Source organism: Profundibacterium mesophilum KAUST100406-0324, assembly GCF_009835145.1.
In the GTDB taxonomy this organism is placed as follows: Bacteria; Pseudomonadota; Alphaproteobacteria; order Rhodobacterales; family Rhodobacteraceae; genus Profundibacterium; species Profundibacterium mesophilum.
Map to the genome: position 1 here is coordinate 1 of NZ_APKE01000033.1, position 112,573 is coordinate 112,573.

Annotated in this window: 103 protein-coding genes and 3 tRNA genes (1 of these 106 cut by a window edge); 55 read left to right on the plus strand and 51 right to left on the minus strand. The window is 67.9% G+C overall.

Translation table 11 applies throughout. From position 1 onward, the window contains the following. From PMES_RS12960 to PMES_RS12970, 3 genes are all read left to right on the plus strand, one after another. Positions 1–718 (plus strand): hypothetical protein (locus PMES_RS12960; RefSeq protein ID WP_159966154.1); only part of this gene is annotated, 718 nt, incomplete at its 5' end. 277 nt (positions 719–995) lie between these two features. After that, positions 996–1,072: transfer RNA gene (locus PMES_RS12965), tRNA-Asp, on the plus strand. Between the two features lie 34 nt (positions 1,073–1,106). Beyond that, a tRNA-Asp gene (locus PMES_RS12970) sits at positions 1,107–1,183 on the plus strand. Between the two features lie 258 nt (positions 1,184–1,441). Here PMES_RS12970 and PMES_RS12975 read toward each other — a convergent pair. Both PMES_RS12975 and mazG read right to left on the minus strand, forming a co-directional pair. After that, positions 1,442–2,446: a Fe(3+) ABC transporter substrate-binding protein gene (locus PMES_RS12975; protein WP_159966155.1), complete on the minus strand. Its 1,005-nt coding sequence runs from the start codon at positions 2,444–2,446 to the stop codon at positions 1,442–1,444. Between the two features lie 78 nt (positions 2,447–2,524). After that, positions 2,525–3,343 (minus strand): nucleoside triphosphate pyrophosphohydrolase, encoded by an 819-nt coding sequence (mazG, locus tag PMES_RS12980; RefSeq protein WP_159966156.1) that lies wholly within the window; start codon positions 3,341–3,343, stop codon positions 2,525–2,527. Between the two features lie 187 nt (positions 3,344–3,530). Here mazG and speB (PMES_RS12985) point away from each other — a divergent pair, with 187 nt between their 5' ends. The 6 genes from speB (PMES_RS12985) (at position 3,531) to PMES_RS13010 (ending at position 9,338) form a co-directional block, all read left to right on the plus strand. Beyond that, entirely contained in the window at positions 3,531–4,499 is a 969-nt protein-coding gene (gene speB / locus PMES_RS12985; RefSeq protein ID WP_159966157.1) for an agmatinase, read from the plus strand. Beyond that, the gene (speB, locus tag PMES_RS12990) at positions 4,496–5,437 is read left to right on the plus strand and encodes an agmatinase (RefSeq protein WP_159966272.1); all 942 of its coding nucleotides are present in this window, start codon (positions 4,496–4,498) and stop codon (positions 5,435–5,437) included. Before speB (PMES_RS12985) ends, speB (PMES_RS12990) begins: the two co-directional genes overlap by 4 nt. A gap of 32 nt (positions 5,438–5,469) precedes the next feature. Then, on the plus strand, positions 5,470–5,994 hold the full coding sequence (locus PMES_RS12995) for a DUF1499 domain-containing protein (protein ID WP_236549803.1): 525 nt from the start codon (positions 5,470–5,472) through the stop codon (positions 5,992–5,994). A 375-nt stretch (positions 5,995–6,369) separates the two neighbouring features. After that, positions 6,370–7,419 carry a peptide chain release factor 1 gene (gene prfA / locus PMES_RS13000; protein ID WP_159966158.1) on the plus strand — a complete coding sequence of 350 codons (1,050 nt, stop codon included), beginning with the start codon at positions 6,370–6,372 and terminating at the stop codon, positions 7,417–7,419. Beyond that, positions 7,416–8,267 (plus strand): peptide chain release factor N(5)-glutamine methyltransferase, encoded by an 852-nt coding sequence (gene prmC / locus PMES_RS13005; RefSeq protein ID WP_236549804.1) that lies wholly within the window; start codon positions 7,416–7,418, stop codon positions 8,265–8,267. The genes prfA and prmC overlap by 4 nt, the downstream gene beginning before the upstream one ends. 219 nt (positions 8,268–8,486) lie before the next feature. Continuing rightward, positions 8,487–9,338, plus strand: a complete 852-nt coding sequence (locus tag PMES_RS13010; protein ID WP_159966159.1) for a DUF4167 domain-containing protein — start codon at positions 8,487–8,489, stop codon at positions 9,336–9,338. Between the two features lie 242 nt (positions 9,339–9,580). Here the strand turns inward: PMES_RS13010 and rsmA are convergent, their stop codons facing one another. Genes rsmA through lptF form a run of 6 tightly spaced genes read right to left on the minus strand, consistent with a single transcriptional unit; the run spans position 9,581 to position 17,085 of the window. Then, entirely contained in the window at positions 9,581–10,426 is an 846-nt protein-coding gene (gene rsmA / locus PMES_RS13015) for a 16S rRNA (adenine(1518)-N(6)/adenine(1519)-N(6))-dimethyltransferase RsmA (RefSeq protein WP_159966160.1), read from the minus strand. Continuing rightward, entirely contained in the window at positions 10,423–11,400 is a 978-nt protein-coding gene (gene pdxA / locus PMES_RS13020) for a 4-hydroxythreonine-4-phosphate dehydrogenase PdxA (RefSeq protein WP_159966275.1), read from the minus strand. The genes rsmA and pdxA overlap by 4 nt, the downstream gene beginning before the upstream one ends. A gap of 16 nt (positions 11,401–11,416) precedes the next feature. Further along, a complete protein-coding gene (locus PMES_RS13025; protein ID WP_159966161.1) occupies positions 11,417–12,658 on the minus strand; it encodes a peptidylprolyl isomerase in 1,242 nt (413 codons plus the stop codon). A 28-nt stretch (positions 12,659–12,686) separates the two neighbouring features. Beyond that, positions 12,687–14,807 carry an LPS-assembly protein LptD gene (locus tag PMES_RS13030; RefSeq protein ID WP_159966162.1) on the minus strand — a complete coding sequence of 707 codons (2,121 nt, stop codon included), beginning with the start codon at positions 14,805–14,807 and terminating at the stop codon, positions 12,687–12,689. Next, positions 14,807–15,904, minus strand: a complete 1,098-nt coding sequence (gene lptG, locus PMES_RS13035) for an LPS export ABC transporter permease LptG (protein ID WP_159966163.1) — start codon at positions 15,902–15,904, stop codon at positions 14,807–14,809. The genes PMES_RS13030 and lptG overlap by 1 nt, the downstream gene beginning before the upstream one ends. After that, positions 15,901–17,085: an LPS export ABC transporter permease LptF gene (gene lptF / locus PMES_RS13040; protein ID WP_328809162.1), complete on the minus strand. Its 1,185-nt coding sequence runs from the start codon at positions 17,083–17,085 to the stop codon at positions 15,901–15,903. The genes lptG and lptF overlap by 4 nt, the downstream gene beginning before the upstream one ends. A 116-nt stretch (positions 17,086–17,201) precedes the next feature. On the opposite strand from lptF, the gene PMES_RS13045 reads away from it, so the two are divergent. Both PMES_RS13045 and PMES_RS13050 read left to right on the plus strand, forming a co-directional pair. Next, positions 17,202–18,680 carry a leucyl aminopeptidase gene (locus PMES_RS13045; protein WP_159966164.1) on the plus strand — a complete coding sequence of 493 codons (1,479 nt, stop codon included), beginning with the start codon at positions 17,202–17,204 and terminating at the stop codon, positions 18,678–18,680. 10 nt (positions 18,681–18,690) lie between these two features. Then, entirely contained in the window at positions 18,691–19,152 is a 462-nt protein-coding gene (locus tag PMES_RS13050; RefSeq protein WP_159966165.1) for a DNA polymerase III subunit chi, read from the plus strand. On the opposite strand, the gene PMES_RS13055 is transcribed toward PMES_RS13050, so the two are convergent. The 4 genes from PMES_RS13055 to PMES_RS13070 are packed head-to-tail and all read right to left on the minus strand — an operon-like array spanning position 19,149 to position 22,921. Continuing rightward, on the minus strand, positions 19,149–19,724 hold the full coding sequence (locus tag PMES_RS13055) for a retropepsin-like aspartic protease family protein (protein WP_159966166.1): 576 nt from the start codon (positions 19,722–19,724) through the stop codon (positions 19,149–19,151). The two genes, PMES_RS13050 and PMES_RS13055, sit on opposite strands and share 4 nt — an antisense overlap. 48 nt (positions 19,725–19,772) lie before the next feature. Next, positions 19,773–20,390, minus strand: a complete 618-nt coding sequence (locus PMES_RS13060; RefSeq protein ID WP_159966167.1) for a MarC family protein — start codon at positions 20,388–20,390, stop codon at positions 19,773–19,775. Between the two features lie 3 nt (positions 20,391–20,393). Continuing rightward, positions 20,394–21,038, minus strand: a complete 645-nt coding sequence (locus PMES_RS13065) for a LysE family translocator (RefSeq protein ID WP_159966168.1) — start codon at positions 21,036–21,038, stop codon at positions 20,394–20,396. After that, complete coding sequence (locus tag PMES_RS13070) at positions 21,035–22,921, minus strand: ABC-F family ATP-binding cassette domain-containing protein (RefSeq protein ID WP_159966277.1); 1,887 nt, start codon at positions 22,919–22,921, stop codon at positions 21,035–21,037. Before PMES_RS13070 ends, PMES_RS13065 begins: the two co-directional genes overlap by 4 nt. A 210-nt stretch (positions 22,922–23,131) precedes the next feature. Here PMES_RS13070 and ndk point away from each other — a divergent pair, with 210 nt between their 5' ends. Beyond that, positions 23,132–23,554 (plus strand): nucleoside-diphosphate kinase, encoded by a 423-nt coding sequence (gene ndk, locus PMES_RS13075; RefSeq protein WP_159966169.1) that lies wholly within the window; start codon positions 23,132–23,134, stop codon positions 23,552–23,554. A 220-nt stretch (positions 23,555–23,774) separates the two neighbouring features. On the opposite strand, the gene PMES_RS13080 is transcribed toward ndk, so the two are convergent. Together PMES_RS13080 and PMES_RS16870 are read right to left on the minus strand one after the other, a co-directional pair. Further along, positions 23,775–24,248, minus strand: a complete 474-nt coding sequence (locus tag PMES_RS13080; RefSeq protein WP_159966170.1) for a DUF4112 domain-containing protein — start codon at positions 24,246–24,248, stop codon at positions 23,775–23,777. 101 nt (positions 24,249–24,349) lie between these two features. Further along, the gene (locus PMES_RS16870) at positions 24,350–24,484 is read right to left on the minus strand and encodes a hypothetical protein (protein ID WP_268892423.1); all 135 of its coding nucleotides are present in this window, start codon (positions 24,482–24,484) and stop codon (positions 24,350–24,352) included. A gap of 557 nt (positions 24,485–25,041) precedes the next feature. On the opposite strand from PMES_RS16870, the gene PMES_RS13085 reads away from it, so the two are divergent. The 3 genes from PMES_RS13085 (at position 25,042) to PMES_RS13095 (ending at position 27,913) form a co-directional block, all read left to right on the plus strand. Next, positions 25,042–25,944 carry a LysR family transcriptional regulator gene (locus tag PMES_RS13085; protein WP_159966171.1) on the plus strand — a complete coding sequence of 301 codons (903 nt, stop codon included), beginning with the start codon at positions 25,042–25,044 and terminating at the stop codon, positions 25,942–25,944. A gap of 166 nt (positions 25,945–26,110) precedes the next feature. Beyond that, positions 26,111–26,956 (plus strand): DUF481 domain-containing protein, encoded by an 846-nt coding sequence (locus PMES_RS13090; protein WP_159966172.1) that lies wholly within the window; start codon positions 26,111–26,113, stop codon positions 26,954–26,956. A 501-nt stretch (positions 26,957–27,457) separates the two neighbouring features. Further along, positions 27,458–27,913, plus strand: coding sequence for an MmcB family DNA repair protein (locus PMES_RS13095; RefSeq protein ID WP_159966173.1), 456 nt, complete (start codon positions 27,458–27,460; stop codon positions 27,911–27,913). On the opposite strand, the gene PMES_RS13100 is transcribed toward PMES_RS13095, so the two are convergent. Continuing rightward, the gene (locus tag PMES_RS13100; protein WP_159966174.1) at positions 27,900–28,094 is read right to left on the minus strand and encodes a DUF6324 family protein; all 195 of its coding nucleotides are present in this window, start codon (positions 28,092–28,094) and stop codon (positions 27,900–27,902) included. The two genes, PMES_RS13095 and PMES_RS13100, sit on opposite strands and share 14 nt — an antisense overlap. Before the next feature lie 126 nt (positions 28,095–28,220). On the opposite strand from PMES_RS13100, the gene PMES_RS13105 reads away from it, so the two are divergent. After that, positions 28,221–28,297: transfer RNA gene (locus PMES_RS13105), tRNA-His, on the plus strand. A 49-nt stretch (positions 28,298–28,346) separates the two neighbouring features. On the opposite strand, the gene PMES_RS13110 is transcribed toward PMES_RS13105, so the two are convergent. Then, the gene (locus tag PMES_RS13110; protein WP_159966175.1) at positions 28,347–28,661 is read right to left on the minus strand and encodes a DUF6476 family protein; all 315 of its coding nucleotides are present in this window, start codon (positions 28,659–28,661) and stop codon (positions 28,347–28,349) included. Here PMES_RS13110 and PMES_RS13115 point away from each other — a divergent pair. The 3 genes from PMES_RS13115 (at position 28,660) to PMES_RS13125 (ending at position 31,902) form a co-directional block, all read left to right on the plus strand. Next, the gene (locus tag PMES_RS13115; RefSeq protein ID WP_159966176.1) at positions 28,660–29,715 is read left to right on the plus strand and encodes an RluA family pseudouridine synthase; all 1,056 of its coding nucleotides are present in this window, start codon (positions 28,660–28,662) and stop codon (positions 29,713–29,715) included. The genes PMES_RS13110 and PMES_RS13115 overlap by 2 nt on opposite strands. Positions 29,716–29,912: 197 nt before the next feature. After that, positions 29,913–30,809, plus strand: a complete 897-nt coding sequence (gene rpoH, locus PMES_RS13120) for an RNA polymerase sigma factor RpoH (RefSeq protein ID WP_159966177.1) — start codon at positions 29,913–29,915, stop codon at positions 30,807–30,809. A 118-nt stretch (positions 30,810–30,927) separates the two neighbouring features. After that, the gene (locus PMES_RS13125) at positions 30,928–31,902 is read left to right on the plus strand and encodes a Gfo/Idh/MocA family protein (RefSeq protein WP_159966178.1); all 975 of its coding nucleotides are present in this window, start codon (positions 30,928–30,930) and stop codon (positions 31,900–31,902) included. 84 nt (positions 31,903–31,986) lie between these two features. Here PMES_RS13125 and PMES_RS13130 read toward each other — a convergent pair whose 3' ends face one another. The 4 genes from PMES_RS13130 to PMES_RS13145 form a co-directional block, all read right to left on the minus strand. Beyond that, on the minus strand, positions 31,987–33,825 hold the full coding sequence (locus PMES_RS13130; RefSeq protein ID WP_159966179.1) for a M3 family oligoendopeptidase: 1,839 nt from the start codon (positions 33,823–33,825) through the stop codon (positions 31,987–31,989). A 68-nt stretch (positions 33,826–33,893) separates the two neighbouring features. Further along, positions 33,894–34,979: an endonuclease/exonuclease/phosphatase family protein gene (locus PMES_RS13135; RefSeq protein WP_159966180.1), complete on the minus strand. Its 1,086-nt coding sequence runs from the start codon at positions 34,977–34,979 to the stop codon at positions 33,894–33,896. Then, the gene (locus tag PMES_RS13140) at positions 34,976–36,586 is read right to left on the minus strand and encodes an ATP-dependent DNA ligase (RefSeq protein ID WP_159966181.1); all 1,611 of its coding nucleotides are present in this window, start codon (positions 36,584–36,586) and stop codon (positions 34,976–34,978) included. Before PMES_RS13140 ends, PMES_RS13135 begins: the two co-directional genes overlap by 4 nt. Positions 36,587–36,707: 121 nt before the next feature. Then, entirely contained in the window at positions 36,708–37,769 is a 1,062-nt protein-coding gene (locus PMES_RS13145; protein WP_159966182.1) for a ligase-associated DNA damage response exonuclease, read from the minus strand. A 237-nt stretch (positions 37,770–38,006) separates the two neighbouring features. Between PMES_RS13145 and PMES_RS13150 the strand changes: the two genes are divergently transcribed. The 4 genes from PMES_RS13150 to PMES_RS13165 all read left to right on the plus strand — a co-directional run bounded on the left by PMES_RS13150 (position 38,007) and on the right by PMES_RS13165 (position 42,130). Then, positions 38,007–39,434, plus strand: a complete 1,428-nt coding sequence (locus PMES_RS13150; RefSeq protein ID WP_159966183.1) for a circularly permuted type 2 ATP-grasp protein — start codon at positions 38,007–38,009, stop codon at positions 39,432–39,434. 4 nt (positions 39,435–39,438) lie between these two features. After that, positions 39,439–40,398, plus strand: a complete 960-nt coding sequence (locus tag PMES_RS13155) for an alpha-E domain-containing protein (protein ID WP_159966184.1) — start codon at positions 39,439–39,441, stop codon at positions 40,396–40,398. Beyond that, complete coding sequence (locus PMES_RS13160) at positions 40,389–41,210, plus strand: transglutaminase family protein (protein WP_159966185.1); 822 nt, start codon at positions 40,389–40,391, stop codon at positions 41,208–41,210. The genes PMES_RS13155 and PMES_RS13160 overlap by 10 nt, the downstream gene beginning before the upstream one ends. Before the next feature lie 206 nt (positions 41,211–41,416). Then, a complete protein-coding gene (locus PMES_RS13165) occupies positions 41,417–42,130 on the plus strand; it encodes a proteasome-type protease (RefSeq protein ID WP_159966186.1) in 714 nt (237 codons plus the stop codon). Between the two features lie 25 nt (positions 42,131–42,155). Here the strand turns inward: PMES_RS13165 and PMES_RS13170 are convergent, their stop codons facing one another. Together PMES_RS13170 and PMES_RS13175 are read right to left on the minus strand one after the other, a co-directional pair. Then, positions 42,156–43,091, minus strand: coding sequence for an alpha/beta hydrolase (locus PMES_RS13170; protein ID WP_236549805.1), 936 nt, complete (start codon positions 43,089–43,091; stop codon positions 42,156–42,158). A gap of 35 nt (positions 43,092–43,126) precedes the next feature. After that, positions 43,127–43,414, minus strand: a complete 288-nt coding sequence (locus PMES_RS13175) for an SCP2 sterol-binding domain-containing protein (protein ID WP_159966279.1) — start codon at positions 43,412–43,414, stop codon at positions 43,127–43,129. 75 nt (positions 43,415–43,489) lie between these two features. Here PMES_RS13175 and PMES_RS13180 point away from each other — a divergent pair, with 75 nt between their 5' ends. The 5 genes from PMES_RS13180 to PMES_RS13200 all read left to right on the plus strand — a co-directional run bounded on the left by PMES_RS13180 (position 43,490) and on the right by PMES_RS13200 (position 48,916). After that, the gene (locus PMES_RS13180) at positions 43,490–44,050 is read left to right on the plus strand and encodes a tetratricopeptide repeat protein (protein WP_236549806.1); all 561 of its coding nucleotides are present in this window, start codon (positions 43,490–43,492) and stop codon (positions 44,048–44,050) included. 124 nt (positions 44,051–44,174) lie between these two features. Beyond that, on the plus strand, positions 44,175–47,237 hold the full coding sequence (locus tag PMES_RS13185; RefSeq protein ID WP_159966188.1) for a helicase-related protein: 3,063 nt from the start codon (positions 44,175–44,177) through the stop codon (positions 47,235–47,237). 4 nt (positions 47,238–47,241) lie between these two features. After that, positions 47,242–47,631 (plus strand): RNA-binding S4 domain-containing protein, encoded by a 390-nt coding sequence (locus tag PMES_RS13190; RefSeq protein ID WP_159966189.1) that lies wholly within the window; start codon positions 47,242–47,244, stop codon positions 47,629–47,631. A 48-nt stretch (positions 47,632–47,679) separates the two neighbouring features. Continuing rightward, entirely contained in the window at positions 47,680–48,018 is a 339-nt protein-coding gene (fdxA, locus tag PMES_RS13195; RefSeq protein ID WP_159966190.1) for a ferredoxin FdxA, read from the plus strand. Between the two features lie 388 nt (positions 48,019–48,406). Next, positions 48,407–48,916 (plus strand): CarD family transcriptional regulator, encoded by a 510-nt coding sequence (locus PMES_RS13200; protein ID WP_159966191.1) that lies wholly within the window; start codon positions 48,407–48,409, stop codon positions 48,914–48,916. Positions 48,917–49,002: 86 nt separating this feature from the next. Here the strand turns inward: PMES_RS13200 and cobS are convergent, their stop codons facing one another. Next, positions 49,003–49,758 carry an adenosylcobinamide-GDP ribazoletransferase gene (gene cobS, locus PMES_RS13205; protein WP_159966192.1) on the minus strand — a complete coding sequence of 252 codons (756 nt, stop codon included), beginning with the start codon at positions 49,756–49,758 and terminating at the stop codon, positions 49,003–49,005. A gap of 76 nt (positions 49,759–49,834) precedes the next feature. Here cobS and cobT point away from each other — a divergent pair, with 76 nt between their 5' ends. Then, a complete protein-coding gene (gene cobT / locus PMES_RS13210; protein WP_159966193.1) occupies positions 49,835–50,884 on the plus strand; it encodes a nicotinate-nucleotide--dimethylbenzimidazole phosphoribosyltransferase in 1,050 nt (349 codons plus the stop codon). A 39-nt stretch (positions 50,885–50,923) separates the two neighbouring features. Here the strand turns inward: cobT and PMES_RS13215 are convergent, their stop codons facing one another. Together PMES_RS13215 and PMES_RS13220 are read right to left on the minus strand one after the other, a co-directional pair. Then, positions 50,924–52,846: a cation:proton antiporter domain-containing protein gene (locus PMES_RS13215; protein WP_159966194.1), complete on the minus strand. Its 1,923-nt coding sequence runs from the start codon at positions 52,844–52,846 to the stop codon at positions 50,924–50,926. Positions 52,847–53,050: 204 nt separating this feature from the next. Next, positions 53,051–56,482 (minus strand): hypothetical protein, encoded by a 3,432-nt coding sequence (locus PMES_RS13220; RefSeq protein WP_159966195.1) that lies wholly within the window; start codon positions 56,480–56,482, stop codon positions 53,051–53,053. A gap of 162 nt (positions 56,483–56,644) precedes the next feature. On the opposite strand from PMES_RS13220, the gene PMES_RS13225 reads away from it, so the two are divergent. Then, entirely contained in the window at positions 56,645–57,385 is a 741-nt protein-coding gene (locus PMES_RS13225) for an SIMPL domain-containing protein (protein WP_159966196.1), read from the plus strand. 7 nt (positions 57,386–57,392) lie between these two features. Here PMES_RS13225 and PMES_RS13230 read toward each other — a convergent pair whose 3' ends face one another. Further along, entirely contained in the window at positions 57,393–58,682 is a 1,290-nt protein-coding gene (locus tag PMES_RS13230) for an O-acetylhomoserine aminocarboxypropyltransferase/cysteine synthase family protein (RefSeq protein ID WP_159966197.1), read from the minus strand. 171 nt (positions 58,683–58,853) lie between these two features. Then, a complete protein-coding gene (locus PMES_RS13235; RefSeq protein ID WP_159966198.1) occupies positions 58,854–59,483 on the minus strand; it encodes a J domain-containing protein in 630 nt (209 codons plus the stop codon). 74 nt (positions 59,484–59,557) lie between these two features. Between PMES_RS13235 and PMES_RS13240 the strand changes: the two genes are divergently transcribed. After that, entirely contained in the window at positions 59,558–59,815 is a 258-nt protein-coding gene (locus PMES_RS13240; protein WP_159966199.1) for a BolA family protein, read from the plus strand. Between the two features lie 46 nt (positions 59,816–59,861). Here PMES_RS13240 and PMES_RS13245 read toward each other — a convergent pair whose 3' ends face one another. After that, positions 59,862–60,476 (minus strand): hypothetical protein, encoded by a 615-nt coding sequence (locus tag PMES_RS13245; RefSeq protein ID WP_159966200.1) that lies wholly within the window; start codon positions 60,474–60,476, stop codon positions 59,862–59,864. 195 nt (positions 60,477–60,671) lie between these two features. On the opposite strand from PMES_RS13245, the gene PMES_RS13250 reads away from it, so the two are divergent. Continuing rightward, a complete protein-coding gene (locus tag PMES_RS13250) occupies positions 60,672–60,866 on the plus strand; it encodes a hypothetical protein (RefSeq protein ID WP_159966201.1) in 195 nt (64 codons plus the stop codon). A 289-nt stretch (positions 60,867–61,155) separates the two neighbouring features. Here the strand turns inward: PMES_RS13250 and gatB are convergent, their stop codons facing one another. Then, positions 61,156–62,664 (minus strand): Asp-tRNA(Asn)/Glu-tRNA(Gln) amidotransferase subunit GatB, encoded by a 1,509-nt coding sequence (gatB, locus tag PMES_RS13255; RefSeq protein WP_159966202.1) that lies wholly within the window; start codon positions 62,662–62,664, stop codon positions 61,156–61,158. Between the two features lie 144 nt (positions 62,665–62,808). On the opposite strand from gatB, the gene PMES_RS13260 reads away from it, so the two are divergent. Further along, a complete protein-coding gene (locus tag PMES_RS13260; RefSeq protein ID WP_159966203.1) occupies positions 62,809–63,399 on the plus strand; it encodes a lytic transglycosylase domain-containing protein in 591 nt (196 codons plus the stop codon). Next, a complete protein-coding gene (locus PMES_RS13265; protein WP_236549808.1) occupies positions 63,396–64,238 on the plus strand; it encodes a transglycosylase SLT domain-containing protein in 843 nt (280 codons plus the stop codon). Before PMES_RS13260 ends, PMES_RS13265 begins: the two co-directional genes overlap by 4 nt. Before the next feature lie 22 nt (positions 64,239–64,260). On the opposite strand, the gene pepN is transcribed toward PMES_RS13265, so the two are convergent. Then, positions 64,261–66,816, minus strand: coding sequence for an aminopeptidase N (gene pepN / locus PMES_RS13270; RefSeq protein ID WP_159966204.1), 2,556 nt, complete (start codon positions 66,814–66,816; stop codon positions 64,261–64,263). Positions 66,817–66,921: 105 nt separating this feature from the next. Between pepN and PMES_RS13275 the strand changes: the two genes are divergently transcribed. The 4 genes from PMES_RS13275 to PMES_RS13290 all read left to right on the plus strand — a co-directional run bounded on the left by PMES_RS13275 (position 66,922) and on the right by PMES_RS13290 (position 70,891). Next, complete coding sequence (locus PMES_RS13275) at positions 66,922–67,260, plus strand: hypothetical protein (RefSeq protein WP_159966205.1); 339 nt, start codon at positions 66,922–66,924, stop codon at positions 67,258–67,260. Between the two features lie 14 nt (positions 67,261–67,274). After that, the gene (locus tag PMES_RS16945; RefSeq protein ID WP_201289005.1) at positions 67,275–67,478 is read left to right on the plus strand and encodes a DUF2256 domain-containing protein; all 204 of its coding nucleotides are present in this window, start codon (positions 67,275–67,277) and stop codon (positions 67,476–67,478) included. Between the two features lie 123 nt (positions 67,479–67,601). Continuing rightward, positions 67,602–69,824: a malate synthase G gene (locus tag PMES_RS13285; protein WP_159966207.1), complete on the plus strand. Its 2,223-nt coding sequence runs from the start codon at positions 67,602–67,604 to the stop codon at positions 69,822–69,824. Positions 69,825–70,111: 287 nt separating this feature from the next. Next, complete coding sequence (locus PMES_RS13290; protein ID WP_159966208.1) at positions 70,112–70,891, plus strand: gamma-glutamyl-gamma-aminobutyrate hydrolase family protein; 780 nt, start codon at positions 70,112–70,114, stop codon at positions 70,889–70,891. Positions 70,892–70,901: 10 nt separating this feature from the next. Here PMES_RS13290 and PMES_RS13295 read toward each other — a convergent pair whose 3' ends face one another. From PMES_RS13295 to PMES_RS13305, 3 genes are all read right to left on the minus strand, one after another. Beyond that, positions 70,902–73,136, minus strand: a complete 2,235-nt coding sequence (locus PMES_RS13295; RefSeq protein ID WP_159966209.1) for a Hint domain-containing protein — start codon at positions 73,134–73,136, stop codon at positions 70,902–70,904. A gap of 201 nt (positions 73,137–73,337) precedes the next feature. Next, a complete protein-coding gene (gene kynU / locus PMES_RS13300) occupies positions 73,338–74,537 on the minus strand; it encodes a kynureninase (RefSeq protein ID WP_159966210.1) in 1,200 nt (399 codons plus the stop codon). Beyond that, positions 74,534–75,298, minus strand: a complete 765-nt coding sequence (locus PMES_RS13305; RefSeq protein WP_159966211.1) for an SDR family NAD(P)-dependent oxidoreductase — start codon at positions 75,296–75,298, stop codon at positions 74,534–74,536. The genes kynU and PMES_RS13305 overlap by 4 nt, the downstream gene beginning before the upstream one ends. A gap of 177 nt (positions 75,299–75,475) precedes the next feature. Here PMES_RS13305 and PMES_RS13310 point away from each other — a divergent pair, with 177 nt between their 5' ends. The 8 genes from PMES_RS13310 to PMES_RS13345 all read left to right on the plus strand — a co-directional run bounded on the left by PMES_RS13310 (position 75,476) and on the right by PMES_RS13345 (position 85,242). Then, entirely contained in the window at positions 75,476–77,047 is a 1,572-nt protein-coding gene (locus PMES_RS13310; protein WP_159966212.1) for a Re/Si-specific NAD(P)(+) transhydrogenase subunit alpha, read from the plus strand. A 16-nt stretch (positions 77,048–77,063) separates the two neighbouring features. Beyond that, the gene (locus PMES_RS13315) at positions 77,064–78,575 is read left to right on the plus strand and encodes an NAD(P)(+) transhydrogenase (Re/Si-specific) subunit beta (RefSeq protein ID WP_159966281.1); all 1,512 of its coding nucleotides are present in this window, start codon (positions 77,064–77,066) and stop codon (positions 78,573–78,575) included. A 211-nt stretch (positions 78,576–78,786) separates the two neighbouring features. Next, the gene (gene glpD, locus PMES_RS13320) at positions 78,787–80,436 is read left to right on the plus strand and encodes a glycerol-3-phosphate dehydrogenase (RefSeq protein ID WP_159966213.1); all 1,650 of its coding nucleotides are present in this window, start codon (positions 78,787–78,789) and stop codon (positions 80,434–80,436) included. Between the two features lie 18 nt (positions 80,437–80,454). Further along, entirely contained in the window at positions 80,455–81,939 is a 1,485-nt protein-coding gene (glpK, locus tag PMES_RS13325; protein WP_159966214.1) for a glycerol kinase GlpK, read from the plus strand. A 271-nt stretch (positions 81,940–82,210) separates the two neighbouring features. Next, the gene (locus PMES_RS13330) at positions 82,211–82,837 is read left to right on the plus strand and encodes an ATP-dependent Clp protease proteolytic subunit (protein ID WP_159966215.1); all 627 of its coding nucleotides are present in this window, start codon (positions 82,211–82,213) and stop codon (positions 82,835–82,837) included. A 135-nt stretch (positions 82,838–82,972) separates the two neighbouring features. Further along, on the plus strand, positions 82,973–84,232 hold the full coding sequence (gene clpX, locus PMES_RS13335) for an ATP-dependent Clp protease ATP-binding subunit ClpX (RefSeq protein WP_159966216.1): 1,260 nt from the start codon (positions 82,973–82,975) through the stop codon (positions 84,230–84,232). Between the two features lie 189 nt (positions 84,233–84,421). Next, complete coding sequence (locus PMES_RS13340; protein ID WP_159966217.1) at positions 84,422–84,805, plus strand: NADH:ubiquinone oxidoreductase subunit NDUFA12; 384 nt, start codon at positions 84,422–84,424, stop codon at positions 84,803–84,805. Then, entirely contained in the window at positions 84,802–85,242 is a 441-nt protein-coding gene (locus tag PMES_RS13345; protein ID WP_236549809.1) for a DUF2155 domain-containing protein, read from the plus strand. Before PMES_RS13340 ends, PMES_RS13345 begins: the two co-directional genes overlap by 4 nt. Here PMES_RS13345 and aat read toward each other — a convergent pair. The 4 genes from aat to PMES_RS13365 form a co-directional block, all read right to left on the minus strand. Then, positions 85,209–85,856 (minus strand): leucyl/phenylalanyl-tRNA--protein transferase, encoded by a 648-nt coding sequence (aat, locus tag PMES_RS13350; protein ID WP_159966218.1) that lies wholly within the window; start codon positions 85,854–85,856, stop codon positions 85,209–85,211. The two genes, PMES_RS13345 and aat, sit on opposite strands and share 34 nt — an antisense overlap. 3 nt (positions 85,857–85,859) lie before the next feature. Then, positions 85,860–87,206 (minus strand): acetyl-CoA carboxylase biotin carboxylase subunit, encoded by a 1,347-nt coding sequence (gene accC / locus PMES_RS13355; protein ID WP_159966219.1) that lies wholly within the window; start codon positions 87,204–87,206, stop codon positions 85,860–85,862. A gap of 10 nt (positions 87,207–87,216) precedes the next feature. Next, positions 87,217–87,705 carry an acetyl-CoA carboxylase biotin carboxyl carrier protein gene (accB, locus tag PMES_RS13360; protein WP_159966220.1) on the minus strand — a complete coding sequence of 163 codons (489 nt, stop codon included), beginning with the start codon at positions 87,703–87,705 and terminating at the stop codon, positions 87,217–87,219. Positions 87,706–88,081: 376 nt separating this feature from the next. Next, on the minus strand, positions 88,082–88,738 hold the full coding sequence (locus PMES_RS13365; RefSeq protein WP_159966221.1) for a TetR family transcriptional regulator C-terminal domain-containing protein: 657 nt from the start codon (positions 88,736–88,738) through the stop codon (positions 88,082–88,084). Between the two features lie 211 nt (positions 88,739–88,949). On the opposite strand from PMES_RS13365, the gene PMES_RS13370 reads away from it, so the two are divergent. Continuing rightward, a complete protein-coding gene (locus tag PMES_RS13370; RefSeq protein ID WP_159966222.1) occupies positions 88,950–90,221 on the plus strand; it encodes a Zn-dependent hydrolase in 1,272 nt (423 codons plus the stop codon). After that, a complete protein-coding gene (locus PMES_RS13375) occupies positions 90,218–90,475 on the plus strand; it encodes a hypothetical protein (protein WP_159966223.1) in 258 nt (85 codons plus the stop codon). The genes PMES_RS13370 and PMES_RS13375 overlap by 4 nt, the downstream gene beginning before the upstream one ends. A 398-nt stretch (positions 90,476–90,873) precedes the next feature. Here PMES_RS13375 and PMES_RS13380 read toward each other — a convergent pair whose 3' ends face one another. From PMES_RS13380 to PMES_RS13415, 8 genes are all read right to left on the minus strand, one after another. Further along, entirely contained in the window at positions 90,874–91,209 is a 336-nt protein-coding gene (locus PMES_RS13380) for a hypothetical protein (RefSeq protein WP_159966224.1), read from the minus strand. 89 nt (positions 91,210–91,298) lie between these two features. Then, entirely contained in the window at positions 91,299–92,777 is a 1,479-nt protein-coding gene (locus PMES_RS13385) for a PRC-barrel domain-containing protein (RefSeq protein ID WP_159966225.1), read from the minus strand. A 227-nt stretch (positions 92,778–93,004) separates the two neighbouring features. After that, positions 93,005–94,957 carry an acetate--CoA ligase gene (gene acs, locus PMES_RS13390; protein WP_159966226.1) on the minus strand — a complete coding sequence of 651 codons (1,953 nt, stop codon included), beginning with the start codon at positions 94,955–94,957 and terminating at the stop codon, positions 93,005–93,007. Between the two features lie 33 nt (positions 94,958–94,990). Beyond that, positions 94,991–95,740, minus strand: a complete 750-nt coding sequence (locus PMES_RS13395; protein ID WP_159966227.1) for an ABC transporter ATP-binding protein — start codon at positions 95,738–95,740, stop codon at positions 94,991–94,993. A 25-nt stretch (positions 95,741–95,765) separates the two neighbouring features. After that, the gene (locus PMES_RS13400) at positions 95,766–96,524 is read right to left on the minus strand and encodes an ABC transporter ATP-binding protein (protein ID WP_159966228.1); all 759 of its coding nucleotides are present in this window, start codon (positions 96,522–96,524) and stop codon (positions 95,766–95,768) included. 11 nt (positions 96,525–96,535) lie between these two features. Continuing rightward, on the minus strand, positions 96,536–97,762 hold the full coding sequence (locus PMES_RS13405; RefSeq protein ID WP_159966229.1) for a branched-chain amino acid ABC transporter permease: 1,227 nt from the start codon (positions 97,760–97,762) through the stop codon (positions 96,536–96,538). A 3-nt stretch (positions 97,763–97,765) separates the two neighbouring features. Next, positions 97,766–98,797, minus strand: a complete 1,032-nt coding sequence (locus tag PMES_RS13410; RefSeq protein WP_159966230.1) for a branched-chain amino acid ABC transporter permease — start codon at positions 98,795–98,797, stop codon at positions 97,766–97,768. Positions 98,798–98,918: 121 nt separating this feature from the next. Further along, positions 98,919–100,295, minus strand: coding sequence for a substrate-binding protein (locus tag PMES_RS13415; RefSeq protein ID WP_159966231.1), 1,377 nt, complete (start codon positions 100,293–100,295; stop codon positions 98,919–98,921). Positions 100,296–100,512: 217 nt separating this feature from the next. Here PMES_RS13415 and PMES_RS13420 point away from each other — a divergent pair, with 217 nt between their 5' ends. The 4 genes from PMES_RS13420 (at position 100,513) to PMES_RS13435 (ending at position 105,573) form a co-directional block, all read left to right on the plus strand. Beyond that, on the plus strand, positions 100,513–101,943 hold the full coding sequence (locus PMES_RS13420; protein ID WP_159966232.1) for an XRE family transcriptional regulator: 1,431 nt from the start codon (positions 100,513–100,515) through the stop codon (positions 101,941–101,943). A 125-nt stretch (positions 101,944–102,068) separates the two neighbouring features. Further along, complete coding sequence (locus PMES_RS13425; RefSeq protein WP_159966233.1) at positions 102,069–102,467, plus strand: response regulator transcription factor; 399 nt, start codon at positions 102,069–102,071, stop codon at positions 102,465–102,467. Continuing rightward, entirely contained in the window at positions 102,464–102,868 is a 405-nt protein-coding gene (locus PMES_RS13430; protein WP_159966234.1) for a hypothetical protein, read from the plus strand. The genes PMES_RS13425 and PMES_RS13430 overlap by 4 nt, the downstream gene beginning before the upstream one ends. Next, positions 102,865–105,573 carry an ATP-binding protein gene (locus tag PMES_RS13435; protein ID WP_159966235.1) on the plus strand — a complete coding sequence of 903 codons (2,709 nt, stop codon included), beginning with the start codon at positions 102,865–102,867 and terminating at the stop codon, positions 105,571–105,573. Before PMES_RS13430 ends, PMES_RS13435 begins: the two co-directional genes overlap by 4 nt. 73 nt (positions 105,574–105,646) lie before the next feature. On the opposite strand, the gene PMES_RS13440 is transcribed toward PMES_RS13435, so the two are convergent. Beyond that, positions 105,647–106,069: a protein tyrosine phosphatase family protein gene (locus PMES_RS13440; protein WP_159966236.1), complete on the minus strand. Its 423-nt coding sequence runs from the start codon at positions 106,067–106,069 to the stop codon at positions 105,647–105,649. A 242-nt stretch (positions 106,070–106,311) separates the two neighbouring features. Here PMES_RS13440 and PMES_RS13445 point away from each other — a divergent pair, with 242 nt between their 5' ends. Next, positions 106,312–106,518: a hypothetical protein gene (locus PMES_RS13445; protein WP_159966237.1), complete on the plus strand. Its 207-nt coding sequence runs from the start codon at positions 106,312–106,314 to the stop codon at positions 106,516–106,518. Between the two features lie 81 nt (positions 106,519–106,599). On the opposite strand, the gene PMES_RS13450 is transcribed toward PMES_RS13445, so the two are convergent. The 3 genes from PMES_RS13450 to PMES_RS13460 are packed head-to-tail and all read right to left on the minus strand — an operon-like array spanning position 106,600 to position 109,093. Next, the gene (locus PMES_RS13450) at positions 106,600–107,331 is read right to left on the minus strand and encodes an ABC transporter ATP-binding protein (protein WP_159966238.1); all 732 of its coding nucleotides are present in this window, start codon (positions 107,329–107,331) and stop codon (positions 106,600–106,602) included. Beyond that, on the minus strand, positions 107,316–108,086 hold the full coding sequence (locus PMES_RS13455; protein ID WP_159966239.1) for an ABC transporter permease: 771 nt from the start codon (positions 108,084–108,086) through the stop codon (positions 107,316–107,318). The genes PMES_RS13450 and PMES_RS13455 overlap by 16 nt, the downstream gene beginning before the upstream one ends. Then, entirely contained in the window at positions 108,083–109,093 is a 1,011-nt protein-coding gene (locus PMES_RS13460; protein WP_159966240.1) for an ABC transporter substrate-binding protein, read from the minus strand. The genes PMES_RS13455 and PMES_RS13460 overlap by 4 nt, the downstream gene beginning before the upstream one ends. 496 nt (positions 109,094–109,589) lie before the next feature. Between PMES_RS13460 and PMES_RS13465 the strand changes: the two genes are divergently transcribed. After that, positions 109,590–111,683: an enoyl-CoA hydratase-related protein gene (locus tag PMES_RS13465; protein ID WP_159966241.1), complete on the plus strand. Its 2,094-nt coding sequence runs from the start codon at positions 109,590–109,592 to the stop codon at positions 111,681–111,683. 29 nt (positions 111,684–111,712) lie between these two features. Here the strand turns inward: PMES_RS13465 and PMES_RS13470 are convergent, their stop codons facing one another. After that, positions 111,713–111,931 carry a hypothetical protein gene (locus tag PMES_RS13470; RefSeq protein ID WP_159966242.1) on the minus strand — a complete coding sequence of 73 codons (219 nt, stop codon included), beginning with the start codon at positions 111,929–111,931 and terminating at the stop codon, positions 111,713–111,715. A gap of 183 nt (positions 111,932–112,114) precedes the next feature. Here PMES_RS13470 and PMES_RS13475 point away from each other — a divergent pair, with 183 nt between their 5' ends. After that, on the plus strand, positions 112,115–112,378 hold the full coding sequence (locus PMES_RS13475; protein ID WP_159966243.1) for a DUF2312 domain-containing protein: 264 nt from the start codon (positions 112,115–112,117) through the stop codon (positions 112,376–112,378). 122 nt (positions 112,379–112,500) lie between these two features. Here PMES_RS13475 and PMES_RS13480 read toward each other — a convergent pair whose 3' ends face one another. Further along, a protein-coding gene (locus PMES_RS13480; protein ID WP_159966244.1) for a hypothetical protein crosses the window boundary here: on the minus strand, positions 112,501–112,573 show its end. The gene runs 191 nt beyond the window's last position; only the last 73 of its 264 coding nucleotides appear in the window; its start codon lies off the right edge, out of view; the stop codon is at positions 112,501–112,503.

Consider the following 112,573-nt stretch of genomic DNA (forward strand, 5'->3'; position numbering starts at 1 on the left):
CAACTGGGAGGATAACGGCGGGACCGGCGCGCTGCTGACCTATTCCGACGACTACGTGGCCTTCGTGCTGCAAGGCGTGCCGACGCGTTGGCAGAAGGTGTTCGACGAGGCGGCGGCGGCGCGCGACCGGATCAACGCGCAGCGCGGCCCCGGCGGGGTGCAGGTCGAACTGGCGGGCTATGAGCAGAACCACACGACGCCGAAACTGCCGAGCTCGGGTGATAGCGAAGCCGCGATTGCAGAGCAGGAACGCACCTGGGCGGCGAAGGGGGTGCAACACGCGATCGTTGACCAGTTCTGCGCCTATGCGGCGAATGGCGGAAAGCTCCAGAACTTCTTCGTGTTCGGCGCCGGCACGACATGGAACTCGCACGGTGCTCCGGGGCGCGGCGGGGTGCGGGCCTCTTTCCAGTGGCTCGGCCTCATCAACCGCGAAGTGATGCAGGACGTGGATGCCACGCGCGCGCTCAAGGTGGCGAAGGCCGACATTCTGAGCGACGGGGCGACCTATCCGGGCGTGCCGCAGGTGGCGTGCTACTTCTTCCGCAAGGGCGCCAAGCTGGGCATCCCAAGTGGACGATGGCGGGGGGCTTTGCTGACCACAACTCGACGGCGGCGACGGCGAACGCGCTCGCGCTTCAGAGCGCGGCGATCACCGGGCCGCTCAACGTCATCGAAACGAGCCTGCCGCCCGGCGATTGCCAGATGTTCATCCTGACGTGAGGGACGCGGGTGTGAGGGCGGGGTGCTCTGATCGCAGGGGCACCCCGCGCGATTGAAGCCGCCATGCGGGGAGCTGACGCTCGATGGGCGCGGCCTTTCAAACCCGCCTTCGCAAGTGGCCTCGTGGCGCGGAGAGGCGGGATATGATCGTCTCCGCTCCGCGCCGGATATAGCTCAAGGAAAATACGGCGGCAGGGCGCGAAGCCGCTTGACGCGCCCGCGCGCCGCCCATAGAACGCCCCCACGTTCAGGGTATCCTGGACGGGCAGCGGGCGGTTGTAGCTCAGTTGGTTAGAGTACCGGCCTGTCACGCCGGGGGTCGCGGGTTCGAGCCCCGTCAACCGCGCCACCGCTTGCCCGTTAGGACGTCCTGCGTGAAATGCGCGGTTGTAGCTCAGTTGGTTAGAGTACCGGCCTGTCACGCCGGGGGTCGCGGGTTCGAGCCCCGTCAACCGCGCCATTTTCACCCTGTTATCCAAGAGAAACGAAGTGGCCGTCGCGCATTCCCGGTGGGTGGGTGCGCGTTCATGGATCCAAGCAGTCGGATCGGCAGGGCATGCAAGGGCTGGGCTGTATTCGTGCCGCGATCCGGGACCCGAAATCCGTGCTCGGAGTTCGTCCGATTTCCCAGGTTCGGCCTGTAGGTCGCTGATATAAATAATTTATCGTCAAATAGCGTACGCGCCGCCGGAGTGGCCCCGGCGGCGCGTCTTGGTTGTTATCCGTCGAAATCGACGCGATCCATCAGCTTGAGCGCCTCGGCGCGATATTCGGCGATGGATTGCAGGTTGGTCTCGTCCGGGGTGATCTCGCCCCAGCTCTGGACCAATTCGGACGCCTGCGTGTCGGGACCGGCGGGATACTCGTTGACCACCTCGGCATAGATCTGCTGCGCTTCGGGGGAGGCCAGGTATTCCATGAAGGACAGTGCCTCTTCACGGTTGGGCGCCGAGTTGGTCATGGCCACGCCGGAGACGTTGACATGGGTGCCGCCACCATCCTCGAAGGTCGGGAACTCGATGCGCACCGAGTTGGCCCATTCCGTCTGCTCGGGATCGGCCAGCATGGCACCCATGTAGTAGGTGTTGCCGAGGCTGATATCGCATTCCCCGGCCCAGATCGCCTTGACCTGTGCACGGTCGTTGCCCTCGGGCTCGCGCGCCAGGTTGGCTTTCAGCCCGCGCGCCCATTCCTCGGTCGCTTCGATGCCATCATGGGCGATCATCGCGGCGACGAGGCCGAGCGTATAGTCATGCGTGCCGGAGCGGGTGCAGATGCGGCCTTTCCACTTCGGATCGGCAAGGTCCTCGTAGGTGGTGATCTCGCCTTCGGCGACGCGATCCTTCGAGGCATAGACGATGCGGGCGCGGTAGGTCACGCCGAACCAGTGGCCTTCGGGATCGCGAAGGGCGGCGGGGATGTTCTCGTCGAGGATGTCGGAGGAGACGGCCTGCGTCACACCGGCTTCCTTGGCTTCGGACAGGCGCGCGATGTCAACGGTGAGGATGATGTCCGCGGGGGAGCGGGCGCCCTCGGCCGTAAGGCGTTCGGTCAGGCCCTTGTCGATATAGGCGACATTGGTCTCGATCCCGGTCTTGTCGGTAAAGCCGTCGAGAAGGGGCTGGATCAATTCGGGCTGACGGTAGGAATAGATATTGATCTCCGCCATGGCCGGCAATGCGGTTCCGGCGAGAAGAGCGGCGGCAAGGATCGAACGTGTCATGGATGGCTCCGTTGTTTGTGCTGACGGAGGATAAATCCGAGTCTTTTAGTAAGGTCAATACCCGACAAAATGACTGGGCTATTTTTTTTCACGCCGCTTCGCCTCCCTCCACAGATCGTCGAGCGCCGTGATATCCTGCGATGCGACGGTCATGCCCCGCGCCTCGAGCGCCGTCTCGATATGCGAAAAGCGCCGCGTGAACTTGGCATTGGCATCGCGCAGGGCGGCTTCGGGGTCGACCCCGAGATGGCGTGAGAGGTTGACCATGGTGAAGAGCATGTCGCCCATCTCCTCGGCGATCTCGCGCGGGCTCACGCCATCGCGCGCCCGGGCAAGCTCTTCCGCCTCCTCGGCGACCTTGCCGATGACGCCATCGACATCCTCCCAATCGAAGCCCGCCCGTGCCGCGCGCTTTTGCAGCTTCACCGCTCGCATCAGCGCCGGCAGGCCCAGCGCGACCCCGTCAAGCGCGCCCGTCTCGGCCCGGCTCGCGCGCTCGGCGGCCTTGGCCGTTTCCCAGTCCGCGACCTGCTGCGCGGCACTCTTGTCGCGCCCCTCGCCGCCGAAGACATGCGGGTGACGCGAGATCATCTTGTCGGTCACGCCCCGCGCCACGGCGTCGAAGTCGAAGCTGCCTTCTTCCTGCGCCATCTGCGCGTGGTAGACGACCTGCAGCAGCAGATCGCCAAGCTCGCCCTTGAGATCCGTGCGGTCCCCCCGCGCGATCGCGTCGGCCACCTCGTAGGCCTCCTCGATCGTATAGGGCGCGATCGATGCGAAATCCTGCTCGAGATCCCACGGGCATCCGCCATCCGGATCGCGCAGCCGTGCCATCACGGCCAGCAGCCGCGCGAGCCCCTCGGGCGTGTCGAAGATCGGGTCGGCGTCATCTGCCATCATATCGCTCCTGTGCTGCGCGGACGCCGGGTTGGGGGCCGGGCCGTGATGCGGGACGTTATCGGCCCCGCAGCCGCGCCTGTCCATGCCGTGCCTGTCCATGCCGCTCACGGGACATGCGCGGCCCGCTTGCGAGCCGGCGCCCGAGAGGGCAGTCTGCGCCGGACGCAGCATGAGGAAACCGCCCGTGGCACTCGAAGACGCAGCCTCCCAGGTCGATACAGCGATCACCCGCGACGATCCGCGCGGCCTTTCCGCCGAGAACGCGTTCGGGGGCGTCACATCCTTCCTGCGCCGGCGCCTGACCAAGTCGCTGGAGGGGGTCGATCTCGCGATCACGGGCATCCCGTTCGACCAGGCCGTCACCAACCGGCCCGGCACGCGCCTGGGGCCGAGGGCGCTGCGCGAGGCCTCCTGCCTGCAGCCATACGATCCGCCCTGGGGCTGGGGCTTCGATCCGCTGAGCGAGTTTTCGATCGCCGATCATGGCGACATGGCCTTCGACTACGCGCGCGTCTCCGCCTTCCCCGCGGCGCTGCGGGCGCATATCGGCGGCATCCTCGATGCGGGCGCGGGCTGCATCGCGCTTGGCGGCGACCACTCCATCTCCCTGCCGATCCTGCAGGCCCATGCCGAGCGTCACGGCCCGCTCGCCCTGGTCCAGTTCGACGCGCATGCCGATACCTGGCGCGACGACGATTTCGAGCGGATCGATCACGGAACCATGTTCTACAAGGCGGTGAAGCTCGGGGTGATCGACCCGGCCCGTTCGGTGCAGATCGGTATCCGGACGGAGAATCCCGACACGCTCGGCATTCACCAGATCCCCGCCCGCGCGGTTCATGAGAGCACGCCGGCCGCTGTCGCCGCCAAGGTGCGCGAGATCGTTGGAGACGCGCCGGCCTATCTCACCTTCGACATCGACGCGCTCGATCCGGCCTTCGCGCCGGGCACCGGAACGCCGGTCTGGGGCGGGCTGGCCAGTTGGCAGGCGGCGGCGATCCTGCGCGACATGGCCGGGATCGACCTCAAGGGTGGCGACGTGGTCGAGGTCTCGCCGCCCTATGATGCGGGCGGGGCGACGGCGGTGGCGGGCGCGCATGCGGCGATGGAGCTCATATGCCTGTGGTGCTGGACGCGCAGGGCAGGGGCATGACCCATCAGCCGGTTTCGGGCAACGATCTGGCGCGTTTTGCCGGGATCCCCAGCTTCATGCGCCTTCCGGTGCATGCGGATGCCGAGGGGCTGGATGCCGCCTTCGTCGGGGTTCCCATGGATCACGGCACGAGCTGGCGCCCGGGCGCGAGGTTCGGCCCCCAGCAGATCCGCACCCAGTCGGCGATGATCCGTCCCTATGCCCTGCAGACGGGCGCCGCCCCCTTCGACGGCTTGACCTGTGCCGATATCGGCGATGTCGCGCTCAGCACCTTCGATCTGCGGGCCGCAATCGGTGCGATCGAGACGGCCTATGGTGCCATCCTGTCGACCGGCGCGGTGCCGATGACGATGGGGGGCGATCATACCGTGACCCTGCCCATCCTGCGGGCCACGGCCGCCCGGCACGGCCCCGTGGCGCTCGTGCATGTCGATGCCCATGCCGATGTGAACGACGAGATGTTCGGCGCGCGCGAATGCCATGGCACGGTGTTTCGCAGGGCATACGAGGAGGGCCTGCTGATCGCGCCGAAGGTCTGGCAGGTGGGCCTGCGCGGCACCGGCTACAGCGCCGGGGATTTCGACGAGCCGCGCGGCTGGGGCTTCAACCTCGTGACGGCACCCGAGCTGTGGCACAAGAGCCTGACCGGGTTGGGCGAGCACATCCGTGCGCAGATCGGCGCGGCGAAGGTCTATGTCAGCTTCGACATCGACAGTCTCGATCCCGCCTTCGCGCCCGGCACCGGCACGCCCGAGATCGGCGGGTTGACCGTGCCGCAGGTGCTCGAGCTGATCCGCGCCCTGCGCGGCCTGCAGATCGTGGGCTGTGATCTGGTCGAGGTGGCGCCGCCCTACGATCCCAGCGGGAACACGGCGCTTCTGGCGGCCAACCTGCTCTTCGAGCTGCTCTGCATCCTGCCCGGCGTTCCCTATCGCTGATCCCCCTGTCTCTTCTGAAAGGTGGCGACACCATGCTGAAATTCCTTGGCCTCGCGACCCTTTTCCTCCTGCTTGCCATTCTGGCGGCCATCGCGCTCGCGATGGTGTTGATCCGCCTGGCCGGCTCGGAGGCGTCGCGCTGGCATGTCGATCCGGCCCTGGCCGCGAGCGGGCGCGAGGGGGGGTGGACGCTGCGGCCCGAGGGGGGCGATGCGGTGGGACCGCGCGCCCGCGCGGCGCCCGAGGCGCTGCTGCGCATGCTTGACGAGATCGCGCTCGAAGAGCCGCGCACCCGGCGCCTTGCCGGCAGTCCCGGCGAGGGGCGCATCACCTATGTCACGCGCAGCCTGCTTTTCGGGTTTCCGGATTATACGACCGTGGCCGCTGTTCCGCACCCGGATGGCGGACACACGGTCCTGCTCGATGGACGCCTGCGCTTCGGCAAGTCCGATCTTGGCGTCAACCGGGCGCGCGCCAAGCGCTGGATGGAGCGGCTTCGGACGCGTCTGGCGCGCGAGGGAACGCTTGCGGAGCCGGGGCCGGACGGCGCGCGCTGAGGCAGGCCTCGCCGGTATCGCGCCAGATCGGAACGTTCAGGGCCATTTCGCAATGGGCGATGTAGGCGCGCCCGTCCACCTTGAGGCAGAGGCGCGTCCCGAGGTCATGCCGCGCGCCGCGCCGGTCGGTGCAGTAGCATTCGATCACCCGCGGGGGCGGGGCCGCGGCACGCTCCTGCGCTTCGGCGGGTGCCATGTTCAGGGCCTGCGCGGCGAGCGCGAGAAGGAGCGCGCCCGGCCCCGCCCGCGAGCGGCCCGGCCGGATGGCCGGGCGCTTGCCGCGCCGCCGGTTCGCATGATGCAATGGATGTTCCATAACCCACCCTAGCAGCAGGCGGGCCTTGACCAAAGCACCGGCTTGGGCGAAGCACCCTCATGGTTCCCTTGGAAAAACTCGCACAGATCACCGAACGCTTCGAATATATCGAGGCCCGGATGGCGCAGGGTGGCGGCGATATCGCGGCGCTCGGGCGCGAATATGCCGAATTGCGTCCCGTCGTGGCGCAGATCGCCGAATATCGCGGCTTGAGGGAGGCGCTGTCGGAGACCGAGGCGATGCTCGACGATCCGGAAATGCGTGCGCTTGCCGAGGAGGAGCTGTCGCGCCTGCGTGCGCGCATCCCGCAGGTCGAGGACGCGCTACGCCTGGCGCTCCTGCCGCGAGACGCCGCCGACAGCCGCCCGGCCATTCTCGAGATCCGTCCCGGCACGGGCGGCGAGGAGGCGGCGCTTTTCGCCGCCGACCTGATGCGCATGTATCAGCGGCACGCCGAGGCGTCCGGATGGCGCTGGGACGTGATCGAGGAGAGCCTGACCGAGCTTGGCGGCATCCGCGAGCTGGTCGTGGCGATCCGGGGGGAGGGTGTCTTCGCGCGGCTGAAATACGAAAGCGGCGTGCACCGTGTCCAGCGCGTGCCGAGCACCGAATCGGGGGGGCGTATCCACACCTCGGCCGCCACCGTGGCGGTTTTGCCCGAAGCGCTCGAGGTCGATGTCAAAATTGATCCCGGTGATCTGCGCATCGACACGATGCGGGCCTCGGGCGCGGGGGGGCAGCATGTGAACACCACCGATTCCGCCGTGCGTATCACCCATGTGCCGACCGGGATCGTGGTGACCAGCTCCGAAAAGTCGCAGCATCGCAACCGCGAGATCGCGATGGAGGTGCTGCGCACGCGGCTTTTCGACATGGAGCGCAGCCGCATGGAGGGCGAGCGTTCCGCCGACCGGCGCGCGCAGGTGGGCAGCGGCGATCGCTCCGAGCGGATCAGGACCTACAACTTCCCGCAAGGCCGCCTGACCGATCACCGTATCAACCTGACGCTCTACAAGCTCGATCAGGTGATGCAGGGGGACCTTGCCGAGATCATCGACGCGCTGGTCGCCGAGGACCAGGCGGCGCGTCTCGCCGAGATGGAGCGGTGAGCGATACGTCCGGCCCGCGCCTGGCGGACCTGCTGCGGGTGGGAGCCGCGCGCCTGCGCGAGGCGGGGATCGATGAGGCAGGCGGCGACGCGCGCCATCTTTTGGCGGCGGCTGCCGGCATCGCGCGGGACCGTCTGAGCCTGCATCTCGGCGATGGGGCGCCGGAGGGTGCGGATGCGCGTTTCGCCGCGTTGCTCGCGCGGCGCGCAAACCGCGAGCCCGTCTCGCGTCTTTTGGGGCGGCGGTTCTTCTTCGGGCGCGACTTCGCCGTGACCCCGGATGTGCTCGATCCGCGGCCCGAAACCGAGATCCTCGTCGCCGCCGCCCTAGATGGGCCCGTGCAGCAGGTACTCGACCTGGGCACCGGGTCGGGATGCATCCTCGTGAGCCTTCTTGCCGAGCGGCCGGATGCGCGGGGGACAGGCACCGACCTGAGCGAAGCGGCGCTTGGCGTGGCACGCGGCAATGCCGAGCGGCATGGCGTCGCGGCGCGCTGCGCCTTTCGGCAGGCGGACTGGCTCGAGGGCATCGAGGGGGCCTATGACACGATCGTGTCGAACCCGCCCTATATCGCGCGGGACGAGATGGCGGGGCTCGCCCCCGAAGTGTCGGAGCATGACCCTCACCTGGCGCTGAGCCCCGGCGGCGACGGGCTCGCGGCCTATCGCCGGATCACCGCCGCGGTGCCCGCGCGTCTTGCACCCGGCGGCCGGCTTTTGGTCGAGATCGGGCCGACGCAGGGGGCGGCCGTGCGCGATCTCTTCGCCGGCGCGGGGTTGACGCGGATCGCGGTCCTGCGTGATCTTGATGGCCGCGATAGGGTGGTTTCGGGGCGTCTGACCACCTGAAAGGCGCGCTTTTACCGGGCTAGACGCTTGTTTTGTCAGAAATGCCTTGTCAATTTCGCCGCGCCATGTTCTTACAGGATCAGACAGACGGTGGGACGCAGGACGCGTTCTCCTCAGTCATAGCCCGGAATATCGCCGACGACCCGCCTGCGCCGCCTGACGCAAGGCAAACGCCAAGGGTCGCGCAAATGCCATAACAAGGCCGGATACAGCAGCACCATGAGATCTTCGAAGTCACGTTCGCGGTCGAAATCGAACCGCAACCGTCCCTCCGGGAACATTGTCAACCGGGTCTTCGACAGCTCCGGTCCGGAGGGCAAGGTGCGCGGTACGCCGCAGCAGATCATCGAGAAATACAATCAGCTTGCCCGCGATGCGCAGCTGGCCGGCGACCGTGTGGCGACCGAAAACTTCCAGCAGCATGCCGAGCATTACACGCGCATGCTGGCCGAGGCGCAGAAGGACCAGGATCAGAAGCGCGAGCAGAACGAGCAGCAAGGTCAGAACCGGCAGAACAACGACAACCAGCAGGGCGGCGGTCAGCAGGGCGGCCAGGGCGGCGGTCAACAGGGCCAGAACCACGGCTCGGGCAACAACGGCTCGGGCAACAACGGCTCGGGCAACGGCCAAGGCGGACAGAATAATCAGGTCGGCGAGCGCCAGTCGCAGCCGCAGGGCGGCGGATCGCAGCCGGCAGCCCAGTCCGAGCATTCCGCAAGCGATGACGGCGATGGCGGGCAGGGCGAGGCACGCCGCCAGGCGCGCGCCGGACGCGACGACGACGTGATCGATTTCGGCGGTTCCGAGGGCTCCGGCCTCGTCGAGACGCCCGAGGGCAAGCCCGTCAAGGCACCCAAACCGCGCCGGTCGCGCAAGCCGGCCGCGCGGCCTGCGGGCGAGGGTGAGCCGGGAAGCGAGACCGGAGGCGAGGAGAAGCCCGCGCCGCGCCGCAGCCGCAGCCGCAAGCCCGCCACCGAGCAGGATGACGGCAGACAGGCCGACGGCGAGAGGGGTGGCAACGAAGCCGGGGGCGGCGAGACCGGTTCCGGCACGTCCGAGGCCGCCGAGTAGGCGCATCTCCCGCCGCGGAACATGTCCTGCACAGCCAAGGGTATCGCGCCCGGACCGACATCGAGAAAGGCCCGCGGGAATGTCCGGCGGGCCTTTTGCCGTTCCAGCGTCCCGAATGCCGCTGCACATCGCCCGGGCGGGCGCGTTCTGGAGGCAAGGCGCCATGGGACGGACCCTGGCGGAGCCGGCACATCGCGCGCGGTTTCAGCGTCTTATCGAACCGGCGCCCGTGGGGCCGGCTGTCACTTCGGGGTTTCGAGCGCCCGTGCCAGGGCGCAGAACTGCGACAGATCGAGCTGCTCGGCCCGTTCGGTGGGCGCGATGCCGACCGAGGACAGAACCTCCTCGATATTCGGCGACAGGGATTTGAGCGAGGCGCGAAGCATCTTGCGCCTCTGACCGAAGGCGGCCGCCACCACCCGTTGCAACTGCCGCGCGTCGGCCGGGTAGCGGGGCGTCTCGCGCCTGACGAGATGCACCACCGCAGAGCGCACCTTGGGCGCCGGCGTGAAGGCTTCGGGCGGCAGGTCCATCACGATCCGCGCGTCGCTGCGCCACTGCGCGAGCACCGCGAGGCGCCCGTAGGCCTTGGTTCCCGGCGCGGCGACGATGCGCTCGGCGACCTCGCGCTGGAACATCAGCGTCAGGCTGCTCCAGAAGGGGGGCCAGTGCCCCGGATCGAGCCAGCGTGTCAGCAGTTCGGTGCCGACATTGTAGGGCAGGTTGGCCACGATGCGGATCGGCGGGGTGAGACGCGCCGCCACGTCGATCTCCAGCGCATCGGCATTCATCACCTCGAGCCGGCCGGGATAGGCGCGTGCGACCTCCTCGAGGGCGGCGATGCAGCGGCTGTCCTTCTCCACCGCCAGCACCCGGCGCGCCCCTTCGGCCAGGAGCCCGCGTGTCAGCCCGCCGGGGCCGGGACCGATCTCGAGCACGTCCGAGCCGCGAAGATCGCCGGCCTGACGCGCGATCTTCGCCGTCAGGTTCAGATCGAGGAGGAAGTTCTGTCCCAACGACTTGCGCGCGCTGAGGCCGTGCTCGGCGATAACGGCCCGCAGGGGCGGCAGATCGTCGATCGCGCTCATGCCGCGGCCGCCCGGGCGCGCGCCATCCGTTCGGCCATGCGCAGCGCCGCGATGAGCGAGGTGGCATCCGCCCGCCCTTGCCCCGCGATGTCGAAGGCAGTGCCGTGATCGGGCGAGGTGCGGATGAAGGGCAGGCCAAGGGTCACGTTCACCCCGCCGGAAAAATCCAGCGTCTTGATCGGGATAAGGGCCTGATCGTGATACATCGCCACCGCCGCGTCGTATCCCGCGCGCGCGCCGGCATGGAACATCGTATCGGCCGAGAGCGGACCGAGCAGGCCGATCCCCTCGGCACGCAGCGCGTCGAGCACCGGGATGATGGTGTCGATCTCCTCGCGCCCCATGGTGCCGCCCTCGCCGGCATGGGGGTTGAGCCCGGCGACGGCGATCCGGGGGCTTTGAATGCCGAAATCGCGGATCAGGGCGGCATGGGTGATGCGCAACGTGTCGTAGAGTCTTGCGCGATCGAGCGCGGCGGGCACCTCGGCGACAGGGATGTGGATCGTGGCCGGAACGACCTTCAGCGCGTCGCAGGCCAGCATCATCACGACCCGCTCGACCCCCGCGAGGGCGGCCAGATACTCGGTATGGCCGGGATAGGCGAATGCCGCCCCATCCTTGAGCGCCTTCTTGTGGATCGGCCCGGTGCAAAGGGCGCCCGCGCTCCCGTCGCGCACCAGGTCGACGCCCCGCGCGATTGCCGAGATCACCGCCGCGGCATTGGCCGGATCGGGGCGGCCGGGCAGCGCCGCGGCCGCGAAGGGGTGATGCAGGACGGGCAGTCCGCTCAGCGCGGCATGGGCGGCATCGCGCGGCGCGGCGATCCGCACCGTCGGCACGCCGCGCGGCAGGTGGCCCTCGTCGCCGATCCAGAAGAACGGCAGCGTCGCCCCGAGCTCGGCCCAGGCCTTCGCGGCGATCTCCGGGCCGATCCCCGACGGCTCGCCGCAGGTCAGGGCGATGGGGGCGGGCACATGCGCGCTCACGGGCCTACTCGGTCACGATGCGCGCATTCGAGCGCAGCTTGGCGAGATAGGTGTCGGCGTAGCCGGCGGCGCGCGAATTGCCCAGTTGTTCGCCGAACGCACGCAGATCGACATCGCGACCGGCGCGGTAGTCGCGGCCGCAGAGCATCACGAGCGTCGCGCCGCGCCCATCCGCCGAGACCACGGTGGCCGTCTCGCCCTCGTCGAGACGCGACAGGGTGATCGCGACATCGGCGGGGATCGCATCAATGCGGCGGGTTTCGCGCCGCAGCGCCTCGGCGGGCAGGCCCCGGGCCACGCCATAGAGATCGTCACAGGTATCGGCGCGCGCGCTGATCGCGGCCGCCCTCTGGCGCGTGTCCGCGCCCCCGGCTCCCGGCAGGGCGAGCAGGGCATATTCCACCTCCGTCGCGGGCGGCGTCTGACGCGCGGTCTCCTCGCGGGTGCGCAGCTGGAACAGGGCGATGCCGTTGGGAATGGGAACGGGGGGCGTGACCTGCCCGGGGCGCAGGGGCAAAAGAAGCTCGGCGATATTGGGCGGCAGATCGCCAAGATCGGTGGCCTCGATGCGGCCGCCATTGTCACGGCTCGGCACCACCGAATACTGGCGCGCGGCGGATGCGAAGGCGCCGAGACTGTCGATCTGCGTGATCTGCGCGGCGAGCGCCTCGGCGCGGGCGCGGTTCTCGGGCGTGTTGGCGGGAAGGATGATCTCGGCGAGCCCCACGCGGATGCCCCCCCCGGGCGGCAGGGCGCGCGCCTCGCGGCGCACCTCCTCCTCGCGCAGCTGCGCCTTGGGGCCGAACCGGGCGCGCACCACCTTGCGCCAGGCCAGGCCGGCCCGCACGAAATCCTCGAGCGTCTGGCGCTCGATCCCGTCGCCGGCAAGGGCCGAAAGCAGCGCCGGGCTGTCCATGTTGACCCGGCCGGCGAATTCCTCGACCCCCTCGCGCACCTCCGCCTCGGTGACCTCGATGCCCATGTCGCGGGCGGCGGCGGTCTGCAACCGCTCGTCGATGAGCGCCTGCAAGGCGAGCTCGCGCGGATCGCCGGGCGTGCGGAAGAGCACGACGAGGCGGGCGCGTTGCTGCAACTCGAAATTGGTGATCACGGCGCCGTCGACGGTCGCCACGGGCGCGAAGAGTGATTGCGCGGCGGCGGGGGCGGATGCCGGACCGAGAAGCGCGGCGGCGGATCCGCCGGCCAGCATCGCGGCGAGAAGAAGGGGGCGGAGGGCGCGTGTCATAAGGGACTGCCTCTTGGGTCTTGTGGTCTCAGCCGCTGCAGCCACGCCGCCCGGCCGTGCCGTTTGTGTTGGGTCCGAAGCCTGCCAGCGACAGCTGCAGGCCGAAATCGGTGCTCGGCGACACGTTAGTGGATGAGGTGAAGCGGCGCGAGAGCGAAAAATCCACCGACAGGCATTGCGAGCGGTATTCCAGGCCCAGCCCGGCGCGCGCCGCCTGTTCGGAGGCGAGGTCGTAGCGGCCGTCGAAGATGCCGGTCCAGCTCTCGCCGAAGCGCCAGGAGCCGTCGAAGGCCACCTCCTGCACGTCATTCGGGCGGTTCTCGAGCGCGGAGGCCTCGAGCCAGACATAGGTGGTGTCGAGACTGGCGCGGCCATTGTCGAGCGTCAGCCGCGCCTCGTTGCGGGTGATGCCGAGCCCGTCATCGATCAAGGCGCGGTTCGACAGGCTGAAGCCGGGGCCGATGTCCAGCCGGGTCTCGGTCAGCCAGTCGGACAGCCGCGCATCGAGCCCGGTTCCCGGCAGGAAGCGCGGATCGGCCTCGGCGCGCAGCACGCGCCCGACGGTGAGGCCGAGCGTCCAGCCCTCGGGATCGGTGCGTGTATAGCCAAGGCCCAGATTGGCCCGCGCGCCCGTCTCGATCCGGTCGATGCCCGGAAACCGCGAGCGCGAAAAGAGGTTGCCGCTGTCGAACTCCACGAGCACGCTGTCCTCGTTCGGCACGGTGTTGCCGGACGTGCGCGAATAGGCGAGCTGGACCACCGGCTCGAGCAGGTGCCGCACGCCATCGGTCCCCGCGCGCGCCAGTGGCCAGCGCAGCTCGGCCACGACATGCGGGGTCAGCTGCGCGGTGGTGGGCGCGAAGCGCGGATCGTCCCGCGTCGTGTAGCTGGAGGCGGTGAAGCCCGCGCGGGCCTGCCCCAGCATCCCCCAGCGCAGGGGAATGGCGCGCAGGTACTCGGCGGCAACCGCGGCCCTGTCGACATCGCGTCCCGCGCCGGGCGCGTCCGAGGCGCGGTTCAGCGTCGCCGCGTCGAGCCCGAAGCGCAGCTCTCCGCGTCCCACGTCGACGCGCCGCTCGTAGCCGATCACCCCGTAGAGGTCGGGAAGCTGATCGGCGATCGGGATCTCGGCGTCACGCAGGGTGCGAAAATCTGTGAGGGCGGCGCGGAAGCTGTCCTTGCGGCGCGCCCTGACAAGCTCGAGCTCGGTCTGCAGGCGGTCGCGTTCCGAATATCCGTAATCGAGCAGGTAGGCCGAATCGGAGACCTGCTCGACATCGAGGTTCAGCGTGAAGCCGCGCGCCAGCGCGAAGCTGCCATCGGCAAAGAGGTAGTAGCGCGGATCCTCGGATGGCTGGTCGTCATTGGACAGCGCGCCGTCGAGCTGCAGGGCGCCGGTGGCGAATGCCTGCCGGTAGCGCAGCTCGAGCGTGCGCGTGCCGCTCGACAGGTAGGGCGTCAGCGTCAGGTCCGCGGTCTCGCCGAAGGGCACGAAGTAGGGCAGCTTCACCCCGGTTCCCAGCTGGCTCGTGGTGCGCAGGCGCGGCAGCAGGAAGCCGCGTGCGCGATCGAGGGTGGGGTCGGGCAGGCGCAGGCGGGGGGCATAGAAGATCGGCACGCCGAGCAGGCGGAAGGTGGCGCTGTCGAAATAGAGCTGGCGCTCGAGCTGGTCATGGATGACGCGGCGGGCCCTGATCTCCCATGTGGGGGTCGGGTTGCCGGCGCAGATCTCGCAGGAGGAGGCGACGCTGTTGGACAGCTGCGTGTAGCGCCCGTCGATCCGGTCGATGCGGCTCGCGGCCAGTTGCAACTGCTGGTCCAGCACCAGGCGTGCGCCCGTCAGGATGCCGTTGCGCAGGTTGTCGTCGAGCTCGGCCGCATCGGCAAGGATCAGGCTGTTCTCGCCATCCTCGATGGTGATCGGCCCGTCGATCAGCAGCCTGTCGCCGGCACGGTCGTAGACGATGCGCGCCGCGCGCAGGCGGGTGCCGCGATAGAGCACCTCGACATTGCCCTCCGCGACCAGCGCGGTATCGGCGCGCAGGCGCACGGCGTCCGCCAGCAGGCTTGCCGGCGCGGCGACCTGGGCGAGGATCGGCGCGGCGGGCAGCAGCAGCGACAGGGCGAGGGCGAGCAGGTGGCGGCGCATCAGCCATCCTCCCAATGCAAGAGCAGTCCGAGCGGCAGGAGTACCGCGGCGACGGGCGGACCCCAGGCGGCGAGAAGCACCGGGATCTGTCCATTCTCGCCGAGGATCTGCGCGAAATTCCGGATGAAGAACAGCGAAAATCCAAGCCCCAGCGCCAGGAGCACCATCAGCCCGGTGCGCCCGAAGCGGGTATGGCGCATGGTGAAGCCCGCGCCCACCAGCACCATCGCCGCCAGAAGCAGCGGCTGCGCCAGCTCCATGTGCAGCCAGACCTTGTGTTTGCGGGCCGACAGGCCGGCGCGCTCGAGCTGCGCGATGAAACGCGGCAGCGCCCAGACGGGGATCGCGGAGGGTGTCGAGAAGCTTTCGAGGATGCGGTTCGGGGTGAGCGAGCTTTCGATCTCGAGCATCTCGTGGCGGCGCGCCGAGCGCTCGGGGTTGGGCGCGTCGAACTGCCATTCCTTGGCATCCGCGAGCTGCCAGCCGCCGGGCGCGAGACGCGCGCGTTCGGCCTCGATGCGCGAGGTGGGCGTGCCGGAGGCGTTGAAGGTGAGAAAGCTCACGCCGTAGAGCTCGGTGCCGTCGAGATTGGCCCGCCCCGCGCGGATCACCGTCTGCCCGCCCCGCCGGTCGCCCTGCCGCAGCCAAAGGCCCTCCTGGCTGAGCGACAGGACGCTGTTGCCGCCCGAGGAGAAGGCATCGACCCGCGCCTCGTATTGGCGCGAGGTGACGGCGACGAGCGGGTTCAGCACCGCCGTGGCCAGAACGCCGATGGCAAGGGCCACGGCGATCGGCGCGCCCAGGGAGCGCAGCGCCGAGCGTCCCGAGGCGCGCGCGACGACCAGCTCGGAGGTGCGCGCGAGCGACAGGAAGAGCGACAACGTGCCCAGGATCGTGATCAGCGGCAGGATGCGGTAGAGGCTCTCGGGGGTCTTGAGGGCGGTCAGCCCGAGAATCTCGAGAAAGCTGATCTGCGCGTCGTCGAAGCGGCGCACCTGCTCCACGAGATCGATCAGCAGCAAGATCCCGAAGAACACCCCCAGGACGGTGGCGAAGGATATCGCGAAGCGGCGCGCGAAATAGAGATGCAAGGTCATGGACGCGCGGCTCCCATCCGCCGTTGCACCGAGCGGCCGCGCGGGCGGGCCGACAGCCAGAGCGCCGCGGCGCCGATCGCGAAAGCCAGCATGCCGGCGCCGTAGGCCAACGGCCAGAGCGCGGCATCCGCGCTTGCCAGCCTGGCGAGGACATTGTCGGTCATCTCCACCGCGATCAGGCAGATCACGGCCCCCAGCACCTGCCGCCACACGCCGAAGCGCGAGAACCCGCCCACCAGCAGGAGCGCGAAGCCGACGAGGGGCGTGCCGGCCGCCACGAGTCCTTGCGCGAAGCGCTCATGCCCCTCGAGGCGCAGACGCGCGACGGTCTGTCCGGTCTCCTCCGACAGGGCGGGGCCCGCGCGCAGCAGCTCCGCCGTGGAGACCTGGCGCACCGATCGCGGGCCAAGCTGGGGCAGTTCCAGAAGCGCGGCGATGTCGAAGGCGAAATCGTCGAAGCGGGTCACCGAGAGCTGGCCGTTGTCGCGGCGCAGCGATTGCACCATCCCGTCGAACATCACCAGCTTGGGGCCCGCCTCGCTGCGCAGCAGCAGGGCGCGCTCGGCGGTATAGGTGCTGCGCCGGTCGGGATTGCGCGTGTCCGACAGGAAGACCTCGCGAAGCTCCGAGGTCTCGCTGATCTCGCCGATATAGAAGGTGACCCCTTCGCCGGGATGCAGGAAGACGCCCTCGCTGAGCAGGCCGGCGGTCACGTCCTCGGCCAGCTCGGCCGTCCGCTCGGCGAGGATGCGGCTCGATGCGGGGCCAAGCACATGGGTCAGCACGAAGACCAGCAGCGCGACGATGGCGCCGAAGGCCAGGACCGGCCGGGCCAGGCGTGCCGGTGACATCCCCGCCGCCTGTGCCACCACCATCTCGCTGTCCTGCGACAGGCGGTTGGTGACATAGACGGCCGCGGCGAAGCCGGAGACCGGCAGGACCACGCGGATCACGTTCGGCAATGTCAGCGCCGAGAATTCCAGAAAGACCCCCGCCGAATGACCGTTCGCGATGATCTGGTCGAAGAGCGACACCGCCTGGTTGACCCAGTAGACGAGGATCAGGACCAGGCTGAAGAACCCGAACAGCATCATCAGCTGTGACAGCAGATATCTGTCGAAACGCGTCAAGGGATCGTCCTGCCAGGGACGGCGCGCGGGCTGCGCTGCCGTATCAGCCATGCAGTCTAGACGATCCCCCGGAGGGCCGAAACTCCCTTCTGGCAAAGCCCGCGGCCAGCCGCTAGGGTCCGCCGGACGCGCTCGGCAGGGCGCAAGAACACAAGGAGACAGCCATCATGACGATGCCAGCAGAGCTGAAATTCAGCGAAACCGATATCGACGCCATTGCCGGATTCGAAGGGCGCGTGGTGGTGTTCGTCGGAGAGGACGGCAAGCTCGATCCGGGCGCGCGCCGGGTCAACAAGCTGATGCGCGGTGCCCTCGAGCGGATGGTCGCCTCCAAGGGGTTCTCCAAGCTCGAGCCGGGACAGGCGCGCGACATGGCCTTCCCCTCCGGCCTCGCGGCCGAGGCGGTCCAGGTGATCCGTCTCGAGCGCAAGGCCACCGGCGCCCAGGCGCGCCGGGCCGGCGCCGCGATCGGGCAGGCGAGCGGGCGCAAGCCGGTCCTGGTGCTTGCGGGCGCGCTGAAGCCCGCGGCCGACCTGGCGCTCGCGGCGGTGCTGCGCGGTTACGAATACACCGACCAGAAGGGCGGGGACGCGGCCAGTCCCGAGCCGCGCGGCGCGATCACCGTGATGGTCGGCCGCCCCGAGGAGGCCGCCGCCGCGGCCGCCGATCTGGAGGCGCTGGCGGGCGGCGTCTTCTTCACGCGCGACCTGGTGAGCGCGCCGGCCAACGTGCTGACCACCACCAGCTTCGCCGAGCAGCTGAGCGCGCTGGGCACGCTCGGCCTCGAGGTCGAGGTGCTCGATGAGCCGCAGCTCGAAGAGCTGGGCATGCGGGCCCTGCTCGCGGTCGGGCAGGGCAGCGAGAGCCCCTCGAAGGTCGTGGTGATGCAGTGGAATGGCGGCGCCGACGGAGCCGCGCCGCTCGCGCTGATCGGCAAGGGCGTCGTCTTCGACACCGGCGGCATCAGCCTCAAGCCCGCCGGCGGCATGGAGGACATGACGATGGACATGGGCGGCGCGGGCACCGTCGCCGGCGCGATGCGCGCCCTCGCCGCGCGCAAGGCGAAGGCGAATGTCGTGGGCATCGTCGGCCTCGTCGAGAACATGCCCGACGGGCGGGCGCAGCGCCCGGGCGACGTGGTCCGCTCGATGAAGGGCGACACGATCGAGGTGATCAACACCGATGCCGAGGGGCGGCTCGTTCTGGCCGACATCATGTGGTATGCGCAGGAGCGTTTCTCGCCGGCCGGGATGATCGACCTGGCGACCCTGACCGGGGCGGTGATCGTGGGGCTCGGCCATGAGAATGCCGGCGTGCTGTCCAACGATGACGGCTTTTGCGAAAGCTTCCTGAGCGCCGCGCGCGCCGAGGGCGAGGGGGCCTGGCGCCTGCCGCTGGGCAAGGGCTATGCCAAGATGATCAAGAGCGACATCGCCGATATCAAGAACAGCGCGGGGCGCGCCGCCGGCACCATCACGGCGGCCGAGTTCCTCCATTGCTTCGTCAAGGAGGGCACGCCCTGGATCCATCTCGACATCGCCGGGGTGGCCAGCACCAAGAGCGACGGCCCCCTCGCGCCGAAGGGCGCCTCCGGCTGGGGTGTCCTGTCGCTCGACCGGCTCGTGCGCGACCGGTTCGAGGGGTGAGGGACGCAGTTTGGGCGCGGTCTATTTCTATCACCTGACCGAGCGACCGCTCGAGGCGACCTTGCCGATGCTGATCGGCAAGGCCCGCCAGGCAGGCTGGCGCGTCATGGTGCGCGGCGCCAATCCGCGCCGGCTCGAATGGCTCGACGAGAAGCTCTGGACGATGGAGCCCGAGAGCTTCCTCGCCCATGGCATGGCCGGCGGGCCGCATGACGCGGCGCAGCCGGTCCTGCTCGGCACCGGCGCGGAGCGGCCCAACGGGGCGCAATGCGTGATGGCGATCGAGGGGGCGGAGGTCACGGCCGAGGAGGTCGCGGCGCTCGAGCGGGTTTGCGTGCTTTTCGACGGCGGCGATCCGGCCGCGCTCGACGCGGCGCGGGGCCAGTGGCGCAGCCTCACGCGGGCAGGGGCGGCGGCGCAATACTGGGCCGAGGAGGACGGGCGCTGGTCGAAGCGCGCCGAGAGCGGTTAGCGCTCCAGCGTCAGGCGACCGTTCTCGATCTGGATGCGGCCGAAGCGCGACAGGTAGCTCATGCCCAGCAGCGAGCCGTTCATCGGGCTGCCATTGACCGAGGCGCGCACGTTGGTATCGACCATCTCGCCAAGGCGCACCTCGTCGAGCATGACCATCGCGAGCGGCACGCTGCCATTGGCCGTCTCGGCGCGTCCAAGGTAGGACAGGCGGTCCGGATCAAACCCGATGCGCTCCGCGTCATCGCGCGAGAGAACGATGTCGCTGGCGCCGGTATCGACGATGAAATCGACCGGCGTGCCGTTCAGCCCCAGCGTCAGGCGGTAATGGCCACCCGGTCCCTGCGGCACCTCGACCACGCCGCCGACGATGCTCTGCTGCGGCAGCAACGTGCCGCGCAACCCGGGCCAGAGACCGGCAAGGGCGATCACGCCGACGAAGATCATCACCCAGAGCAGGGCCTGGCGTGTCATTTCGCCAAGGCGCCTGCGGCCCGCGATCACGGTATAGAAGACCAGCGCGCCGCCAAGCAGCGCGAGATAGGCGAGATGCATGGTTTCAAATCCGCTCATGCCCAGCAGATAGGCACGGCGCGCGAGCGATACCAGTGCCCGGCGCGATCAGCCGCCAAGGCCGAAACCCGCAAGACCGTCGAGCACGAACTGCACCGACAGCGCGGCCAGCAGCATCCCCAGCAGGCGCGTCACCACGTTGATGCCGATATCGCCGAGGGCCCGCTCGAGCCATTCGGCGGTCAGGAAGAGCGCGAAGCTGAGCGCCAGGACCGCGATGAGGACACCGTGCACCGCCGCCAGCCCCGCGATGTCGCCATTCGTCTGCCCGGTCAGCAGGATCATCGAGGCGATGGCGCCCGGACCCGCGATGAGCGGGGTGGCAAGGGGGAAGACCGAAGGGTCGTCGCTGTTGTCATCCGCTTGTCCCTTGCGCCTCTTGGTGCGCCGCTCGAAGAGCATGTCGAGTGCCGTCAGGAACAGCAGGATGCCGCCCGCGATGCGGAAAGCGGGCATCGAGATCCCGGCGAATCCGAGGACCGCCTCGCCGAAGAAGCCGAACAGCGTGAGCAGGAAGAAGCCAAGGAGCGTCGAGCGGACCGCGATGGCCCTGCGGCGCGTGCGGCTCATTCCCGCGGTGAGCGCGACGAAGAGCGGCGTCATGCCGATCGGGTCGATGATGACGAAGAGGGTGACGAAGGCGGTGATCAGCTGTGCGCTGTCCATGTCTCAGATCTCCAATCCTGTCAGTCCGGCAAAGAGCAGCCCCGCGCCGAAAAGGACGAAACCGATGCCGAGCAGGGTCTCGACACGGCCGCGATGCGCCTCGTAGGCCCGTGCGAGAGCGGGGCGCGAGAACGCCCAGGCATGCGCACCGTAGACGCCGAGCGCCATGGCGGCCATCGCAGCGGCGAAGACGACGCGCCAGGCGGGGCTGAGCTCCAGGCCGGCAAGCGCGGCTGTCACCGCGATCCACAGGACGGCAGCCTTGGGATTGCTCAGCACGACGGCAAGGCCGCGCTTGTAGCCGTAGGCGGCGCCTTGCGGCTCCGGCGCCATCGCGTCCCGGGGCCGGGAGACTTCGGGCGCGCGGCTCGAGCGGCGCAGGCGCAGCAGCCCGAAGCCGAGCAGATACGCCCCTCCCGCGAGCTTGAGCAGCCGGCCCTCGGGATCGAGCCCCTCGACGAAGGCGCCGAAGCCCAGCGCGCCGATGAGCGCGAAGGCGAAGGCACCGGTCGCGATCCCGGCCGCCCCGGCAAGCCCGCTGCGCAGACCGCGCGTCAGCGCGAGCGACATCACCACGACCGAGTTGGGCCCCGGCGATATCTGCGCCAGCAGGACCAGACCCAGGATCGAGGCGATCTCGCCGCTCACCCCTTCGCGCCCACGCTCGCCTCTGCGGTCTCGAGTTTCTCGAGCGCACTCATCCACATCGCCTCGGCGCGGCCGAGCCCGTCCATGACCTCGGCGTATTTCTTTTGCCAGACCTCGGCCTCGCCGGCCTTGCCGGGCTCGTACATCTCGGGGGCGGCGAGCTTGGTGGCCAGCTTGTCGCGCATCTCGCCGAGCTTGCCGACGCGCGCCTCGCATTTGCGCACCTCGCCGCGCAGGGCAAGGATCTCGTCGCGGCTGGCGCGGCGCGGGGGGGCGGCTTCGGGTCTGGCGGATTTGGCCTTCGCCTTGCCCTTCTCGGGCGCATCCGAGCTCAGAAGCAGCTTGCGATAGGCTTCGAGATCGTCCTCGTAGGGCGTGACGCGCCCGCCGCTGACGAGCCAGAGCCGATCGGCCACCATGCTCAGCAGGTGCATGTCATGGCTGACGAGAACGACGGCGCCGCTATAGGCGGTCAGCGCCTCGACCAGTGCCTCGCGGCTCTCGATGTCGAGGTGGTTGGTCGGCTCGTCGAGGATCAGCATATGCGGCGCGTCGAGCGTGGCCAGCAGCAGCGACAGGCGCGCCTTCTGCCCGCCCGACAGCTTGCCGACGGCGGTGTCGACCTGCGCCGCGTTCATCCCGAAACCGGCAAGCCGCGCGCGGTGGCGGCCGGGTGCCTCGTCGGGCCGGGCCCGGCGCAGGTGGTCGAGAGGCGTCTCGTCGACATGCAGCTCGTCGACCTGGTGCTGCGCGAAATAGCCGATGCGCAGCTTGGAGGAGGCGGTGAAGCGCCCGCCCATCGGCGAAAGACGGCCCGAGAGCAGCTTCGACAGGGTCGACTTGCCCTCGCCGTTGCGCCCCAGAAGCGCGATCCGGTCATCCTGGTCGATGCGCAGGTTGAGCTTGCCGAGCACCTCACGCTCGCCGTAGCCCACCGAGACGCTCTCGAGATTGACGATGGGGGGCGACAGCTCTTCGGGCTCGGGGAAGGTGAAGACCTTCAGCGCGGCCTCCTGCGGCGAGGTGATCGTCTCCATCTTCTCGATCATCTTCAGGCGGGACTGCGCCTGCTTGGCCTTGCTCGCCTTGGCGCGGAAGCGGTCCACGAAGCTTTGCAGATGGGCGCGCCGGGCATCTTGCTTGCGGACCTGGGCCTGCTGCGCCTCGAGGCGGGCCGAGCGGGTGCGCGCGAAGGTATCGTAATTGCCCTGGTAGAGGCTGAGCTTCCTGTCCTCGAGATGCAGGATCGCGCCGACGGCCCGGTTCAGCAATCCGCGGTCGTGGCTGATGACCAAGACCGTGTGCGGGTAGCGCGCGAGGTAGCTCTCGAGCCAGAGCGCGCCTTCGAGGTCGAGATAGTTCGTCGGCTCGTCGAGCAGAAGCAGGTCGGGCGCCGCGAAAAGCACCGCCGCCAGCGCCACGCGCATCCGCCAGCCGCCCGAGAAGGCGCTGCAGGGCATCTTCTGCTGCGCGTCGTCGAAGCCGAGCCCCTTGAGGATCGATGCGGCGCGCCCCTCGGCGGACCATGCGTCGATATCGGCGAGCCGGGTCTGCACCTCGGCGATGCGGGCCGGATCCTGCGTGGTGTCGGCCTCGGCCAGCAGCTCGGCGCGTTCGGTATCGGCGGCGAGCACCGTGTCGATCAGGGAAACCTCGCTGCCGGGCACCTCCTGGCTGACACCGCCGATGCGCGCGCGGGGGGGCAGGGTGATCTCGCCGCCCTCAAGCGACAGCTCGCCGCGGATGAGCTTGAAGAGCGTCGTTTTCCCGGTTCCGTTGCGGCCGACGATGCCGACCTTGTGACCTTCGGGAATGCTGGCGGAAGCGCCCTCGAAGAGGGGGCGGCCGCCGATGGCGTAGGTGATGTTGTCGATCCTGAGCATCCGGTCCATGTGGCGCAGGGCGGGCGTGCCGTCAATGGCGCAGGGCGGCGGGATCGGTGCGGCGCGGGACATGCAACGCTGCGCGGCGATCGCGCGAATGGCCGCCGGGATGTGGATGCATGCTTCCCAAGCGATGGTGGGCATGGTAGCAGGTCGCCCGATTCACGGGGCGGGCACTGGGCCTGCCGCAGCACTGAAAGAGGCACCCTCATGGCCACCGAACGCACCTTTTCGATGATCAAGCCCGACGCCACCAAGCGCAACCTGACCGGCAAGATCAATGCCAAGTTCGAGGATGCGGGCCTGCGCATCGTCGCGCAGAAGCGCCTTCATCTGTCCAAGGCGCAGGCCGGCGAGTTCTACAAGGTCCACGCCGAGCGTCCCTTCTATGACGAGCTGTGCGAGTTCATGGCGTCCGGCCCGGTCGTCGCGCAGGTCCTCGAAGGCGAGAACGCCATTGCCAAGAACCGCGAAGTGATGGGCGCGACCAATCCCGCCGATGCCGATGAAGGCACCATCCGCGCCGATTTCGCCGAGAGCGTCGGCGAGAACTCGGTCCACGGCTCGGATGCCCCCGAGACCGCCAAGGAAGAGATCAGCTTCTTCTTCTCCGGTCTCGAAATCGTCGGCTGACGCCGCTTCCGCCTCCGGCGGGGACCAGGATCAGGGGGGGCGCTTTGCCGGATTGGCGGGGCGCCCCTTTTTCATGGGGCCGAGATGCCGGCCCCATGGATCACGCAAGGAAAGATGATGCGACCCGCAGCGCCGCGCCGATCCTCCCGCGGGCGGCAGGCTGCAGAGGGCAGACGCACCGCAAGGCCGAAGGGCCGCGGGCAGTCGGGCAGGCCCCGCCTCAGGAGCGGCGATTTCCGTTCGGAATGTCCCGATCCGTCATGCCGGGGTCCGTCGTCGCGGCGGCGTTGAGCGTTCCCGGACCGTTACGCTCGAAATGATCTTTCAGGAGCGCCACGTTGCGCCGGTTCGCCTTGAAGCCGACATCGAAGAGATCGCCGATCACGGGGATCGTGCCGATCACGGCGTCGATGGCCACATTCACGCCCTGCTTGACCAGAAGGCCGCGCGGCGCGCCGAGCCTGTGGCTTTCCATCACGATATAGGCGCCGGGTGCGAGGGCAAGGGCATCACCCACACCCGGCACGAGGCCCAGGATGCTGTCCCAGCCCAGACGGATGGAAGTGCCGGGAATGCGCAGGGCGCTGTCCATCTGCGTGGCCAGTCGGTCGAGCCGTTCGAGCCGGCGGACGGTGTCCCCGCTGCTGGCGTAATGGGCTTCGGGGTGGGGGCGGCGTGCGGGATTCTGTCTCATGGCTCGAAAAGCGTGCAAGCCGCCATCCGGTTCCCTTGAGGGCACCCGCCAAGGACCCGGACGCGGCGCGCGGCGATCCGGGAAACTGGCGCGGGCCGGCCCTAGATCGAGGCCCAGTCGGTATAGCGCACGGGCGCGGGCTGCGCCGCGGGCCTGGGCATCTGCGCGCCGCCGGCACTCTTGGGGGCGGGCTGGGCGGTGGTTTGGGCGGTGGTCTGGGAGGTATGGCTGGTCATGGGATGTCCTTCCGCGGTCTGCCGATCGACGGTCAGTGTGCGGGTGAATTCAGGCGGGATGGGGGCGGCTTTGGGAAGGTGACGCTGGGTCTGTCACTCCAATGATGTCGCGAATCGGGCTTGGTCCGGGATCATCGAAAGCAAGGATGTAGGGATCAACCGGCTGTCTGGCCAGCGCCCCGTCGAGGGTCCGGCAATTTTGCGCCCATGGCGCGCCCGGTGCCACGGACCACGCGGCGGGCGCCGCCCCTCCGGACGGCGCATGCGGAAGGGCAGGAGGACAGCGGCGCGTATGCCGGCCCGAAGCCGGCGCGCGGAACCGCCGCCCCAGAGCGCGCACGAGGGAAGGGCGCAGGGTCAGATGGGCAGGGGGGCCGTGTCGGTGTGGCCGCAGGACCGGACTGGCCGGTCCCGCGCGCATCATCCCGACCATCGGTCGCGGGTTGGGACCGCGATTGCGCGGCCTGAGGGACGACAAGAGGCACTTACCCCGCGGAACTGCCAAGCTCTAGCGAGAAAAAGATGTCCCTGCCGTGAGTATCTCTTATGGATACAGCATGGATATCGCACTGATACGGACATTTCTGGAAATTGCCTCGAGCGGATCGTTCGTTGCGGCCTCCGAGCGCCTTTTCGTGACGCAATCGGCCGTCAGCCTGCGGGTCTCGCGGCTCGAGGGGGAGCTTGGCAAGGTGCTCTTCTCGCGCTCGAAGGCGGGCGCCGAGCTGACACCCGCGGGGCGCGCCTTCGAGCCTTACGCATTGAGCCTGATGCGGGTGTGGCACGAGGCGCGGCGGCAGGTGGCGGTGCCCGCGCAATTTGCCGGGAGCCTCGCGATCGGCGCGGAATACGCGCTTTGGCCGCGGCTCGGTTTCCGCTGGATCGACGCGCTCGGCGCGGCGCGGCCCGATCTGAGCGTGAAGGCCGAGCTTGGCAAGCCCGCCCATCTCATCAGGTTGCTGAGCGAGGGGCTCATCCAGGTCGCGCTGAGCTACGAGCCGCAGATGCGCAACGGCTTGCGGGCCGAGAGGATCATCGCAGATGAGCTTGTCATGGTCTCCGCCGAACCCCTTTGCCTCGACGAGGTGACGCCGCATTATGTTTTTGTGGACTGGGGCCATGATTTCACCCATGATCACGAGATACAGTTGCCGCAGCTTTCGAACGGGGGGCTGACGCTGGCGCTCGAGACACTGGCCGGCGGCTTCATCGAGCGGCGCGGCAAGGCGGGATACCTGCCCGCGCGCTCGGCGGCGCCGCGGATCGCGCGCGGCGGACTGCATCTCGTGCCCGACGCGCCGCGCTTTTCCTTCCCCGCCTGGGCGATCTGGCGCGACGATCTCGACAAGGAACTCGAGGCTGTTGCCCGGAAAACACTATGTGAGGCGGTGGAATCAGCCGTTTCCGCCCATGAGGAAGTCCTTGGAAAAGACAGCGGGGACAACGGGTTGGATGATTGACCGCCAACCCTGTCTTTTCGGCTAAAAATCAAGTGAGTAATGCTCAATAGAATAACGATTCAAACTTGCTTCCCTTGATGAGTAACGCGGACTAGGTAACTGGCAACTGGAAGATTTCCGGGGCGCATTCGGTCTCGGGCTCCTTGTTGGGAAAGGATCTACACTCATGAAATTCGTATCCAAGATCGCGGTCTCCGCACTTGCCCTGACCGTCGCCGCGCCGATGGCCTTCGCTCAGGAAACCATCACCGGCATCCGTGCCGTCGAGGAGAACATCAGCGACCTGAACCGCGACATCCAGCGCGACATCAGCCGCGGTGAAGACGCTGCCCGTTACGGCTCCGTCGAGTTCGCTCCCGGCTGGACCGGCTCCGTCTCGGCCGCGCTTTCCGCGACCTCGGGCAACAGCGACACCGCCGATCTCTCCTTCGGTGGCCGCTTCCGTTACGGCCAGGGCGTCTACAACCACACCTTCGGTTTCCTGGGCGAAGTCGGCGAAGCCGATGACCGGACCACCAAGGAAGACTACTACGCCGTCTATGACGTGAACCGCTCCTTCACCGAGCAGTTCTACATGTTCGGCCTGGCCCGCGCCCAGTACGGCATCGCCAGCGAAGATCGTAACGACGACTTCGTCACCGACGCCTTCCTCGGCTTCGGCCCCGGCTTCCGCATCATCAACAACCAGGACATGGCCTGGCGCCTGCAGGCCGGCCCCGGCGTGCGTTACACGAAAGATGCCGACAACAGGGAAGAGACCGAGCTGGCCGGTATCGCCTCCTCGCGCTTCTTCTACCGCATCAATCCCGGTGTCTTCGTCACCAACGACACCGACGTGCTCTACTCGGATGCCAACACCCGCGTCACCAATGACCTGGGCGTCAGCGTTTCGATGACCGACACGCTCTCCACCCGCGTGAGCTACTTCACCGACTACAACAGCGACCCGGCCGCCGGTCTCGAGAACACCGACAACACGGTCAAGGTTTCGCTGGTCTACAGCTTCCGCTGATCCTTCGCGCCGGCGCGCGTGTTTTCCCTCATGTCGCGCTCGGCACGCGATGGCGAAGGCCCGGTACCTCGGTATCGGGCCTTCTTGCCATGAGGCGGCCCCCCGGGCGCCGAGCCGCGCAAGACGCGGGCAGGGCGCGCGAAGGCAAGCGGGGCGCGGACCGGCGACCATCAGGCTCCCCCGGACAGGGAGCCATGATCTGGCATTTCATGATGGAAAGATCGGCGGGACCACCGCAACCGTCAGGGTGCGTAAATTCCCGAGGACCTGTTTACACAGGTGGGAGCCAGGTACGTGAACCACGGTCCGCGCAGAGCCAGCCCCCTCGGAATTGATTAAGGCCACCGGAATTGGACCCCGGCACGGGAAGGGCAGAACCCGCCTGACCCGGAGATAGGGGTGCGGCCCGCCCGCGGCAAGGCCATGGCGGCCGTTTTCACGGGGGGATCTGCGGCCGGACGCCGCATTGCCTCGTGTTTTCGGTTTGTTCACACTGCGCCCATGCCCGAAGACAGTCCTTCGCCCTCTCCCCGGCCCGGCCAGCTTCTGGCGCGGGGCGTCTGCCGTCACCTGCTGCATCTGGGCATGGTCACGGTCGAGGAACTGGTGCCCCGTTCGGGGCTCAGGGTCGATGTCATGGCGCTCGGTCGCAGCAACGAGATCTGGGTGATCGAGTGCAAGTCGAGCCGGGCGGACTTCATGTCCGACGGCAAGTGGCACAATTACCTCGAATGGTGCGACCGGTATTTCTGGGCGGTCGATTCGGAGTTTCCGACCGATCTGTTGCCACCGGAAAGCGGTCTCATCATCGCCGATGCCTATGACGCCGAGATCTTGCGCATGGCACCGGAAACCAAGCTCGCGCCGGCGCGGCGCAAGGTGATGGTGCAGAAATTCGCCCGTCACGCCGCCCTGCGATTGCAGGGGCTGCGCGATCCGGGGGCTACTTCTTTTTAGCGATGCTGCGGGCCTGCTTGGCCGCGGCGACGATTTCCTCGGCGATTTCCTCGGCCTCGTCGGGCTCGAAATCGAGCGGCAGGTCGATCCCGTCCCCCTCGACATAAAGCCTGACGGCGCCGCTCGAGGTCGGTCCGATCTGCAGGTTGGCCGAGACGTCGCTTTGCTTGTTGATGCCCATGATACCCTCTCGAAGTTGATGCCTGCTAGCGGCTCGCGCCGCGCTGCGCAAGCCGCCACCGTCGTCATGAAAACCGTCCCGCCCCCCTTGCATTCGTTTTTCCCAAAAGCTAAACGCAGCGCGTGTGCCGCCGTAGCTCAGTTGGTTAGAGCGCCTGATTGTGGATCAGGAGGTCCCCCGTTCGAGCCGGGGCGGTGGTACCACCCCCCCCACCCCAGATCACGAAGCGACCTGAGCGGACGGTTTCGCCTGTCAGCGTGCGCTGTCCCCCCGCTCGATCACGATCGTCTGGCGCAGCTCCTGCGTGGCGGCGTCGAGGATCAGGATGCGATCATCGGCCGTGACGACCCCGAGCCAGTCGGGACCGCGCGTGAAGGCAATCGCCTCTACCCCGGCAGGCAGGCGCAGCGTGGCGGGCAGGGGCACCGTGGCGCGGTCCGGGAAGCGGGTGACAAAGAGCACGATCAGAACTACTAGCCCCACCAGCATCGTGGCGGTGAGCCCCGTCACGAGCCATTTGAGGAAGATCAGCCCGGCGAGGGGCTGCGTGTCGGGGGTGTCATCCATGTCGTCTGCCTTGCCGTCTGCCATCGTGGCCGTGACCGTCGGCCCAGCGCCGCCCACACGGCTTGATAAGGCACTTGCCCGGGACGTGCCAGTCGAGGCGCATCTGAGCCGCTCGCGGCTGGCCAAGCTGATCGCCCAAGGGGCGGTGCGGCGCGGCGGCGCGGTGCTGGACGATCCGAAGGCGCGCGTGGCGGAGGGCGACGTGATCGAGATCGCCGTGCCAAGCGCCGAGGAGAGCCATATCCTGCCGGAGGATATCCCGCTCGACATCCGCCACGAGGATGACGACCTGGTGGTGATCGACAAGCCGGCCGGCATGGTGGTGCATCCCGCCCCGGGCAGCCCGTCGGGCACGCTCGTCAATGCCCTGCTGCATCATTTCGGCGGCACGCTGTCGGGGGTCGGAGGGATGCGGCGTCCGGGTATCGTGCACCGCATCGACAAGGAGACGAGCGGCCTGCTGGTCGTGGCGAAAAGCGACCGGGCGCATCACGCGCTCGCTGCCCAATTCGCCGCCCACAGCGCCGAGCGGCGATACCTCGCGATCTGCCACGGTGTACCCGACCGCGCTGATCCGCGCCTTCTGGGCACGCGGGGCGTGTCGGTCGAAGCGGGCGGCGGCATCCGCATCACCACCCAGCTCGCGCGCCACAAGCACGACCGCCAGCGCCAGGCGGTACTCTTCGAGGGCGGGCGGCACGCGGTTACGCATGTGGCACTCGAGGAGACGCTCGCGGGCGGGCAGGCGGCGCTCGTCTCCTGCCGGCTCGAGACGGGGCGGACGCATCAGATCAGGGTCCACATGGCCCATGCCGGGCATGGCCTGATCGGGGATCCGGTCTATGGCGGACGGCGCAAGTTGTCGCAGAAGATCGCCGGTGATGCCGCATGGGAGGCCGCACGGGGCTTTTCCCGGCAGGCGCTCCATGCCGAGACGCTGGGTTTCGCGCATCCCGCGGATAGCAGGTGGATGCGGTTCGAAAGCCCGCTGCCCGCCGATTTCGCGGCGCTTCTCGCGGCGCTTGGCGGGGATACCGCGCACACGAGCGCGTGAGGGACCGCCTCCGCGTGGAACGATCGCGCCGGTCGGGCGTGATCCAGTCAATACGGCAAAGGCCCTGCGCAGATGCGCGCAGATAGCGCTTAAATGCACGCACTCTCTGCATCGGCGCAGGGCCCGGCATCTTGAATTTGCCGCCCTGTTTCATATCTTATTGGAAACAGGCGGAAAACCCGCAGGAGGGACTGAACATGGCTGGCTATGCAAATCTTCCGGCACCGTCGCCCGAGCAGGGCTTGAACCGTTACTTGCAGGAAATCCGCAAGTTCCCGATGCTCGAGCCCGAAGAGGAATACATGCTCGCGAAGCGCTGGGTCGAGGATCAGGACACGGAGGCGGCCCACAAGATGGTCACCAGCCACCTGCGCCTCGCCGCCAAGATCGCGATGGGCTATCGCGGCTACGGGCTGCCGCAATCGGAGGTGATCTCCGAGGCGAATGTCGGCCTCATGCAGGCGGTCAAGAAGTTCGACCCCGAGAAGGGCTTCCGCCTCGCCACTTATGCGATGTGGTGGATCCGCGCCGCGATCCAGGAATACGTCCTGCGCTCGTGGTCGATGGTGAAGCTCGGCACGACCAGCGCGCAGAAGAAGCTGTTCTTCAACCTGCGCAAGGCCAAGAGCCGCATCGGCGCGCTCGAGGATGGCGATCTGCGCCCCGAAAATGTCGAGCGGATCGCGACCGACCTGGGCGTGACGCCCGACGAGGTCGTCTCGATGAACCGGCGCCTGTCGGGGGGCGATGCCTCGCTCAACGCCACGATCAGCGCCGATGGCGAGGGGGCCGCGCAATGGCAGGACTGGCTCGAGGACGAGGATGCCGACCAGGCGGGCGATTACGAGGCGCGCGACGAGCTGGAGACGCGGCGTGCCTTGCTGATGTCGGCGATGGATGCGCTCAATGACCGCGAGAAGGACATCCTGATGCAGCGCCGCCTGCAGGATCAGCCTGTCACCCTCGAGGAGCTCAGCGGCCAATACGATGTCAGCCGTGAGCGCATCCGGCAGATCGAGGTCCGCGCCTTCGAGAAGCTGCAAAAGCGGATGACGGAGATGGCGCAGGAGAAGGGGATGCTGGCGGAAGCCTGATCGCCGGCGCAAGGTTTTCGGAACTTGATGGCGTCCGCCCGGCGATTGCGCGGCGGGCGCCATCGGCGTTATGACGGGCCATGGGGCCGCGCGGCGGCCCGGCGAAAAGGGGCCTTGCATGACACGAACCATCCGCTGGGGCATTCTGGGCGCCTCAAAGTTCTCACGCGACCAGATGGCGCCGGCAATCCACGCGGCCAAGGGGGCCGAGCTGGTGGCACTGGCCAGCGGCTCGCCCGAAAAGACGGCCGGTTTCGCCGCCTTCCATCCCGGGCTGCACCTGCATGACAGCTATGGCGCGCTTCTCGATGATCCCGCGATCGACGCGGTCTACATCCCCCTGCCGAACCACCTTCATGTTGAATGGACGCTCAAGGCCCTAGAGGCGGGCAAGCACGTCCTTTGCGAGAAGCCGATCGCGATGGAAGCCGACGCCTTCGACCAGCTCATCGCGGCGCGCGACGCCGCCGGACGCCTCGCCGCCGAGGCCTTTATGATCGTGCATCATCCGCAATGGCAACGCGCCCGCACCCTGGTGCAGGACAACGCGATCGGTCGGCTGGTGCATATCGACGCGCGCTTCAGCTACGACAACCGGGCCGACATGGGCAATATCCGCAACCGCCGCGAGACCGGCGGCGGCTCCCTTCCCGATATCGGGGTCTATACCTGCGGGGCTGCGCGTTTCGTGACCGGCGCCGAGCCCAGCGCGCTTGCGGCGCGGATCGACTGGGAGAACGGCGTCGATGTGACCGCCCATGTCATGGCCGATCTCGGCGGCGCCAGTTTCAGCGGCATGACCTCGATGCGCGCGCATCCCCGGCAGGAGGTCGTCCTGCATGGCGAGACAGGGGTGATGCGGCTGCCCGTCCCCTTCAACGCCGGTGTCTTTGGCGAGGCGCGTGTCGAGCTGCATCGCGGGATGGAGGTCACGACCGAGCGTTTCCCCGCGGCCAATCACTATGTCCTTCAGGTCGAGAATTTCTGCGCGGCGGTGCGCGGAGAGGCGGATTATGCCTGCAGCCTCGAGTTCAGCAGGGGCACCCAGGCGATGATCGACATGATCCTCGAGGCAGCGCCCCCCGCATCCTGAGCATGCGGGCAGGGCGCAGCCCCAACCCCTGGGATCGCCCCTCAGAACGCCGGGCGCATGCGCGGTGCGCCCGGCGCGCAGGATTCAGCCCTGCGCTTCCATCGCCTCGAGCTCGTCGATCATCCCTTCGATCATCGAAAGGCCCTTGTCCCAGAAGGCCGGATCGGAGGCATCGAGGCCGAAAGGCGCCAGCAGCTCCTTGTGGTGCTTCGAGCCACCGGCGCGCAGCATCTCGAAATACTTCTCCTGGAAGTCCGGATTGCCCTCCTCGTAGACGGCGTAGAGCGCGTTCACCAGCCCGTCGCCGAAGGCATAGGCGTAGACGTAGAAGGGCGAGTGGACGAAATGCGGCACATAGGCCCAGAAGGTCTCGTAGCCATCCATGAAGGTGAAGGCATCCCCGAGGCTCTCGCCCTGAACGCTCATCCACAGCGCGTTGATGTCATCGGGGGTCAGCTCGCCCTTGCGGCGCGCGTCATGCAGCTTGCACTCGAAATCGTAGAAGGCAATCTGCCGCACCACGGTGTTGATCATGTCCTCGACCTTGCCGGCCAGCAGCACCTTGCGCGCATTCGCGTCCGGCGCCTGCGAGAGCAGCTTGCGGAAGGTCAGCATCTCGCCGAAGACCGATGCCGTTTCGGCCAGGGTCAGCGGGGTCGAGGAGAGCAGCTCGCCCTGGCCCGCGGCGAGAACTTGGTGCACCCCGTGGCCAAGCTCATGGGCGAGGGTCATCACGTCGCGCGGTTTGCCGAGGTAGTTCAGCATCACGTAAGGATGCGCATCCGCGACGGTGGGGTGGGCAAAGGCACCGGGCGCCTTGCCGGGCTTCACGCCGGCATCGATCCAGCCCTTGTCGAAGAAGGGCTCGGCGATCTCGGCCATCTTCGGGGAGAAATCGGCATAGGCGGTCATGACCGTCTCGCGGGCCTCGTCCCAATCGACCTGCCGCGGATCCTCCATTGGCAGGGGGGCGTTGCGGTCCCAGACCTCCAGTTTGTCGAGGCCGAGCCACTTGCGCTTGAGCTCGTAATACCGGTGCGACAGGCGCGGATAGGCCGCGACCACGGCATCACGCAGCGCCTCGACGACCTCGGGCTCGACATGGTTGGCCAGGTGCCTGCCGGTCTGCGGGCTGGGCATGTTGCGCCAGCGATCCTCGACCTCCTTCTCCTTCGCGAGCGTGTTGTGGACACGCGCGAAGAGCGCGATGTTCTTGCCGAAAACGCGGGCAAGGGCCTGGGCGGCGGCCTCGCGCCGGGTGCGGTCGGGATCGCTCAGCAGGTTCAGCGTCGCCTCGATCCCCAGCGGCCCCTCGGCCTCCTCGCCCTCGACGTCGAATTCGAGCCCGGCGATCGTCTCGTCGAAAAGCCGGTTCCAGGCGGCCGCGCCGACCACCGACTGATCGTGGAGAAAACGCTCCAGCTCATCCGACAGCTGATGGGGGCGCATGGCGCGCAGGCGCTCGAAGATCGGCCGGTAGCGGGCGAGGGCGTCGTCCTGCGCGAAGAGCGCGTCGAGCCGGGCGTCCTCGATCCGGTTCACCTCCAGCGAGAAGAAGACCAGCGGCGTGGTCGCGTTGGTGATGCGATCCTGTGCATCCGACAGGAACTTGGCGCGGCCCGTATCGGTCGTCTTCTGGTAGTAGCGCAGGCCCGCATAGGACATGACCCGCCCCGCGACGCTGTCGATCTTCTCGTAGCGGTGGATGCAATCGCGCATACCAGCAGCATCGAGTTCGGCGAGCTTGCCCTCGTAATCCGCCGCGAAGCTGCGGCATTCGGCGTCGAGCCAGTCGAGATCGCGCTCGATTTCGGGCGCGTCGGGGGCGGCGTAGAGATCGCTCAGGTCCCATTCGGGCAGATCGCCGAAGGACTTGCCGCCGGCGGAGGCATTGGCGTCGTGGAAGGGGCTGGGAGTGCGCATCTGAACCTCATTGTTTGCTGCACCTGACATAAGGTGCGCGGGGCGCATGGTGCAAGGCGGGCGGGCGATCACTCCTCGGCGGACGGGGCGGCTCCCGGCAGGGCACGGGCGCGGGAGATCGTCTCGCGCGCAATGCCCAGATCATCCGCCTTTGGGGCGCGCAGCGTCAGCGTGCCGCCCTCCTCGATGCACAGATCGGCCATGACGGGATAATGGTCCGAGCCGATCACCGGCAATACCTCGAATGCCGACAGGGCGAAGCCGGTTTGGAAGTAGATCTGATCGAGCGGCCATTTCATCCAGGCGCTTTTCGCATCGAAACTGACCATCGGGCCGCGCCCGGTGCGCGGGTCGGCGAGCTGCCCGAGGCGCAGCGCCCGGCGGGCGGTCCGCTCCCATGATGTGGCGTTCAGATCGCCGGCCACGATGGCGGGGCTGTCGCCTTCTCCCGCCTCGATCGCCGCTTCGAGGATGATCGCATCGCGCATCGTCGTCGACTGGCCGCGCTGCGGCGGACGGGGATGGACGCCGAAGAAGCGGAACGTGCCCGAGGGATGGGCGATGCGGCTCACGAGGAGCGGCGTGTCCGTGCCGAACGGATAGCGCATCTCGGCATCCTCCAGCGGGTAGGCGGAGAAAAGATGCATTCCGTAATAGGTCGCGTCCTGCGGCATATCGAAGATATGTCCCGGGTAGTCCTGCTCGAGCGGGGCAAGGGCCTCGTTCCACCAGGTGTTCGTCTCGAGCGCGAGGAAGATGTCGGGGGCGTGTCGGCGCACCATTGCCAGCACCTCGGGCGCATGACGGTTGTCGCGCCGGACATTGGCCACGAGGACCCGCAGGCGGTCCGGCTCGGCGCAGGTCTGCGCAAGCGGAGCCATGGGCGCGGCAAGCGGCTGGTAGGGCCAGAGCCGCATGCCCTGCACCGCGAGCGCGACCACGGCCAGAACGCTGAGCCAGCGCCCCGCCGCGCCGCGCAGCCCGCCGGCAAGGGCCATCAGCGCCCAGGTGATCACGATCCCCGCCGCGATCTGCATCCTTGGAAAATCGAGCATCCTGATCCACCACGCATCGCTGCGCAGCAGGGGCAGGAAAGTGCCGGCGACGAGCAGCGCGAGCGCCGCCCCCCCGAGGATCGAGATCAGGCGTATCAAGTGGTCTTTCCTCCGTAGGCCGCGAGTATCGCTTCGAGGTCGGCCAGGCTGTTGGCCTCCTGCAGCGGCTTGTCGTGACGCCAACGCAACATGCGCGGGAAACGCAGCGCGACTCCCGATTTGTGGCGCGGGCTCTTCTGGATGCCCTCGAAGCCGATCTCGAAGACATGATGGGGGGTCACGTGGCGCACGGGCCCGTAACGCTCGAGCGTGTTCTTGCGCACCCATGCGGTGATCTTGCGGAACTCAGCGTCCGTCAGGCCGGAATAGGCCTTGGTGAAGGGCACGAGCTGATTACCGCTCCACACGCCGAAGGTGAAGTCGGTAAAGAGATTGGCGCGGCGGCCGTGACCCTGCTGGGCATAAATGAGGACGGCGTCGATGGAGAGGGGGTCGACCTTCCATTTCCACCAGTCGCCCTTGCGCCGCCCGTCCCGGTAGGGGCTGTCGCGGCGCTTGAGCATGACGCCCTCGGCGGCGAGCGCGCGCGCGCGGGCACGCTCGGTGGCCAGCGCGTCCCAATCCGCGAAGGGCACTTCGGGCGAGAGCCGCAGGGGCAGGTCCGTGTCCCGCACTGCATTGCCGACAAGCCGCTCGAGCCGTGCGCGGCGCTCGGCGAAGGGCAGGGCGCGGATATCCGTGCCGCCCTCCTCCAGAAGATCGTAGGCGTAGAGGATCGCGGGCGCATCGGCGAGCAGCTTGGCGGGGACCGTCTTGCGCCCCAGCCGCTTTTGCAGCGCGGCAAAGGCCATCGGCGCCTCCTCCTTCCAGGCCAGGATCTCGCCATCGATCACGGTGCCGGCGGGAAGTGCGTCCGCGAGTGGAGCGAATTCGGGAAAGCGGTCGGTGATCAACTCCTCGCCGCGCGACCAGACGAAACAGGCGCCGCCACGCAGCACCAGCTGTCCACGGATCCCGTCCCACTTGCGCTCGGCGAACCACGCACCCGGCGCACCCAGCGCGTCCGGTGTGCCGTCGAGCTGATAGGCGAGGTAGAAGGGATAGGGTTTCGACAGGTCGGCGGACGGATCGGGCGCGAGGATGAGCGCCTCGAAACTGGTCTCGCCGGGGCGCCAGTCGCCCATCAGGCGGTGCGCCAGGTCGGATTCCTCGATCCCCGTCGCCTGTGAGAGCGCACGCGTCATCAGCTTCTGGCTGACCCCCATGCGAAAGCCGCCGGTGATCAGCTTGTTGAAGACGAAACGCTCGGTCGGCTCGAGGCGCGACCACGCATCGAGCACCCGGGCACGGCGCTCTTCCTCGGGCAGGGAGGCCAGTGCACCGATCTGCGAGATCCAATGGGTCAGCGGCGCATCCGAGACCGCCTCGGGAGGCGGCAGTATGAGGGCGATCGTCTCGGCCAGATCGCCGACGATCGGGTAGCTCTCCTCGAAGAGCCAGAGCGGAATGCCGGCCTGTTCGGCCGCCCAGCGGCGCAGGAGCGTGGTGGTGACGGTGCGCTTGGGCCGGCGCCCCGACAGGAGCGCGATGGTCCAGACGCGGTCGGCATCGGCAGCCTCGCGGAAATAGTCGGCGAGGGCCGCCACCTTCAGGTTGGTGCGCGTCGTCTGGTCGAGACGGGTGAAGAGGGCGGCGAAACGCTTCACCGCGAAACCCGCGCGGCGTGGACGGGCCGGGGGCTGCCTGCCCCCGGTCCCCCGGAGGTATTTGGGCGAAGATGAATAAGCATGGCCGTCTCCCGCGCGGCCGTGCCGGCTCGGTGCCGCGTCATGGCGCGGCCGCCGGGGACTGCGTGCCCTGTGCCTTTTCCGCCTCCTCGCCGGTGGCGGGATCGGGATCGTCGAGGCTCTCGCCCTCGTAGGCGGTTTGCACGATGGCCGCGTCGTAACCCTGCTCGGACAGCCAGCGGCTGAAGATCGAGGTGTAGCCATGGGTGACGAAGACGCGCTCGGCGCCCGTGGCGGCGATGGCGGTGTTGAGCGCGGCCCAGTCGGCGTGATCGGAGATGATGAAGCCGCGATCCGCGGCGCGGCGCCGGCGCACTCCGCGCAATCCCATCCAGCCCGAGGCGAGCGCGGTCTGCGCCGGCCCGAAGCGGCGCGGCCAGTGGGTGCCAAGGGCAGACGGGGTGGCGAGCACCATTGCGCCGGGATGATCCCTGGCGACGAGATCAGGGGTCACGCGCAGGGTCGGCGGCAGGGCGATGCCCTGGGCGCGCAGCACCGCGTTGGTGTTCTCGATGGCGCCGTGGGTGAGGATCGGGCCGATCGACGGATCGAGCATCCGCATCAGGCGCTGGGCCTTGCCAAGCGCGTAGACCCCGATGATCGAAGCGCGTCCCTCGGCCGCGTTGCCGCGCCACCATGCGTTCATCGCCTCGGCGATCTCCGCCTGCGGGCGCCACTTGAAGACCGGCAGGCCGAAGGTGCTCTCGGTGATGAAGGCATGGCACGGCACCGGCTCGAAGGGTGTCGACAGGCCGTCATCCTCAAGCTTGTAATCGCCCGACGCGACCCAGACCTCGCCACCGCGCTCGACCCTGATCTGTGCCGAGCCCGGAACATGGCCGGCGGGATGGAAGGAGACGGTGACGCCGCCGATCTCACGCCGCTCGCCGTAGCGCAGGGTTTCGAGGGAGATCTCCCCGAGGCGGTGACGCATGACCGGGGCGGCAAGATCGGTGGCAAGATAGCGGCGCATCCCGTCGCGGGCGTGATCGGCATGCCCATGGGTGATCAGCGCCCGGTCCACGGGGCGCCAGGGGTCGATGTAGAAATCGCCCTCGGGGCAGTAGATGCCGTCATCCGTGAAGGTCAGAAGCGCGCTCATGGGGGGCGATATAGGGCCGCGCTGCGCAGCCGCCAGCACCGGGGCGGGCATCGAGGCGTGGGGGCAAAGGCAAGGGCCGCTCGGCGGCGCGCGGCCGGAGGCCCGGACCGCCTTGCCGCGGGTCCCGCCCGGATCCGTGGCAGGCGCGGCAGAGCAATGGGGGCGGGGCAAGGAGGCGGGAGGCAGCGGCAGGAAAACGCCTTTCCTTTTGGTGCCGGCCGCACATATCCTTGGAGTATGAGCCAAAATCCCATATCCCGTTATTTCAACGAAATGTATCAAGGCGACGCCGTGCGGCCGCCTTATCGCGGTCTGGAGGACTGGAGCCGCGACATGCCGGCCGAGTTCCGGGACATGAAGCAGTCAGAGGCCGAGGCGCTGTTCCGGCGTATCGGCATCACCTTCGCCGTCTATGGCGAGGGTGGCAGCCCCGACCGGCTGATCCCGTTCGACATGTTCCCCCGGGTCTTCGCTGCCGATGAGTGGTATCGCCTCGAGCGCGGGATCAAGCAGCGCGCCCGGGCGCTCAACGCCTTTCTCGTCGATGTCTACGGGCGCGGCGAGATCGTGAAGGCGGGCCGCATTCCCGGCCGCCTGGTCTACCAGAACGAGGCCTACGAGACGGCCGTTTGCGGGATCGTTCCGCCCAAGGGCGTCTACAGCCATATCGTCGGCATCGACCTCGTGCGCACCGGCCCCGACGAGTTCTTCGTACTCGAGGACAACTGCCGCACGCCCTCGGGGGTGAGCTACATGCTCGAGAACCGCGAGATCATGATGCGCATGTTCCCGCAGCTCTTCCAGGAGAACAGGATCGCGCCGGTGGAGACCTATCCGGGTCTGCTCAAGCGCACGCTCGCCTCGGTCGCGCCCAAGAAATGCGACGGCGAGCCGCGCGTTGTCATCCTGACGCCGGGCCATTTCAACTCTGCCTATTACGAGCATTCCTTCCTTGCCGACATGATGGGTGTCGAGCTGGTCGAGGGGCAGGATCTTTTCGTCGAGGGCGATTTTTGCTGGATGCGGACCACCGAGGGTCCGAAGAAGGTCGATGTGATCTATCGCCGTCTCGACGATCCCTTCATCGATCCGCTGTGCTTCCGGCCCGACTCGATGCTCGGCGTTCCGGGGCTGATGAACGTCTATCGCTCCGGCGGCGTGAGCATCTGCTCGGCGCCCGGTGCCGGGGTCGCGGATGACAAGGCGATCTATACCTACGTGCCGGACATGATCCGCTTCTATCTCGGCGAGGAGCCTATCCTGAAGAACGTGCCCACCTGGCAATGCGCCAAGAAGGACGATTGCAAATACGTCCTGGAAAATCTCGGCGAGCTGGTGGTCAAGGAAGTCCATGGCTCCGGCGGCTACGGGATGCTGGTCGGGCCGCGCGCCACGCAAAGCGAGATCGAGCTCTTCGCGGCCAAGATCCGCGAGCGGCCCGAGAACTACATCGCCCAGCCGACGCTCGCCCTTTCGACCTGCCCGACATTCGTGGAGGAGGGGATCGCGCCGCGCCATGTCGACCTGCGCCCCTATTGCCTTGTCGGCGAGCAGATCGAGCTGGTTCCGGGCGGGCTCACCCGCGTGGCCCTGACCGAAGGGTCGCTGGTGGTGAACTCGTCGCAGGGCGGCGGGGTCAAGGACACCTGGGTAATGGCGGAGTAACGGCATGCTGAGTAGAACCGCCGCCAACCTTTTCTGGATTGCCCGCTATATCGAGCGGGCCGAAACGAATGCGCGCCTGCTCGAGGTGGGCGCGCGCAATGCCCTGCTGCCCAACACGGGCGGGGGATACAGGAACGAATGGGATTCGGTGCTCGCCGCGAGCGGCACCGCCTCCGCCTTCCGCGACAAGTATGGCGAGGCGGTCCAGCGGAACATCGAGACGCACATGTTCTTCGATACCGACAATCCCTCCTCGATCGCCTCCTGCATCACCGGCGCGCGCGAGAACGGCCGCATCGTGCGCACCGCCCTCACGGGCCAGGTCTGGGACGCGCTCAACACCGCATTCCAGGAGCTGCAGGATTTCGCGCGCACCGAACGCTCGCGTCTTCCCCTGAGCGATCTGACGGACTGGACGCTGCGCACCACGTCGCTCATCCGGGGTGCGGGGCTGGCCACCCAGCTGCGCAATGACGGCTACGATTTCACCAATATCGGCCATTATCTCGAACGGGCCGACAGCACCGCGCGGCTGCTCGACGTGAAATATTACGTCTTGTTGCCGGAGGTGAGTTTCGTGGGTTCGGGGCTCGACAATTACCAGTGGCGCACCTTGCTGCGGGCGATGTCGGCGCAGCGGGCCTTCTCATGGGTCTATGGCGGCGAGATCACGGCCTCGAAGATGGTCGATTTCTTCGTCTTCAACCCGATGTCGCCGCGCTCGCTGATGTCCTCCGCCGAAGGCGCGCTGAGCCATCTGGAGCGTCTGGCACGCAGCTACGGACGCAGCACGCCGGCGCAGAACGCCGCGCGCGCCCTTGTAGAGCAGCTGCAGCGGATGACGATCGAGGATGTCTTCGACGAAGGGCTGCACGAATTCCTGACCCGGATCGTGGGCGAGGTCGACGCACTGGCCTCCGTGGTCAGCGGCACATATCTGAGCGGGGTGGCACGATGCGACTGAAAGTCTCCCATTCCACGAGCTACTCCTACGAGCCGGCCAAGTCGGGTCTGATCCAGAGCCTGCGCATGTGGCCCTCGGTCTATGCCGGTCAAAAGATCATCGACTGGCGGGTCGATATCGACGCGCCCTCGGTGCGGCGCGGCGCGAGTTTCCGCGACGGCGCCGGTGATCTGATCGAGACGGTGGTCATCCGCGGCCCGGTCGAGCAGGTCACGGTGCGCGTCAGCGGCGAGGTCGAGACGCAGGATCTTTCGGGCATCCTGCGCGGCCATGTCGAGAAGGTCCCGCCGCTCGCCTACCTGCGCGCCAGCCGCATGACCCGGGCGGACCCGGCGCTGGCGGAGCTTTCGGCCGATGTCATCGCGTCCACCGGTGGCGGGCTCGACGCGGCCCACGGGCTCGCGGCGGCGGTCGCGGAGGCGATCACCTACCAGCCCGGCGAGACCGAATCGGACACGACCGCGGCGGAAGCGCTGGCCTTGGGCCGTGGCGTCTGCCAGGATCAGGCCCATGCACTGATCGCCATGGCGCATTGCGCGGACATGCCGGCGCGTTACGTGACCGGCTATCTCCACGCGACCGCCGACGGCACCTTGCACCAGGCAAGCCATGCCTGGGCCGAGATCCATGTCGACGGGCTGGGCTGGGTCGGCTTCGATCCGGCCAATCGCTGCTGCCCGAACGATCTCTATATCCGGCTGGGCTCGGGGCATGACGCGGCTGGTGCGGCCCCGATCCGGGGAATGGCCACGGGTCAGGGCGCCGAGACGCTCGCGGTCGATCTGCACGTGCTGGACGCCAGCCAGCAATAACTCGAGGAACGCCGCGTGCCGTGTCCCCTCGGCGGACGCAGTACGCGGCGCCGCCCGGTCCCACGGCCGGCGGTCCGCCCTTCGCCCCCATATGTGCGATGCGGCAACCAACCACCGGGCCGCGACGTTACCGTGACGCGGCGCCGTTGCAAGCGCGCCCGGACGGACTTAGATAAACAGCCGATCCTTTCTGGGGCTTACCAAACATGACCTACTGCGTCGGACTATTGCTGGATGCCGGCATTGTCCTGCTTTCCGACACCCGCACGAATGCCGGTGTCGACAACATTTCCACCTATCGCAAGATGTTCACCTTCGAGCAGCCGGGTGAGCGGGTGATCTCGATCATGACCGCTGGCAGCCTGTCGGTGACACAGACCGCGATCGCGCGCCTGACCGAGGCGGCCGAGGGCGACGGCCCTTCGATCCTCGAGGCCGCGAGCATGCTCGAGGTGGCGGAGATCATCGGCAAGACATTGTCCGATGTCAGCCGGGAGGTCTCGCAGAAGATGTCGGGGCAGGCGCAGAGCGCGAAGGCGTCGATGATCGTGGCCGGGCAGAGACGCGGGGGCGCGATGCGCCTTTTCCTGATCTATCCCGAAGGCAATTTCATCGAGGCGACCCCGGACACGCCCTACATGCAGATCGGCGAGCACAAGTACGGCAAGCCGCTGATCGACCGCGTGGTGACGCCGCAGACCAGCCTCGACGATGCGCAGAAGGCGGTGCTGCTGTCGATGGACTCCACCTTGCGCTCCAATCTCAGCGTCGGGATGCCGCTCGATCTGGTGGTGATCGAGGCCGATACCTGCCGCGTGTCGATCTCGCGCCGCATCGAGGCGGATGACGAGACGTTCCACGCGATGAGCGCGGCCTGGTCGAACGCCCTTCGCGACGCGTTCAGCGCCATCACGGTCTGATCCATGTGCCTTGCGGCAGGAGCGCTCAGTGCTCCGCCGCGAGCGGAGCGCAGGCCGCGTCGAACAGCGTGCGGATCTCGGCATAGATCCGGGCCCGCCGCTCGGGCGTCTCGATCAACCCCTCGTGACGGGCGCCCTCGATCTCGATCAGCCGACCGCGCGGCCAGCGGGCCATCCGCTCGCGGATCGCCTCCGGATCGACGATCTGTTCGCGACTGCCCAGGATCGCGATCGCCCGAAGATCGGGCGAGGGCAGGGCCTGCAGCGTGGCGGTGTCGTGAAGCGCCTCCCCGACCCAGCGCAGGCTCGGGCCGGCAAGGGCCAGCTCGGGATGGGCCGTGACCTGCGTCACCAGCCGTCCATACATCTCGGCATCCCCGGTCAGCAGGTTCTGCTCGAAATCGCCGTCGCGGGTATAGACGCTGCGGGCGACGCCGGGCGGAAAGCGCGATTCGAACCGCGTGTCGCGTGTCAGGCGAGCCAGCGAATGGGCCACCATCCGCATGTGGCGCGGCAGGTTCAGCCCCCAGAAGGGTGACGAGAAGGCCGCTGCCGCGACATCGAGCCCGTCATGCAGGGCGCGAAGTCCGATCGCGCCGCCCATCGAATGGGCAAGCAGAAGCCACGGGCGCGGCAAATCGAGCGCGCGGGCCGCATCCTGCATCGCGGCCACGTCCCTTTGGTAATCGGTGAAATGGGCCACGTGACCGCTGAGCGGCGTGCCGGAGGCGAGCCGGTCCGACAGGCCCTGTCCGCGCCAGTCGATGCAAAGCGTGTCATAACCCGCCGCGCCAAGGACCTTGGCCGCGTCGCCGTATTTCTCGATGTATTCGGTGCGCCCCGGAAAGAGCAGCACCGTGCCGCGCGCGCCGCCCGCACGCCGCCAGTGCCCCACCCGCAGGCGAACCCCGTCATCGGCATGAACCCAGAAGGCCGCGCCCCCCTCGGGGCCATGGGCCACTTCGGCGAAGAGGGGGGCGGTCCGGTTCGGATCGGTCAGGACAGCGCCCCGGCGAGTTTCATCGCCGTGCCCATGTCGCCATCCACCGAGAGTTTGCCGGACATGAAAGCGGTGGTCGGGTTCAGCGCCCCGTCGAGGATTTCCTTGAAGGTCTCGGCATCGGCGCTCAGGGTCACATCGGCCTCGCCATCCTCGGCGCGGGCGCCGGCCTCGTCCATCATGATCGTGCCCTCGTCCTCGATCACGAAGCGGGCGGAGCCGTCGAAGCTCCCGCCAAGCTTGGTGTTCAGTTCGCTCACGGCTTGCGAGATGAGATCGCTCATGCGTCATTTCCTTGTGATCGGTGAAGCGGCGGGGGTGCATTCGCGCCGCGTTGCGTTACTCTCCCAGATATTATGATGCGATCGAAAAGCGAGCTCAAACCTGTCGTCGCGGCACTTGCGGTGCTGCTCTGCGCCGCGGCCCCCGCCGCCGCGCAGCAAAACGAGAGCTTGCCCGATCTCTTCGCAGCCCTGCAGGACGCCGAGGGCGCGGCGGCCGACGAGATCGTCGAGAGGATCCAGAAGGAATGGTCACGCTCGGGCTCGCCGGCGATGGATCTGCTGCTCGATCGGGCGCGCGAGGCGATGGCGGGCGGCGAGACGGCGCTTGCGCTCGGTCACCTGGGGGCGCTGATCGACCATGCGCCGGAATTCGCCGAAGGCTACAACGCGCGGGCGGCCGCCTATTTCCAGCTCGACCGCTACGGCGAGGCGCTCGACGATCTGCGCATGGCGCTGGCGCTCAACCCGCGCCATTTCGGCGCCATCACGGGGCTCGCGCTGATCCTGGAAGCGCTGGACCGGCCCGAACGTGCGCTTGCGGCCTGGCGCGAGGTCGAGAGGCTCAACCCCTCGCAGGAGGGCCTTGCCGCCGCGATGAGCCGCCTGCAGCGCGCGGTCGAAGGGGCCGAGATCTGAGTATGGTGCAAGGCGGTGCGGCGCCGGCCCGTGTTTCGCGCCGAGAGTTTGACGGCGCGGGGTTGTCTTGGCCCCCCTCATTGCGCATCTACGAATTTCCCCAGGAACGCAGGCGCCCCTTTCCATGAGCTCACATCAAGGACGGATCACCGCGGTTCTCGGCCCGACCAATACCGGCAAGACCCATTACGCGATCGAGCGGATGCTCGGTTATCGCAGCGGTATCATCGGCCTGCCGCTCCGGCTGCTGGCGCGCGAGGTCTATGACCGGATCGTCGCGGTACGCGGGCCCAATGTCGTTGCGCTGGTGACCGGCGAAGAACGGATCGTGCCGCCGCGCACGCAATACTGGGTCTGCACCGTGGAGGCGATGCCGGAGGGGATGGGCACCGATTTCCTGGCCATCGACGAGGTCCAGCTCTGCGCCGATCCCGAGCGCGGGCATGTCTTCACCGACCGCTTGCTGCGTGCCCGCGGAACACATGAGACGCTGTTTCTGGGTGCCGAGACGATGCGCCAGGCGATCGCCGCGCTGGTGCCGGAGGCGCAGTTCATGCGCCGCGAGCGGTTCTCGACCCTGATCTACAGCGGTGCCAAGAAGATCAGCCGGATGCGCCCGCGCAGCGCCATCGTCGGCTTCTCGGTGGAGAATGTCTACGCGATCGCCGAGCTCCTGCGCCGGCAGAAGGGCGGGGCGGCAGTGGTGATGGGAGCGCTCAGCCCGCGCACCCGCAATGCCCAGGTCGAGATGTATCAGAACGGCGATGTCGACTATCTCGTGGCGACGGACGCGATCGGCATGGGGCTCAACCTGAATATCGATCACGTGGCCTTCTCGGGCCTGAGCAAGTTCGACGGGCGGCGGATGCGCTATCTCATGCCGAGCGAGCTGGCGCAGATCGCCGGGCGGGCCGGGCGCTACATGAACGACGGCACGTTTGGCGTGACCGGCGAGGCCTCGCCGCTCGACGAGGAGGTGGTCGAGGCCATCACCGCGCATCGCTTTGCCCCGATCAAGGTTCTGCAGTGGCGCAACGCACGGCTCGATTTTCGCAATTCCGAGGCGCTGATCGCCTCGCTGGAGGCGCCGACCACGGTGCAGGGCCTGAGCCGGACCCGCGAATCGGACGATCTTGCGGCCCTGAAGGCGCTCGCCGCCGAGCCCGACATCTTCGCGCGCTGCCGCGATGCGACCTCGGTGCGCCTCTTGTGGGACGTGTGCCGGATTCCCGACTTCCGGGGCATCAGCACCGGGGAGCATGCCGGGATGCTGACACGCATCTTCGGCTTCCTCCACGAATGGGGCCGCGTGCCGGATGACTGGCTCGCGCGGCAAGTGAAGAGGATCGATCGAACCGATGGGGACATCGATGCGTTGAGCAAGCGATTGTCCTATATCCGGACCTGGACCTACGTGGCCCAGCGCAAGGGTTGGGTCGATGACGAAAGCCATTGGCGCGGGGCGACCCGCGCTGTAGAAGATCGCCTGTCGGATGCGCTGCACGGGGCGTTGACGCAGAGATTTGTGGATCGGCGCACATCGGTTTTGCTGCGCCGGCTCAAGCAGAAGGAGAGCCTTGTGGCCGAGGTGAACGATAAGGGCGAGGTGACCGTCGAAGGTCAATTCGTGGGACGGCTTGAGGGATTCCGCTTCCGCCAGGATGCGAGCGCCTCTGGCGACGAGGCGAAGACGTTGAAGCAGGCGGGGCTGAGCGCGCTCGCGCCGCAGTTCCATCTCAGGGCGGACCGCTTCTACAACGCGCCCGACACCGAGATGGATTTCACCGAGCAGGGTGGCTTCATGTGGGGCGATCAGGCGGTCGGCAAGCTCGTCGCGGGCTCCGATCCTCTCAAGCCGCAGGCGCAGGCCTTCGTCGATGATGAAGCCGGCCCCGAAGTGCTCCAGAAGGTGCAGCGCCGTCTGCAGCATTTCATCGATCGCAAGATCGCCACCCAGTTCGAGCCGCTGCTCGCGATGAGCCGCGACGAGGCGTTGACGGGGCTTGCGCGTGGCTTTGCCTTCAGGCTCCTCGAGGGCTTCGGCATCGTGCCGCGCGACGAGGTTGCCGGCGAGGTCAAGGATCTCGACCAGGAGGCGCGCGGCGCGCTGCGCAAGCATGGCGTGCGCTTCGGGCAGTTCACAATCTTCCTGCCGCTCCTGCTCAAGCCCGCGCCGACGCGCCTGCGTCTGGTGCTGTGGTCGCTGGCGCGCAACATGTCGGAATTTCCCGAGAGTCCGCCCCCGGGGCTGGTGACGATCCCGGTCGACAGCGCGGCGGCGCAGGGCACTTACCTGATGTCGGGCTACAAGCCCGCGGGCGAGCGCGCGATCCGCATCGACATGCTCGAGCGTCTCGCCGACATGCTGCGCAGCCAGGACAGCCGCCGCGGGTTCGAGGCGACGCCGGACATGCTGTCGATCACCGGGATGACGCTGGAGCAGTTCGCCGACCTGATGGGCGGTCTGGGCTACAAGGGCGAGAAGGGCGAGCGGGCCAAGGTCAAGCCGGCCGCGGCGGGCACCAGCCAGGTCGAGGCGCGCAAGGATACCGGCGGCCAGGACGGCGATGCCGTCGCCGATCCGGGCAATCCGGGCACGAGCGAGGTCGAAGCCCCCGAACCCGGCGCACAGACACCGGATATCGCCGCCGATGCGGCGCAGCCCGGCGCGCCCGGCGCAAGCGAGGTCGACGCGCGTCCCGATGCCGAAGCGGCGCAGGCCGGTGACGGCACACCGGAGATCCCCCAGGCGCCCCCCTCGGACGTGCCCGATCCCGATCCGGTCGAGACACCGCCATCGCCACCGAGCGAGCGCCCCGGCGAGGCACCGGACGAGGGGCCCGCACCCCCGCCCGTCGAGGTGCCGGACACGCCGGGACAGCCCGGCCCCGGCGCGCCGCCCGAAATGGAGGCGTTCTACACCTTCACCTGGGTCGGTAACCGCGGACGGGCGGAGCGGGGCGGCAATCGCGGGCGCGCCGAGCGCCCGCAGGGCGGCAAGCCGCAGGGCAACAAGCCGCAGGGCCGGAAGGGCGGCAAGCCGCGCGGCCGCGGCGAGGAGCAGGGCCGGACCGCCAAGGGCGGCAAGCCCGTCACGGCCCAGGCTCGCCCGCCGCGCAAGGAAAAGCAGATCGACCCCGACAATCCCTTCGCCGCGGCCCTGATGGGTTTCAACGACAAGAGCTGAGCGGGTGAGCGACCCACAGGCGCAGGAGCGCCTCCGTCTCGACAAATGGCTGTGGTTCGCACGGTTCTTCAAATCGCGCAGTCTCGCGGCCAAGATGGTCACGAGCGGCATCCGCGTCGACGGCACGCGCGTGAACAAGCCGTCTTCCTGTATCCTGCCGGGACAGGTCCTGACCTTCGCACAGGGCAACACGATCAGGGTCGTGCGGGTCGTCGCGCTCGGGACGCGGCGCGGTCCGGCTCCCGAGGCGCAGCTTCTCTACGAGGACCTTACACCGGCCCCCGTTCGGGATGCGGAGATCGTCCCCCCCGCGCCTCGTTTCGAGGGAAAGGGTCGTCCCGGCAAGAAGGACCGCCGCGACATGCGTCCTAAGGGCTTCGGTCCGCTTGAATGATATCCGGCACCGGTCTAGGTGTCGCCCGACACGCCGAGGATCCTGCACATGACCTATATCGTCACCGATAACTGCATCGCCTGCAAATACACCGACTGCGTCGAGGTGTGCCCCGTGGACTGTTTCTACGAGGGCGAGAACATGCTGGTGATCCATCCCGATGAATGTATCGACTGCGGCGTCTGCGAGCCCGAATGCCCCGCCGATGCGATCCGTCCCGACACCGAGCCGGACATGGAGAAATGGGTCGAGTTCAACCGCAAGTATTCCGAGGCCTGGCCGGTGATCATCACCAAGAAGGATCCCCTTCCCGAAGCCGAGGAGCGGGATGGCGAGACGGAAAAGCTGGAGAAGTATTTCTCCGAAACGCCCGGCGAGGGGGGCTGATACCCAGCTGAGGGCTGCGCGGGCGGGGCGCGAACGCGCCCGCCGCGGGCGCCGGTCCGGGATACGGTCCCGCATCGCCAATCCGCGGGCTCGGCCTGAGCGAGACGTTCCCCGCAGCCGCCGCCTGCCCGCATCGATGGCTGCGGGGGCCGCCGCCCGGACCGGGCCTGAAAGCTTAGGCCATGCAAGGCGGCCTGCACGTACGGGGAGACTTTTCCCGGCACGCATTTTCTGCTATATTGTATTCAAGCGACAGTTTCCACGCCTGCCCGGATGTCCCGGACTGGTTGGATCATCATGGGATACATGGTGCGGCGGGGCATGGAATTTGCATCCGGCGTCTTCTGTCGCACCTAACATGGGGCCCTTTTGGGAATTATAGTCTGTCATGAGCAAAGCCAAGAAATCCGAATTCCGTCCTGACGAGTTTGTCGTGTACCCGGCCCATGGCGTGGGCCAGATCGTCTCCATCGAGGAGCAGGAGATCGCCGGCATCTCGCTGGAGCTGTTCGTCATTTCCTTCGAGAAGGACAAGATGACGCTGCGTGTGCCGACGCACAAGGCGACCGAGGTCGGAATGCGCTCGCTGAGCTCGCCCGACGTGGTGACGAAAGCGATGACCACGCTGAAGGGCAAGGCCAAGGTCAAAAAGGCGATGTGGTCGCGCCGTGCCCAGGAATACGAGCAGAAGATCAACTCCGGCGATCTGATCGCCATCGCCGAAGTGGTGCGCGATCTGCACCGGGCGGATGATCAGCGCGAGCAGAGCTACTCCGAGCGCCAGCTCTACGAGGCGGCGCTTGAACGCCTGACCCGCGAGATCGCGGCCGTGTCAGGCGGCGACGAGGATGCCGCCCAGCGCCAGGTGGACGAGGTGCTTGTCAGCCGAGCCGCCTGAAGCCGCGCCTGTCGACGCTCAATGAAAACCGTCCGCCATGGCCTTGGCGGGCGGTTTTTTCGTGGGCCATGCCGCCTTGATCAGGGTCAGGATGTGCCGAGCGCGACGAGGACGCTCAGACCCGCGATCTCGGCAAGCTGCTGGCTGGCACCAAGGATGTCGCCGGTCTGTCCGCCGATGCGCCGCAGGGCCAGGCGCGCGAGCCAGAACGCCGCGAGCCCCGCGCCCGAGAGCGCGAGCAGGCCGCCCGATCCGAGCAGCAAGAGCGCGGCTGCGAGCGTTAGCACGGTGGCGAGCGCGACTTGCACAAGTCCGGGCGCGCCGGTCATCGCCGCCATGCCGCTTGGGCGGGCGGGGGGACAGAGGCCCGCGATCCAGACCATCGGCAGGCGCGAGATCGCCCCGATTGCCGCGATCGCCGCAAAGGCGCCAGCCCCCTGCAAAAGCGCCGCAAGCGCCAACCAGCGCAGCCCCAGCACCACGATCAGGGCGAGAACGCCATAGGCGCCGATGCGGCTGTCCTTCATGATCTCGAGCCGTCTTGCGGGTGTCCAGCCGCCCCAGAGGCCATCTGCGCTATCGGCGAGGCCATCCTCGTGCATCGCGCCCGTGATGACGATCCCGGCCGCCAGAACCGCGCCGGCGGCCATTGGTGCGGGCAGCCCCGCACGCAAGGCAAGCTGTCCCGTGGCCGCGGCGAGTGCGCCGAGGATCAACCCGGCGAACGGCCAGGCCCAGGAGGCCGCCGCCCCGCGCGCGTGATCGGCCCGCACCGGCAGGCGGCTGAGCAGCGCGAGCGCCGCGGCGGGATCGCCGAGAGCCGGGGCCTTGGAGCATGTCATGCCGGGGGCTCCTTTTATGGGTGGCCGGTCCTGCGCCGATCGGTAAAGACGGGGCAGGCAACAAGCAACGGGGAAGATGATGGCAGAACCGGTAGCAAGCAGCGCACCATTCAAGGGGACCGAGGACGGCATCGCGGCGCTGCACGCGGCTCTTGCCACGCTTCCGGGGCCTGATCCCGAAGCGATTGCGGCAGCTACCCACCGCGACGCCTTTTTGACCAAGCCGCCGGGGGCCCTTGGCCGCCTTGAGGAGCTGGCGATCTGGTATGCAGGTTGGCGCGGCACGGCGCGGCCCCGCCTTGCCGCGCCGCAGGTGGTGATCTTCGCCGGGAACCACGGTGTCGCGGCACGCGGCGTGTCGGCCTTCCCGCCCGAGGTCACGGCGCAGATGGTCGCGAACTTCGCCGCCGGCGGCGCCGCGATCAACCAGCTCAGCGAGACGTTCGGTGCCGCGATGACCGTGCACCCCATCGACCTCGACAGGCCGACGATGGACTTCACGGCGCAGCCGGCGATGAGCGGCGCCGAGCTGGCCGCCGCCCTCGCCATCGGCTGGAACGCGGTCGATCCGAAGGCCGACCTGCTGATCGCGGGGGAAATGGGCATCGGGAACACCACGTCGGCCTCGGCCATCGCGGCGGCCCTCTACGGCGGCGATGCCGCGGGCTGGACAGGGCGGGGGACGGGGGTGGGTGGTGCCGCGCTCGAGGCGAAGACACGGATCGTCGAGGAGGCGCTGGCCTGCCATGCCGGCGCGCTCGGCGATCCCGCCGAGGTGCTGCGCCGTCTCGGGGGGCGTGAGCTGGCGGCCATGGCCGGCGCGATCCTGCGCGCGCGGCATCTGCGCATTCCGGTGATCCTCGACGGCTTCATCTGCTCGGCGGCTGCGGCCGTGCTGGAGCGGGCGCGGCAGGGCGCGCTGGATCACGCCGTGGCAGGACATGTCTCGCGCGAAGCGGCGCATGGCATGCTGCTGGACAAGCTTGGCAAGGCGCCGCTGCTGTCGCTGGATCTGCGCCTTGGCGAGGGATCGGGCGCGGCCCTGGCGATCGGGGTGCTGCGCGGCGCGCTGGCCTGTCACTCCGGCATGGCCAGTTTCGAGGAGGCGGGGGTCTCCGCCGGCTGAGCTGCGGCTTCCCCCGCCACCGCGCGCCGGGGCGGGGGATCAATCCTCGTCGTCGTCCTCGACGCGGGTGCGCCGCGTGTCGTAGCGATTGACAAGGGCCGTCTCCAGCTCCTCGTTCAGGGCCTTGGCGCGGGCGATGTATTCCTCGTTCTGGACGACAGGAACGCCCGGACGCCAGAGCTGTGCCAGGTCGCGCAACGCACCGCGGTCGATCTTGAAGAAGGCCTTCTCCATCTCGGAGGCCTCGTATTCGCTCAGACCCATGTTCTCGAGCACGTAGCGTCCCGCCCTGAGCGAGCTGTCGAAAAGCTCGCGCACGATGTCGTCGGCCCCGGCGCGGTAAAGCTCGTAGACATGGATGCGGTCGCGCGCACGGGCGACGATATGCAGGTCGGGCCGCACCCGCCGGGCATATTCCACGAGCGCGGTGGCTGCCTCGTCGTCATCCATCGCGACGACCAGAACGCGCGCGGTCTGCAGCCCGGCGGCATGAAGAAGCTCGGGCCGGCTGGGATCGCCGAAGAAGCTCTTGAAGCCGAACTTGCGCATCAGCTGGATCGTGTCGAGGTCGTGGTCGAGCACCGTGGTGCGCAGGCCCGCCAGTTGCAGCATCCTGTTGACCACCTGGCCGAAGCGGCCGATCCCGGCGATGATGATGGGGTTCTGCTCGTCGATCGTGTCGGCGGGACGGTCCTCCTCGGCGGTATCCGTGAGGCGCTTGCTGATCTGCTCATAAGCGATGAAGAACAGCGGCGTGAGCAGCATCGACAGCGCCACGATCAGCAGCAGGGTCTCGCCCAGTTCCGGCGGCAGCACGTTGGTCTGCAGCGAGAAGGAGACAAGGACGAAACCGAACTCGCCGGCCTGCGCAAGCCCGAGCGTGAAGAGCCAGCGGTCTCGGCCCTTCATCTTGAAGATCAGCGAGAGCAGGTAGAGCACGAGGCCCTTGATCAGCATCACCGCAAGCGTCAGGCCGAGGATCGTGCCCGGCGCCTCGAAGAAGATGCCGAAGGCGATGCCGGCGCCCACGGTGATGAAGAAGAGCCCGAGCAGCAGCCCCTTGAAGGGTTCGATGTCCGATTCAAGCTCATGGCGGAATTCGGAGTTGGCCAGCACCACCCCCGCGAGGAACGTGCCCAAGGCGGGCGAGAGGCCGACGAGCGTCATCACGAAGGCGATGCCGATCACGATCAGGAGGGCGAGCGCGGTGTATAGCTCGCGCAGCTTGGCACGGTGCACGAAGCGGAAGACCGGCCGGGTGGCGAAGACCCCCATCAGGATGATCCCTGCGACCGCCCCGAGGGTCATCAGCGTCACGCCCCATCCCGGCAATCCCTCCACGAGGGACATCGCCGCCTCGGCGTGATCCTCGGCGACCGTGTCGATCACGGCCTCGCTGCCGACGCCGCCATGCTCGTCCGGCTCGTCCGAGAAATCGGCATGCAGACCGGGGACCGCCAGCAGGGGCAAAAGGGCGAGCATCGGGATCACCGCGATATCCTGCGTCAGCAGGACCGAGAAGCTCGACCGTCCGCCGCCCGTCTGCATCAGGCCCTTCTCGCTGAGGGTCTGGAGCACGATGGCGGTGGAGCTGAGCGCGAAGATCATCCCGATGGCGAGCGCCACGGTGACGGGCTGCCCGAGTGCGTAGCTGCCGCCGGCGATCAGGCCCATCGTCACAACGACCTGCGCCCCGCCGAGGCCGAGAAGCTTGTGGCGCATCTTCCAGAGCGATTTCGGCTCCAGCTCGAGGCCGATGATGAACAGCATCATCACCACGCCGAACTCCGCGAAATGCTGGAGGCTTTCGGTTTCCGTCCCGACCAGTCCCAGAACCGGACCGATGACGATCCCGGCCATCAGGTATCCAAGGACCGACCCCAGACCAAGCCGCGACGCCAAGGGCACCGCGACCACCGCGGCAACCAGGTAGACTGTGGCCTGGAAGAGAAAGCTTTCCATCGGAAACTCCGGTTGGGATTTCATGCGCGTGACACGATTGCCGCCCGCCGCGCAAAATTGCAACCGGCGCGGCGCGCGCGGTTGGATCGGTTGGATGCGGTGGGGCTGTGTGCTGGCGCAGGTTTGCCGAGTCCGGCGCGCATGACGCTCGCCGGCCTTCGTCGCTCCGCGCGGCGGCACCGTTCCCCGGCGCCGCCACCAAGATCAGCTGTTGGGCATGTCGAGCACGATGGTGCGCCCGTCCCTTACATAGCTGAGCTGCGCCGCGTCGATCTGCGCGACGCGGCCGCCGTCGAGCGTGTCGCCGACCTTGAGCTTGACGAAACGCCCCGTCGGCAGGCGCACGAGGGCGCGGCGGTTCGAGGCCGAGCCGTAGACGCCGACGAGGTTGACCTTGGCCAGCCCCAATTCCGGCGTTCCGGGCTGGCGGAGGGCCTGTCCGGCCTGCGAACCGCCCGTCCCGGCGATCGAGCGTGCCGCCGCCGCTGCCGCGGCCCGGACCGCGAGATCGGCAGGCCGCCGCGCCGGGCTGCGCGAGCGCTCGACGGCATAGGGGCTGACGGGTGCCGCGGCAGGTGCCTCCTCGGCGGGTTCGACGCTTTCGCCCGGCGCCGCCTCGGGGGTCAGCACCCGCGCGGCAATCCCGGCGGCGGCGCTGTCGGAGCTTGTCGTCTGCGCCGTCTCGCCGGCGCCCGCTGCATCAGGCGTCCCATCCGCGTCCGTCGTGTTGCCAGCAGGTTCGGGGCGCGGGCGCGGCTCGAGACGGGCGACGCCGGCAGCGACATCGCCGGCCAGCGGGTCCTGCGCCGCTTCGGCGGCGGTGACCTCTGAGGCGGCAGCCGGGGGCGGAACGGCTTCCTCGGCATCGGGGGCAGCATCGGCGGTTGCCGGTGTCTCGCCGCTCTCCTGCGGAGCGTCGCCGGCGGGCCGGTCCGGCCGCGCGGGCGGGGTGGCGGGCGGGGTGCCCTTGGTGACGATGATGCCGTCGGGATTGAGGGCGCCTTCGGCGGTGGCGACGATCATGCCATCCGCCCCGAAATCGAACCTGCGGCCCGATGGCGGCGGGGGAAGGGTGACGAGCCGGGTGGGAACGAATCCCGGGCCGGTATCCGAAGGCCTGACCGGCAGGGCCAGCCCTTCGATCGCCGGATCGAGCGGCGCGGGATTGAGGTCGTCGAGCCGTTCGCCGCCGGGAGCGGCGGTCATGCTCGGGGCGTCGTCCCAAACACCTGTCATCGCGTAGCGGATGGCCGTATCGGCGGCGACGGCTTGCCGCGCCAGCGGGTCGGCCGCATCGGGTCCGGCAGGATCGCTCTCGCCGTCTGACGGCGGAGGGGCGGCGCGTGCGTCATCGGGGTCCGCGCTTGCCGCGGTCCCTTCGGGTTCGGCGAAGAGCGCCGTGTCGTCATCGGGCCGCGCGGCCAGCTCGAGCCCCTGTTCCCGTTCGGTATCCGTACCGGTCGCGGGCGCCGCATCGTCCGGCGGCGCGAGCAGGGCCGTGTCGCCGCTATCGTCGCCCGGTGCATCGTCGAACAGCGCGCTCTCGCGCAGGCCGCCCGGGCTGAGGATCGTACCGGTCGGAACCCCCGCGGCATCGGCGGCCCCCCGCCGCGCCGTTTGCGGCGTGTCCGGCGCCGGCGCGGCTTGCGGTGCCTCGGGTTCCACCACCGGCGCCTCGGCCATCTCGCGCGGGCTGCCTGTCTGCTCCGCCTCGTCGCCCATCCACCAGGCCGCGCCCACGAGCACGAAGGCACCCACCAGTGCGGCGGCAAGTCCGCCCGCCACGAGGCCACTTGGTAGGCCGCCGCCCGGCGCCGCTCTGCCGCGTGCGCCGAAGATGGTCAGCGCCTCGGCCTCGTCTTGCGGCGCCGCCGGCTTGGCCGTGGTCGCCGGAGCCCGGCGCGCCGCGGCGGTCCCGCGCTCGAAGGACATGATGTCGAGGGGCGAGGTGCTCAGGGGGGCGAGCGGCGCAAGTCCGTTCGTCTCCCCGGTCATTCCGGCCCGCGCGGCAAGAATCGCGGCCGGCCCGGCCGTGGCGGGGCCCGGCGTGACGTTCGCGCTCCTCGGGTGCATGTCTCGCGCGCCGGTGCCCTTGGCGATCCCGGCGCCATTCGGGGCGGACCGATGCGGCCGCGCGGCGCGCGCACCTTTCGCATCACCGCCGACCGCCGCATCCCGGGCATCCGCAGCGGCGGCCGCGGCGCCGGTCCCCGCCACGGGTCCCATCGCGGGCCGTGCCGGTGCCGCGGGCCCTGCCGGGACACGCGGCGGCAGCTTTGGCCCTTTCGGCCCGAATCGCGCCGGCTCCTCGACCGGCTGCCGAGGACCTGACGGGGCCACTGTGGCCGGGGCATCCGCAGCGGCTTCGTCCGGTCGCAGCGTGGACAGGGGCACGCCGGAGCATTTCGCGGGACGCGGGTCTTCATCCTGTGCGCCGGTTTCCTGCGGCGTGTTCGGCATGTCTTCCGCCGCGCTGTCCTTGTCCTGGCCCATTTCGGCACTGCTGGTCTTGGCATCGCTGGTCGAGGAGGCCGAAGGCAATTCCGCTGCTTCTTCCGCTTCTTGCGCCGGCACAAGGCTTTCGGGCACGCCCTCTATCACGGGCACGGGCACGGGCGCATCCGCAGACGGCGCGGCGTCGCTCTTTGGTGCCTGAGATTCGGGATTGGCAGGATGCGCTGCGACCTCTTCTGGCGCGACTGCGTCCGCCTCCGCACGCCCTTCCGGAGCGGCATCGCGGCGATCGTGCATGTCTTCGCCGGTCTCCCCGGCTTCGGCCTCGCGCGTATCGGAAGGGCCAGTCGCATCGTCACCGCCGTTTTCGGCCGGACCCTCCGGCTCGGCACTCTCCGCCTGCGGGTCCGGCAGATCGGCGCCCGCGCCCGGTTGCATGGCCGCGTCATCGACGATTGGCGCGGCTTCACCGGGCAGTTCCGGCGATGCCGGGACATCCTCATGCGCCACCGCGTCCGAAGCGAGCCCGTCCGTCGATGTTTCGTCCTGCGGCGCTTCGGCCTGCGCGGGCGTTTCGTCTTCGCGCGCCGGCGCAAGCGCCTCGGCCCCGGCCGCGCGGTGGATCGCGGGGGCCGCCTCGGCATGATGGGGGGACGCGTTATCCGGCGGCGGGGGCGTGGCGGTGATCGGCGCGCCGGAGGCGTGCGCCGTGGGGCCGAAATCGGCGCGCCCGGGGAACGCGCCGTCGCGGGGCAGGGCGGTGAAGCGGCGCGGGTTGAACCCGTGATTGACCGCGAATGTCTCGGCCTCGGACAGGGTTTCGATCGCGACCGCGGCGAGGGCGACCCGGGTCTCGTCGAGCGCCCGCCAGTCATAGACAAGCTCGCTCAGATCGTAGGGCGTGCGGCCCTCAAGCTGCGCGCGCAGGCTCGTCTCGCGCGCGGCGGCGGTGTCACCGGCGGCATCGACCGACAGGTAGAGGATCTCGGATGCGGGGATCACGAGAAGCGTCTCGAGGGGCCCGTCGGACTGCGCCTGCGCCATTGCCCTCAGATCGCGCAGGGCGGCATCGAGGGCCGGATCGTCGAGCGCGACTTCGCCGAGCGTGCGGGTTTCGCTCCCGGCGGTGACGGTGACGCGAATGCCGGTATGGGACAGGTCGAGGGCGAGTGTCTTTTTCATGAGGCGAGCCTATCATGCGCCGCCGATGAGGGCAGGTGTGCTGACGGATTTGCGGCCCTTCTATAGCAGCTTTTCGCCGAGGAAAACACATTGCCCCCTTTCGCGCGGACAAGCGGAATGATTGGCTGCGACGTAGCGTTGATCGATGAAGGGAAGTTCACGATGCGATCCATTGGACATATTGCCTTGGCCGCGCTCGGCCTCGGTCTTCTGGCCGGCGCGGGGCCGCTCACCGGTGCGGCGTTCGCACAGGAAACCGCGCCCGGCGGGGCCATCGCTCCCGCACGTCTCAGCGTCAGCGGCGAGGGCCATGCCACGGGCGAGCCGGACATGGCCCGCTTTCGCACCGAGGCCCGCGCCCGCGCCGAGACGGCCGGCGCCGCGATCGCGCAGATGCGCGGTATCATGGAGCCGCTGATCGCAGCGCTGCGCGAGGCGGGCATCGCGGCGCGGGACATGCAGACCTCGCGCCTGTCGCTCCAGCCCCTGCATTCCGAGCAGGATCTGCGCGGCGTCCCGCCCGCCATCGTCGGCTACGAGGCGGTGAGCCAGCTCAGCCTGACGATCCGTGATGTCGACCGGCTCGGGGAGATCGTCGATCTTGCACTCGAGACGGGGGCGAACGGGATCGATGACCTGGGCTTCGAGATGGCCGATTCCGCCGCCTTGCGCGATACGGCCCGGCGGCGCGCGGTCGAGGATGCGATCCGGGCGGCCACCGTCCTGGCACAGGCCGCGGGGATGCGGCTCGGCCCCCTTGTCGCCCTCAGCGAGGGCGGCGCGGGCACGCCGCCGCAGCCGATGTTCATGGAAGCCGCCCGCATGGGCGGAATGCCGGTGGCACGGGGCGCGGTCGAGATCAGCGCGCATGTCGAGGCCAGCTTCGCCCTCCTCGCCCCGTGATCCGGGCCTAGCTGACCGCCTTCGTCAGGGCCTGATCGAGATCGGCGATGAGATCGTCGGCATCCTCGATCCCGATCGACAGGCGCACGACCTCGGGGGCGGCGCCGGCGGCCCGCTGCTGCTCGCTCTCGAGCTGCCTGTGGGTGGTGCTGGCGGAGTGGATGATCAGCGAGCGCGTGTCGCCGAGGTTGGCGACATGGCTGAAGATCTCGACCGCGTCGATCAGCTTGACGCAGGCGTCATAGCCGCCCTTGACCGCGAAGGTGAAGAGCCCACCTGCGCCACGCGGACAGATCCGTTCGATCCTGCCGTGATAGGGCGAGCTTTCGAGCCCGGCATAGGTGACGTAATCCACCCTGTCGTCGCCCTCGAGCCACTTGGCGATCTTGACCGCGTTCTCGACATGACGCTCCATCCGCAGGCTCAACGTCTCGATCCCCATCAGCGTGTAATGCGCCGCCTGCGGGTTCAGCGTCATGCCCAGGTCGCGCAGCCCGATCGCGATGCCGTGGAAGGTGAAGGCCAGCGGGCCGAAGGTCTCGTGGAATTTCAGCCCGTGATAGGCCGGCTCGGGCGCGCTGAGCGAGGGGAACTTGTCGGAGGCCGACCAGTCGAACGTGCCCGAATCGACGACGCAGCCCCCGGTGACCGTGCCGTTGCCTGTCAGGTATTTCGTCAGCGAGTGGACGACCAGCGTCGCGCCATGCTCGATGGGGCGGCACAGGTAGGGCGTCGCGCTGGTATTGTCGACGATGAGCGGCAGACCCGCGCCCTGCGCCACTTCGGAGACGGCATCGAGATCGGTGATGTAGCCGCCCGGATTGGCGATGGATTCGCAGAAGATCGCGCGCGTGTCCTCGTCGATGGCGCCCTTCAGCGCGTCGAGATCATCGAAATCGACAAACTTGGCCGACCAGCCGAAGCGTTTGATCGTCTGGCTCATCTGCGTGACCGTGCCGCCATAAAGCCGCGTCGAGACAACGACGTTGCGCCCCGGGGCCATCAACGGGAAGAGCGCCATGATCTGCGCCGCGTGTCCCGACGAGCAGCAGATCGCGCCGATCCCGCCCTCCAGCGTCGCGATCCGTTCCTGCAGGACCGCCACGGTGGGGTTGGTCAGGCGCGAATAGATGTAGCCGACCTCCTGGAGGTTGAACAGCGCGGCGGCATGATCGGCATCGCGGAACACGTAGGCGGTGCTTTGGTAGATCGGGGTCTGCCGCGCGCCCGTCGCGGGATCGGGCCGCGCGCCGGCATGTATCTGTAGGGTGTCGAATCCGTAGCTCGTCTCTGACATCGAGAGCCTCCCTGCTGCTTGTTGCCCCGAAGTGATAGGTCAGTCAGGCAGGCGGCACAACGCCGCCGCGCTCCGGCCAGCGGGCCTCGCGCGCCCGTGCCCCTTCAGCTTCGCGCAAAATACCTGTCCCGCGGCGGCGATCGCGCGCGTCCGGGGGCCTCGCGCGCGCTCCTAGCCGGTGAAGTTGCGGCTGTCCTTGATCTGGTCCCAGGCCCAGACCACTTCCGAAAGCTGCTCCTCATGTCCCCGGTCACCGCCGTTCATGTCGGGATGCAGGACCTTGATCAGCGCCTTGTAGGCCTTGCGGATCTCGGGTTTCGTCCAGTGCTCCTTGGCATCGAGGATCTCGATTGCCCGGCGCTCGGTGGGGGGCAGGCGGCGGGTACCGGTGATCGAGCGGCCCGGATTGCGGGTGGCGTTCTCGCCGAGAACCTCATGCGGATCATCGACGCCGAGCCGCGCCCAGGCGCGTTGCTCCGCCGACTTGCGGAACGGTTTCGTCTCGCGGCCCCAGACGCGGTCGCTGTCGATCTGCTCGGCGAATTCCTCCTCGGTGCTGCCGTTGAAGAAATTCCATTTGAGATTGTACTCGCGCACGTGGTCCTTGCAGAACCACAGGTACTCGTCGAGGTGATCGGGCGATCGCGGTGCCCTGTACTGTCCCTGCTCGGTGCATCCCGGATGCTCGCATTCGCGGCGCGAGGTTTCGAACGCGCCCGACATCCCGCGCTTGCCGCGCGGATTCTTCTTTTTCGCTGAAGAGACCCGGATATCGAATCCGAAGGGGTCGTTTTTCGACATGAGGCGGTCCTTTTCGACTCGGGCCAGTGAGTTTAAGCGAATGGTCTCAGAGGTGAAGAGGGAGAAACAACAAAATGACGATTACGCAGCAGATCACGCAAAACTTGCAGCAGGCCTTTTCGCCGCGCGAACTCGAGGTGGTGGATGACAGCGAAAGCCACAGGGGTCACGGCGGCTACCGCGAAGGCGGCGAGAGCCATTTCAACATCCGCATCCGTTCCGACCGGTTCGAGGGCATGTCCCGGATCGAGCGGCACCGCGCGGTTCACGCAGCCCTCGGCGCGGAGCTGGTCTCGCGCATCCATGCGCTCGCGCTCGACCTGGACAGCTGATGCACGGATGCCCCGTCCCCTTCAGGGGGCGGGGCCTGCCTTCTGCTCAGCTGCGCTCGCTGCCCGGAAAGCGGTGCAACCCGCCCTCATCCTCGCCGCGCGCGGGGCCGAGCGTGGGGGCATGGCCCGGCTCGCGATCTGCGGTGATGGCGGGGGTCCTGCCGGCGGGCGGCTTGCCGGGGGGGGAGATGCTGGCGGGAGAAGTCGCGACATGGGCGTTGCCGGGCGCCGGGCCCAGGCGCGGTCCCGTCTCGGCCGGTGCGCGGCCATGCGCAGCGGGCGCGCTCGATGGGCGCGGCTCCGCGCGGCGTGCAGGCTCGGCGCTCTGCGTGCCGCGCCCCAGCTCGGCGCCGAGTTCCTCGGGTGTCGCGCTGCGCTCGCGTTCGCGAAGGCGACCGCCGAAATCGAAGACCGTGTCCGGCGCTTCGACCCAGCGACGGAAGACCAGAACCTCCTGGGTGCTGGACGGCGCGCGGGAAAACAGTCCGCGACGCCCCTGGCAGGTCAGCGATTCGGCGCGGTGATACTCCCAGCCTTCCGCCGAATGGGTGTTCATGACCTCGGTCAGACCGTGGGCGAAGCGGTTCTCCGTCCCCTTCACGCCCTTCGCGCGGGGCGCGGTCCTGGGCGCCGGAACGACCTTGTATTCGTAATAAGCCATCATGCCCCCTTCAGGCTTCGGATCGACCCTAGCAGATCGGGCCAACCCTGTCTAAGCGACCTGAGCCGGCAGGCAAGCCTTAATCTGGACCGTCCGGACCACACGCGCGGCAGCTTGCCGGCCGGGCCCGAAAGGAACCTCGGACGTCCTATTCCGTTGCCCTCGTGACAGACAGCAATGACGGGGAGACAGACAATGACGACATCTTCGGCAACCGGGCGCATGCCGCGCGCATGTATCCTTGGCCTCGCGGTATCGGGGTCGCTGCTCCTCGCCGCGTGCATGCCGGCGAGCGGACCGGTGATCGACACGAACCCCCAGGCCGGGCCGGTGGAGCAGATCGCAAAGCCGAGCGACGGCTTTGATAACGAGATCGGCGTCGAGAACTGAGCGCTCCGGCATCCCGCCTCGATATTGCCGGGATGCCGCGCCACCGGCCCACCACCGGCCCACCACCGGCCGGACAAGACCGGCAATCGCGTGAAGACATTCGGCGCCTTCGGTGCAAGAGCCCTGGGGGCGGAGGGCCGGATTGCTTCTACCTGCCGGGGCCGAGAGGCGCCCGGGGCCAATTTCGGGCCGCCGGAGGGGCACGGGCCGGTGAGCCCGGGCGGCCCGCGATCCGGCCTGGCCCGCAGATTTCCGCGGCGCCCGGCCGGCGCCGCGGGCCCCTTCGGCGTCAGCCGAGCTTGGCGGCCACGATCTCGTTCACGGCCTTGGGGTTGGCCTTGCCGCCCGTGGCCTTCATCACCTGGCCCACGAACCAGCCCGCAAGCTTGGGGTTCTGCTTGGCCTTCTCGACCTGCGCGGGGTTTGCGGCGATGATCTCGTCGACGGCCGCTTCGATGGCCGAGGTGTCGGTCACCTGTTTCATGCCGCGCGCCTCGACGATCTCCTCGGGATCGCCCCCTTCGGTATAGACGATCTCGAAGAGGTCCTTGCCGATCTTGCCCGAGATCGCGTCCGAGGAGATCAGCCCCACGATCTTGCCGAGCTGCCCGGCCGAGACGGGGCTGTCGGTGATCGCACGGTCGTCCTTCTTGAGACGCCCGAAAAGTTCGTTGATCACCCAGTTCGCGGCGAGCTTGCCGTCGCGCCCACGGGCAACCTCCTCGAAATAGGCGGCATTGGTCACATCGGCGGTCAGCACGCTGGCGTCGTATTCGGTGAGGCCGAACTCGGTGACGAAGCGGGCCTTCTTCTCGTCCGGAAGTTCGGGCAGCGATGCGGCGATCTCGTCGACGAAACCCTGCTCGATCTCGAGCGGCAGCAGGTCGGGATCGGGGAAGTAGCGATAATCATGCGCCTCTTCCTTCGAGCGCATCGAACGGGTCTCGCCCTTGTCGGGATCGTAGAGGCGGGTTTCCTGCACGACGCTGCCGCCATCCTCGAGGATCGCGATCTGGCGGCGGGCCTCCACATCGATGGCCTGCTGGATGAAGCGCATGGAGTTCATGTTCTTGATCTCGCAGCGCGTGCCGAGATGCCTGAAATCCTGGCTTTCCTGGTATTTCTCGTAATCACCGGGGCGGCAGACCGACACGTTCACGTCGGCGCGCATGTTGCCGTTCTGCATGTTGCCGTCGCAGGTCCCGAGATAGCGCAGGATCTGCCGCAGCTTGCCGACGTAAGCGGCCGCTTCCTCGGGGCCGCGGATGTCGGGGCGGGAGACGATCTCCATCAGCGCGACGCCGGTGCGGTTGAGATCGACGAAGGACATGTGCGGGTCCATGTCGTGGATCGACTTGCCGGCATCCTGCTCGAGATGGATGCGCTCGATCCGCACCCGGCGCGCGACGCCCGGCGCCATGTCCACGATCACCTCTCCCTCGCCGACGATCGGGTGGTAGAGCTGGCTGATCTGGTAGCCCTGCGGCAGGTCCGGGTAGAAATAGTTCTTGCGGTCGAAGGCCGAGCGCAGGTTGATCTGCGCCTTCAGCCCCAGCCCGGTCTTGACGGCCAGCGCCACGCAGCCCTCGTTGATCACCGGCAGCATGCCCGGCATCCCGGCATCCACGAAGGCGACGTTGCTGTTGGGCTCGGCGCCGAAGCGGGTGGAGGCGCCCGAGAAGAGCTTGGCCTTCGATGAAACCTGCGCATGGACTTCGAGGCCGATCACCAGTTCCCAGTCATGCAGCGCACCCCGGATCACCTTGGGGGCGGGGAGGTCGTAGGCGAGGTCGAGCATGGGGGTCTCCCGGCTTGCTGTGTCGGTGGCTGCGACGTTTAGGCGAGCGGCATCGGCGGAGCAAGGCCTATGCCCGGAAGGGCGGGTTGCATCGATCCGCGCGGCGGGTAACCTGCCCGGCGCCATTGATGGGAACGAGATGTGATGAAGCGTCTGATGCTGCTGGGCTTTCTGGCCCTTTCCGCCTGCGGGGGCACCGAAGTTGCGCGCCGCGCCGCCCCGCCCGAGCCGGCAAGTGCCCAGATGCCGGCGATGCGCTGGGATTTCCGGCCCGAATCGGAGATCTGGACCCGGGCGACCATGGATGCGCTGAACACCCATGGCGCCGGGCTTCCCGCCATGGTGCCGTCGGATTACGAACGCTGGTGCCCGGGATACCTGCAAAAGAACCGCGACGAGCGCGCCGCCTTCTGGGCCGGTCTCTTCTCGGCCCTCGCCGAACACGAGAGCACCTGGAACCCGGGCGCGGTGGGCGGCGGCGGGCTGTGGTACGGGCTGGTGCAGATCGACCCGCGCACCGCGCGCGGCTACGGGTGCAACGCGAAGACCGGGGCGGCGCTCAAGGATGGTGCGGCCAACCTGCGCTGCGCCGTGCGGATCGCGGCGCACCAGGTGCTCAAGCGCGGCACGGTGGCGCGCGGAATGCTCGACTGGGGGCCGTTCCACAGCCCATCGAAACGGGCACAGATGCAGGCCTGGACCCGCGCGCAGCCCTATTGTACGGCCGAGGGGTGACGGCCGCCGCGCGGTTTCGCGGCATCGTCACGGCGCTTGTCGTGACCGGCATCGCGGCATCCGCCGGGGCGCAAGCACAAGCGGCCGGTGCGCCGGCAACGGCGATCACGGCCGGCATGCACGACGACGGCTTCGCGGGGGCACCAGTGCCCGCGGCGCGGGGCGGCGCGGTGATCACGCTCGCCGCCGCGGCGCAGGCGCCGCCGCCGCGCAGCCCGCGCCCGCGCGCCCGTCCGCGCAGTGAGCCCATCCCCGCGGCCCGCTGGGATTTCCGGGGAGAGCGCGCGCAGTGGAGCCGCGCGGCGCTGCGCGCTCTGCGCGCCCATGGCGCCCCCCTCGTGGCGGAGACCCCGTCCGATATCGCGACATGGTGCCCGGGCTACGCGCGGGGGGATGCGGTGCAAAGACGCGCATTCTGGGTCGGCTTCCTGTCGGCGCTCGCCAAGCACGAAAGCACCTGGAACCCGCGCGCTGTGGGCGGCAACGGCCTGTGGTACGGGCTGCTGCAGATCCTTCCCGGAACGGCGCGCGGCTACGGGTGCATGGCACGCAGCGGCGCGGCCCTGACCGACGGGGCCGCTAACCTGAGCTGCGCGATCCGCATCCTTGCCCATACGGTTCCGCGCGACGGGGTGATCGCCCGCGCGGAGCCGCGCTGGAGCGGGGTGGCCGCCGATTGGGGGCCCATGCGCTCGCCGGCGAAACGCCAGGAGATGGCGACCTGGCTGCGCGGTCAGGACTATTGCCAAAGACGCAGCAGTCCGCGTCCGAAACCGCGCCGCCTTCGGGATACAGGGCCCTTGCACGAAGGGGCCGCCGTCCTGCGGCAGCCCCTCTGAGCGTCGGCGTTTCGCGGCACGCCTAGCCGAGCATCCGGCCGACCATCTCCCCGGTGTCGCGCGAGACGCCGGGCGCGGCCGCGAGGCGCTCGAGGGCGGCGCGCATCATGTCCTGGCGATCGGCGTCGTAGCGCCTCCAGGTCTCGAACATCGTGCTCATGCGGGCCGTGGTCTGCGGGTTGACCGGGTCGAGACGGATCAGCCAATCGGCCGCCAGTGCATAGGCCGCGCCGCCGGGTGCATGGAAGCCGGCATGGTTGGCCGCAAGGCCCCCCAGCACCGCGCGGAAGCGGTTGGGGTTCTTCCAGTCGAAGGCGGGATGGGCGGTCAGCCTGTCGGCGATCTCGCACGCCTCGCGCGGCGCGGCGAGCATCACCTGAACCGAGAACCACTTGTCCATGACAAGGCGATCCTGCGACCACTTGCGCTCGAACTGGGCAAGCTGCTCGTGGCCCTTTCCTGCCCTCAGAAGGGCGGTGAGCGCGCCGAGCTCTTCCGTCATGTTGTCGGCCTGCGCAAATTGCGCCTCGGCGCGGCTGCCATCGTCGATCCGTGTGAGCAGCCCGAGCGCCGCGCCGCGCAATGACCGCCGGCCCGCGGCCTCCGCGTCGGGTGTATAGGGCCCATTCGGGGCAAGCGCGTCATGCAATGCGGCGAGTGGCGCGCGAAGATGTCGGGCGCACGCGACGGCAAGGCGGTTCAGCGCCTCGTGGACGGCCATGGGATCGGGGGTGATGCCGGCGGTCTTCAGGGTCTGGGCGATGTCGTCCTCGGAGGGCAGGGCGAGTGTCAGCGCCCGGAAGGCGGGATCGAGACCCTCGTCCTCGATGACCTTGCCGAGAGCGCCGGGATAGTCGTCTCCCGGATCGGTGCCATTGCTGATCATATCGACCAGCAGCTCCTTTGCCAGCGCGCGTCCCGCCTCCCAGCGATTGAAGGGATCGGTGTCATGGGCAAGGAGCAGCGCGCGCTCTTGCGCGGTGCTTGCGCGCTCGATCACCACCGGGGCGGAAAAGCCGCGCAGCAGGGAGGGGACCGGTCGGTCCGAAAGACCCTCGAAGCTGAAGCTCTGCTCGGCCTGCGTCAATTCGAGCAGCCGTGTCGGCACGACCTCCCGCCCGCCGGGATCCAGCAGGCCGACCGCCACGGGGATCACCTGCGGCGCCTTCTCGGGCTGGCCCGGGGTGGGCGGGGTCTGCTGCTGGAGGTGAAGGCTGTAAGTGCCGTCCTCCCAGCTCTCGAGCACCCGCAGATGCGGGGTTCCCGATTGTGTATACCAGCGCTTGAACTGCGTCAGGTCGCGCCCCGTCGCATCCTCGAACACCTTCAGCCAATCCTCGATAGTGCAGGCCTGCCCGTCATGCCGGTCGAAATAGAGCGCCAGAGCCTTGTCATAAGCCTCGGCGCCGACCAGCCGGCGCAGCATGCCGATCACCTCGGCGCCCTTCTCGTAGACGGTCGCGGTGTAGAAGTTGTTGATCTCGATATAGCTTTCGGGACGCACCGGATGGCTCAGGGGGCCGGCATCCTCGCGGAACTGACGCGCCCGCAATTGCAGGACATCCTCGATCCGCTTGACGGGGGCCGAGCGCATGTCGCCGGTGAACTGCTGATCGCGAAAGACCGTCAGGCCCTCCTTCAGGCAAAGCTGGAACCAGTCGCGGCAGGTGATGCGGTTGCCCGTCCAGTTGTGGAAATACTCATGCGCGATGATCCCCTCGATCATCTCGTAATCGCGATCCGTGGCGGTCTGAGGCGAGGCGAGCACGTATTTGGAGTTGAAGATGTTCAACCCCTTGTTCTCCATCGCGCCCATGTTGAAATCGTCCACGGCGACGATGTTGAAGACATCGAGATCGTATTCGCGCCCGTAGACCTCCTCGTCCCAGCGCATCGAGCGGATCAGGGCGTCGAGCGCGTAATCGCACCGGTCCTCGTCGCCGGGCCGCACGTAGACGTTGAGCGCGACCTCGCGCCCCGAGCGGGTGGTGAAGCTCGCCGAACGGGCGGTCAGATTGCCGGCCACGAGCGCGAAGAGATAGGCGGGTTTCGGCCAGGGGTCGGACCAGCGCGCACGGCCCTGCGCATCGGGCTCCTGCGGATTGCCGTTGGACAGGCGCACCGGCGCATCGCTCTCGATCGTCACCTCGAAACGGGCCATCACGTCGGGCCGGTCGGGGTAGTAGGTGATCCGCCGGAAGCCCTGCGCCTCGCATTGCGTGCAATACATGCCGTTCGACATGTAGAGGCCTTCGAGGGCGGTGTTGGCGGCCGGATCGACCTCGACCTCGGCCTCCCAGACGAACGAGCCCGTCGGCACGTCGCAGGTGAGCCCTTCGGGTGTGATCCTCGGCTCCACCGGCGCGCCGTCGATCCGCGCCCAGATCAGTTTGAGCCGTTCCCCGTCGAGCTGGAGCGCCGAGTGACCCGGCCCGTCCGGATTGGGCGAGAAGGCGATCCGCGAGATGACCCGCGTCCTGCCGGGATCGAGGCGGAAGGTCAGCTCGACCCCGTCGATCACGAACGGGTAAGGGGCGTAGTCCGACAGGTGGACGGCATGAGGCGCGGCCTCGGTCATGGGAAAGCTCCTTGGAGGGGTGATGTGAACCAAAACACGGCTGAAACGTTACCCGCGTGACCATTGGGCCACAACAGCGCCCGCACATTCTCCGAGGATCAACCAATGTCTGCACCCAACACGAATATCGAGAAGCAGGAAAAGGAACACAAGGGCCCCCTTGGCGGCATGGCCCTCGTGATCGGCTTCGTCGTCCTTCTGATCATCGCCTTCTCGATCTGGCTCTTTGCCGGCGGCAACGAGCCGGGCAATGACGCGACCGCCGCGCAGGAAGAGCAGCTCGACAGCACGGCCGGCGCGGCCGTGACCGGGGGCGAGGTGGAAACGAATGCCGGTAGCGTGGAAGCCGGGGCCGGGACGGGCACCGGAGGCGAAGTGGAGAACCTCGATGCCGAGCTTGCTCCGGCAACCAGCACCGAAGAGACCGTTACGCCCGCGGAATAATTTCGGTGGCGAGGATGCGCCGCAAGTCCGAGCTGGAGCAAAAGCTCTGCCGGACTTGTGGCCGGCCGTTCTCCTGGCGGCGCAAATGGGCGCGCGACTGGGAGAGCGTCCTTTACTGCAGCGCCGCGTGCCGGCGCGGCAAGCCGGCGGGGTCCGGCGGGCCCCATGCGGCCGGTAGCGGCGCCGCCGCCCTGCCGCGTGACGGTGATCCGGGATGACATCCGGCGCGGGTGCGGGGCGCCAAGGATTGTATGCAATCATGGTAGGGCTCGCATACTTGCACAGGCGACACCGTTGTGTAGGGTGCCGCGAACCGTAGGACGGCCAGAGGAGGGCAAGGCGTGCAAAGGGTGAACAAAGGAAAGCTGCAGGTTGCAGCCGAACTCGCGGATTTCATCGAGACGGAGGCACTTGCCGGCAGCGATGTCGCCGCCGAGGCGTTCTGGTCGGGCTTCTCCGACCTGGTCCATGACCTGGCACCGCGCAACCGCGCCTTGCTGGAGACGCGCGAGACGATCCAGGGTCAAATCGACGAATGGCACCGCTCCAACAAGGGCGAGATCGACCTCGAGACCTACAAGGGGTTTCTCAAGGAAATCGGCTATCTCGTTGAGGAAGGCCCGGATTTCCAGATCGAGACGCAAAATGTCGATCCGGAGATCGCCGGCACGCCAGGCCCGCAACTCGTCGTGCCGATCACCAATGCACGCTATGCCCTGAATGCGGCGAATGCGCGCTGGGGATCGCTTTACGATGCCTATTACGGCACCGATGCGCTGGGCGATCTGCCGCAGGGAAGCGGCTATGACAAGGAGCGCGGCGCGCGTGTCGTCGCGGCGGCGAAGGGGCTCCTCGACGAGATCGCGCCGCTGATCTCCGGCAGCCACAAGCAACTGGCAGGCTACAAGGTGTCCGAGCATGGGCTGCAGGGGCTGATCCTCAACGGCGAGGACTGGCGCGGCACCGAGACGATGCAGAGCCGCGAAGTGCCCTCCTCGGGCCACGCGCCCGACGTCTACAACACCATGCCCCTGGCCGAGCCCGGCGTTTTCGCAGGCTACCTGGGCGACAAGGACGCCCCCTCGCAGATCGTGCTGCGTCACAACAACCTGCATGTGATCATCGTCATTGATCGCGAGAGCCAGATCGGCGGCACGGATGGCGCCGGCGTATCGGACATCCTCGTCGAGGCCGCGGTCAGCGCGATCATGGATTGCGAGGACAGCGTGGCGGCGGTCGATGCCGAGGACAAGGTCGTGGCCTATCGCAACTGGCTCGGCCTGATGAAGGGCGATCTGAGCGAGCAGGTCGAGAAGGGCGGCAAGACCTTCGCCCGCACGCTGAAGGACGATCGCGTCTTTACCGCGCCCGATGGCGGCACGCTCAGCCTGAAGGGCCGTGCGCTGATGCTGATCCGCAATGTCGGGCACCTGATGACCAATCCCGCGATCCTCGACGCCGACGGCAACGAGGTTCCCGAGGGGCTGATGGATGCGATGATCACGACGCTGATCGGCAGCCACGATCTCAAGCGCGAGAGCGGCAATTCGGTCACCGGTTCGATCTATGTCGTCAAGCCGAAGATGCACGGTCCCGAGGAGGTTGCCTTCGCCGACGAGATCTTCACCCGCGTCGAGGAGGCGCTTGGCCTGCCGCGCAACACGGTGAAGCTCGGCATCATGGACGAGGAGCGCCGCACCTCGGCCAATCTCAAGGAATGCATCCGTGCGGCGAAATCCCGTGTGGCCTTCATCAATACCGGCTTCCTCGACCGCACCGGCGACGAGATCCACACCTCGATGGAAGCGGGACCGATGGTGCGCAAGGGCGAGATGAAGTCGACGCCCTGGATCAAGGCCTACGAGGATCGCAACGTCGATATCGGCCTTGCCTGCGGGCTCAAGGGCCGGGCGCAGATCGGCAAGGGCATGTGGGCGATGCCCGACCGCATGAAGGACATGCTCGAGCAGAAGATCGGCCATCCCGAGGCCGGCGCGACCTGTGCCTGGGTTCCCTCGCCGACGGCCGCGACGCTGCATGCGCTGCATTACCACCAGCGCGACGTGCTGGAGCGCCAGGATGAGCTGGCCTCCGGCGGGGCGCGCGGCACGCTCGACGACCTTCTGACCATTCCGCTGGCGCAGGGGACGAACTGGTCCGACGAGGAGATCGCCTCGGAGATTGAGAACAACGCGCAAGGCATTCTCGGCTATGTCGTGCGCTGGATCGATCAGGGCGTCGGATGCTCCAAGGTGCCCGACATCCACGATGTCGGCCTGATGGAGGACCGCGCGACCTGCCGGATCTCCAGCCAGGCGCTTGCGAACTGGCTGCATCACGGCGTGGTCTCGGAGGAGCGTGTCATGGAGGCGCTCAAGAAGATGGCGGCGAAGGTGGATGCGCAGAACGAAAACGATGCGTCCTACCGGCCCATGGCGCCCGATTTCGACGGGGTCGCGTTCAAGGCGGCTTGCGACCTGGTCTTTGAGGGACGCCAGCAGCCCTCGGGCTATACCGAGCCGGTGCTGCATCGCCGGCGCCTCGAGCTGAAGGCTGCCGGCTGAGCCATCCGGCACAACGCGGGGGCTTCGCGCCCCCGCACCCCCGCGAGGTGTATGAACGAAGATGAAGGGCCGGCGCCCCGCGCGGGCCCTTCTGCCGTTCAGGCAGGGCCCAATCGCGCCTATGCCGCCCCATGCCCGAGGGCCGCGTCGAGCGGCTCGTTTCCATCCCGCCCCTGGCCGCGAGACGCCCCCTTTGCACCATGCTGGCAAGATGCGGCGATGTCCGGGGCTGACAGCGGCGCCGCGGGCTCCCTATATTGGGGGGAAGAAGCAGGGAAGGATCGCGAATGACACGGCCCGTCGTCGGCATCATCGGCAATCAGCACTTGATCAACGAGGAATACCTGACGCATGGCGGCGGGGCGATGAACTCGCTCGCCGTGGCGGAAGTCAGCGGCGCGATGCCTCTCGTCATCCCGGCCGATCCGCGCCTGGTCACCGTCGACGAGCTTTTGCGGACCTGTGCCGGTTTCCTGTTCACCGGGGGGCGGCCAAACGTGCATCCCGAGGAATACGGTGTCGCCGCGACGGAGGCGCATGGCGCCTTCGACCGGGCCCGCGATGCGGTGACGCTGCCGCTGATCCGGGCGCTCGTGGAGCGGGGCCAGCCCCTGCTGGGCATCTGCCGCGGCTTCCAGGAGGTCAATGTCGCGATGGGCGGAACGCTGCATCCCGAGATCCGCGACCTTCCGGGGCGCAGCAACCACAGGATGCCGCCGGACGGGACGGAGGAGGAGAAATTCGCCCTGCGCCATCTGGTCAGCCTCAGCGAGGACGGACCGTTCCACAAGCTCTTCGGCGCGCGGGAGGTGATGACCAATACCCTGCACGGGCAGGGGATCGACCGGCCCGGTGCGCGGATCGTGATCGATGGCCGGGCGCCGGATGGCACGCCGGAGGCGCTCTACGTGCGCGATGCGCCGGGTTTCACGATGTCGGTCCAGTGGCATCCCGAATACCGGGCGGCAACCGACCCCGTCTCGCGCCCTCTCTTCGAGGCCTTCGGGGAGGCGGTCGCGGCCTGGGATGCGGGCGCCGGCCAGGCGCGGATGCGCGCGATCGCCTGAGACGCGGCCCCTACATGCGCAGCAGCGCGCCCTCGTGCCGCTTGAGGCTGTGCCGGATGGCGGGACCGAAGGCGCCGGCATCGCTGCGCAGGGCGGGAAAGAGGTCGAAGACCTCGGCGCGCGCCGCGCAGTCGAGCGTTCCGAGGCCGATCCTGCCGGGGTGGAAGCTCTCCGACGGTGCGCCTTCGGCATAGACGATCTCGTGGCGGCGGAACATGATGTGATGGTAGGTCACCTCGCCGCCGCTCTCCTGCAGCACCCGGGACTCGTCGACGAGGTGGCGGGCCGCGACGATCACCTCGTCCTGGCCGAAATACATCTGTGCCCGCCAGTCGTCGATGAGCATCCGGTGTTGCGGCGAGACCAGCAGATCGCGTGTCGCGCCGAAATTTCCCGCGCGGATCCTGATCGGGGCGCGCGCCCCTTCGGCGGCCACCGTCCGGCGCCCGATCCACTCGATCTGTTGCACGCCGTGATCGGCGGTCACGACCGGGTCGCCCCGGCGCAGGGTCTCGACCGGACGCGGGCCGCCGGGGGTCAGGATCCGGGTGCCGCCGGCAAAGCAGATGACGACATTCTCCATCTCGAAGAAGGAGACGGTGGAGCCATCCGCGAGGACCGCCGTGCCGTTCAGGCCGCCATTCTCGTCGGGCGTGCCGTCGAAGGTGACATCGCGCCAACGGGCCTGGCCCTGGAAATAGAGCGTGTCACCGAGGGTTTCGCCCTGCTCCCCGCCATAGAGGCTGATGGGGGCGCCGCCGGGTTCGGCGAGATCCTCGATGTAGAAGACGTCATCGCCGCTGCCGCCCGTGGCGACATCGCCTTGCGAGGCGGTGATGGTGTCGTTGCCGCGCTCGCCATGCAGACGGTCGGCGCCGGTTCCGCCGGAGATCACGTCATCGCCACCGCCGCCGCGGATGCTGTCATCGCCGGCGCCGCCGCTGAGGACGTCATCCTCGCCATTCGCGTTGATCGTGTCGAAATGGACGTCGCTGACCCAGATGGCCTGGGTGCCGGCGAGGCCGTTGGCGTAGTCGATCGTGATCGAGGAAACCGGGCCGGCAACCTGCACCAGCAGAGAGCCGATTTCCTGGGACGGGTTGGAATCGGTATCGCCCGCGGTGACCGTGTTGCCACTCACTGTCGCGGAGGATGAGGGGCTCAGGGTGACGGCGACCGGGTTGCCCAGCGCGTCGAAGGCATTGATGGTGACGATATCGCGATGGTTATCCGCACCGAAGTCGATATCGTTGATGCGGAAGATGACATCCTGGACTTCGTCGCCGATACCGCTTGCCGGGTCGGCGGCCGAGAAATCGAGCCTTGTCTGCGAGGTCTGCGCATCGCCGTCCCCGATCAGGAACAGGCTGGAGCGGTCGGACATGGGATCGGTCGGACTCACGAAGACCCGGTCGGTGGATTCGACCTGGTAGAGTGTTCCGTTGTTGCCGGTATCGGTGAAGCTGACCGCGACCTGCATGTCGCCGGTCACTTGCGTGAAATCGGTTAGATCCGCCTCGTCCGCGCCGGCTTCCGACCAGCGAAGCGCCTCGTCGGCGTGGTCGCCCTCTATGGTGTCATCGCCCGCGCCGCCATCGACCGTGTCGCGCCCGGAGCCGCCCTCGACGAAATCGTCGCCCGCGCCCGCAGAGACCGAATCGTCGCCGGCGCCGGCTTTGATCGTGTCGCCCAGCCCCGAACTGCCGGCGCCGAAGCCGTCATCGACCTTGTCGCCTTCGGGATCCCCGGCATAGGAGGCATTGATGACGTCATTGCCGGCAGTGCCAGAGATCTCGTGCGGGGCGCCTTCGTAATCGGCATAGGTGAAGGGTGTGCCGGTCTCGAAGGAGGGCTGACTTTTGTAGTCGACGACTTCGTAGCTGCGACCCATCACGAGCGGCTGCTCGGAAAGCGTGTATTTCCCGACCGATCCGGAGCCGTCGCGGACATCGAGGCGGGCGACCTCGAACGTCTCGCCGCTGATGCTGTCGCGAACGGTCCAGACTTTCTCGGCGGAGTAGGTCACGCCCGAGTAAGTGGTCCCGCCCAGAACGAACGTGCCGGTGGCCGTCTCGTCGGTCGAACGGCTGGTCAGGCCGGTGCCGCTGGCGCCGGTCTGGTTGTCGGTAAGATAGACGCGGCCGGCGGGATCGTTCTCGCCGCTCCAGGTGACAAGGTCGCCCGGATTGTTGGAGAATATGTCCGCAGCATCCTGCGAATATGCCTTGAACTTGTAGTCTGCCACGGCGCCGCCCTCTTCCTGTGCCGGCAGGATGAGTGTGCCGGATGCGAGCCGTTATCGCTGCTTGGCGGGACGTGGATTGGGAGGCGGCGTGACCTTCCTGTGATCGGATTGGGGCAGAATTGGCAACACAGGAGGAGGTGCGGGCGGAATTGTCCGCGCATTTCGTGCCGCCCAGGGAGGCACGGCCCGCGCGGGTCCGGCTCAGGTCACGGCATTGCGGGCATGGAAGGCCGGGTCGTCCCAGCGCCGGCTGCCCAGGATCCGCGACAGGATGGCGGCGGCGCGGTCGATCCCTTCTTCGCCGATATAGAGCGGCGTGATCCCGAAGCGCAGGATGTCGGGCGCCCTGAAATCGCCGATGACACCCTCGGCGATCAGCGCCTGCATCACGGCGTAGCCCTGGGGGTGATGGAAGGAAACCTGCGCCCCGCGTGCCTGTGCATCGCGGGGCGAGGCGAGACGCAGGCCGGGGCAGGTGGCCTCCACCGCTTCGATGAAGCGCTCGGACAGGGCGATGCGGCGGTGATGCAGCACCTCCATGTCGACCTGGTCCCAGATGTCGAGCGCCGCCTCCAGGGCGGCCATCTGCAGGACCGGCGGCGTGCCCACGCGCATTCGCGCGACGCCGGCGCCCGGACGGTATTCGGGCTCGAAGGCAAAGGGGGCGTCATGGCCGAGCCAGCCGGCAAGGGCGGGACGGGCGGCGTCGGCATGGCACGGGGCGACATGGATGAAGGCCGGCGCACCCGGACCGCCATTGAGGAACTTGTAGGTGCAGCCGACCGCGAAATCCGCGCCGCCCCGGCCCACGTCGACCGGAACGGCCCCGGCGGAATGCGCGAGATCCCAGATCGCCAGCGCGCCGGCCTCATGGGCCCTGCGCGTCAGCTCGGCCATGTCATGGCGCCGGCCGGTGCGGTAGTCGACCTCCGTCACCAAGAGCGCGGCCACGTCCTCGTCGATCGCGCCGCCAAGCTCCTCTGGGGCCACGACACGCAGCTCGTGCCCCTTGCCAAGGCTGCCGATCAGTCCTTGCGCGATGTAAAGATCGGACGGGAAGTTACCGGAATCGCTCAAGATCACCTTGCGGTCGGGGCGCAGGGACAGGGAGGCGGCGAGGGCTTGGAACACCTTGATCGAAAGCGTGTCGCCAAGGACGGTGCTGCCCGCAGGGGCGCCGATCAGGCGGCCGATCCTGTCGCCCAGGCGCGCCGGCATCTCCATCCAGCCAGCCTTGTTCCACCCGGTGATCAGCATCCCGCCCCACTCGTCGGTGACGGCGGCGGCGATCCGGTCGGCGGCCTTGCGCGGCAGGGGCCCCAGGGAATTGCCATCGAGGTAGATGATCCCCTCGGGCAGGGCGAACCAGTCCCGCGTCTGCGTCGGCGAGGGATGGCTCATGCCTGTCCGCCGGCGATCTCGATGGTCTGCCCGTTGACGCTCCCCGCGCCATTCCCGCAGAGCCACAGGGCGGCGGATGCGACCTCCTCGGCCCCGATCAGGCGCTTGTGACGGTTCGCCTCGACCATCAGGCCGAGCGCCTCGTCGGCGCTCACCCCGGCCCGCTCGCGGATCGAGGCGACATTGCGTGTGATGATATCGGTCTCGACATATCCCGGACAGATCGCGTTGAAGGTGATGCCCCGTCCCAGGTGATCCTCGCTCAGCGCGCGTATCAGGCCGATCACCCCGTGCTTGGACGCGGTGTACGCCCCGGCACCGCGCAAGCCGCGAATGCCCGCGATCGAGCTGATCGCAATGACACGCCCCCAATCGTCGCTCTCGCCCTGCATGGAGCGCAGCGCCTCGCGAACGGTCACGAAGGCGCCGTCGAGATTGGTGGACATGATCCGCCGCCAGAACTCCATGTCGGTCTTGGGAATGGCCCGCCCTTCGGCGATGCCGGCATTGGCGATGCAGATGCGCACCGGACCGCGCGCCTGAACGGCCGAGCGGGTGCCCTCGACGACGGAATGCTCGTCCGTCACGTCCATCACCTGCGCATGGGCGCCGATGCGCTCTGCGGCCTGCCTGAGGACATCCTCCCGCCGGCCGGTGATCGTGACCTCGGCACCCGCGCCGCGCAGCGCCTGCGCGATGGCAAGGCCGATCCCGCTTCCGCCCCCGGTGACCAATGCATGGCGTCCTTGCAGATCCGTCATCCCTCAACTCCCCCTCGTAACTGCTGCGGCACCGTGCCGCGTTGCGCCAAAAGGTGCAAGTGATCGCCCGCGAGCCCGCTTGTGAAATATTATTACGCCATATAGACCGTTAAGGGATGGGCGGCGAACGGGCGAGATCCGCGCCGCCGGAGGGACAGATCGAGAGGTTGCGAGACGATGAAATTCGGAGCGTTAGCTGAACGCGCGGCTGGTGAGCGGCGCGTTGCATTGACGCCGATGTCTGCCGGGGATCTCGGCAAGCTCGGCCATGACTGCGTGATCGAGACAGGGGCCGGCGCCGAGGCCGGTTTCAGCGACGACGCCTACCGCGAGGCGGGTGTCGAGGTGCTCGACAGCGCCCAGGCGGTGTTCGAGGCGGCCGATGTGCTGGGCAAGGTTCAGCCCCCCACCGAGGCCGAGGTCGACATGATGCGCGAGGGACAGACGCTCATCTCCTTCGTCTGGCCGGCACAGAACGAAGCGCTGCTCGAGCGGGCAAAGTCCAAGGGCGCGACGCTGATCGCGATGGACATGGTGCCGCGCATCAGCCGCGCCCAGAAGATGGACGCGCTGAGCTCGATGGCCAACATCGCCGGCTACCGCGCGGTGATCGAGGCCGGCGCCAATTTCGGCCGCTTCTTCACCGGCCAGGTGACCGCCGCAGGCAAGGTGCCGCCCGCCAAGGTGCTGGTCGTCGGAGCCGGCGTGGCCGGTCTTGCGGCCATCGGCACGGCGACCTCGCTGGGCGCCATCGTGCGCGCCTTCGACGTGCGCCCCGAGGTGGCCGAGCAGATCGAGAGCATGGGCGCCGAGTTCCTGTTCCTCGACTTCGAGGACAGCCAGGACGGCAGTGCGTCGGGCGGCTACGCGGCACCCTCGAGCCCGGAGTTCCGCGAAGCGCAGCTCAAGCTCTTCCGCGAGCAGGCGCCCGAGGTGGACATCGTCATCACCACGGCGCTGATCCCCAACCGCGAGGCGCCCGAGCTTTGGACCGAGGACATGGTCAAGGCCATGAAGCCGGGTTCCGTCATCGTCGATCTCGCAGCCGAGAAGGGGGGCAACTGCAAGCTCACCGTCAAGGACGAGCGGATCGTCACCGATAACGGCGTGATCATCATCGGCTATACCGACTTCCCGAGCCGCATGGCGACCCAGTCGAGCACGCTCTACGCCACGAACATCCGTCACATGCTCACCGATCTGACGCCCGAGAAGGACGGCAAGATCGTGCATAACATGGAAGATGACGTGATCCGCGGGGCCACGGTCACCCATGACAGGGAAATCACCTGGCCGCCCCCGGCCCCGAAGGTCAAGGCGATCGCGGCCGCGCCGAAGAAGGACAAGCCCAAGGAGCTGACCCCCGAGGAGAAACGCGCAGCCGAGACGGCCGCCTTCCGCGCGGCCACCCGCACGCAGGTCACGGTGCTGGCGGCAGGCGCCGCGCTGATGCTGCTGGTCGGGGCTTTCGCGCCCGCCAGCTTCATGGCGCATTTCATCGTCTTCGTGCTCGCCTGTTTCGTCGGTTTCCAGGTGATCTGGGGTGTCAGCCATTCGCTGCACACGCCCCTGATGGCGGTCACCAACGCGATCTCGGGCATCGTCGTGATCGGCGCCTTGCTGCAGATCGGATCGTCGAGCCTGTGGGTCCTGCTGCTGGCCAGCATCTCGGTGCTGATCGCCACAATCAACATCGTCGGTGGCTTCATGGTGACGCGCCGGATGCTTGCCATGTTCCAGAAGTCGTAAGGAGGCCAGATACATGCTGTCCGACGGACTTGTCTCGGCCGCCTATATCGCGGCCTCCGTTCTCTTCATCCTCAGCCTCGGCGGATTGTCGGGGCAGGAAAGCGCCAAGCGCGCGGTGTGGTATGGCATCGCCGGCATGGCGCTTGCCATGTTCGCCACCATCTTCGGGCCGGGCGTGGGCAACTACCTCGCGATCATCCTGATGGTCGCGGCCGGTGCGGTGCTGGGCGTGCAGGTCGCGCGCCGTGTGGGCATGACCGAGATGCCCCAGCTCGTCGCCGCCCTGCACAGCTTCGTGGGCCTCGCCGCCGTGCTGATCGGGCTCAACGCCGATCTCGAGATCGGCCGCGTGACGCAGACCTTCGCCGATGCCGGGCTTGCCTTCCCGCCGCCCGAGGGCTGGGCCGCCAACGGGGTCGCCACGGATGTCCTGCTGGCCATGGAGGCGATCGCCAGCTCCTTCAGCGGCTTCGCCGCGGTGATCGCACACAAGACGGCCACCGAGATCACGATCCTGCGGGTCGAGGTCTTCCTCGGGGTGTTCATCGGTGCCGTGACCTTCACCGGCTCGATCGTCGCCTTCGGCAAGCTCGCCGGCCGCGTCGACGGAAAGCCCAAGAAGCTTCCCGGCGGTCACATGTTGAACGCCGGCGCCTTGGCGCTCTGCCTCATCCTGGGCTTCATCTACTTCGCGGGCGGCGGCATCTGGACGATGATCCTGATGGCGATCATCGCGGGCTTCATCGGCTGGCACCTGATCATGGGGATCGGCGGCGCGGACATGCCCGTCGTCGTCTCGATGCTCAACAGCTATTCGGGCTGGGCGGCAGCGGCGATCGGCTTCACCCTCGGCAACGACCTGCTGATCGTGACCGGTGCGCTCGTCGGCTCCTCGGGCGCGATCCTGAGCTACATCATGTGCAAGGCGATGAACCGCAAGTTCGTCAGCGTGATCCTCGGCGGCTTCGGCGGCACCACCGGTCCCGCGATGGAAGTCGAGGGCGAGCAGGTGGCGATCGACGCCGGGGGTGTGGCCGCCGCCCTCGAGGATGCCGACAGCGTGGTGATTGTGCCGGGCTACGGCATGGCCGTCGCGCAGGCGCAGCAGTCGGTCTCCGAGCTGACGCGCAAGCTGCGTGCCAAGGGCAAGGAGGTGCGTTTTGCGATCCACCCCGTGGCAGGCCGGCTTCCGGGCCACATGAACGTGCTTCTGGCCGAGGCGAAGGTGCCCTATGACATCGTGCTCGAGATGGACGAGATCAACGACGACTTCCCGTCCACGGACGTGGTCATCGTGATCGGTTCGAACGACATCGTGAACCCGGCCGCCCAGGACGATCCCAACAGCCCGATCGCCGGCATGCCGGTGCTCGAAGTGTGGAAGGCCAAGCAGGTCTTCGTCTCCAAGCGCGGTCAGGGAACCGGCTATTCCGGCATCGAGAACCCGCTTTTCTTCAAGGACAACACGCGGATGTTCTACGGCGACGCGAAAGCCTCGATCGATCAGCTGCTGACACGGATCGACTGATCCGGCGCAAGGGAGGGGCGCCCGGCCGGGTGCCTCTTCGTTCCCCTTCACGGGAACAGGTGGAAAGGGCGCATCGCGGCGGGCCGCGGGGCGCCCTTTCGCCGTTTCGGGGGCCGGGATCCGGTTCAAGTGCTTTTCACCGCCGCCGCACGGCCTATGCTCGGAGCGGATGGCGATTGCGCGTAGTCGATTTTCGGGAAGGACCACAGTCATGACGCGAGAGACCACCGACCGGGCCGTTCACGACCTCTTCATCATCGGGGGCGGAATCAATGGCACGGGCATCGCGCGCGATGCCCAGGGGCGCGGGCTCGACGTCGTGCTCGCCGAGATGGGGGACTTGGCGCAGGCAACCTCCTCGGCCTCCACCAAGCTTTTCCACGGGGGGCTGCGGTATCTGGAATTCTTCGAGATCGGGCTGGTGCGCAAGGCGCTGATCGAGCGCGAGACGCTGCTCGAAGCGATGCCGCACATCTCCTGGCCGCTGCGCTTCGTGCTTCCCTACAGCCCCGAGATGCGCTTCGAGGGCACGACCCCCACATCGCGCCTGCTGGGCACGGTCATGCCCTGGATGAAGGGCCGGCGGCCCTCGGCGCTCATCCGCTTCGGCCTGTTCCTCTACGACACGCTGGGGGGGCGCAAATACCTGCCGGGCACGGCCACCTTGCGGCTGGCTGGCACGCCCGAAGGGGCGCCGCTCGCCGAGCGCTTCGAGAAGGCTTACGAATATTCCGACTGCTGGGTCGAGGATGCACGTCTCGTCGCGCTCAACGCGCGCGATGCCGAGCTGCGCGGCGCCCGCGTGATGACCCGTACCAAGGTCGTCTCCGCCGAGCGCGAGAACGGCCTCTGGACGGTGACATGCGAGGATATCGACAGCGGCGCGCGCAGCACGGCGCGGGCCCGCGCCCTCGTCAATGCCGGCGGCCCCTGGGTCGAGGACGTGATCCGCAACACGCTGCGCATCAACTCCTCCGAGGGCGTGCGCCTCGTGCGGGGCAGCCATATCGTCACGCGCCGCCTCTTCGATCACGACAAGGCCTATTTCTTCCAGGGCGAGGATGGACGGATCATCTTCGCGATCCCCTATGAGAGCGACTTCACCCTGATCGGCACGACGGACAAGGATCACCGCGGCGACCCCAAGGCGGCCGAATGCACGGATGAGGAGATCGATTATCTTTGCGCCTTCGCATCGAGTTACTTCAAGAAGCCGGTGCGCCGCGAGGATGTCGTCTGGACCTATTCCGGTGTCAGGCCTCTCTACGACGACGGCGCGAAATCGGCGACGGCGGCGACGCGGGACTACGTGCTCTCGCTCGATGCGGGACCGGGCACCGATGGCGGTATGGGACAGGAGCCGCCGCTGCTGAATGTCTTCGGGGGCAAGATCACCACCTATCGCAAGCTTGCCGAGCAGGCGCTGGTCAAGCTTCAGCCGTTCTTCGGGTCGATGAAGGAGCCCTGGACGGCGGGGGTGGCGCTGCCCGGCGGGGACTTCCCCGTGAACGGTGTGCCGGAGCTCACGCGGTCGCTGCGCGAGGCTCATCCCTGGCTCGAGCCGTATCATGCCGGACGGCTGATCCGGGCATACGGCACCGAGGCGGCGGTGCTGCTCGACGGGGCGGCGAGCATGGAGGCGCTCGGGCACGATTTCGGCGGCACGCTGACCGAGCGCGAGGTTCGCTGGCTGATGCGCCATGAATATGCACGCCGCGCCGAGGACGTGGTCTGGCGCCGCACGAAGCTGGGACTTAGGATGAGCACCGAGCAAGTCGCCGAACTCGATGCCTGGATGCTGGCGCACCGGGCCGAGGGAGAGGGCGAGGCCGGCGGGCAGGGAGGCACGCCGGCGCATTGAGATAGGAAGGAGGCCGCCGTGACGCAAATTCTGGCGATTGACCAAGGGACAACCTCGAGCCGGGCCATCGTTTTCGACGGGCAGATGAAGATCGTATCGAGCGCGCAGCGCGAGTTCGAACAGCATTATCCGCGGTCCGGCTGGGTCGAGCACGAGGTCGAAGATCTTTGGAGCAGCACGATCGCCACCTGCCGCGAGGCGATGGCCGCCGCGCCGGGCGAGGGGGCGGAGATCGCCGCGATCGGAATCACCAACCAGCGCGAGACGGTCGTCGTGTGGGACCGCGAGACGGGAAAGGCGATCCACCGCGCGATCGTCTGGCAGGACCGGCGCAGTGCCGCGCTCTGCCGCGCGCTGCGCGAGGCGGGCCACGAGGAGATGGTGACGGACCGTACCGGCCTGATCCTCGATCCCTATTTCTCGGGCACCAAGCTGCGCTGGCTCCTCGACGAGGTCGAAGGCGCGCGCGAGGCGGCCGAGGCGGGGCGCCTTCTGTTCGGCACGGTCGACAGCTACCTCATCTGGAAGCTGACCGGCGGGCGGGCGCATGTCACCGATGCGACCAACGCGGCGCGCACCTTGCTCTATGATATCCGCAAGGGACGCTGGTCCTCAGCGATGTGCGAATTGCTCGGCATCCCGATGAAGATGCTGCCGGAGGTCAAGGACAGCGCCGCCGATTTCGGAACCACCGATCCCGCGATCCTGGGCCGCGCGATACCGGTGCTGGGCGTCGCCGGCGACCAGCAGGCGGCGACCGTCGGGCAGGCCTGCTTCGAGCCTGGAATGTTCAAATCGACCTATGGCACCGGCTGTTTCGCGCTGCTCAATACCGGGGACACTCCTGTGGCCTCGCGCAACCGCCTGCTGACGACCATCGCCTACCAGCTCGACGGCAAGCCGACTTACGCGCTCGAGGGCTCGATCTTCATCGCGGGGGCGGTGGTGCAATGGCTGCGCGACGGGCTCGGGGTGATCGGTTCCGCCTCCGAGACGCAGGCCTTGGCCGAACGGGCCGATCCGGCGCAGGACGTGGTCATGGTCCCGGCCTTCACCGGGCTGGGGGCGCCCTATTGGAGCGCCGATTGCCGGGGCGCGGTCTTCGGCCTCACGCGCAATACCGGGCCGGCGGAGCTCGCGCGCGCCGCGCTCGAATCGGTGGGCTTCCAGACCCGCGATCTGCTCGAAGCGATGCATGCCGACTGGAGCGGCGGGGAGGCGCGCACCCTGCGGGTGGATGGCGGGATGAGCGCGAGCAATTGGACGATGCAATTCCTGTCGGACATCATCGGCGCGCCGGTGGACCGCCCGCAGGTGCTCGAGACGACGGCCCTTGGCGCCGCCTGGCTGGCCGGGATGCGGGCGGGGGTCTATCCCGATCAGGCGGGATTCGCGAAGGCCTGGGCGCTTGAGCGGCAGTTCACCCCGGGAATGGAGGAAGAGATGCGCGCGGCCAAATACGCCCGCTGGTCGCAGGCGGTCTCGGCGACGCTCTCGCTCTGACGCTGCGGCCCCCTTCCCGCTGGCCGGGTTTCCTGCCGGTTTTGCCCGGTCCGCCCATGGCATTCCGGCGCCCCATCTCCTACATCTAGGCGAGCGTCCCGCGGGGCGGCGGGCCAGGGTCCGCGCCGCGGGAAGGGTGGTGGACGCGATGCCGCCGCAGCTTCCGGAACCGGCGGGGCGGCACCCTTGCGGGCCTGGGAGCGCAATACTAAGACTCTGGCAATGTCGCGTCGGTAGCACTGGCGCGGTCCCAACACGCAAGGCAGGCCCAATGCACGATCCCTATGAGCACTACATGAACAACCTCGTCCCGATGGTGGTCGAGCAGACGAGCCGCGGCGAGCGGGCCTATGACATTTTCTCGCGGCTGCTGAAGGAGCGGATCATCTTCCTGTCGGGTCCCGTGCATGACGGGATGTCCTCGCTCGTGGTGGCGCAGTTGCTGCATCTCGAGGCGGAGAACCCGAAAAAAGAGATCAGCATGTATATCAACTCGCCCGGGGGCGTGGTGACCTCGGGGCTGTCGATCTACGACACGATGCAGTATATCAAGCCGGCGGTCAGCACGCTGGTGGTCGGACAGGCCGCTTCCATGGGCTCCCTGCTGCTTGCGGCCGGCGCGCCGGGGATGCGTTTCTCGCTGCCCAACAGCCGCGTCATGGTGCACCAGCCTTCCGGCGGCTACCAGGGCCAGGCCACGGATATCATGATCCACGCGCAGGAAACCCAGAAGCTCAAGGACCGTCTTAACCAGATTTATGTCAAGCATACCGGGCAGCCGCTCAAGAAGGTGGTGGACGCTCTCGAGCGTGACAACTTCATGTCCCCCGAGGAGGCCAAGGATTGGGGCCTGATCGACGAGATCGTGGAGAACCGCGGCAAGATCGAAGGCGAATAGGCGGCGCGGCGAAGTTTTATTTGGCGTTGTGCCCGAAAATGGTCTGCCCTAGGCTAGAGCCGAAGGGCAGATCGACCGGCCGAAGACAGGCATGGCCGGACCAGCAAGTGGGCGACGAGCCCCGAAGGATAAGCGATGGCGAACAATTCAGGCGACAGCAAGAACACGCTTTACTGCTCTTTCTGCGGCAAGAGCCAGCATGAGGTGCGCAAGCTGATCGCGGGTCCCACAGTGTTCATCTGCGACGAGTGCGTCGAGCTGTGCATGGATATCATCCGTGAAGAGACCAAGACCTCCGCGCTCAAATCCTCTGATGGGGTTCCGACCCCGCTGGAGATCTGCAACGTGCTGGACGATTACGTGATTGGCCAGGCGCATGCCAAGCGCGTTCTGTCGGTCGCGGTCCACAACCACTACAAGCGTCTGAACCATGCCGGAAAGACCGATATCGAGCTGGCCAAGTCGAACATCCTGCTGATCGGGCCCACGGGCTGCGGCAAGACGCTGCTGGCGCAGACGCTGGCACGCATCCTCGACGTGCCGTTCACGATGGCGGACGCGACCACCCTGACCGAAGCGGGCTACGTGGGCGAGGATGTCGAGAACATCATCCTCAAGCTGCTGCAGGCCAGCGAGTACAATGTCGAACGCGCGCAGCGCGGCATCGTCTATATCGACGAGGTCGACAAGATCACGCGCAAGTCCGACAACCCTTCCATCACCCGCGATGTGTCGGGCGAGGGTGTGCAGCAGGCCCTGCTCAAGATCATGGAGGGCACCGTCGCCTCCGTGCCGCCGCAGGGCGGGCGCAAGCATCCGCAGCAGGAATTCCTGCAAGTCGACACGACCAACATCCTCTTCATCTGCGGCGGCGCCTTCGCTGGTCTCGAGAAGATCATCGCGCAGCGCGGCAAGGGCTCTGCCATCGGCTTCGGCGCGGATGTGAAGGACAATGACAGCCGCGGTGTCGGCGAGATGTTCGGGGAGCTCGAGCCTGAGGATCTCCTCAAATTCGGCCTGATCCCCGAATTCGTCGGCCGTCTGCCGGTGATCGCGACGCTGACCGACCTTGACGAGGAGGCGCTCGTCACCATCCTCACCAAGCCCAAGAACGCGCTGGTCAAGCAGTATCAGCGCCTGTTCGAGCTTGAGGATGCGGTGCTGCGCTTCACCGATGACGCGCTCGTCTCGATCGCCAAGCGGGCCATCGACCGCAAGACCGGCGCGCGTGGCCTCCGCTCGATCATGGAGGACATCCTGCTCGACACGATGTTCGACCTTCCTGGCAAGGAGAATGTCGAGGAAGTGGTGGTCAACGAGGAGGCGGTCAATTCCGACGCCGCTCCACTGATGATCTATGCCGAGCAGAAGAAGGAATCCGCTTCGGCAAGCTGACGGCTCGTCCCGTTCCGAATTCGCGATACGGCCCGTTTCCGATGGAGGCGGGCCGTTTGCGTTCGTCCTTCTTGCCGTTGTGCCATCTGCGTGGCGGTGCTGCCTGCCGGGCGGACGCTGCGGGCAGCCGGGGCTGGACCTTGGCACGGGGCACTGGCATATCGGTGACATCCCTTACGGAGAACTCCGATGAGCGTTCTGAAGAAAATCCTGCGTGCCGTGACCTGGTGGAACGGTCAGACCCTGAACACGCAGCTCTGGACCTGGCGCCATGGCCAGAAGGTGGGCGAGGATGACGCCGGGAACACCTTCTACACTAATGCCGACGGCACGCGGCGTTGGGTGATCTACAACGGCGAGGCCGAGGCCAGCCGCGTTTCCCCGGACTGGCACGGGTGGTTGCACCATACCTGGGACGAAACCCCGGTCGAGCGCCCCGTGATCCGCAAGCGCTGGGAGAAGGAGCATCTGCCGAACCTCACCGGCACGGACGAGGCCTATGCCCCGGCGGGATCGCTGCGCCGGACCGCACCCGCGGAGCGCAGCGACTACGAGGCTTGGACCCCCGAATGATGGGCCTGGGCGGCGTGTTGCCGGTGGCCCCGCGCCGCATCAGCGGCCTGTGCCGCAAGATTGTGGCGTCGTGTCTCGTGGCCGCTTTCACTGCGCTGCTGCCCGCGGGGCTCGCGGCCGAGGAGACGATCCTCGCGCCGCGCGTGAGCGGCTCGCCGGCCGCGGTCCTTCGCGGTCTAGACAAGACCGCCGGTGATTTCACGGATATCGAGCTCGAAGTCGGCCATACCGCCCGGCTGGGCCGTCTCATGGTCACCCTTGGGGATTGCCGCTATCCAACCGAGAACCCGGCGGGCGATGCCTATGCCTACGTGGTCGTGCGCGATGTCGAGGCGCAGATGCCCAGCTTCGCGGGATGGATGATCGCATCGGCGCCGGCGCTCAACGCGCTCGAGAACGCGCGCTACGATCTCTGGGTCATGCGCTGCAAGATCTGATCCACGGGCGGCATGGGCGGTGCGGCCATGAAGTCGGCCTCGCGTCGCAGGGCGCGTTCGAGCCTTGCATGATAGGTCCTGCGCGGGATCTCGACCGCGCCGAGCGAGAGCAGGTGCGGGGTCGTGAACTGCGTATCAAAGAGGGTGAAGCCGCCGGACTTGAGGCGATCGACGAGGTAGAAGAGCGCGATCTTGGACGCGTCCGTCTTGCGCGAGAACATGCTCTCGCCAAAGAACGCGCCCCCCAGCGCGACGCCGTAGACACCGCCTACCAGCCTGTGCCCGTCCCAGACCTCCAGGGAATGCGCGTAGCGTGCGAGATGCAGCGCGCGGTAGAGCGCGAAGATCGTGTCGCTGATCCATGTCTCGGACCGGTCGGCGCAGCCCGAGACGACGCCGTCGAAATCCTGGTTCACCGTGATCGAGAAGGGCAGGCCTGTCAGGCGGCGCCGCAGCGAGCGCGAGACGTGGAAGCCGTCGAGCGGGATTATTCCCCGAAGACGCGGGTCGACCCAGAAGATCTCCGGGTCGTCCCGGCTCTCGGACATCGGGAATATGCCCTGCGCATAGCCGTTGAGCAGCAGTTCGGGCGTCAGCGCTGAGGAGCCGCCCACCTCTCAGCCCAGATTCGTCTCGAGCCAATGTTCCAGCCAGTGAATATTGTACTCACCGGTCTGGACGGCCTTCTCACGCAGCAGCGCATCGAAGAGTGGCACCGTCGTGTCGATCCCGTCGACGATCAATTCCCCCAGCGCGCGCGACAGCCGGGCCAGCGCCTCGGGCCGGTCGCGGCCATGCACGATCAGCTTGCCGATCAGGCTGTCGTAATAGGGGGGGATGCGGTAGCCGTCGTAGAGAGCGCTGTCCATCCGCACCCCCAGGCCGCCGGGCGTGTGATACTGGCTGATCCGGCCCGGCGAAGGCGCGAAGTTCGGCAGTTTCTCGGCGTTGATACGCACCTCGATGGAATGCCCGGAAATGGTCAGGGTATCCTGCTCGAACTCCATGGGCAGGCCGGCGGCCACCCTGATCTGCTCGCGCACCAGGTCGACGCCGAAGATCGCCTCGGTCACCGGATGCTCGACCTGAAGGCGCGTGTTCATCTCGATGAAATAGAACTCGCCGTTCTCGTAGAGGAACTCGATCGTGCCGGCGCCGGCATAACCGATCTCGGCCACGGCGTCGGCGCAGGTCTTGCCGATCCGCGCCCTTTGCTCGGGGGTGATCGAGGGGCCGGGGGCTTCTTCGAAGACCTTCTGATGGCGCCGTTGCAGCGAACAGTCCCGCTCACCCAGATGCACCGCGCGTCCCTTGCCATCGCCGAAGACCTGGATCTCGATATGGCGCGGCGTGCCAAGATATTTCTCGATATAGACCTCGTCATTGCCGAAAGCTGCCTTGCCCTCGGCGCGGGCCGTGCGGAAGGCGGTCTCGATGTCGGCCGCACTGCGGGCCAGTTTCATGCCGCGTCCGCCGCCCCCGGCGGTGGCCTTGACGATCACCGGATAGCCGATCTGCCCGGCCACCTCGCGCGCGGCATCGAGATCGGGGACACCGCCTTCCGAGCCCGGAACGCAGGGCACGCCCAGCTTGCGCATCGTGTCCTTGGCGGTGATCTTGTCGCCCATGATGCGGATATGCTCGGCGGAGGGGCCGATGAAGGAAAGGCCGTGATCCTCGACGATCTGCACGAAATTGGCGTTCTCGGAGAGGAAGCCGTAGCCGGGATGGATCGCCTGCGCCCCGGTGATCTCGCAGGCCGAGATGATGGCCGGAACGCTGAGATAGCTTTGCGTGGCGCTCGGCGGCCCGATGCAGACCGACTCGTCGGCCATGCGGACATGCATCGCGTCGGCATCGGCGGTCGAATGCACGGCAACCGAACGGATGCCCATCTCGCGGCAGGCTCGGATGACGCGCAGCGCGATCTCGCCGCGATTGGCGATCAGGATTTTGTCGAACATGCGGCAGCCCTCATTCGACGATCATCAGCGGCGCGCCGAACTCGACCGGGGAGCCGTCTTCGACCAGGATCCGCCGGACCGTGCCCGAGCGCGGCGCGGCGATGTGGTTCATGGTCTTCATCGCCTCGACGATGAGCAGGGTCTGGCCCTCGCTGACCGTGTCGCCGGTCTTGACGAAGGCATCGGCGCCGGGCTCTGGCGAGAGGTAGATCGTTCCGACCATCGGCGAGGTCACGGCGCCCGGCAGACGCGCAGGGTCGTCATTCTCGGCGGCGGCCGGTGCCGGCGCAGCGCTCGGGGCGGAGGGGGCCGGCGCCGGGGCGCTCGGTGCGACGGGGGGAGGCGGGGCCACGATGGTCTGGCGACTGACGCGCACGTCGATGCTGTCGGCCTCGGCATAGTCGCGCTTGACCCGCAGCTCGGTCAGATCGTTCTCGCGCAGTAGCTCCGCCAGCGCCCTGATGAAGGCCACGTCGGATTTGTGCGGGGTGTCTGTCATACCGTCCTCAAGCATTTTGGCTGCCGGCACGTCCGGCCGGTCTGATCTGACCGCTTATAGGGGAGGCGAGGATGCGTGAAAAGTCGCAACCTCCCTTGCGGGAGGCGCGAAAGGGGGCGTTATCCCGCATCCCTTGTGGTTTACGGGACGTTCGGGATCCGACCCGTAGGTAGAATACGTGCGGCAGGGGCCCGCCGAAGGCAATGAGAGAATGGACATAACGCGAGGGCAACCCGGCAGCGCCGCGAGGTGCCTGCTGCAAATGGTATCGATGACCTGCAGCCGCTGCTCCTTTCGCGCGTGCGGCGTTGGCGGCGGAGCGATGGAACTTCGGCCTGCCGAGGGGCAACCGGCGCGAGGCTGAACGCGGCGATGCTCAGTTTCGCGCGGCAGGAGCGGGCATGGCGGGCGCCCCGGCTTCCGGGGCCAGCGCATGGCGGTAGAAGGTTTCGACGAAACGCTCCGCCTCGTCGAAATGCGCGTTCCCGTGCGGCGCGAGAATGCCGCGCACTTGCGCGTCGAAATCGGCATAATGCTGGGTAACGGCCCAGATCGAAAAGATCAGGTGACGCGGCTCCATGGCCGCGAGCAAGCCCTGGTCCTGCCATTGCGCGATGAGCGCGGCCTTGTCGTCGACGAGGTTTTTCAGCTCGCCCTCGATCCGGGCGGCGAAGCGCGGCGCGCCAGAGACGATCTCATTGGCGAATAGCCTGCTTTCTCGCGGAAAATCGCGCGACATTCGAAGTTTGCGCAGGGCATAGGCCACGATCTCCTCGATCGGCTCGCCATCGGCGTCAAGCGCAAGCAGCGGATCGAGCCACATGCTCATCAGCGCGGAGAGCAGATCGAGATAGATCGCCTCCTTGGAGGGAAAATAGTAAAGCAGGTTCGGCTTCGACAGGCCCGCGGCCAGGGCGATCGCATCGAGCGTCGCGCCCGCAAAACCGGCGTTGGAGAATTCGGCCAAGGCAGCATCGAGGATCGCACGCCTGTTGCGCTGCTGTATCCGTGTCTGCCGACGCGGTTTGGTCATGATCGCGCTCTGCCCTCGCAGGACCCTCGAAACGCGGCGGGCCGTGAAGTTCTTGACTGGTTACAAGGCTCTGCTAGCCTGTTTCTGACCGTCTGGTCAAACAATTCGAGCGCGCCGCTCAAGGCCCGCCACCACGACAAGGGACCATTGCGATGCCATCCAGACCGATGCCGGCCATGCCGGGCCGCACCACTGCGCGGGGGGCGCGCGCATGACCGCCGGGCAAGCGCCATCCGCCAATCTGCGGATCGATTCCGACCGTTTGTGGGACAGCTTGATGGAGATGGCGAAGATCGGCCCTGGCGTGGCGGGCGGCAACAACCGCCAAGCCCTTACCGACGAGGATGCCGAAGGCCGTGCACTTTTTGCGCGGTGGTGCGAGGAGGCGGGCGCGGAGATGGGCGTGGACGAGATGGGCAACATGTTCGCCCGCCGGGAGGGCGAGGATGCACGGGCATTGCCGGTCTATGTCGGCAGCCATCTCGACACCCAGCCGACGGGCGGCAAGTATGACGGGGTGCTGGGCGTGCTCGGCGGGCTCGAAATCCTGCGCAGCCTCAACGATCTGGAGATCCGCACGCGCCATCCCATCGTGGTGGTCAATTTCACCAACGAGGAGGGCACCCGGTTTCCCCCGGCCATGCTCTCCTCGGGTGTCTTCGCCGGCACGATCGAGCGGGACTGGGCCTACGAGCGGCGCGACGCGGCGGGGAAAAGCTTCGGCGAGGAACTCGAGCGCATCGGGTACAAGGGCGAGGAGACGGTAGGCGCCCGCAAGATGCACGCCTTCTTCGAGCTGCATATCGAGCAGGGGCCGATCCTGGAGGACGAGGGCGCGCCGATCGGTGTCGTGACCCATGGCCAGGGCCTGAGCTGGACCCAGGTGACGGTGCGCGGCACGGAGGCGCATACCGGTTCGACCCCGATGCCGATGCGCCGCAATGCCGGGCTCGGCATGGCGCGGATCCTCGACCTGGTTGACGAGATCGCCTGGGGGCACCAGCCCAACGCCGTCGGGGCCGCGGGCCATATCGAGGTGCGGCCCAATTCGCGCAACGTGATCCCCGGCGAGGCGGTCTTCACGGTGGATTTCCGCTCGCCGGACGTCGACATCCTGCGCGACATGGAGCGGCAGCTGCGCGAGGGGGCGGCGCGGATCTGCGAGCGCATGGGGCTGGAGGTCACGCTCGAGCATGTGGGCGGTTTCGATCCCGTCACCTTCGACCCGGCTTGCGTGGCCGCCATCAGGTCGGCGGCCGAGCGGCTTGGCCATGCGCAGCGCGATCTCGTCTCGGGCGCCGGGCACGATGCCTGCTGGATCAGCAAAGTGGCCCCGACGGCGATGATCATGTGCCCTTGCAAAGGCGGGCTGAGCCACAACGAGGCGGAGGAGATCACACCGGAATGGGCCGGAGCGGGGGTGGAGGTCCTCTTCCACGCGGTGCTCGAAACTGCCGGTATCGCGGCTGAGGTGGACGCATGATGCGCGCTTCTCTCGCCGCCGCCGCCATTGTCGCCGCCTCCATGGTGCAGGGCTGCGTCATCTCCGAACGGACGGAGGATGGCCGGCTCAAGGATGTCGCCCCGGCGGCACTGGCCGCCTTGCCCGAGGGGGTGGATTCGCGCTTCCTGATCCGCGATGCGCAGGGCTGCTACGGGATCGCGATCGAGAAGACGGAGCCGCCTTCCGGACTGGCGTTGCGCGACGCCGATGGGACCCATATCTGCGACGACTGAGGTCGAGCGACACCCGCACCCTGTTCGGGAGCGGCCCTATCAGGATAGCCGGACTGACCCATGCCGCGAAGGCATGGACGGACGGATCGCGAGGATCGGCCGCGGGCGCTCGGACGGCGCGGTGCGCGACGCTCCGGTAGGCTGTGTCATGCCGGCCGGCATCGACCCATCCGGAAGTGCCGTCCGAGTGTCTGCGAGAATGCCTTGAAGGGGAATGGCGACGAAATCTTCGCTTCCCGGAGGCGCGCGGAGCCTTGGCCCGTCGCTTTGGGGCGAAACCGATCGGGTGTGTGGCAGGCCCTCAGAGGCGTATGAATGAAGATCGCGAGCGCCATTTTGCCGGGGCCTCTGACCAGGCACGCCGCTAGCAGAAGACCCTCGAGAATTTGGCCTTCGTCCTAGCGGCCGGTCTCCCGCTCGTCTCCGGGCAGGTTTTCCCACCAATTGGCATAGCTGCTGTTTGCTGGCGATTTGAGGCTTTCGTCGGGCGCGCCATCATCCCACCAGACCGGACCGCGCTCGCCCAGGCGGCGCTTCGCCGCGTCAACGGCCGCACGCGCCTGCATCGTCGCCTCGGCATCCTGCGCGAGGCCGACCGCGCGCCGTGCCTGCATCAATGCTTTGACCGCCGCGCGGCGTTCGCTTTCGTCGAGCGAGGGATCGGTTCGGCGCCAAAGCCGTCCCTTGGCCACGAAATACCGCCCGTCAGGCGTCTGGGGGTAGGTCTTGCGCATCACGGCCTCCCTGAAAGCCGGCCTTGGCCCACGAAAAAGGGGAGCCGGATAACCGGCCCCCCTAGTCGTCTGCATGATCCGGTCAGGGATCACTCGTATTCGGGCATCGCTTCGAGTTCGCTTTCGGTCATCTCGACGAAGGCACGGATTTCGCCGCCATCGGCGCGCTGAACCGAAATCTGGTTCATCTCGAGGGCAACGGGACGCTCGCCCATGCCGAGGAAGCCACCGACATCGATCACGGCACGGCCGATCTCGTTGCCGTTCATGACAAGCTCGGAAATTTCGCCGACCATCTCGTCATTGGCGTCATAGACCTGAGTTCCGGTCAGATCATCGGCGGTCAGCTCGTCGAAGGTCATCACGCTGTAGCCGTCACGTGCGGGGATGTCGGCCATCATGACGCGATCGGTTTCACGCTCGACCGGCTCGGCGGTCTCTTCAACCGGTTCGGTGACGGGCTCGACGGGCTCACCCGTGACAGCGAGATCGGCTGCGGGAGCTACGGGCTCTTCGCTTGCGGCGCCTTCTTCGATGCGAACGTCGGCTTCCGCCTGCTCGACCTGGATATCGGCGCCATCGGCGGCCTGCACGTTGACCTGCGCTTCGTCCTGCTGAACCTGAATATCAGCTTCGCCAGCGGATTCGACGTTCACTTCGGGCTCGGCCTGGGTGATCTCGACATTCGCCTGGTTGGCGTTGTTGACATCGACTTCGGCCTGACCGGAAGAGACGTTCACCTGCGGCTCGGCATCACGAACGACGATCTTCGGCTCGGGGCGCACGAAACGGACGGTCGGCTCGGGCTGCTCGACCGAAACCTGCGGCTCGGCGCTGTCCACGTTGACCTTGGGATCGGGCATCGTGATCGTCACGATCGGCTCGGGGATGTTCACCTCGACGGTGGGCTGTGCCTGCTCGACCGTGATGATCGGCGCCTGCTGCTCGACATTCACCGTCGGCTTGGACTGCGTCACGGTGATGGTCGGCTCGGGCTGCTCGACGACGACCTCGGGGGCCGGCTGATCGACGGTGACCTGGGGCTCGTCCACGGTGACGTTCACCTTGGGCTCGGCCTGCTCGACGACGAACTGGCCGCCGGCGGTCTGCATGGTCTGACGCTCCACTTCCTCGGCGGGCTGCGCCTCGGTGGTCGCAGCGGTGCGGCGCTCGATCTCGCCGATCACATCGGTCATGGTCGCATCACCGGCCACGCGGCGCGCTTCGCCCTCCTGCACTTCCTGCAGGTTGGTCATTTCATTGGCGCTGATGCCGGTCACGACCTGGTCATTCTCGAAACGCGCATCGGCGAGCGGCAGCGGAACCTGACGGCCATCGGCATTCACGACGAGGACGAATTCCTGACCGATCAGGGCAATGTACTCGGCCTGACCAAGTTCGGCGCCGGTGCTGTCGATCACGGAAAGGCCGGAAAGCTCGGAAACCTGCATATCGGCGGCGGCGGAGAAATTGCTTTCCATCTCGGCCGCGGTTTGGGCATAGACGGGAACGGTCGTCAGGACGAGAGCGGCAACGCCGCCCATCAGTCGGGATTTGATCGGTGTCATGGTGATCCTCCGGTAATTTCTATCTGCCTCGCAATTGCGAAGCGCTTACCCACTAGACGAAGATCACGGCGAGTTGTTCCAAGGAAAATCCCGCCGAATGCGCGCGGGTCGGCGATAATCCTGGAAAATATACGTGAAAGCAGGAGGATAGGGGTCGGACTGATAAAGGAAAACCCGGCACGTATGCCGGGTTTTCGCTAGGTCGTACAAGGTTGGCGGCGCCGCGGTCAGCCGCGATTCATCCGGTTTTCGATCAGATCGTCGACGACTTCCGGCTCGGCGAGGGTCGATGTATCGCCCAGCGCGCCGAAATCATCCTCGGCAACCTTGCGCAGGATACGGCGCATGATCTTGCCCGAACGCGTCTTCGGCAGGCCGGGCGCGAACTGGATCAGGTCCGGCTTGGCGATGGGCCCGATCTCCGTGCGCACCCAGTTGCCCAACTCCTTGCGCAGATCGTCGCTCGGCTCTCGCCCGGCCATCAAGGTGACATAGGCGTAGATGCCCTGACCCTTCACGTCATGCGGATAGCCGACGACGGCCGCCTCGCTGACCGCCTCATGGGCGACGAGGGCGGATTCGACCTCTGCCGTGCCCATCCGGTGACCCGAGACATTGATCACGTCATCCACCCGGCCGGTGATCCAGTAATAGCCGTCAGCGTCGCGGCGGCAGCCGTCTCCCGAGAAGTAATATCCCTTGTATTGCTGGAAATAGGTATCCTTGAAACGCTGGTGATCGCCCCAGACGGTGCGCATCTGTCCCGGCCAGCTATCGGCGATGCACAGGACACCCTCGGCCTCGGTCGTCTCGATGCGCTGGCCGCTCTCGGCTTCCAGGATGACGGGCTGCACGCCGAAGAAGGGCAGGGTCGCGCTGCCCGGTTTCGTCGGCGTTGCGCCGGGCAGGGGGGTGAGCAGGTGCCCGCCGGTCTCGGTCTGCCACCAGGTGTCGACGATGGGAACGCGCCCCTTGCCCACGACATCGTTGTACCAGTTCCAGGCCTCGGGGTTGATCGGCTCGCCGACCGTGCCGAGAACCCTGAGATTGCTCAAATCGTAGGGATCGACGAACTCGCGCCCCTTGCCCATCAGGGCCCGGATCGCGGTGGGCGCGGTATAAAACTGGTTGACCTTGTGCTTCTCGCAGACCTGCCAGAAGCGCCCGGCATCGGGATAGGTCGGCACGCCTTCGAACATCACCGTGGTCGCCCCGTTCGCGAGGGGACCGTAGACGATGTAGCTGTGTCCGGTGACCCAGCCCACATCGGCGGTGCACCAGAAGACATCGCCCTTGTGGTAGTCGAAGACATATTCGTGCGTCATCGCGGCATAGACGAGATAGCCGCCCGAGCTGTGCACGACGCCCTTGGGCTGCCCGGTCGAGCCGGAGGTGTAGAGGATGAAAAGCGGGTCCTCGGCGTTCATCTCCTCCGGCTCGCACTGGTCGGAGACATCCTGCTCGAGCTCGTGCAGCCAGAAGTCGCGTCCCTCAGTCATGTCGATCGCGCCGCCGGTGCGCTTGACCACCAGCATCTTGACCGCGTCGCCGCATTTCGCGAAGGCCTTGTCGGCGTTGCTTTTGAGCGGTGTCGCGCGTCCGCCCCTCGGGGCCTCGTCGGCGGTGATGACCACCTTGGCGTCGCAGCCGGTGATCCGCGCGGCGAGCGCGTCGGGTGAGAAGCCGGCGAAGACGATCGAGTGGATGGCGCCAATGCGGGCGCAGGCGAGCATCGCGTAGGCGGCCTGCGGGATCATCGGAAGGTAGAGCACCACGCGATCGCCGCGCCCAACGCCCATCTCCTTGAGCACGTTGGCGAACTTGCACACATGCGCGTGCAGCTGCTGGTAGGTGATGTGCTGCGCCTCGTCGCCGTCGGAATCGGGCTCCCAGATGATCGCCGTCTGGGTGCCGCGTTCGGCCAGGTGCCGGTCGATGCAGTTGGCCGCGACGTTCAGCGTGCCGTCCTCGAACCACTTGATCGAGACATCGTCATAGTCGAAATTCGTGTCCTTCACCCGGGTGAAGGGCTTGATCCAGTCGACGCGCTTGCCATGCTCGGCCCAGAAGCCCTCGGGGTCCTGCACCGAGGCGGCATAGAGCGCGTCATAGCGCTCCTTGTCGATATGGGCAGCCTCGGCAATGTCCTTGCTCGGCGGATAACTTGTTGTGTCGGTCATTCTGTCTCCTCCGCAAATCGCAATTCGCCCGGCTCAGATGGCCAGGTATTCGGCACGCAGTTTCTCGTCATCGAGCACCTCCTTGGCGGAGCCGTCGAAAACGACCGAGCCGGTGTCGAGGATGACGGCGCGGTCCGCCAGGGTGAGTGCGGCGACGGCGTTCTGCTCGACGATGATCGTGGTGATCCCCTGGTCGCGGATGACGTTCAGCGTCTTCGCGATTTCCTGGACGATGACCGGCGCCAGCCCCTCGTAGGGCTCGTCGAGCAGCAGCACCTTGATGTCGCGGCACAGGGCGCGGGCGATGGCGAGCATCTGCTGCTCGCCGCCCGACAGGGTCACGCCCTCCTGCTTGCGGCGCTCGCCCAGGCGCGGGAAAAGCTCGTAGACCCGGTCGATCGACCAGCCCTTCGGCGGCGCGATCTGCGCCAGTTGCAGGTTCTCCTCGACCGTCAGGCCGGGGATGATGCGCCGGTCCTCGGGGACCAGGGCGATGCCGTTCCCCGCGGCCTGGTGGGCCTTCATCTCGTGCAGCGGCTGGCGGTCGAGCCAGATCTCGCCCGAGCGAAGCTGCGGGTTGTCGAGCCGCGCGATGGTGCGCAGGGTGGAGGTCTTTCCCGCCCCGTTACGCCCCAGCAGGGCGAGGATCTCGCCCTCGTGCACGTCGAAGCTGACGCCCTGCACGATGTAGCTCTCGCCGTAATAGGCCTCGATGTTCCACAGGCTCAGATAGGCCGGCGTGGTGGCGGCGTTGTTTGCGTGCTTGTTGAAAGGTGCGTTCATGGAAGACATCTCCTCGATGCGTGTATCAGACCTGCGCCTCGCCCAGATAGGCTTCGCGCACCTTCGGGTGACCCTTGATGTTCTCCGGCGTCTCCTCAACGAGCGGCGTGCCTTGCGCCAGCACGGTGATCCGCTCGGCCAGCGAGAAAACCACGTGCATGTCATGCTCGATGATCGCCATGGTGATGTCGCGCTTGGCCTTGATCTCCTTGAGCAGGTCGATCGTGTTGTTGGTGTCGGCGCGCGCCATGCCGGCGGTCGGCTCGTCGAGCAGCAGAAGCTTGGGCTGCTGGCTCAGGCACATGGCCATCTCGAGGCGCCGCTTGTCGCCGCGCGACAGGGAGGAGGCCTGAACATGGCGCTTGTCTTGCATGTTCACGTCGATCAGCATCCGCTCGGCCTGCTCGATGATGTCGCTCTCACCGCTGGTCTTGCCGATCGCGTGCATCCTGAAGGCGCCGTCCCGCTTGGCGAAACAGGGGATCATCACGTTTTCGAAGACCGTGAGGTCGCTGAAGATCTCGGGGGTCTGGAAGACGCGGCTGATCCCCATCTGGTTGATCTCGTGCGGCTTGCGCCCCAGCACCGACTGCCCGTCGAACATGACGCTCCCGGTGTCGGGGATGAGCTTGCCGATCAGGCAGTTGAGGAGCGTCGACTTGCCGGCTCCGTTCGGTCCGATGATCGCGTGCACGGTGTTCTCGCGCACGCTGAGGTTCACGTCCGACAGCGCCTTGAGCCCGCCGAACCTCTTGGAGACGTTCTTGACTTCGAGAATGCCCATTCCGGTACTCCTCACTCTGCGGGTTTGCTGGAGGCCGCGCGCTTCTCGGCGGCGGAGGATTCGACGGGGCCGGCCTTGCGGTCACGGCGGCGGAAGGCAAAGCGTCCCATCCTCTGCCCGCCCTCGACCAGCCCGCCGGGCAGGAAGATCACGACCAGCATGAACAGAAGGCCAAGCGTCAGGTGCCAGCCCTTCCCGACGAAGGGATAGACGATGGCCACGAGGAGATCCTCGATCCCGTCGGGCATCACGGCGAACCAGCCATGCAGAACGCCTTCGTTGATCTTGGAGAAGATGTTCTCGAAATACTTGATGAAGCCCGCGCCCAGGACCGGACCGATCAGGGTGCCGGCACCGCCCAGGATGGTCATCAGGACGACCTCGCCCGATGCGGTCCACTGCATGCGCTCGGCGCCCGCCAGGGGGTCCATGGAGGCCAGGAGCCCGCCGGCGAGGCCGGCATACATGCCCGAGATCACGAAGGCGGCGAGCGTGTAGGGACGCGAGTTGAGGCCGGTATAGTTCATTCGCTGCTGGTTCGACTTGACCGCCCGCAGCATCATCCCGAAGGGCGAGCGGAAAATGCGGATCGACAGGTAGAAGCAGGCGAGCATGATGATGGCCGACAGGTAGTAGCCGACCGACAGGTCGAAGGACCAGGCACCGGCGTGGATCGTCGTGCTCTCACGCATCTCCCAGCCGAAGAGGTTGGTCACCGGCAGCGAGGTCGCCGGGCCGCCGCCATCGAGGATGCGCGGATCGTCGAGCGAGAGCTGCAGTCCCGTCTCGCCGTTGGTGATCGGGGTGAGCACCGAATAGGCGAGGTTGAAGGACATCTGCGCGAAGGCGAGCGTGAGGATCGAGAAGTAGATGCCCGAGCGGCGCAGGCTGACGAAGCCGATCACCAGCGCGAAGAGCCCGGCCACGACTACCGACAGGACAATGGCGGGGATGACGTTCATGCTCAGCAGCTTGAACATCCAGACCGCCGAGTAGCTTCCCACCCCGAGGAAGGCGGCGTGACCGAAGGAGAGATAGCCGGTCAGGCCGAACAGGATGTTGAAGCCGATGGCGAAGATCCCGAAGATCACGAAGCGCTGCATCAGGTCGGGATAGCCCGCGTTGAACTGCGCCAGCTCGCTGCCCGCCGGGAAGGGGTTCAGCAGGAAGGGGGCGAACATCGTCATGAACGCGACGACGATCAGCAGGGTGGTGTCCTTGGCTTTTGTACCGTGCATAGCTCAGTCCTCCATCACGCCCTTGCGGCCCATCAGGCCACGAGGTCGCGTGAGCAGAATGATGATGGCGACGACGTAGATGATGATCTGGTCGATGCCGGGAATGATGGCCTTGATCTCGTTCATCGAGGCGAAGCTTTCGAGGATGCCCAGCAGGAAACCCGCCAGGACGGCGCCCGCGAGGCTCCCCATGCCGCCGACCACGACCACCACGAAGCTGAGGACCAGGAAGTCCATGCCCATGTGGTAGTTTGGCGAGTTGATCGGCGTGTACATGACGCCCGCGAGCCCCGCGACGGCCGCCGCGACCCCGAACATCAGCGTGAACCGCTTGTCGATGTCGATGCCCAGCAGGCCCACCGTCTCGCGGTCGGCCATGCCGGCACGGACCACCATGCCGAAGGTCGTGAACTGCAAGAAGGCGAAGACGCCGCCGATCAGGATCAGCGAGAAGACGAAATAGACCATCCGCCAGTAGGGATAGATGATGGCATTGCTGTCGAAGCCGAGCAGAACACCGAAATCGAAGCTGCCGCGGAACATCTCGGGCGCGGGCGTCGGGATCGGGTTGGCGCCGTAGAAATACTTGATGATCTCCTGCAGCACGATCGCCAGGCCGAAGGTCACGAGGATCTGGTCGGCATGGGGGCGCTTGTAGAAGTGCTTGATCAGGCCGCGCTCCATGATGAAGCCGATCGCGATCATCACGGGAATGGCGAAGATGATGGCCAGCGGCACAGACCAGTCGATGATCGTCGCGCCAAGTTCGGGGCCGAACCAGCTCTCGACGTAAGGCGTCTCGACCTTGGCGGGATTGCCGAGGAAGTCGGTCTTGGTCTCGTCGATCGTGACCGAGCTGAGGGTCAGGATCTTCTGCAGCGTCACCGCGCAGAAGGCACCCAGCATGAACAGCGCGCCGTGGGCGAAATTGACCACCCCCAGCGTGCCGAAGATCAGGGTGAGACCGAGCGCGATCAACGCGTATGCCGATCCCTTGTCGAGGCCGTTCAGAACTTGAAGAAGGATCGCGTCCATATTCTCCACCTGTCGGAAATGTCACAAGCGCCCGCAGCCGGGACCCCGGAGGGTCGGCTGCGGGACGGGCTGCGGCGGCCTTTGTCGGGCCGCCGCTCTTGCGCGTGGGTTGGGTCGGGGCTCAGGCGCCCGGGTTGCACTCGCCGAGCGAGCCGCCGGCGAACATCTCGTGATCGGCGGGGTAGGTGACCTGCTCGGCCGGGGTGACCTCGACGATCTCGACGAGGTCGAACTCGTTCTCGGGGTTCTCCTTGCCGCGCACCACGACGACGTCCTTGAAGCACTGGTGATCGTCGGCGCGGTAGAGGGTCGGACCGTTGCCGAGACCGTCGAACTCGAAGCCCTCGAGCGCCTCGACGACGGCACAGGGGTTGAAGCTCCCGGCGCGGGTGACGGCATCGGCGTAGAGCAGGGTCTGCGCGTAGCATGTATGCGCGGCCTGGCTCGGCGGGAAACCGTATTTCGTGCCGAAGCTCTGCACGAAGGCATTGGTGCCCGTGTAGCGGTCGCCCATCTGGTTCTCGAGCTTCCAGTCCCAGTTCTGCGAGCCGGGGATGCCGGCGATGTTCTGGCCGGCGCCGCGGGCCATCAGCTCGGAATAGAGCGGCACGACGATCTCGAACTGCTTGCCGTTGGCCTGCTTGGAACGCAGCCCGAACTGAACCGCGTTGGTCAGCGAGTTGACCATGTTCCCGCCGTAATGGTTCAGCACGAGCACGTCGGCGCCCGAGTTGAGGACCGGCGCGATATAGGAGGAGAAGTCGGTCGCGGCGAGCGGGGTGCGCACCTTCTCGACCGTGTTCCAGCCCAGCGCCTCGGTGGCGGCGGCGATCGATTCCTCCTGGGTCCAGCCCCAGGTGTAGTCGGCCGTCAGGTGATAGGCGTTGCGGTCCGCGCCATAGAGCTTCTCGAGCACCGGGGCGAGGGCGGCGGCCGACATGTAGGCGTTGAAGAAGTGGCGGAAGCCGTTGGCCTTCTTGTCCTTGCCGGTGGTGTCGTTGGAATGGGTGAGGCCGGCCATGAAGATGACGCCGGCTTCCTGGCACAGGCCCTGCACGGCGACGGCGACGCCCGAGGACGAGCCGCCCGAGATCATGATCGCGCCGTCCTTCTCGATCATCGATTTGGCGGAGGCGCGCGCGGCGTCCGATTTCGTCTGCGTGTCGCCGGTGACGAAATCGACCTTCTTGCCGAGGATGCCGTTGCCCTCGAGTGCCTTCGAGGAGAAGGTGTTCAGCATGCCGCCGTCACCCTCGCCGTTCAGGTGCTCGACCGCCAGGCGGAAAGCGCGCAGCTCGTCGGCGCCTTCGTCGGCATAGGGGCCCGATTGCGGCACGTTGAACCCGAGGGTGACGGTGTCGCCCTGCGGCGCGTTGGTGAACCCGGTATGCTTCTCGGCCCAGACAGCCCCGGTGAACACCGTCGGCAGGGCAAGCCCCGCACCGGCGCCGGCGCTGGTCTTGAGCAGACCACGGCGTGTGAAATTCGACTTCGTCATGTAATTCCTCCCGTTGCGTACACGGCGCATCGCGTCCTCCCCGACGCCCGCCAGCCCTTTACAGGACTGCGGTGAGAATGCGGCATCACCGAAAATTTCTCAACAAGTCGCTCAGGCGTCGATGTTTTTTTGTAAAGGAAGTGACAAGCACTGTACGATTATTGTAAATCTCTTTACGCGCAGGTGCAGAAAGTGACTGAAGGTAAAGGGTTTTGGCATGGCTCGTTCCATTCCCGTCGGCGCAAGGCTGCGCGCGCGGCGTCTCGATCTGGAGATGACGCAGGCCGAGTTGGCGCGCCGGCTCGAGATCTCGCCCTCGTATCTCAACCTGATCGAGCATGACCGGCGCCGCATCGGGGGCAAGTTGCTTGCCAGGGCGGCGGATGCCTTGGGAACGGATGTGGCGAGCCTGAGCCGCGGCGCGGCGCAGGGTCTCGTCGAGGCGTTGCGACTGGCAGCGGGGATGCAGCGCGGCGACGGCAGGGAGGGCGAGCCGGCCAGTGCCGGAGACCACGAGCGGGCAGGACCGGCCGGCGCGCGTGCGCTGGGGGGCGCCGAGCTGGAGGCGGCGGAGGATTTCGCCTCCCGCTATCCCGGCTGGGCCGGCCTCGTCGCGGCGCAGGACAGGCGCATCGCGGCGCTCGAGCGCACGGCCGAACTGCTGAGCGACCGGCTCACGCACGATCCTTATCTGTCAGCGGCAATCCACGATGTGCTGAGCGCGGTGACGGCGATCCGCTCCACCGCCGCCATTCTCGCCGACGAGCCCGACATCTCGACCGAGTGGCGCACCCGCTTCCACCGCAACCTGCATGATGACAGCCGCCGCCTCGCAGAGGGCAGCCAGGGCCTTGTCGATTATCTCGAGGGCGAGGGAGAGGCGGAGAATGCCGGCGCCGCGCCGCAGCAGGAGCTCGAGGACTGGCTGTCGGGCCGCGACTATCACATCGAGGAGCTCGAACCGGGTGCCGGCCCGATCGAAGAGGACAGGCTCGCCGCGCGCATCGGGGCGCTCGCCTCGGCCCGCGAGGGTTTCGTGACCGGCGCCGGCCGCGCGCTGGGCGCCAGGTGGATGCACCGCTACGCCGCCGATGCCTCCGCGCTGCCGCTCGCGCCCCTGCGCGCCTCCCTGCAGGCGCATGGGGGTGATCCGGGGCGGATCGCGCAATCGCTCGCCGCGCCCCTTCCGCTCGTGCTGCGCCGCCTTGCCTGTCTTCCCGAAGGGCTGGCCGGGCGCCCGGCGGGCCTCGTGATCTGTGACGGCACGGGCGCGATGATCCTGCGCAGGCCGGTCGCCGGTTTCTCGGTTCCGCGCTTCGGCGCCGCCTGTCCGCTCTGGCCGCTCTACCAGGTCCTGCTCGAGCCGTCGGGCGCGATGCTGCGCGTCATCGAGCAGGCGGGCCGGATGCCGCAGCGTTTCACCGCCTATGCCGCCTCCCAGGTCAGGCGCACGGAGGGTTTCGGTGGCCCCCTCGTGGCCGAGGCGGTGATGCTCGTCCTTCCCGCCGAGCGCGGCGGGAAGGACGAGGGCGCGGCGGATGCGCCCGGCGCGATCCGCGCGGGGACGAACTGCCGGATTTGCCCGCGCGAGGATTGCGCGGCACGGCGCGAGGCATCGATCCTGGGCACGGGCGGGCCGGCCGCCTGAAGGCGCCGGGCGCGGGCGGTGACGCAACTCCTCCATGCGAGCGGTGTTTTTGACACTCCACGGGGCAGCGGTCATAGTCCCTTGCGGGGAGGCCTTCATGGCCGAGAAGGGGAGGAAAGTCCTGCATGGGCAAGCACGTGCTGCTGATCGAGGACGAGCCGAACATCATCGAGGCCATCCGCTTCATCCTGGCGCGCGACGGATGGCTCGTTCACACGCATTCGAACGGCGCGAGTGCGCTGGATGCGCTGCAGCGGCATCGCCCGGACGTGGTGATCCTCGACGTGATGCTGCCCGACCGTTCGGGATACGACATCCTCGCCGATCTGCGGGGCGGGCGCGGCCCGGCCGCGGGGCTCGAGGGGCTGCCGGTGCTGATGCTCACCGCCCGCGGACAGAGCAAGGAGCGCGAGACGGCGCTGCGCCTCGGCGCCGATGTCTTCATGACGAAGCCCTTCTCGAATGCCGAGATGCGCGACGCGGTGCGCCTGCTCTACGAGCGGCGGGCCGACGCGGCGCGATGAGCGGGCCGCGATCCGAGCCGCCCTTCCTCGAGCGGCAGACCTATCGCAGGCGCAGGTTGATGGATGCCGCCCGGTTGCTGCCGATCGTCGGGGCGATCTTTTTCGCGCTGCCGCTCCTGTGGGCCGGCGGGACGGCGCAGAGCGGCGCGGCGTCGACCGCGCAGGGCGGGCTCTATGTCTTCATCATCTGGGGCGGCCTGATCCTCTGCGCCGTGCTGATGGCGCGCCCGCTCGCGCGCTCGGACGCGCCCGGACGCGGCGGCGGCGCAAGCGGGGCCGGCGGCATTCGAGGCAGATCGGCGGGGGGAGAGGCGGGCGAGCACGGCACGGGCACGGCCGGCATGGTGGATGCGGGGCCGGCACGGGCCGCCGCAGGGGGCGAGACCGCGAAGCCTTCATGAGCCTGTCCTTCAATCTCCTTCTCACGGTCTGTCTCGCCTATGCGGCGCTGCTCTTCCTCGTCGCCTTCGTGGCCGAGAAGCGGGCGGCGGCCGGCCGCGCGGGCTGGCTGCGCTCGCCGCTCGTCTACACCTTGTCGCTGTCGATCTACTGCACCGCCTGGACCTTTTACGGGGCGGTCGGCTACGCGGCGCGCTCGGGGCTGGAATTCGTCACCATCTATCTCGGCCCGACGCTTGTGATGGTCGGCTGGTGGGCGGTGCTGCGCAAGATGGTGCGCATCGGACGCACGCAGCGCATCACCTCCATCGCCGACCTCATCTCCTCGCGATACGGCAAGTCGGCCTTCCTCGGCGGGCTCGTCACGCTGCTCGCGGTGCTGGGCACCACGCCCTATATCGCGCTGCAGCTGCAATCGGTGACGCTGTCATTCGCGGTCTTCGCCGCGCAGGGGGACCAGGCGTTCGCATCGGGGCTTCCCGCGGCGCTGCCGGCGGACAATCTCGACGCCACCGCGCTCTGGGTCGCGGCGGGGCTCGCCCTTTTCGCGGGAATATTCGGCACCCGCAATCTCGACGTGAACGAGCGTCATCACGGCGTGGTTACGGCGATCGCACTCGAGGCGGTGGTCAAGCTCGTGGCGCTCCTGGCGGTGGGGATATTCGTGGTCTGGGGGATCGCCGGCGGGCCGGGCGCGATCTTCGCGCAGATCGAGGCCTCCGACATCGCCGGCTGGCAACTCGTGCCGGGGCGCTGGATCGGGCTCACCTTCCTGTCCGCCGCGGCTTTCCTGACCCTGCCGCGCATGTTCCAGGTGCTGGTGGTGGAAAATTCGGACGAGCGCCACCTCGCCACGGCCTCCTGGGCCTTCCCGCTCTATCTCTTCGCGATGAGCCTTTTCGTCGTGCCGATCGCGGTTGTCGGGCTCGGGATGCTGCCCGCGGGGGCCAATTCGGACCTTTTCGTGCTGACGGTGCCGCTCGCGGCGGATCAGGACATGCTGGCGCTGCTCTCCTTCCTTGGCGGGTTCTCCTCGGCCACTTCCATGGTGATCGTGGCCGCGATCGCGCTGAGCACGATGGTCTCGAACCACGTGGTGATGCCGATCTGGTTGCGCATGGTGCGCGGCGGGGCGACATTCTCGGGCGATGTGCGCCATGTCGTCCTTGTCTCACGGCGCCTGTCGATCGCCGGGGTGCTGGCGCTGGGCTATCTCTATTTCCGCCTGTCCGGCGGGGGCGAGGCGCTGGCCGCGATCGGGCTCATCTCCTTCGTCGGCGTGGCGCAGGTCCTGCCGGCGCTCCTGGGCGGCATCTTCTGGCGCGGGGCGACGCGCGGCGGGGCGGCGGGGGGGCTGCTGGCGGGGTTCATCATCTGGTGCTGGACGCTGTTCCTGCCCAGCTTCGGGCCCGGCGCGGCGATCAGTGCGTCCGCCATCGCGCAGGGGCCCTTCGGCATCGGCTGGCTGCGTCCCGGCGCGCTCTTCGGGATCGAGGGGATGGACCCGCTCATCCATGCGCTGCTCTGGTCGATGCTGCTCAACACCGCGGGTCTGCTGATCGGCTCGCTCGTGAGCTTTCCCTCGCCCGTCGAGCGCCTTCAGGGGGCCGAGTTCGTCAACATCTTCCGCTACCCCGCCGGGGCGCGCGGCTGGACGCCCGGCACGGTCCAGAGCGAGGATCTCCTCGTCATGGCGCAGCGCATTCTCGGGGCGACCGAGGCGCAGGCCCTGTTCCAGAACGCGGCCGCGGTGCAGGGAAAAAGCGGCTACCTGCCGGAGCCGAGCCCGGATTTCCTCGAGCGCCTGGAGCGTGAACTGGCGGGGTCGGTGGGCGCGGCCACGGCCCACGCGATGCTGGGACAGCTTGCCGGCGGCACGGCGGTTTCGGTCGAGGAGCTGATGCGGGTCGCCGACGAGACGGCGCAGATCATGGAATATTCGGCCCAGCTCGAGGCCAAGTCCTCCGAGCTGGAACGCACCGCGCTGCAGTTGCGCGAGGCCAACGAGAAGCTCACCGCCCTGTCGATCCAGAAGGATGCTTTCCTCAGCCAGATCAGTCACGAGCTGCGCACGCCGATGACCTCGATCCGGGCTTTTTCGGAGATCCTGCGCGAGCCCAACGTGCAGGGCGACGAGAGGATGCGCTTCTCGGGGGTGATCCACGACGAAGCCCAGCGGTTGACGCGGCTGCTCGACGACCTGCTCGACCTGAGCGTGCTCGAGAATGGCCAGGTCACCTTGAACCGGCAGCGCGTGATGCTCGACGACGTGCTTGATGCCGCGCTTGCCGCCACCCGGCCGCGCGGCGACGGGATCACGGTGATCCGCCAGGGCGCGGCGGGCCGGCGTTTCGTGACGACGGACCCGGACCGCCTGGCGCAGGTATTCATCAACCTGATCGCGAATGCCGGGAAATACTGCAAGGCCGAGCGGCCCGAGCTGCGCATCCAGACCGGCACCGAGACCGACGGCGCCGGCGGGGCCATGCTCTGCGTCGATTTCATCGACAACGGATCGGGGATCCCGCCGGGCAGCCAGTCCATGATTTTCGAGAAGTTCACCCGCCTCGGCGACACCCATGCGGCGGGAAGCGCGGGGCTCGGTCTTGCGATCTGCCGCGAAATCATGGAGCGGCTCGGCGGGACCATCGCCTACCTGCCGGGGCAGGGCGGCGGGGCGTTCCGCGTCAGGCTGCCTGCCGGCTGAGCGCCGGGGCCCGCTGGACCGGATGCCAGACGGATGGCGGGACGCGGGGCCGGGCCCGCGTCCGCGTGCGGCGTCAGCGGTCCTTCGATTCCAGGTAGGGACGCAGCCCCTCGATGTCGTAACCGGCCTCGGCCGCGGCCTGCACCAGCTCGCCCGAGGGGCGCGTGCCGGCGCGTGCCAGGGCCCAGACCACGGTCGAGCGGTTCCCCGATCGGCAATAGGCGAAGACCGGGCCGCGCGCCTTCTCGAGCATGTCGCGCTGCGCGTCGATGTTGTCCTCGCTCAACGCGCCGCCGATCACCGGGTTGACGTGAAAGGTCAAACCGGCCGCCTCCGCCGCGCCGCGCAGCGTTTCGGCCTGTTCCTCCGGTCCGACTTCGGTATCGGGACGGTTGCAGATGACATCGGTGAACCCGGCCTCGGCGAGGGCGGCGAAATCCTCGCGCGCGACCTGGCCGGCGACGGCGTAATCGGGGGTGATCTGACGAATATCCATGCCACCCGAGATAGCGCCCCTTGGCCTCGCGATCCAGTGCCGCGTCTCGTGTTTCATCCGATCATGGGCGGGCATATGCCAACCCGCACGGCACGGCGCAGGGGTGGAATGCAAGACCTGTTCGCGGGGCACGAGAAAACATTATTGAAATGCGATAAAATGGTCAAAATCGCGGCCGACTCGTGCTAAGGTTGTCGAGCGGGACCCAGATGCCCCCGTTCCCCCAATATGGAGACTGCCCGATGAGCTATCGTGCCGAAACCGCCCCGCAGGATGATATCGACCGCCTGGTTGACAGTATCGCGCGTGACCCTTCGCGGGCCGAGGCGGTGAAGCTTGCCCTGAGGGCCTGTCTGCCGTCCCCTCCCGGCCGCCCTGTCCGCGTCAGCCCGCCGGTGCGCGACATCGACGCCGAGCTTGAGGAGATGTGGGACAACGTGCCCGTCTGACCTTTTGCGGCCCTAGTGATCGGCGGCGCCCCGGCCTTGTCGCGGCGCCGCCCGCCGCTGCGTCCATGCGCGGCCGGTGCCTCAGAGCGCGCCCTGGATATCCTCGACCAGTTCCGCGAATCCCGGCCGGGCACGGCGCTCGTGCAGTGGCAGGGTGACGGCGGTATCGCGCACGATGCTGGCCGGCTGACCGGCGAGCACGACGACGCGTTGGCTCATCAGGGCGGCCTCGGCGATGTCATGCGTGACGAAGAGGATCGCGGCGCCGGACGCCTCCCAGATGCGCAGCAGCTCGTCCTGCAGCGCGCCGCGCGTCAGCGCGTCGACCGCGGAGAAGGGCTCGTCCATCAACAGGACGTCGGGCCGCACGGCAAGGGCGCGCGCGATTCCCGCGCGTTGAACCTGCCCGCCCGAAAGCTGGTGCGGGTAGCGGTCGGCCAGGTGATCGAGCCGTGTCAGGCTCAGGACCTCGTCGATGCGCGCGCGCCGCTCGGCGGCCGGGAGCGACAGGCCCTCAAGACCGTATTCGACATTCGCCGCGAGGCTGCGCCATGGCAGCAGGCGGCCATCCTGGAAGACGATCGCGCGGCGGCGCTGCCCGGCGCGCTCCGGGCTGCTGAGCGCGACCGTGCCCGATTCGGGGTCGAGCAGCCCGGCAATGGCGCGCAGAAGCGTCGACTTGCCCACCCCGGAGCCCCCGACGAGCGCCACGAACGCGCCGCGCTCGATCTCGATCGAGAAATCCCGCAGCGTCGGCGTCTCCGCGCCCGGAAAGCGCAGCGTCAGGTTCTTGGCCGTCAGGACGGGCGCCATGACAGGATCCTTTCCTCGAAGAAGGAGAACACGGCATCCGAGAGCGTGTAGACGAGCGAGATGGCGAGCATGTAGACGACGACGGCCTCGTAGGCCCCGACGCCGGCGGCCGCGTTCATCTCCTGGCCCATGCCGGGGACGCCCAGCAGTTCCGCCGCGATCAGGGTCATCCAGGCCTGCCCGACCCCGGTGCGCAGTCCCGACAGGATGCCCGGCGAGGCCGCCGGCAGGGTCACCGAGCGGTTCAGCTTGAAATAGCCGCCATGTCCGAAGGCGCGTGCCAGCTCGTAGAAGCGCGGATCGACATTGCGCACGGCGGCATAGGTGGCGAAGTAATTCACCCAGAAGACACCGATCGAGATCACGAAGGCCGCGCCCGCATGCGAGACCTTGAACCAGGCGATCGCGAAGACGACCCAGGCCAGCGGCGGGATCGGCCGCAGGATTCGCGCCAGCCAGGCATGCGCCGCGTCCAGGCGCGGCATCGTCGCCGCGGCGAGGCCGACGGCGACCCCGAGGACCGAGCCCAGCGCGAGGCCCCAGACGTAATGCACCATCGAGGAGCCGACGGCGGGCAGCAGGCGCCCGGACGCGATCTCGTCCCAGGCGGCCGCCGGCACCGCGAAGGGATCGGGCATCGTGCCGGGATTGACCCAGCCGAAAGTGCCCGCCGCCTTCCACAGCAGGACGAAGGCCACGAGGCCCGCCGCACCTGCGAGGGCGCGGCGGGGACCGGACGAGAGCGCGGTGCTCATTTGCTCGAGGCGCGGTCGTAGACGTCGAGATCGAAGAGCGCGTCCAGATCGACGGGCTGCGCCAGGGTGCCGAGCTCCGCCTGGAAGTCATGCATGACCTGCGTGCCCTCGATGATCCGGTTGGGATCGGCGACGAACTGTTCGGCCGAGCGGGTGATCGCGGCTTCGATCACCGCCTCGGGAAGGCGTCCGCCGCCGACATACTTGCCGACCATCGGGGCGGTTCCGGCAGGATCGGAGGAGAGCTGCTCGGTGGCCGCGATGTGCGCGGCCACGAGCGCATCGACCGCCTCGGGGTTGTCGGCGAGCAGCGCCTCGCGCACCGCCAGAACCGCGCCGGGCTGATTGGGAAAGAGCTCGGAGCCGGCGGCCACGACCTGTGCGCCCTCGACACGGTCAAGGGTCGTCGAGACGATCGGCTCGAGGATGGCGGCCCCGTCGACGGCGCCGGTCAGAAGCGCCTGCTGCACCTGCGAGGCACCCTGGTAGATCGTCTCGATGGCATCGGGGGAGATGCCAAGCTCGCGCCTGATCCAGTATTGCAGCACCGTCTGGGGCACGGAGCCGACCGGGAAGGTGGCGATGACGGGCTTGCGCCCCTCGCGAGCCTCGAAGGCGGCGAAGGCCTCGGCGGGCTCCTTGTCGGCGAAATCGCCCGCCAGCGCGGGCAGGGCGACGATCGAGATCTGTTCGACGACGTTCGAGGCCACGACCTTGATGTCGGCGCCGCGGCCGCGGGCCACCATCGCCGGACCGATGCCCAGATAGGCGACGTCGAGCTGACCGGCGAGCAGCGCCTGCACCATTGCAGGTCCGTTCTGGAACTCGACGAGATCGGCCGTGATGCCGGCCTCCTCGATCGCGCCGGTCTCGAGGCCGACGAAAAGCTGCGAGACGGGAAGGATCGGCATGTAGCCGATTTCCATCTCGGTCTGCTGTGCGGCGGCGGGCGGGGCGATCGCGGTCCAGGCGGCCGCGACGATCAGGGCGGGAAATGCGGTCTTCATGGCAGGGCCTTTCGCTAGGGTTGGCCGGATGTAGACCATTCGCCCGGCGCGGGGGAGAGGCCGGGCCAAGAAAAAGATCGCGTGTTTCGCGGGGCGGGTGCGGCCGGGGCAATCCGTTCCGCCGCGCCGCGCCTCGCGCGACCGGCGTTCCGCGCCGATGGACCGGGGTCGGGGCCCGGCGGGGGACGGGTGGTGCGCGGCGGGTGCAAGTGCGAATAGCGCAGCGGCCGAAGACGTGGCGGGCGCTGTTTCCCATTTGCGCCACTGCCCTCGCGGCACGGGGAGGCGCGACGGCCCCCATTGCCTTGCCCGCCATGGCGCAGCTAGGTTCGGCCATGATGAGACGCCATGCCCTTCGCGGCGGCGCCGCCGAAGGTGCCGCCGATCCTCAATCCCGCCCGTTTCGGGAGCCGTTTCGCGGCGCCCGGGGACCGCGGATCCGTATCGCGCGGCCCCGCGCCGGCGCGCGCCGTGCCGTGCATGGATGCGCCCTGGCATGACACTGCCCGAATATCGGATCACCGAATCGGGGACGGCCCTGATCACCTTCGGCCGACCATCGGGCAACGCGCTGAGCGGAGCGCTCGTTTTCGGCATCGCCGCGCAGATCGCGCGCGCGATCGACGACACTTCCGCGAAGGCGATCGTTCTGACGGGGGCGGGGGCGAACTTCTCGGCCGGTGTCGATCTGGGCGCGATGCAGGACGAGGCGGCCATGGCCGCGCTCGGAACGCTCGGCGATGCCATCGAGAACAGCCCCAAACCGGTCGTCGCGGCCTTGCGCGGGATGGTCGCGGGCCCGGCCTTCGAGCTTGCGCTCGCCGCGGCGGGGCGCGTGGCCGAGCCCGAGGCCTCGATGAGCATGCCGCATATCGCCTTCGGTATGATCCCCGGCGCGGGCGGCACGCAGCGTTTGCCGCGCCTTGTCGGCGCGCAGGCCGCGCTCGACATGATCCTTGGAGGGCGGCCGCGCCGCGCACGGCTTGCGCCCGAAGGGCTTGTCGATCTCCTGTCGGAGGACCCGGTCGAGGCGGCCGAGCGCCTCGCGCTCCAGATCGTGCAGGCGGATGATGATGACACGCCGACGGGCCGCCGCCGTCACGCCGAACTCGACGATCCCGCGGGGTTCGTGAGGGCGGTCAACGCGGCGCGCGCGCGCCCCGCCCATCTGCCGGCGCAGCGCCATGTGATCGATTGCATCGAGGCGGTGCTGCTGCTTCCCGAAGGGGCGGGGTTCGCGATGGAACGCGCCTATTGGCGTGATTGCCGCGACAGCGATGGCAGCCGGGCGCTGCGCCGTCTCGCGCGGGCCGAAGCCGCCGCCGGGCGTGTGCCGGAGGTCGCGGGCGGCCCGCCGCCGCGCCTTCCGCGCAAGGTGGGAGTCGTCGGCGGCACGGCGCGCTGCGCCGAGCTGGCCATCGCCTGCCTGGATGCCGGGATCGAGACGATCCTCGTGGGTGTGGATACCAGCGGGCTCATCGAAGTGGGGGATGCGATCATGGCCCGCTACGACGGGGCTGTCGCGGCGGGACGGATGTCGCCGGCGACGCGTGACGAGCGGCTGTCCCTGCTGACCCCTTCCGAGGAGTTCGAGGCGCTGGGGGAGGCCGACCTGGTGATCGAGGAGGCGGCCAACGACCGCATGCTGCGGCGCGAGGTGATCGCGGCGATCGCGCTCTTCGTCCCGCAGCAGACGCTGATCGCGACGGGCTCCGATCTTTTCGGCCCGGACGAGCTTGCCGAGGTCACCGAGCGGCCCGCGCGCACTCTGGTCTTCAGGATGCACGGGCGGGGCATGCGTCTCGTCGAGCTTGCGGCGGGGGCGGATGTGCCGGGGGCGGTGAAGGCTTCGGCGTCGCTGCTCGTGCGGCGCCTGGGCAGGCTTCCGCTCTGGTGCGGGCCGGCGCCGGGATTGTTGGTCGCGCGGCTGCGCGAGGCGGAGCTGGTCGCGCTTGAGGCGATGCTGCTCCGCGGCACCCCGCCAGAGCGCATCGACGCGGCGCTACAGGCCTTTGGCCGCCGGCAGGGGCCGTGCCGCGCGCTCGATGCCGAAGGGCTGGCGGCGCGCCTGTCGGAGCGTCTCGACCGGCCGCAGGACCGCGAGCGCGCGGCCGGCTCGCTTCTTGCCGAACTGGTCGAGGCGGGACGGACGGGCGGCAGCGCCGGCGGCTTCTATCCGCCCGAGGGGGCGGCGCCGGTGCCGCTCGAGGATGGGACGATGCCCGCGCCGGGCGCCTCCGATCCCGCAGCGCTGGCGGTGATCGACGCTCATCGGCGCGCGCGCGGGATCGCCCGCGATCCGCTGTCGCAGGCCGGAATACGCGCCTTCTGGAACGCGGCGCTCGCCAATGCGGGCGCGCACCTGATCGAGAGCGGCGCCGCTGCCGGGCCAGGCGCGGTCGATGTCGCGGCGGTGCACGGGCTCGATTATCCCCGCTGGCAGGGCGGCCCGCTTTTCGCGGCCGATCTCGAAGGTCTGCTTCGGGTGCGCAACGTCCTGCGCCAGCAGGGCGGAAGCGATCCGGCCTTCGTGCCCCACCCGCTTTTCGACACGCTCATCGGCAGCGGCCGGACCTTCGCCGATCTTTGAGATGCGCCTCGGTGCGAGGGTGCCGGGGGTCAGGGAGCGAGGAAGATCCCGACCACGACCATCGTCAGCCCGAGCATCGACAGCAGCAGGGCGCCGAGATTGAGCGCGACAAGCCCTTGCAGGCGCTTGCGCATCGCCGCGTCGTCGAGGCCGGAGCGCCGCGCCGCCATGGCGCGCAGGACGCACCAGCCGAGGCCGGCAATGCCGATCAGCGAAATCGCCGCGCCGATCCAGATCAGGGTTTCCATGCGCCGCCCTCCATGCCGCCGGCAAATCGGGGGGTCCGAATGCCGCCGCCGCGACTTATCCGATACAGCCCGGCGGCGCAACGCCGCCGCGTGCCGGGGCCGCGGCGCAACCGTCTTGCGATGCCGCCCGCCGGGCAGTAGGGGAGGGGTCCGCACCCTGACCAGCGCCCGGAAGGCCCCGATATGAGCGATACCTCCGATACCGATTCCAACTACCGCGTCACCGCAGACGAGCTGCGCCAGTTCATCGAGCGCTTCGAGCGGCTCGAGCAGGAGAAGAAGGACATCGCGGAGGCGCAAAAGGAAGTGATGGCCGAGGCCAAGGGGCGCGGCTACGATACCAAGGTCATGCGCAAGGTCATCGCGCTGCGCAAGCGCGACAAGGACGACATCGCCGAAGAAGAAGCCGTGCTCGAGATGTACAAGGAAGCGCTCGGGATGCAGTGACGGCCGGGTCGGGGGCGCGCCGACGCCCCCGCCTCCACGCGGATGATGCACCGGCGCCCGGCCGCCGGGCGTCGCGGGCTTCCGGGGGACATCCCTTTCATGGGCGCGGCGCGGGGTCCGGGTCAGCTGGCCGAGACGAACTTGTTGAAACGGCTGGTGCCGCCATCCTCGGTCTTTTCCTGATAGAGGAAATCC

Coding starts and splice junctions, on each gene's coding strand:
- PMES_RS12975 (WP_159966155.1), bottom strand. CDS start 2,446: ATGACACGTTCGATCCTTGCCGCCGCTCTTCTCGCCGGAACCGCATTG.
- mazG (WP_159966156.1), bottom strand. CDS start 3,343: ATGGCAGATGACGCCGACCCGATCTTCGACACGCCCGAGGGGCTCGCG.
- speB (WP_159966272.1), top strand. CDS start 4,496: ATGACCCATCAGCCGGTTTCGGGCAACGATCTGGCGCGTTTTGCCGGG.
- PMES_RS12995 (WP_236549803.1), top strand. CDS start 5,470: ATGCTGAAATTCCTTGGCCTCGCGACCCTTTTCCTCCTGCTTGCCATT.
- prfA (WP_159966158.1), top strand. CDS start 6,370: ATGGTTCCCTTGGAAAAACTCGCACAGATCACCGAACGCTTCGAATAT.
- PMES_RS13010 (WP_159966159.1), top strand. CDS start 8,487: ATGAGATCTTCGAAGTCACGTTCGCGGTCGAAATCGAACCGCAACCGT.
- rsmA (WP_159966160.1), bottom strand. CDS start 10,426: ATGAGCGCGATCGACGATCTGCCGCCCCTGCGGGCCGTTATCGCCGAG.
- PMES_RS13025 (WP_159966161.1), bottom strand. CDS start 12,658: ATGACACGCGCCCTCCGCCCCCTTCTTCTCGCCGCGATGCTGGCCGGC.
- PMES_RS13030 (WP_159966162.1), bottom strand. CDS start 14,807: ATGCGCCGCCACCTGCTCGCCCTCGCCCTGTCGCTGCTGCTGCCCGCC.
- lptG (WP_159966163.1), bottom strand. CDS start 15,904: ATGACCTTGCATCTCTATTTCGCGCGCCGCTTCGCGATATCCTTCGCC.
- lptF (WP_328809162.1), bottom strand. CDS start 17,085: ATGGCTGATACGGCAGCGCAGCCCGCGCGCCGTCCCTGGCAGGACGAT.
- PMES_RS13045 (WP_159966164.1), top strand. CDS start 17,202: ATGACGATGCCAGCAGAGCTGAAATTCAGCGAAACCGATATCGACGCC.
- PMES_RS13055 (WP_159966166.1), bottom strand. CDS start 19,724: ATGAGCGGATTTGAAACCATGCATCTCGCCTATCTCGCGCTGCTTGGC.
- PMES_RS13060 (WP_159966167.1), bottom strand. CDS start 20,390: ATGGACAGCGCACAGCTGATCACCGCCTTCGTCACCCTCTTCGTCATC.
- PMES_RS13070 (WP_159966277.1), bottom strand. CDS start 22,921: ATGCTCAGGATCGACAACATCACCTACGCCATCGGCGGCCGCCCCCTC.
- ndk (WP_159966169.1), top strand. CDS start 23,132: ATGGCCACCGAACGCACCTTTTCGATGATCAAGCCCGACGCCACCAAG.
- PMES_RS13080 (WP_159966170.1), bottom strand. CDS start 24,248: ATGAGACAGAATCCCGCACGCCGCCCCCACCCCGAAGCCCATTACGCC.
- PMES_RS16870 (WP_268892423.1), bottom strand. CDS start 24,484: ATGACCAGCCATACCTCCCAGACCACCGCCCAAACCACCGCCCAGCCC.
- PMES_RS13085 (WP_159966171.1), top strand. CDS start 25,042: ATGGATATCGCACTGATACGGACATTTCTGGAAATTGCCTCGAGCGGA.
- PMES_RS13090 (WP_159966172.1), top strand. CDS start 26,111: ATGAAATTCGTATCCAAGATCGCGGTCTCCGCACTTGCCCTGACCGTC.
- PMES_RS13095 (WP_159966173.1), top strand. CDS start 27,458: ATGCCCGAAGACAGTCCTTCGCCCTCTCCCCGGCCCGGCCAGCTTCTG.
- PMES_RS13100 (WP_159966174.1), bottom strand. CDS start 28,094: ATGGGCATCAACAAGCAAAGCGACGTCTCGGCCAACCTGCAGATCGGA.
- PMES_RS13115 (WP_159966176.1), top strand. CDS start 28,660: ATGTCGTCTGCCTTGCCGTCTGCCATCGTGGCCGTGACCGTCGGCCCA.
- PMES_RS13110 (WP_159966175.1), bottom strand. CDS start 28,661: ATGGATGACACCCCCGACACGCAGCCCCTCGCCGGGCTGATCTTCCTC.
- rpoH (WP_159966177.1), top strand. CDS start 29,913: ATGGCTGGCTATGCAAATCTTCCGGCACCGTCGCCCGAGCAGGGCTTG.
- PMES_RS13125 (WP_159966178.1), top strand. CDS start 30,928: ATGACACGAACCATCCGCTGGGGCATTCTGGGCGCCTCAAAGTTCTCA.
- PMES_RS13130 (WP_159966179.1), bottom strand. CDS start 33,825: ATGCGCACTCCCAGCCCCTTCCACGACGCCAATGCCTCCGCCGGCGGC.
- PMES_RS13145 (WP_159966182.1), bottom strand. CDS start 37,769: ATGAGCGCGCTTCTGACCTTCACGGATGACGGCATCTACTGCCCCGAG.
- PMES_RS13150 (WP_159966183.1), top strand. CDS start 38,007: ATGAGCCAAAATCCCATATCCCGTTATTTCAACGAAATGTATCAAGGC.
- PMES_RS13155 (WP_159966184.1), top strand. CDS start 39,439: ATGCTGAGTAGAACCGCCGCCAACCTTTTCTGGATTGCCCGCTATATC.
- PMES_RS13160 (WP_159966185.1), top strand. CDS start 40,389: ATGCGACTGAAAGTCTCCCATTCCACGAGCTACTCCTACGAGCCGGCC.
- PMES_RS13165 (WP_159966186.1), top strand. CDS start 41,417: ATGACCTACTGCGTCGGACTATTGCTGGATGCCGGCATTGTCCTGCTT.
- PMES_RS13175 (WP_159966279.1), bottom strand. CDS start 43,414: ATGAGCGATCTCATCTCGCAAGCCGTGAGCGAACTGAACACCAAGCTT.
- PMES_RS13180 (WP_236549806.1), top strand. CDS start 43,490: ATGCGATCGAAAAGCGAGCTCAAACCTGTCGTCGCGGCACTTGCGGTG.
- PMES_RS13185 (WP_159966188.1), top strand. CDS start 44,175: ATGAGCTCACATCAAGGACGGATCACCGCGGTTCTCGGCCCGACCAAT.
- fdxA (WP_159966190.1), top strand. CDS start 47,680: ATGACCTATATCGTCACCGATAACTGCATCGCCTGCAAATACACCGAC.
- PMES_RS13200 (WP_159966191.1), top strand. CDS start 48,407: ATGAGCAAAGCCAAGAAATCCGAATTCCGTCCTGACGAGTTTGTCGTG.
- cobS (WP_159966192.1), bottom strand. CDS start 49,758: ATGACATGCTCCAAGGCCCCGGCTCTCGGCGATCCCGCCGCGGCGCTC.
- cobT (WP_159966193.1), top strand. CDS start 49,835: ATGATGGCAGAACCGGTAGCAAGCAGCGCACCATTCAAGGGGACCGAG.
- PMES_RS13215 (WP_159966194.1), bottom strand. CDS start 52,846: ATGGAAAGCTTTCTCTTCCAGGCCACAGTCTACCTGGTTGCCGCGGTG.
- PMES_RS13220 (WP_159966195.1), bottom strand. CDS start 56,482: ATGAAAAAGACACTCGCCCTCGACCTGTCCCATACCGGCATTCGCGTC.
- PMES_RS13225 (WP_159966196.1), top strand. CDS start 56,645: ATGCGATCCATTGGACATATTGCCTTGGCCGCGCTCGGCCTCGGTCTT.
- PMES_RS13230 (WP_159966197.1), bottom strand. CDS start 58,682: ATGTCAGAGACGAGCTACGGATTCGACACCCTACAGATACATGCCGGC.
- PMES_RS13235 (WP_159966198.1), bottom strand. CDS start 59,483: ATGTCGAAAAACGACCCCTTCGGATTCGATATCCGGGTCTCTTCAGCG.
- PMES_RS13240 (WP_159966199.1), top strand. CDS start 59,558: ATGACGATTACGCAGCAGATCACGCAAAACTTGCAGCAGGCCTTTTCG.
- PMES_RS13245 (WP_159966200.1), bottom strand. CDS start 60,476: ATGGCTTATTACGAATACAAGGTCGTTCCGGCGCCCAGGACCGCGCCC.
- PMES_RS13250 (WP_159966201.1), top strand. CDS start 60,672: ATGACGACATCTTCGGCAACCGGGCGCATGCCGCGCGCATGTATCCTT.
- gatB (WP_159966202.1), bottom strand. CDS start 62,664: ATGCTCGACCTCGCCTACGACCTCCCCGCCCCCAAGGTGATCCGGGGT.
- PMES_RS13260 (WP_159966203.1), top strand. CDS start 62,809: ATGAAGCGTCTGATGCTGCTGGGCTTTCTGGCCCTTTCCGCCTGCGGG.
- pepN (WP_159966204.1), bottom strand. CDS start 66,816: ATGACCGAGGCCGCGCCTCATGCCGTCCACCTGTCGGACTACGCCCCT.
- PMES_RS13275 (WP_159966205.1), top strand. CDS start 66,922: ATGTCTGCACCCAACACGAATATCGAGAAGCAGGAAAAGGAACACAAG.
- PMES_RS16945 (WP_201289005.1), top strand. CDS start 67,275: ATGCGCCGCAAGTCCGAGCTGGAGCAAAAGCTCTGCCGGACTTGTGGC.
- PMES_RS13290 (WP_159966208.1), top strand. CDS start 70,112: ATGACACGGCCCGTCGTCGGCATCATCGGCAATCAGCACTTGATCAAC.
- kynU (WP_159966210.1), bottom strand. CDS start 74,537: ATGAGCCATCCCTCGCCGACGCAGACGCGGGACTGGTTCGCCCTGCCC.
- PMES_RS13305 (WP_159966211.1), bottom strand. CDS start 75,298: ATGACGGATCTGCAAGGACGCCATGCATTGGTCACCGGGGGCGGAAGC.
- PMES_RS13310 (WP_159966212.1), top strand. CDS start 75,476: ATGAAATTCGGAGCGTTAGCTGAACGCGCGGCTGGTGAGCGGCGCGTT.
- glpD (WP_159966213.1), top strand. CDS start 78,787: ATGACGCGAGAGACCACCGACCGGGCCGTTCACGACCTCTTCATCATC.
- PMES_RS13330 (WP_159966215.1), top strand. CDS start 82,211: ATGCACGATCCCTATGAGCACTACATGAACAACCTCGTCCCGATGGTG.
- clpX (WP_159966216.1), top strand. CDS start 82,973: ATGGCGAACAATTCAGGCGACAGCAAGAACACGCTTTACTGCTCTTTC.
- PMES_RS13340 (WP_159966217.1), top strand. CDS start 84,422: ATGAGCGTTCTGAAGAAAATCCTGCGTGCCGTGACCTGGTGGAACGGT.
- PMES_RS13345 (WP_236549809.1), top strand. CDS start 84,802: ATGATGGGCCTGGGCGGCGTGTTGCCGGTGGCCCCGCGCCGCATCAGC.
- accC (WP_159966219.1), bottom strand. CDS start 87,206: ATGTTCGACAAAATCCTGATCGCCAATCGCGGCGAGATCGCGCTGCGC.
- accB (WP_159966220.1), bottom strand. CDS start 87,705: ATGACAGACACCCCGCACAAATCCGACGTGGCCTTCATCAGGGCGCTG.
- PMES_RS13365 (WP_159966221.1), bottom strand. CDS start 88,738: ATGACCAAACCGCGTCGGCAGACACGGATACAGCAGCGCAACAGGCGT.
- PMES_RS13370 (WP_159966222.1), top strand. CDS start 88,950: ATGACCGCCGGGCAAGCGCCATCCGCCAATCTGCGGATCGATTCCGAC.
- PMES_RS13375 (WP_159966223.1), top strand. CDS start 90,218: ATGATGCGCGCTTCTCTCGCCGCCGCCGCCATTGTCGCCGCCTCCATG.
- PMES_RS13380 (WP_159966224.1), bottom strand. CDS start 91,209: ATGCGCAAGACCTACCCCCAGACGCCTGACGGGCGGTATTTCGTGGCC.
- PMES_RS13385 (WP_159966225.1), bottom strand. CDS start 92,777: ATGACACCGATCAAATCCCGACTGATGGGCGGCGTTGCCGCTCTCGTC.
- acs (WP_159966226.1), bottom strand. CDS start 94,957: ATGACCGACACAACAAGTTATCCGCCGAGCAAGGACATTGCCGAGGCT.
- PMES_RS13395 (WP_159966227.1), bottom strand. CDS start 95,740: ATGAACGCACCTTTCAACAAGCACGCAAACAACGCCGCCACCACGCCG.
- PMES_RS13400 (WP_159966228.1), bottom strand. CDS start 96,524: ATGGGCATTCTCGAAGTCAAGAACGTCTCCAAGAGGTTCGGCGGGCTC.
- PMES_RS13405 (WP_159966229.1), bottom strand. CDS start 97,762: ATGCACGGTACAAAAGCCAAGGACACCACCCTGCTGATCGTCGTCGCG.
- PMES_RS13410 (WP_159966230.1), bottom strand. CDS start 98,797: ATGGACGCGATCCTTCTTCAAGTTCTGAACGGCCTCGACAAGGGATCG.
- PMES_RS13415 (WP_159966231.1), bottom strand. CDS start 100,295: ATGACGAAGTCGAATTTCACACGCCGTGGTCTGCTCAAGACCAGCGCC.
- PMES_RS13420 (WP_159966232.1), top strand. CDS start 100,513: ATGGCTCGTTCCATTCCCGTCGGCGCAAGGCTGCGCGCGCGGCGTCTC.
- PMES_RS13425 (WP_159966233.1), top strand. CDS start 102,069: ATGGGCAAGCACGTGCTGCTGATCGAGGACGAGCCGAACATCATCGAG.
- PMES_RS13430 (WP_159966234.1), top strand. CDS start 102,464: ATGAGCGGGCCGCGATCCGAGCCGCCCTTCCTCGAGCGGCAGACCTAT.
- PMES_RS13435 (WP_159966235.1), top strand. CDS start 102,865: ATGAGCCTGTCCTTCAATCTCCTTCTCACGGTCTGTCTCGCCTATGCG.
- PMES_RS13440 (WP_159966236.1), bottom strand. CDS start 106,069: ATGGATATTCGTCAGATCACCCCCGATTACGCCGTCGCCGGCCAGGTC.
- PMES_RS13445 (WP_159966237.1), top strand. CDS start 106,312: ATGAGCTATCGTGCCGAAACCGCCCCGCAGGATGATATCGACCGCCTG.
- PMES_RS13450 (WP_159966238.1), bottom strand. CDS start 107,331: ATGGCGCCCGTCCTGACGGCCAAGAACCTGACGCTGCGCTTTCCGGGC.
- PMES_RS13455 (WP_159966239.1), bottom strand. CDS start 108,086: ATGAGCACCGCGCTCTCGTCCGGTCCCCGCCGCGCCCTCGCAGGTGCG.
- PMES_RS13460 (WP_159966240.1), bottom strand. CDS start 109,093: ATGAAGACCGCATTTCCCGCCCTGATCGTCGCGGCCGCCTGGACCGCG.
- PMES_RS13465 (WP_159966241.1), top strand. CDS start 109,590: ATGACACTGCCCGAATATCGGATCACCGAATCGGGGACGGCCCTGATC.
- PMES_RS13470 (WP_159966242.1), bottom strand. CDS start 111,931: ATGGAAACCCTGATCTGGATCGGCGCGGCGATTTCGCTGATCGGCATT.
- PMES_RS13475 (WP_159966243.1), top strand. CDS start 112,115: ATGAGCGATACCTCCGATACCGATTCCAACTACCGCGTCACCGCAGAC.